Source organism: Streptomyces sp. NPDC002817, from assembly GCF_053592055.1.
This window is the reverse complement of record NZ_JBSFUY010000028.1, coordinates 1-112261: the sequence shown is the minus strand read 5'-3', so window position 1 is coordinate 112261 and position 112261 is coordinate 1. Positions and strand designations below refer to the sequence as shown.

Annotated in this window: 109 protein-coding genes and 1 pseudogene (1 of these 110 cut by a window edge); 65 read left to right on the top strand and 45 right to left on the bottom strand. The window is 70.1% G+C overall.

Annotated features, from left to right (window positions below; genetic code table 11):
* The 4 genes from ACWD3I_RS37145 to ACWD3I_RS37130 all read left to right on the top strand — a co-directional run.
* Window positions 1-602, top strand: partial view of a 3,4-dihydroxyphenylacetate 2,3-dioxygenase gene (locus tag ACWD3I_RS37145; RefSeq protein WP_365396649.1) — the 3' portion only. It extends 325 nt beyond the left edge of the window; only the last 602 of its 927 coding nucleotides appear in the window; its start codon lies beyond the left edge, outside the window; it ends in the stop codon at window positions 600-602.
* Window positions 603-612: 10 nt separating this feature from the next.
* Window positions 613-1458 carry a fumarylacetoacetate hydrolase family protein gene (locus ACWD3I_RS37140; protein WP_365396652.1) on the top strand — a complete coding sequence of 282 codons (846 nt, stop codon included), beginning with the start codon at window positions 613-615 and terminating at the stop codon, window positions 1456-1458.
* A gap of 37 nt (window positions 1459-1495) precedes the next feature.
* Complete coding sequence (locus ACWD3I_RS37135; RefSeq protein WP_365396655.1) at window positions 1496-2119, top strand: TetR/AcrR family transcriptional regulator; 624 nt, start codon at window positions 1496-1498, stop codon at window positions 2117-2119.
* 163 nt (window positions 2120-2282) lie between these two features.
* Window positions 2283-3740 carry an APC family permease gene (locus tag ACWD3I_RS37130; protein ID WP_365396658.1) on the top strand — a complete coding sequence of 486 codons (1458 nt, stop codon included), beginning with the start codon at window positions 2283-2285 and terminating at the stop codon, window positions 3738-3740.
* An 87-nt stretch (window positions 3741-3827) separates the two neighbouring features.
* Here ACWD3I_RS37130 and ACWD3I_RS37125 read toward each other — a convergent pair whose 3' ends face one another.
* Complete coding sequence (locus ACWD3I_RS37125; protein WP_365396661.1) at window positions 3828-4538, bottom strand: type 1 glutamine amidotransferase; 711 nt, start codon at window positions 4536-4538, stop codon at window positions 3828-3830.
* A 115-nt stretch (window positions 4539-4653) separates the two neighbouring features.
* Between ACWD3I_RS37125 and ACWD3I_RS37120 the strand changes: the two genes are divergently transcribed.
* Window positions 4654-6144, top strand: a complete 1491-nt coding sequence (locus ACWD3I_RS37120) for an aldehyde dehydrogenase (protein WP_365396663.1) — start codon at window positions 4654-4656, stop codon at window positions 6142-6144.
* Window positions 6141-6836, top strand: a complete 696-nt coding sequence (locus tag ACWD3I_RS37115; RefSeq protein WP_365396666.1) for a gamma-glutamyl-gamma-aminobutyrate hydrolase family protein — start codon at window positions 6141-6143, stop codon at window positions 6834-6836. The genes ACWD3I_RS37120 and ACWD3I_RS37115 overlap by 4 nt, the downstream gene beginning before the upstream one ends.
* An 8-nt stretch (window positions 6837-6844) precedes the next feature.
* Here ACWD3I_RS37115 and ACWD3I_RS37110 read toward each other — a convergent pair whose 3' ends face one another.
* Together ACWD3I_RS37110 and ACWD3I_RS37105 are read right to left on the bottom strand one after the other, a co-directional pair.
* Window positions 6845-7549 carry a response regulator transcription factor gene (locus tag ACWD3I_RS37110; protein ID WP_365396669.1) on the bottom strand — a complete coding sequence of 235 codons (705 nt, stop codon included), beginning with the start codon at window positions 7547-7549 and terminating at the stop codon, window positions 6845-6847.
* Window positions 7546-8397, bottom strand: coding sequence for a sensor histidine kinase (locus ACWD3I_RS37105; RefSeq protein ID WP_365396671.1), 852 nt, complete (start codon window positions 8395-8397; stop codon window positions 7546-7548). Before ACWD3I_RS37105 ends, ACWD3I_RS37110 begins: the two co-directional genes overlap by 4 nt.
* Before the next feature lie 140 nt (window positions 8398-8537).
* Here ACWD3I_RS37105 and ACWD3I_RS37100 point away from each other — a divergent pair, with 140 nt between their 5' ends.
* Together ACWD3I_RS37100 and ACWD3I_RS37095 are read left to right on the top strand one after the other, a co-directional pair.
* On the top strand, window positions 8538-9245 hold the full coding sequence (locus tag ACWD3I_RS37100; RefSeq protein WP_266884122.1) for an ABC transporter ATP-binding protein: 708 nt from the start codon (window positions 8538-8540) through the stop codon (window positions 9243-9245).
* A complete protein-coding gene (locus tag ACWD3I_RS37095) occupies window positions 9242-11554 on the top strand; it encodes an ABC transporter permease (protein ID WP_365396674.1) in 2313 nt (770 codons plus the stop codon). The genes ACWD3I_RS37100 and ACWD3I_RS37095 overlap by 4 nt, the downstream gene beginning before the upstream one ends.
* Before the next feature lie 16 nt (window positions 11555-11570).
* Here ACWD3I_RS37095 and ACWD3I_RS37090 read toward each other — a convergent pair whose 3' ends face one another.
* The gene (locus tag ACWD3I_RS37090; protein WP_365396677.1) at window positions 11571-12308 is read right to left on the bottom strand and encodes a hypothetical protein; all 738 of its coding nucleotides are present in this window, start codon (window positions 12306-12308) and stop codon (window positions 11571-11573) included.
* Window positions 12309-12555: 247 nt separating this feature from the next.
* Here ACWD3I_RS37090 and ACWD3I_RS37085 point away from each other — a divergent pair, with 247 nt between their 5' ends.
* Complete coding sequence (locus tag ACWD3I_RS37085; RefSeq protein WP_365396680.1) at window positions 12556-12819, top strand: GlsB/YeaQ/YmgE family stress response membrane protein; 264 nt, start codon at window positions 12556-12558, stop codon at window positions 12817-12819.
* Between the two features lie 107 nt (window positions 12820-12926).
* On the opposite strand, the gene ACWD3I_RS37080 is transcribed toward ACWD3I_RS37085, so the two are convergent.
* From ACWD3I_RS37080 to ACWD3I_RS37070, 3 genes are read right to left on the bottom strand one after another with little or no spacing between them, the layout of a single operon-like run.
* Complete coding sequence (locus tag ACWD3I_RS37080; RefSeq protein WP_365396683.1) at window positions 12927-13964, bottom strand: zinc-dependent alcohol dehydrogenase; 1038 nt, start codon at window positions 13962-13964, stop codon at window positions 12927-12929.
* A 10-nt stretch (window positions 13965-13974) separates the two neighbouring features.
* The gene (locus ACWD3I_RS37075; protein ID WP_365396686.1) at window positions 13975-14835 is read right to left on the bottom strand and encodes a fumarylacetoacetate hydrolase family protein; all 861 of its coding nucleotides are present in this window, start codon (window positions 14833-14835) and stop codon (window positions 13975-13977) included.
* A gap of 28 nt (window positions 14836-14863) precedes the next feature.
* Window positions 14864-15682 (bottom strand): IclR family transcriptional regulator, encoded by an 819-nt coding sequence (locus ACWD3I_RS37070; RefSeq protein ID WP_365396689.1) that lies wholly within the window; start codon window positions 15680-15682, stop codon window positions 14864-14866.
* 47 nt (window positions 15683-15729) lie between these two features.
* On the opposite strand from ACWD3I_RS37070, the gene ACWD3I_RS37065 reads away from it, so the two are divergent.
* On the top strand, window positions 15730-17445 hold the full coding sequence (locus ACWD3I_RS37065; protein ID WP_365396692.1) for an IlvD/Edd family dehydratase: 1716 nt from the start codon (window positions 15730-15732) through the stop codon (window positions 17443-17445).
* A gap of 38 nt (window positions 17446-17483) precedes the next feature.
* Here ACWD3I_RS37065 and ACWD3I_RS37060 read toward each other — a convergent pair whose 3' ends face one another.
* Entirely contained in the window at window positions 17484-18446 is a 963-nt protein-coding gene (locus ACWD3I_RS37060; RefSeq protein ID WP_365396694.1) for a helix-turn-helix domain-containing protein, read from the bottom strand.
* A 102-nt stretch (window positions 18447-18548) separates the two neighbouring features.
* Here ACWD3I_RS37060 and ACWD3I_RS37055 point away from each other — a divergent pair, with 102 nt between their 5' ends.
* The 4 genes from ACWD3I_RS37055 (at window position 18549) to ACWD3I_RS37040 (ending at window position 21969) form a co-directional block, all read left to right on the top strand.
* On the top strand, window positions 18549-19580 hold the full coding sequence (locus ACWD3I_RS37055) for a saccharopine dehydrogenase family protein (RefSeq protein ID WP_365396697.1): 1032 nt from the start codon (window positions 18549-18551) through the stop codon (window positions 19578-19580).
* Between the two features lie 105 nt (window positions 19581-19685).
* Window positions 19686-20486, top strand: coding sequence for an SAM-dependent methyltransferase (locus tag ACWD3I_RS37050; protein WP_365396700.1), 801 nt, complete (start codon window positions 19686-19688; stop codon window positions 20484-20486).
* Between the two features lie 42 nt (window positions 20487-20528).
* Window positions 20529-21059, top strand: a complete 531-nt coding sequence (locus ACWD3I_RS37045; RefSeq protein ID WP_365396703.1) for a hypothetical protein — start codon at window positions 20529-20531, stop codon at window positions 21057-21059.
* 148 nt (window positions 21060-21207) lie between these two features.
* Window positions 21208-21969: a PIG-L deacetylase family protein gene (locus ACWD3I_RS37040; RefSeq protein ID WP_365396706.1), complete on the top strand. Its 762-nt coding sequence runs from the start codon at window positions 21208-21210 to the stop codon at window positions 21967-21969.
* A 24-nt stretch (window positions 21970-21993) separates the two neighbouring features.
* Here ACWD3I_RS37040 and ACWD3I_RS37035 read toward each other — a convergent pair whose 3' ends face one another.
* Window positions 21994-22359 carry a hypothetical protein gene (locus ACWD3I_RS37035; protein ID WP_365396709.1) on the bottom strand — a complete coding sequence of 122 codons (366 nt, stop codon included), beginning with the start codon at window positions 22357-22359 and terminating at the stop codon, window positions 21994-21996.
* An 86-nt stretch (window positions 22360-22445) separates the two neighbouring features.
* On the opposite strand from ACWD3I_RS37035, the gene ACWD3I_RS37030 reads away from it, so the two are divergent.
* Window positions 22446-22829, top strand: a complete 384-nt coding sequence (locus ACWD3I_RS37030) for a barstar family protein (protein WP_365396712.1) — start codon at window positions 22446-22448, stop codon at window positions 22827-22829.
* A gap of 39 nt (window positions 22830-22868) precedes the next feature.
* Here the strand turns inward: ACWD3I_RS37030 and ACWD3I_RS37025 are convergent, their stop codons facing one another.
* On the bottom strand, window positions 22869-23558 hold the full coding sequence (locus ACWD3I_RS37025) for a DUF6882 domain-containing protein (RefSeq protein WP_365396715.1): 690 nt from the start codon (window positions 23556-23558) through the stop codon (window positions 22869-22871).
* Between the two features lie 183 nt (window positions 23559-23741).
* Between ACWD3I_RS37025 and ACWD3I_RS37020 the strand changes: the two genes are divergently transcribed.
* Window positions 23742-24719 (top strand): endonuclease/exonuclease/phosphatase family protein, encoded by a 978-nt coding sequence (locus tag ACWD3I_RS37020; protein WP_365396718.1) that lies wholly within the window; start codon window positions 23742-23744, stop codon window positions 24717-24719.
* A 1-nt stretch (window position 24720) separates the two neighbouring features.
* Here the strand turns inward: ACWD3I_RS37020 and ACWD3I_RS37015 are convergent, their stop codons facing one another.
* The 5 genes from ACWD3I_RS37015 to ACWD3I_RS36995 all read right to left on the bottom strand — a co-directional run bounded on the left by ACWD3I_RS37015 (window position 24721) and on the right by ACWD3I_RS36995 (window position 28478).
* A complete protein-coding gene (locus ACWD3I_RS37015) occupies window positions 24721-25524 on the bottom strand; it encodes a maleylpyruvate isomerase family mycothiol-dependent enzyme (protein ID WP_365396721.1) in 804 nt (267 codons plus the stop codon).
* A gap of 129 nt (window positions 25525-25653) precedes the next feature.
* Window positions 25654-26097, bottom strand: a complete 444-nt coding sequence (locus ACWD3I_RS37010) for an SRPBCC family protein (RefSeq protein WP_365396724.1) — start codon at window positions 26095-26097, stop codon at window positions 25654-25656.
* Between the two features lie 2 nt (window positions 26098-26099).
* Window positions 26100-26450, bottom strand: a complete 351-nt coding sequence (locus ACWD3I_RS37005) for an ArsR/SmtB family transcription factor (RefSeq protein ID WP_365396727.1) — start codon at window positions 26448-26450, stop codon at window positions 26100-26102.
* The gene (locus ACWD3I_RS37000; RefSeq protein ID WP_365396730.1) at window positions 26447-26905 is read right to left on the bottom strand and encodes an SRPBCC domain-containing protein; all 459 of its coding nucleotides are present in this window, start codon (window positions 26903-26905) and stop codon (window positions 26447-26449) included. Before ACWD3I_RS37000 ends, ACWD3I_RS37005 begins: the two co-directional genes overlap by 4 nt.
* 94 nt (window positions 26906-26999) lie before the next feature.
* A complete protein-coding gene (locus ACWD3I_RS36995; protein WP_365396733.1) occupies window positions 27000-28478 on the bottom strand; it encodes an oxidoreductase in 1479 nt (492 codons plus the stop codon).
* Window positions 28479-28558: 80 nt separating this feature from the next.
* Here ACWD3I_RS36995 and ACWD3I_RS36990 point away from each other — a divergent pair, with 80 nt between their 5' ends.
* Window positions 28559-29278: a leucine-rich repeat domain-containing protein gene (locus ACWD3I_RS36990; protein WP_365396736.1), complete on the top strand. Its 720-nt coding sequence runs from the start codon at window positions 28559-28561 to the stop codon at window positions 29276-29278.
* Between the two features lie 44 nt (window positions 29279-29322).
* Here the strand turns inward: ACWD3I_RS36990 and ACWD3I_RS36985 are convergent, their stop codons facing one another.
* Window positions 29323-29748, bottom strand: a complete 426-nt coding sequence (locus ACWD3I_RS36985; protein WP_365396739.1) for a VOC family protein — start codon at window positions 29746-29748, stop codon at window positions 29323-29325.
* Between the two features lie 53 nt (window positions 29749-29801).
* Window positions 29802-30545, bottom strand: coding sequence for an SDR family NAD(P)-dependent oxidoreductase (locus ACWD3I_RS36980; protein WP_365396742.1), 744 nt, complete (start codon window positions 30543-30545; stop codon window positions 29802-29804).
* A 69-nt stretch (window positions 30546-30614) separates the two neighbouring features.
* On the opposite strand from ACWD3I_RS36980, the gene ACWD3I_RS36975 reads away from it, so the two are divergent.
* From ACWD3I_RS36975 to ACWD3I_RS36960, 4 genes are all read left to right on the top strand, one after another.
* Window positions 30615-31313, top strand: a complete 699-nt coding sequence (locus ACWD3I_RS36975; RefSeq protein ID WP_365396745.1) for an HAD family hydrolase — start codon at window positions 30615-30617, stop codon at window positions 31311-31313.
* A 42-nt stretch (window positions 31314-31355) separates the two neighbouring features.
* Window positions 31356-31832, top strand: coding sequence for an iron chaperone (locus ACWD3I_RS36970; RefSeq protein ID WP_365396748.1), 477 nt, complete (start codon window positions 31356-31358; stop codon window positions 31830-31832).
* Between the two features lie 28 nt (window positions 31833-31860).
* Window positions 31861-32634 carry a 2-phosphosulfolactate phosphatase gene (locus ACWD3I_RS36965; RefSeq protein ID WP_365396751.1) on the top strand — a complete coding sequence of 258 codons (774 nt, stop codon included), beginning with the start codon at window positions 31861-31863 and terminating at the stop codon, window positions 32632-32634.
* An 82-nt stretch (window positions 32635-32716) separates the two neighbouring features.
* Complete coding sequence (locus tag ACWD3I_RS36960; protein WP_365396754.1) at window positions 32717-33406, top strand: haloacid dehalogenase type II; 690 nt, start codon at window positions 32717-32719, stop codon at window positions 33404-33406.
* Between the two features lie 47 nt (window positions 33407-33453).
* On the opposite strand, the gene ACWD3I_RS36955 is transcribed toward ACWD3I_RS36960, so the two are convergent.
* From ACWD3I_RS36955 to ACWD3I_RS36945, 3 genes are all read right to left on the bottom strand, one after another.
* A complete protein-coding gene (locus ACWD3I_RS36955) occupies window positions 33454-34092 on the bottom strand; it encodes a hypothetical protein (RefSeq protein ID WP_365396757.1) in 639 nt (212 codons plus the stop codon).
* A 73-nt stretch (window positions 34093-34165) separates the two neighbouring features.
* Entirely contained in the window at window positions 34166-39376 is a 5211-nt protein-coding gene (locus ACWD3I_RS36950) for a family 43 glycosylhydrolase (RefSeq protein WP_365396760.1), read from the bottom strand.
* A gap of 266 nt (window positions 39377-39642) precedes the next feature.
* On the bottom strand, window positions 39643-41844 hold the full coding sequence (locus ACWD3I_RS36945; RefSeq protein WP_365396763.1) for a sensor histidine kinase: 2202 nt from the start codon (window positions 41842-41844) through the stop codon (window positions 39643-39645).
* Window positions 41845-42709: 865 nt separating this feature from the next.
* Here ACWD3I_RS36945 and ACWD3I_RS36940 point away from each other — a divergent pair.
* The 4 genes from ACWD3I_RS36940 (at window position 42710) to ACWD3I_RS36925 (ending at window position 47961) form a co-directional block, all read left to right on the top strand.
* Window positions 42710-43480, top strand: a complete 771-nt coding sequence (locus ACWD3I_RS36940; RefSeq protein ID WP_365396766.1) for a carbonic anhydrase — start codon at window positions 42710-42712, stop codon at window positions 43478-43480.
* Window positions 43481-43597: 117 nt separating this feature from the next.
* Window positions 43598-44956 (top strand): hypothetical protein, encoded by a 1359-nt coding sequence (locus ACWD3I_RS36935; protein WP_365396769.1) that lies wholly within the window; start codon window positions 43598-43600, stop codon window positions 44954-44956.
* Window positions 44953-45708, top strand: a complete 756-nt coding sequence (locus tag ACWD3I_RS36930; protein ID WP_365396772.1) for a hypothetical protein — start codon at window positions 44953-44955, stop codon at window positions 45706-45708. Before ACWD3I_RS36935 ends, ACWD3I_RS36930 begins: the two co-directional genes overlap by 4 nt.
* A 90-nt stretch (window positions 45709-45798) precedes the next feature.
* On the top strand, window positions 45799-47961 hold the full coding sequence (locus ACWD3I_RS36925) for a PI-PLC domain-containing protein (RefSeq protein WP_365396775.1): 2163 nt from the start codon (window positions 45799-45801) through the stop codon (window positions 47959-47961).
* 105 nt (window positions 47962-48066) lie between these two features.
* Here the strand turns inward: ACWD3I_RS36925 and ACWD3I_RS36920 are convergent, their stop codons facing one another.
* Complete coding sequence (locus tag ACWD3I_RS36920; RefSeq protein WP_365396778.1) at window positions 48067-48834, bottom strand: aminoglycoside adenylyltransferase family protein; 768 nt, start codon at window positions 48832-48834, stop codon at window positions 48067-48069.
* 115 nt (window positions 48835-48949) lie between these two features.
* On the opposite strand from ACWD3I_RS36920, the gene ACWD3I_RS36915 reads away from it, so the two are divergent.
* The gene (locus ACWD3I_RS36915; protein WP_365396780.1) at window positions 48950-49792 is read left to right on the top strand and encodes an alpha/beta fold hydrolase; all 843 of its coding nucleotides are present in this window, start codon (window positions 48950-48952) and stop codon (window positions 49790-49792) included.
* Here ACWD3I_RS36915 and ACWD3I_RS36910 read toward each other — a convergent pair.
* Window positions 49789-50283, bottom strand: a complete 495-nt coding sequence (locus ACWD3I_RS36910; protein WP_365396783.1) for a PaaI family thioesterase — start codon at window positions 50281-50283, stop codon at window positions 49789-49791. The two genes, ACWD3I_RS36915 and ACWD3I_RS36910, sit on opposite strands and share 4 nt — an antisense overlap.
* Before the next feature lie 59 nt (window positions 50284-50342).
* Window positions 50343-51092 (bottom strand): TioE family transcriptional regulator, encoded by a 750-nt coding sequence (locus tag ACWD3I_RS36905; protein WP_365396786.1) that lies wholly within the window; start codon window positions 51090-51092, stop codon window positions 50343-50345.
* 58 nt (window positions 51093-51150) lie between these two features.
* Here ACWD3I_RS36905 and ACWD3I_RS36900 point away from each other — a divergent pair, with 58 nt between their 5' ends.
* Window positions 51151-52359 (top strand): erythromycin esterase family protein, encoded by a 1209-nt coding sequence (locus ACWD3I_RS36900; protein WP_365396789.1) that lies wholly within the window; start codon window positions 51151-51153, stop codon window positions 52357-52359.
* A 39-nt stretch (window positions 52360-52398) separates the two neighbouring features.
* On the opposite strand, the gene ACWD3I_RS36895 is transcribed toward ACWD3I_RS36900, so the two are convergent.
* The 3 genes from ACWD3I_RS36895 to ACWD3I_RS36885 all read right to left on the bottom strand — a co-directional run bounded on the left by ACWD3I_RS36895 (window position 52399) and on the right by ACWD3I_RS36885 (window position 54508).
* Window positions 52399-53307, bottom strand: coding sequence for a GlxA family transcriptional regulator (locus ACWD3I_RS36895; protein WP_365396792.1), 909 nt, complete (start codon window positions 53305-53307; stop codon window positions 52399-52401).
* A 10-nt stretch (window positions 53308-53317) separates the two neighbouring features.
* Window positions 53318-53920: an isochorismatase family protein gene (locus ACWD3I_RS36890; RefSeq protein ID WP_365396795.1), complete on the bottom strand. Its 603-nt coding sequence runs from the start codon at window positions 53918-53920 to the stop codon at window positions 53318-53320.
* Between the two features lie 72 nt (window positions 53921-53992).
* Complete coding sequence (locus ACWD3I_RS36885; RefSeq protein ID WP_365396798.1) at window positions 53993-54508, bottom strand: GIY-YIG nuclease family protein; 516 nt, start codon at window positions 54506-54508, stop codon at window positions 53993-53995.
* A 190-nt stretch (window positions 54509-54698) separates the two neighbouring features.
* Here ACWD3I_RS36885 and ACWD3I_RS36880 point away from each other — a divergent pair, with 190 nt between their 5' ends.
* The 4 genes from ACWD3I_RS36880 to ACWD3I_RS36865 all read left to right on the top strand — a co-directional run bounded on the left by ACWD3I_RS36880 (window position 54699) and on the right by ACWD3I_RS36865 (window position 57900).
* The gene (locus ACWD3I_RS36880) at window positions 54699-55310 is read left to right on the top strand and encodes a dihydrofolate reductase family protein (protein ID WP_365396801.1); all 612 of its coding nucleotides are present in this window, start codon (window positions 54699-54701) and stop codon (window positions 55308-55310) included.
* A gap of 783 nt (window positions 55311-56093) precedes the next feature.
* Window positions 56094-56237 (top strand): hypothetical protein, encoded by a 144-nt coding sequence (locus ACWD3I_RS36875; RefSeq protein WP_365396807.1) that lies wholly within the window; start codon window positions 56094-56096, stop codon window positions 56235-56237.
* A gap of 269 nt (window positions 56238-56506) precedes the next feature.
* A complete protein-coding gene (locus tag ACWD3I_RS36870) occupies window positions 56507-57433 on the top strand; it encodes a hypothetical protein (RefSeq protein WP_365396810.1) in 927 nt (308 codons plus the stop codon).
* Between the two features lie 323 nt (window positions 57434-57756).
* The gene (locus tag ACWD3I_RS36865) at window positions 57757-57900 is read left to right on the top strand and encodes a hypothetical protein (protein WP_365396813.1); all 144 of its coding nucleotides are present in this window, start codon (window positions 57757-57759) and stop codon (window positions 57898-57900) included.
* Window positions 57901-57932: 32 nt separating this feature from the next.
* On the opposite strand, the gene ACWD3I_RS36860 is transcribed toward ACWD3I_RS36865, so the two are convergent.
* Together ACWD3I_RS36860 and ACWD3I_RS36855 are read right to left on the bottom strand one after the other, a co-directional pair.
* Window positions 57933-58916, bottom strand: a complete 984-nt coding sequence (locus ACWD3I_RS36860; protein ID WP_365396816.1) for an NADPH:quinone reductase — start codon at window positions 58914-58916, stop codon at window positions 57933-57935.
* A gap of 20 nt (window positions 58917-58936) precedes the next feature.
* Window positions 58937-59515 (bottom strand): PadR family transcriptional regulator, encoded by a 579-nt coding sequence (locus tag ACWD3I_RS36855; RefSeq protein ID WP_365396819.1) that lies wholly within the window; start codon window positions 59513-59515, stop codon window positions 58937-58939.
* Between the two features lie 127 nt (window positions 59516-59642).
* Here ACWD3I_RS36855 and ACWD3I_RS36850 point away from each other — a divergent pair, with 127 nt between their 5' ends.
* The 3 genes from ACWD3I_RS36850 to ACWD3I_RS36840 all read left to right on the top strand — a co-directional run bounded on the left by ACWD3I_RS36850 (window position 59643) and on the right by ACWD3I_RS36840 (window position 61624).
* Window positions 59643-60035 carry an ester cyclase gene (locus ACWD3I_RS36850; protein ID WP_365396822.1) on the top strand — a complete coding sequence of 131 codons (393 nt, stop codon included), beginning with the start codon at window positions 59643-59645 and terminating at the stop codon, window positions 60033-60035.
* 312 nt (window positions 60036-60347) lie between these two features.
* On the top strand, window positions 60348-60680 hold the full coding sequence (locus ACWD3I_RS36845) for a hypothetical protein (RefSeq protein ID WP_365396825.1): 333 nt from the start codon (window positions 60348-60350) through the stop codon (window positions 60678-60680).
* Window positions 60681-61444: 764 nt separating this feature from the next.
* Window positions 61445-61624 carry a hypothetical protein gene (locus tag ACWD3I_RS36840; protein ID WP_365396828.1) on the top strand — a complete coding sequence of 60 codons (180 nt, stop codon included), beginning with the start codon at window positions 61445-61447 and terminating at the stop codon, window positions 61622-61624.
* Between the two features lie 180 nt (window positions 61625-61804).
* Here the strand turns inward: ACWD3I_RS36840 and ACWD3I_RS36835 are convergent, their stop codons facing one another.
* A complete protein-coding gene (locus ACWD3I_RS36835) occupies window positions 61805-62383 on the bottom strand; it encodes a hypothetical protein (protein ID WP_365396831.1) in 579 nt (192 codons plus the stop codon).
* A 417-nt stretch (window positions 62384-62800) separates the two neighbouring features.
* On the opposite strand from ACWD3I_RS36835, the gene ACWD3I_RS36830 reads away from it, so the two are divergent.
* Complete coding sequence (locus ACWD3I_RS36830) at window positions 62801-63490, top strand: sigma-70 family RNA polymerase sigma factor (protein WP_365396834.1); 690 nt, start codon at window positions 62801-62803, stop codon at window positions 63488-63490.
* Here ACWD3I_RS36830 and ACWD3I_RS36825 read toward each other — a convergent pair.
* The 4 genes from ACWD3I_RS36825 to ACWD3I_RS36810 form a co-directional block, all read right to left on the bottom strand.
* Window positions 63473-63640 carry a hypothetical protein gene (locus tag ACWD3I_RS36825; protein WP_365396837.1) on the bottom strand — a complete coding sequence of 56 codons (168 nt, stop codon included), beginning with the start codon at window positions 63638-63640 and terminating at the stop codon, window positions 63473-63475. The genes ACWD3I_RS36830 and ACWD3I_RS36825 overlap by 18 nt on opposite strands.
* Before the next feature lie 129 nt (window positions 63641-63769).
* Window positions 63770-64516: an SDR family oxidoreductase gene (locus ACWD3I_RS36820; RefSeq protein WP_365396840.1), complete on the bottom strand. Its 747-nt coding sequence runs from the start codon at window positions 64514-64516 to the stop codon at window positions 63770-63772.
* Between the two features lie 106 nt (window positions 64517-64622).
* Entirely contained in the window at window positions 64623-66323 is a 1701-nt protein-coding gene (locus ACWD3I_RS36815) for an FAD-binding protein (RefSeq protein WP_365396895.1), read from the bottom strand.
* Between the two features lie 103 nt (window positions 66324-66426).
* Window positions 66427-67650 (bottom strand): NAD(P)/FAD-dependent oxidoreductase, encoded by a 1224-nt coding sequence (locus ACWD3I_RS36810; protein WP_365396843.1) that lies wholly within the window; start codon window positions 67648-67650, stop codon window positions 66427-66429.
* A gap of 174 nt (window positions 67651-67824) precedes the next feature.
* Here ACWD3I_RS36810 and ACWD3I_RS36805 point away from each other — a divergent pair.
* A pseudogene (locus ACWD3I_RS36805) lies at window positions 67825-67992 on the top strand (indolepyruvate ferredoxin oxidoreductase subunit alpha); the annotation flags it as partial.
* 47 nt (window positions 67993-68039) lie between these two features.
* Entirely contained in the window at window positions 68040-68165 is a 126-nt protein-coding gene (locus ACWD3I_RS36800) for a hypothetical protein (RefSeq protein ID WP_365396846.1), read from the top strand.
* 4 nt (window positions 68166-68169) lie between these two features.
* On the opposite strand, the gene ACWD3I_RS36795 is transcribed toward ACWD3I_RS36800, so the two are convergent.
* Entirely contained in the window at window positions 68170-68583 is a 414-nt protein-coding gene (locus ACWD3I_RS36795; RefSeq protein WP_365396849.1) for an Ohr family peroxiredoxin, read from the bottom strand.
* Window positions 68584-68791: 208 nt separating this feature from the next.
* On the bottom strand, window positions 68792-69685 hold the full coding sequence (locus tag ACWD3I_RS36790) for an RNA polymerase sigma-70 factor (protein ID WP_365396852.1): 894 nt from the start codon (window positions 69683-69685) through the stop codon (window positions 68792-68794).
* Window positions 69686-70006: 321 nt separating this feature from the next.
* On the opposite strand from ACWD3I_RS36790, the gene ACWD3I_RS36785 reads away from it, so the two are divergent.
* Together ACWD3I_RS36785 and ACWD3I_RS36780 are read left to right on the top strand one after the other, a co-directional pair.
* Window positions 70007-70378, top strand: a complete 372-nt coding sequence (locus ACWD3I_RS36785; RefSeq protein WP_365396898.1) for a cupin domain-containing protein — start codon at window positions 70007-70009, stop codon at window positions 70376-70378.
* 22 nt (window positions 70379-70400) lie between these two features.
* Window positions 70401-70766 carry an alpha/beta fold hydrolase gene (locus tag ACWD3I_RS36780; protein WP_365396855.1) on the top strand — a complete coding sequence of 122 codons (366 nt, stop codon included), beginning with the start codon at window positions 70401-70403 and terminating at the stop codon, window positions 70764-70766.
* A 36-nt stretch (window positions 70767-70802) separates the two neighbouring features.
* Here the strand turns inward: ACWD3I_RS36780 and ACWD3I_RS36775 are convergent, their stop codons facing one another.
* On the bottom strand, window positions 70803-71567 hold the full coding sequence (locus tag ACWD3I_RS36775; protein ID WP_365396858.1) for a class I SAM-dependent methyltransferase: 765 nt from the start codon (window positions 71565-71567) through the stop codon (window positions 70803-70805).
* A 99-nt stretch (window positions 71568-71666) separates the two neighbouring features.
* Window positions 71667-74435 carry an ATP-binding protein gene (locus ACWD3I_RS36770; protein WP_365396861.1) on the bottom strand — a complete coding sequence of 923 codons (2769 nt, stop codon included), beginning with the start codon at window positions 74433-74435 and terminating at the stop codon, window positions 71667-71669.
* Window positions 74436-74662: 227 nt separating this feature from the next.
* Here ACWD3I_RS36770 and ACWD3I_RS36765 point away from each other — a divergent pair, with 227 nt between their 5' ends.
* The 3 genes from ACWD3I_RS36765 to ACWD3I_RS36755 all read left to right on the top strand — a co-directional run bounded on the left by ACWD3I_RS36765 (window position 74663) and on the right by ACWD3I_RS36755 (window position 76884).
* Window positions 74663-75430 carry a hypothetical protein gene (locus ACWD3I_RS36765; RefSeq protein ID WP_365396864.1) on the top strand — a complete coding sequence of 256 codons (768 nt, stop codon included), beginning with the start codon at window positions 74663-74665 and terminating at the stop codon, window positions 75428-75430.
* Window positions 75431-75466: 36 nt separating this feature from the next.
* Window positions 75467-75958 (top strand): hypothetical protein, encoded by a 492-nt coding sequence (locus ACWD3I_RS36760; RefSeq protein WP_365396867.1) that lies wholly within the window; start codon window positions 75467-75469, stop codon window positions 75956-75958.
* 89 nt (window positions 75959-76047) lie between these two features.
* Window positions 76048-76884 carry an endonuclease/exonuclease/phosphatase family protein gene (locus tag ACWD3I_RS36755; RefSeq protein ID WP_451084281.1) on the top strand — a complete coding sequence of 279 codons (837 nt, stop codon included), beginning with the start codon at window positions 76048-76050 and terminating at the stop codon, window positions 76882-76884.
* A gap of 50 nt (window positions 76885-76934) precedes the next feature.
* On the opposite strand, the gene ACWD3I_RS36750 is transcribed toward ACWD3I_RS36755, so the two are convergent.
* Window positions 76935-77357 carry a VOC family protein gene (locus tag ACWD3I_RS36750; RefSeq protein WP_365396871.1) on the bottom strand — a complete coding sequence of 141 codons (423 nt, stop codon included), beginning with the start codon at window positions 77355-77357 and terminating at the stop codon, window positions 76935-76937.
* Between the two features lie 93 nt (window positions 77358-77450).
* Here ACWD3I_RS36750 and ACWD3I_RS36745 point away from each other — a divergent pair, with 93 nt between their 5' ends.
* Window positions 77451-78434, top strand: coding sequence for a helix-turn-helix transcriptional regulator (locus ACWD3I_RS36745; RefSeq protein WP_365396874.1), 984 nt, complete (start codon window positions 77451-77453; stop codon window positions 78432-78434).
* Window positions 78435-78514: 80 nt separating this feature from the next.
* Here the strand turns inward: ACWD3I_RS36745 and ACWD3I_RS36740 are convergent, their stop codons facing one another.
* Both ACWD3I_RS36740 and ACWD3I_RS36735 read right to left on the bottom strand, forming a co-directional pair.
* Window positions 78515-78790: a hypothetical protein gene (locus ACWD3I_RS36740; RefSeq protein WP_365396877.1), complete on the bottom strand. Its 276-nt coding sequence runs from the start codon at window positions 78788-78790 to the stop codon at window positions 78515-78517.
* Between the two features lie 146 nt (window positions 78791-78936).
* Window positions 78937-79359 (bottom strand): hypothetical protein, encoded by a 423-nt coding sequence (locus tag ACWD3I_RS36735; protein WP_365396880.1) that lies wholly within the window; start codon window positions 79357-79359, stop codon window positions 78937-78939.
* Window positions 79360-79609: 250 nt separating this feature from the next.
* Between ACWD3I_RS36735 and ACWD3I_RS36730 the strand changes: the two genes are divergently transcribed.
* A complete protein-coding gene (locus ACWD3I_RS36730; RefSeq protein ID WP_365396883.1) occupies window positions 79610-80047 on the top strand; it encodes a VOC family protein in 438 nt (145 codons plus the stop codon).
* 539 nt (window positions 80048-80586) lie between these two features.
* Here ACWD3I_RS36730 and ACWD3I_RS36725 read toward each other — a convergent pair.
* Window positions 80587-81006 (bottom strand): hypothetical protein, encoded by a 420-nt coding sequence (locus tag ACWD3I_RS36725; protein ID WP_365396886.1) that lies wholly within the window; start codon window positions 81004-81006, stop codon window positions 80587-80589.
* A 7-nt stretch (window positions 81007-81013) separates the two neighbouring features.
* On the opposite strand from ACWD3I_RS36725, the gene ACWD3I_RS36720 reads away from it, so the two are divergent.
* From ACWD3I_RS36720 to ACWD3I_RS36695, 6 genes are all read left to right on the top strand, one after another.
* Complete coding sequence (locus tag ACWD3I_RS36720) at window positions 81014-81373, top strand: CAP domain-containing protein (RefSeq protein ID WP_365396889.1); 360 nt, start codon at window positions 81014-81016, stop codon at window positions 81371-81373.
* Between the two features lie 498 nt (window positions 81374-81871).
* Window positions 81872-82957, top strand: a complete 1086-nt coding sequence (locus ACWD3I_RS36715; protein WP_451084280.1) for an S-(hydroxymethyl)mycothiol dehydrogenase — start codon at window positions 81872-81874, stop codon at window positions 82955-82957.
* On the top strand, window positions 82957-83586 hold the full coding sequence (locus ACWD3I_RS36710; RefSeq protein WP_365412191.1) for an MBL fold metallo-hydrolase: 630 nt from the start codon (window positions 82957-82959) through the stop codon (window positions 83584-83586). The genes ACWD3I_RS36715 and ACWD3I_RS36710 overlap by 1 nt, the downstream gene beginning before the upstream one ends.
* 226 nt (window positions 83587-83812) lie before the next feature.
* On the top strand, window positions 83813-84175 hold the full coding sequence (locus tag ACWD3I_RS36705) for a bifunctional 3-phenylpropionate/cinnamic acid dioxygenase ferredoxin subunit (RefSeq protein ID WP_365412188.1): 363 nt from the start codon (window positions 83813-83815) through the stop codon (window positions 84173-84175).
* The gene (locus ACWD3I_RS36700; protein ID WP_365412186.1) at window positions 84172-85335 is read left to right on the top strand and encodes an NAD(P)/FAD-dependent oxidoreductase; all 1164 of its coding nucleotides are present in this window, start codon (window positions 84172-84174) and stop codon (window positions 85333-85335) included. Before ACWD3I_RS36705 ends, ACWD3I_RS36700 begins: the two co-directional genes overlap by 4 nt.
* A gap of 130 nt (window positions 85336-85465) precedes the next feature.
* A complete protein-coding gene (locus ACWD3I_RS36695; RefSeq protein ID WP_365412184.1) occupies window positions 85466-86596 on the top strand; it encodes an aromatic ring-hydroxylating oxygenase subunit alpha in 1131 nt (376 codons plus the stop codon).
* 1 nt (window position 86597) lies between these two features.
* Here the strand turns inward: ACWD3I_RS36695 and ACWD3I_RS36690 are convergent, their stop codons facing one another.
* Entirely contained in the window at window positions 86598-87344 is a 747-nt protein-coding gene (locus ACWD3I_RS36690) for an IclR family transcriptional regulator (RefSeq protein ID WP_365412181.1), read from the bottom strand.
* Window positions 87345-87544: 200 nt separating this feature from the next.
* On the opposite strand from ACWD3I_RS36690, the gene betA reads away from it, so the two are divergent.
* Window positions 87545-89215 (top strand): choline dehydrogenase, encoded by a 1671-nt coding sequence (gene betA / locus ACWD3I_RS36685; RefSeq protein ID WP_365412179.1) that lies wholly within the window; start codon window positions 87545-87547, stop codon window positions 89213-89215.
* 3 nt (window positions 89216-89218) lie between these two features.
* Window positions 89219-90055 (top strand): methylenetetrahydrofolate reductase, encoded by an 837-nt coding sequence (locus ACWD3I_RS36680; protein ID WP_365412176.1) that lies wholly within the window; start codon window positions 89219-89221, stop codon window positions 90053-90055.
* Window positions 90056-90115: 60 nt separating this feature from the next.
* Here ACWD3I_RS36680 and purU (ACWD3I_RS36675) read toward each other — a convergent pair whose 3' ends face one another.
* On the bottom strand, window positions 90116-90988 hold the full coding sequence (purU, locus tag ACWD3I_RS36675) for a formyltetrahydrofolate deformylase (RefSeq protein ID WP_046263185.1): 873 nt from the start codon (window positions 90986-90988) through the stop codon (window positions 90116-90118).
* Window positions 90989-91206: 218 nt separating this feature from the next.
* On the opposite strand from purU (ACWD3I_RS36675), the gene ACWD3I_RS36670 reads away from it, so the two are divergent.
* The 9 genes from ACWD3I_RS36670 (at window position 91207) to ACWD3I_RS36630 (ending at window position 105462) form a co-directional block, all read left to right on the top strand.
* Complete coding sequence (locus ACWD3I_RS36670) at window positions 91207-92676, top strand: aldehyde dehydrogenase family protein (RefSeq protein ID WP_365412173.1); 1470 nt, start codon at window positions 91207-91209, stop codon at window positions 92674-92676.
* Between the two features lie 20 nt (window positions 92677-92696).
* Entirely contained in the window at window positions 92697-93782 is a 1086-nt protein-coding gene (locus ACWD3I_RS36665; RefSeq protein WP_365412170.1) for a quaternary amine ABC transporter ATP-binding protein, read from the top strand.
* Window positions 93782-95782 carry an ABC transporter permease gene (locus ACWD3I_RS36660; RefSeq protein ID WP_365412167.1) on the top strand — a complete coding sequence of 667 codons (2001 nt, stop codon included), beginning with the start codon at window positions 93782-93784 and terminating at the stop codon, window positions 95780-95782. Before ACWD3I_RS36665 ends, ACWD3I_RS36660 begins: the two co-directional genes overlap by 1 nt.
* Before the next feature lie 13 nt (window positions 95783-95795).
* Entirely contained in the window at window positions 95796-96755 is a 960-nt protein-coding gene (locus ACWD3I_RS36655; RefSeq protein ID WP_365412165.1) for an ABC transporter substrate-binding protein, read from the top strand.
* Window positions 96756-96980: 225 nt separating this feature from the next.
* On the top strand, window positions 96981-99419 hold the full coding sequence (locus tag ACWD3I_RS36650) for a GcvT family protein (RefSeq protein WP_365412162.1): 2439 nt from the start codon (window positions 96981-96983) through the stop codon (window positions 99417-99419).
* 36 nt (window positions 99420-99455) lie between these two features.
* Window positions 99456-100316, top strand: a complete 861-nt coding sequence (locus ACWD3I_RS36645) for a bifunctional methylenetetrahydrofolate dehydrogenase/methenyltetrahydrofolate cyclohydrolase (protein WP_365412159.1) — start codon at window positions 99456-99458, stop codon at window positions 100314-100316.
* Between the two features lie 31 nt (window positions 100317-100347).
* The gene (locus tag ACWD3I_RS36640; protein WP_266819105.1) at window positions 100348-101580 is read left to right on the top strand and encodes a sarcosine oxidase subunit beta family protein; all 1233 of its coding nucleotides are present in this window, start codon (window positions 100348-100350) and stop codon (window positions 101578-101580) included.
* 26 nt (window positions 101581-101606) lie between these two features.
* The gene (locus tag ACWD3I_RS36635) at window positions 101607-104867 is read left to right on the top strand and encodes a sarcosine oxidase subunit delta family protein (protein WP_451084279.1); all 3261 of its coding nucleotides are present in this window, start codon (window positions 101607-101609) and stop codon (window positions 104865-104867) included.
* Window positions 104860-105462, top strand: a complete 603-nt coding sequence (locus tag ACWD3I_RS36630; protein ID WP_365413683.1) for a sarcosine oxidase subunit gamma — start codon at window positions 104860-104862, stop codon at window positions 105460-105462. Before ACWD3I_RS36635 ends, ACWD3I_RS36630 begins: the two co-directional genes overlap by 8 nt.
* A 43-nt stretch (window positions 105463-105505) precedes the next feature.
* On the opposite strand, the gene ACWD3I_RS36625 is transcribed toward ACWD3I_RS36630, so the two are convergent.
* Entirely contained in the window at window positions 105506-106303 is a 798-nt protein-coding gene (locus tag ACWD3I_RS36625; RefSeq protein ID WP_365413681.1) for an IclR family transcriptional regulator, read from the bottom strand.
* 122 nt (window positions 106304-106425) lie between these two features.
* A complete protein-coding gene (purU, locus tag ACWD3I_RS36620) occupies window positions 106426-107298 on the bottom strand; it encodes a formyltetrahydrofolate deformylase (RefSeq protein WP_365413679.1) in 873 nt (290 codons plus the stop codon).
* 249 nt (window positions 107299-107547) lie between these two features.
* Here purU (ACWD3I_RS36620) and ACWD3I_RS36615 point away from each other — a divergent pair, with 249 nt between their 5' ends.
* From ACWD3I_RS36615 to glyA, 4 genes are all read left to right on the top strand, one after another.
* Window positions 107548-108633 (top strand): S-(hydroxymethyl)mycothiol dehydrogenase, encoded by a 1086-nt coding sequence (locus tag ACWD3I_RS36615; protein ID WP_365413677.1) that lies wholly within the window; start codon window positions 107548-107550, stop codon window positions 108631-108633.
* An 80-nt stretch (window positions 108634-108713) separates the two neighbouring features.
* Window positions 108714-109847 carry an aromatic ring-hydroxylating oxygenase subunit alpha gene (locus tag ACWD3I_RS36610; protein ID WP_451084278.1) on the top strand — a complete coding sequence of 378 codons (1134 nt, stop codon included), beginning with the start codon at window positions 108714-108716 and terminating at the stop codon, window positions 109845-109847.
* A 157-nt stretch (window positions 109848-110004) separates the two neighbouring features.
* Window positions 110005-111183: an NAD(P)/FAD-dependent oxidoreductase gene (locus ACWD3I_RS36605; protein WP_365414135.1), complete on the top strand. Its 1179-nt coding sequence runs from the start codon at window positions 110005-110007 to the stop codon at window positions 111181-111183.
* Between the two features lie 47 nt (window positions 111184-111230).
* A partial coding sequence (gene glyA / locus ACWD3I_RS36600; RefSeq protein WP_365414133.1) for a serine hydroxymethyltransferase occupies window positions 111231-112261 on the top strand: 1031 nt, incomplete at its 3' end.

The window sequence follows — 112261 nt, the reverse complement described above, 5'->3', positions numbered from 1 at the left end:
CCGACAGGCACGGCACCTGGATCACCGCGATCGAGGACGACTACCTGCCGATCTACTACGCCACCATCAACCTCTGGAAGTTCCTGGGGGAGGGGCTGCCGGACAAGCGGTGGGTGACCATCGGCGTCTGCCAGACCGGTGACATGGAGGACCATCTGCGGCTGGGGCGCGCGCTCGCCGACGGCATCGCCGCCACCCCGGGGCGACGGGTGCTGGTGATCGCCTCGGGGGCGCTGTCGCACACCTTCTGGCCGTTGCGCGAACTGCGTGACCACGAGTCCAGCGACCCGGTGCACATCTTCACGCCCCAGGCGCGCGAGGCGGACTCCGAGCGCATCGCGTGGTTCAAGGAGGGCCGGCACGACAAGGTCCTCGACACGATGGACGCGTTCTGGAAGTACCGGCCCGAGGCGAAGTTCTTCCACTACCTGATGATGGCCGGCGCCCTCGGCGAGCAGCGGTGCGTCGCCCGGGCCCGCCAGTACGGGGAGTACGAGAACTCCATCGGCACCGGGCAGGTGCATCTGTGGTTCGACCGTCCGGCCGACGGCTGGACCGGCGAAGGTCTGCCCGCTCCCCGTACCCCTCACAGTCGTCTCTAGGAGCCCTGTCATGCCCGAATACCGCCGTATCCTCCTCGACGGTGCCGCCGTCCAGGTCACCGTCGACGGGGACGAACTCGTCGCCGGGGACGGCCGCCGCGTCAAGACCGACGAGGCGCAGCACCTGCCGCCGGTCGTACCGTCCAAGGTGATCGCCGTCCACCTCAACCACCGCAGCCGCGTCGACGAGTTCCAGATCGACCTGCCCGACACTCCCACGTACTTCCACAAGCCGACCTCGGCCCTCAACTCCCATCAGGGCGCGGTCGTTCGCCCCGAGGGCTGCAAGTGGCTCAACTACGAGGGCGAGGTCGCCATCGTCATCGGGAGGACCGCGCGGAACATCTCACCGGACGAGGCGGGGGAGTACATCGCGGGCTACACCGTCGCCAACGACTACGGTCTGCACGACTTCCGCGACACCGACGCGGGATCGATGCTGCGGGTGAAGGGCTCGGACACCCTCTGCCCGCTCGGCCCGGGGCTCGTCACCGACTGGGACTTCCACGGCAAGACCCTGCGCACATACGTCAACGGCGAGGTGGTGCAGGACGGTTCGACCGACGAGATGAAGTGGGACATGCACTATCTGGTCGCCGACATCGCCCGCACGATCACCCTGTACCCCGGCGATGTGCTGCTGTCGGGGACTCCGGCCAACTCCCGTCCCGTGCGGCCCGGTGACGTGGTGGAGGTGGAGGTGGAGGGGCTGGGCAGGCTCACCAACCGCATCGTCACCGGCCCGACCCCGGTCCGCGCCGATGTCGGCGCCCAGCCCACCGAGTCCGAGGAGGTGTTGTCCACCGCGCTCGGCGGCGACTGGGAGTTCCGGGGTGTCCGCCCGCCCCGGCGGTGAGGCTCCCGCGCGGAAGTGTGCAGGTAGGGTCACCCGCATGACCGATTCCGCCGACGTCCCGAAGAGCCGAAGGGCACGCAAGCGTCCGCACTACGGCGAGGGGCGCGAGGCCCTGCTCAACGCCGCCGTGCGGGTGGTGGCGCGGGGCGGGCTGCGCAAGCTCACCTATCGGGCGGTCGCGGAGGAGGCGGGGGTCACCCACGGGCTGGTCGTGCACCATTTCGGGTCGCGTGACGCGCTGATCGAGGAGGCCCTCGCCCACACGATCCGTACCTCGTTGAACACCAGTGACCTAGAGCCGGGCACCGGCAGGGTCGCGGACTTCTCGAGCGGGCTCTCCCGGATGGTCACGGCGGATCCGGGCACCCAGGCGTTCCAGTACGAGCTGCTGCTGGAGTCCCGCCGTCGCCCGGAGCTGCTGCCGCAGCTGCGGGCGCTGTACGACGAGTACTTCGACGCCACGCAGCGTGAACTCGGCCGGATGCTGCCCTCCGGCGCGGACAAGGCGCTGACCCGGCTGGTCTTCGCCGCACTGGACGGCCTGGTGCTGCACCAGCTCGTCTTCGACGAGCCCGAGGTCACCGACGCCGCCCTGGAGCAGCTCCGCACCCTGTTGCGGCTGCTGGAAGCCGATGGCGGGAAGGCCGACGGCCAGGCCTGACCCGTGCTTTGCGAGGCCCCGGACGCGTTGCGTCCGGGGCCTCGTCTCGTTCCGGAAAAATCATCTCCCAACCCCTTGCCAGGTGGATAGTTCCGCACCACTATGAGGCAACTCGTTTGGCTCGAAACAATCCGACTCTCCCCCTTTCTGGCAGGTGATCCGTGTGGACAGTCAAACGGTCCGGTCACAACAGACCGTGCAGGACGAGCCCACCGCAGGCCGGCTCAAGCCCAACTCCCTCGGCGTGCTGGGCATTCTCTTCTTCGTCCTCTCCGCGCAGGCGCCGCTGACCGGCATCGCCGGCGCCGTACCCATCGCCGTGGCCATCGGCAACGGCCCCGGGGTGCCGGCCGCCTACATCGGGGCCGGTGTCGTGGTCCTGCTGTTCTCGGTCGGCTTCGTCGCCATGGGGCGCCACGTCGTGGACGCCGGCGCCTTCTACACGTACATCGGCAGAGGGCTCGGCCGCCCCGCGGGCTCCGGCAGCGCCGGCGTCGCGCTCTTCGCCTACTGTGCGATCCAGGCCGCGATGTACGGGCTGTACGGCTCCATCGTCAGCGGTCTGGTCGACCACTACACCGGCCTGAACGTCGCGTGGTGGGTGTGGGTCCTGGTCACCATGGTGATCGTCCAGGTCCTCGGCACGGCCGGGATCGAGATGGGCGCCAAGCTGCTGGCCGTGTTCGTGCTGGCCGAGTTCAGCATCCTGATCGCCTTCGCCCTGGTCACCCTCTTCAAGGGCGGCGGGCCCGAAGGGCTGGGCTTCACCGACAGCTTCTCGCCGGGCGCGGCTCTGCAAGGGGCGCCGGGAGTGGCCCTGATGTTCGCCGTGGCGTCCATGTTCGGCTTCGAGGCCACCGCCATCTACGGCGAGGAGGCGCGCGAGCCCCGCAGGACCGTGCCGCGGGCCACGTATCTCTCCGTCGTCGTGGTGAGCGGCTTCTTCGCCTTCACCTCGTGGATGCTGGTCTCCGCCCACGGCGCCTCCCGGGCCACGGCCGAGGCGGGAAGGGCGCTGGAGAGCGGGGACGCCACCGGCTGGGTCTTCGCGCCGATCACCGCGCAGTTCGGCGACTGGGTCGCGGACGTAGGGCCGATCCTGCTGGCGACCTCGCTGTTCGCCGGCATCCTCGCCTTCCACAACTCCGCCAATCGCTACCTGTTCTCCCTGGGGCGCGACGGCCTGCTGCCGCGCAAGCTCTGCGCGATCAACCGCCGCCACTCCCCGTGGGCGGCGGGCGGTGTGCAGACCGTTCTCGCCGTGCTGTTCGTCATGCCCTTCGCCCTGCTGGGCAAGGACCCGGTGCTGAGCCTCTTCTCGTGGTTCAGCGGGGTGGCCGTGCTGGCGATCATGCTCCTGTACTTCCTGACCTCCGTGTCGGTGATCGTGTTCTTCCGCCGCGAGCGGCTCGACACCCGCCCCTGGAACACGCTGATCGCCCCCGTGCTGGGCGCGCTCGGCATCGCCGGTGCCATCTGGCTGATCCTGGCCAACTTCACGACCCTCATCGGCGGTGACTCGACCACGGCGACCTGGCTGGAGCTCGCCGTCCCGGCGGTCCTGATCCTCGGCGTCGTCGCCGCCCGCGTGACGCGCGACAGGGCGACGGCCGCTGTCTGAGGCCACCACCCCGCGGTGCGGCCGGCCCGGTTCCCCTCCCCAGGAGCCGCGGTCGGCCGTACCCGATCCACGGTCCGCGCGACGACCTCAGCCGGCCGCGCCCGCCACCCGGGCGAGGAAGCCGTCGACCAGCCGCCGGGCGCCCGCCCGCGCGGCCGGCTCCAACACCCGGCTGCGGGCCAGGAGTTCCTCCGGGTCCCTTCCATGTCGTACGCACTGCTCCGCGCCGCCGTTGTCCAGCCAGCCACGCACCGTCCCGGTGGTGATCTCCGGATGGAACTGCACTCCCAGGCTGCGCCCGACCCGGAACGCCTGCGCGCACACCGGGTTGCGTGCCACCTCCACGGCCCCGGGCGGCAGCAGGCAGCGGTCGTGGTGCCACTGGAACCAAGGGCCGCGCCCCACCAGGGAGGGATCGTCCGTCTCCACCTCCACCCAGCCGATCTCCGAGCGCGGTGACGCCTCGACCGAACCCCCGAGCGCGGTGGTGAGCGCCTGTGCGCCGAAGCAGATGCCGAGCACCGGGACACCGAGGTGGTGGGCCTTGCGCAGCAGGGCGAGTTCGCCGCCGATCCAGCTGCCTATGGCGTCCTCGTCGTACACCGACCACGGCGCGCCCAGGGACACGATCAGGTCCCAGTCGTCCGCGTCGGGGAAGTCGAAGGGCACGTCCGGGGCGTGGTGGCGCGATTCCGGTACGACGGTCAGGACCGTGAGGTCGTATCCGCGCTCGGTCAGCCGCGCGCCGACCTCGCCGGGTTCCGTGAGGTGTTCGTGCCGGACGACGAGTGCGCGCACGGTGTGCTCCTTCCCCGGTCCCCGCGGACCTGCCGGATCGATCCCGTGAGCCCTTGTGGAGGCTCCGCGGCCATCATATCGTTTGGAGTCAAATAATTACTCTGGAGGTCACCGCATGCCGGCCATCACCCACGAGGAATGGCAGCGCCGCGCCAAGTCCCTGGACCTGTCCGGCGCGCATCACATCGACGGCGCCGACGAGGCCGGATCGGGGGCGGCCTTCGCCGCCGTCTCGCCCCGCGACGGCCAGGTCCTGACCCGGGTCGCCGACGGGGGTGTCGCCGAGGTGGACGCGGCCGTGGCGGCCGCCCGCCGCGCCTTCGACACCGGCCCGTGGCCGCGCCTGGCACCCGCCGAGCGGGGCCGGATGCTGATCCGGATCGCCGATCTGCTCCAGGAGCGACGCGAGGAACTGGCACTCACCGTCAGCCTGGAGATGGGCAAGCCCATCACCGACGCCCATGAGATCGAACTGCGCGCCGTCATCAACACCTTCCGCTGGTACGGGCAGTTGGCCGACAAGCTGACCGACGAGTCCCCGCACACCGCGCCCGACGCCCTCGCTCTGGTCACCCGGGAGCCGGCCGGGGTCGTCGGCGCGGTCGTGCCCTGGAACTTCCCGCTCACACTGGCCGGTTGGAAGGTCGCCCCGGCACTGGCGGCCGGCTGCACGGTCGTCCTGAAGCCCTCGGAGAACTCCCCGCTCTCCGCCCTGTTGCTGGCCCGGATCGCGACCGAGGCCGGACTGCCGCCCGGCGTGCTCAACGTCGTCAACGGCGACGGCCCCGTCACCGGCCGCGCCCTCGGCCTCCACCCCGACGTCGACGTCCTCGCCTTCACCGGTTCCACCGCGGTGGGCCGCCACTTCCTGCACTACGCCGCCGACTCCAACCTCAAGCGCGTCTGGCTCGAACTCGGCGGGAAGTCACCCAACATCATCCTTCCCGACGCCCCCGACCTGGAGAAGGCCGCCGCCACCGCGGCCTGGGGCATCTTCTTCAACCAGGGCGAGATGTGCACCGCCCCGTCCCGGCTGCTGGTGCACTCCTCGATCGCCGAACGCGTCACCGAGGCGATCGTGGCCCGGGCCCGGGAACTGCGGGTCGGCGACCCGCTCGATCCGGCGACCGAGATGGGCGCGCTGGTGGGCGAGAGCCACCTGGAGCGCGTCCTCGACCACATCGGCACCGGCCTCGACGAGGGCGCACGGCTGCGCACCGGCGGCGCACGCACCCTGACCGACACAGGCGGCAGCTATCTGGCGCCCACAGTCTTCGACGGGGTGGATCCCGGCATGCGGCTGGCCCGCGAGGAGATCTTCGGCCCGGTGCTCTCCGTCCTCACCTTCGACGACCTGGACGAGGCCGTACGACTGGCCAACGCCACCGAGTACGGCCTCGCGGCCGGCCTGTGGACCTCCGACCTGTCCACCGCCCACCAGGTCTCCCGCGCCCTCAGGGCGGGCACGGTCTGGGTCAACTGCTACGAGGAGGGAGACCTCACCGTCCCCTTCGGCGGCATGAAGCAGTCCGGCAACGGCCGCGACAAGTCCGTCCACGCCATCGAGAAGTACACCGAACTGAAGACCACCTGGATCCAGCTGTGAGCCGACCCCTGATAGCGATCCCCGCCCGCTTCTCCGCCACCACCTCCGCCCTGCGATACGCCGCCGAGGTCAATGCCCGCGCCCTGATCGAGGCCGTCTGGCGGGCCGGCGGCGAACCGGCGGGCATCCACCCCGCCGCCACGGACGTGGCCGAGCGCCTCACCCGCTTCGACGGCGTCCTGCTCCCGGGCGGCGGAGACCTCGCCCCGCACCGCTACGGGGCACGAGGAGTCCACGACAGCGTCTACGACGTGGACGAGGTGCAGGACGCCTTCGACCTCGAAGTCGCCCGGCACACAGTGGACCTGGGCCTGCCCCTGCTCGCGGTCTGCCGCGGCCTCCAGGTCGTCAACGTCGCCCTCGGCGGCACCCTGGAGCAGGACATGGGCGGCCCCGACGGCGAACACCGGCACGTCGTCCACCCGGTGGCCGTCCAGCGGGGCACCCTGCTGGAGCGGGCCACGTGGGTGCAGAAGGTGGAGGCGTCCTGCTACCACCACCAGCGCGTCGACCGCCTCGGTGCGGGACTGGCGGTCACCGCACGCGCCGCCGACGGCACCGTGGAAGGACTCGAACTCCCCCGCGCGCAGGGGTGGTTCACCGCCGTCCAGTGGCACCCCGAGGACACCGCCCACGAGGACCCCGCCCAACAGGGCCTCTTCGACGCCCTCGTACGAGCCGCCCGCCAGTGACACGGGGTTTACCGGCCGGAGGACCCGCCCGTGTCGGCGCCGCCCGGTCTGACCAGCCCGGTCTCGTACGCCAGCACGACGGCCTGGGCGCGGTCGCGCAGGGTCAGCTTGGCGAAGATGCGGGCCACATGGGACTTCACCGTGGCTTCGCTGAGGGTCAGTTCGGCGGCGAGCTCGGTGTTGGACAGGCCGCGGCCCAGCAGCGCCAGGACCTCCAGCTCGCGGGGTGTCAGGGCCGAGAGGTCGGCGGGTACGGCGGGGGAGTGCGCGGCGCTCGAGGCGAAGCGCTCGACCAGACGTCGGGTGATGGACGGGGCCAGCAGGGCGTCACCCGTGTCGACCAGCCGTACGGCCGCCGCCAGGTGCTCGGGAGTGACGTCCTTCAGCAGGAAGCCGCTGGCCCCGAGCGACAGCGCCGTATAGACGTAGCGGTCCAGGTCGAAGGTGGTCAGGATCAGCACCCGGCACTCCGGCGCCTGACGGAGGATCAGGCGGGTGGCCTCCAGGCCGTCCATCACCGGCATACGGATGTCCATCAGGACGACGTCGGGCTTCAGTTCGCGTGCCCTCGCGACCGCCTCCGCGCCGTCGGCCGCCTCGCCGACCACGTCGATGCCGCGCGCGGTCAGGATCAGCCGGAAGCCGGTCCGGATCAGTGTCTGGTCGTCGGCGACGAGCACCCGGGGCGCCCGCCCGTCCGGGGCCGCCGTCACGACGGGTCCAGAGGGATGCGCGCCCGGACCCGGTAGCCGCCCCCGAGCCGACGCCTGGCGTCCAGGTCGCCGCCGTACACCGCGACCCGCTCGCGCAGGCCCAGCAGTCCGCGGCCGGTGCCCTCCCGGTGTCCTCGCGTCGTCCGTGCGGGCGGGGCGCCGGTCAGCACGCTCGGGCCGGTGTTGAGCACCTCCACGCGCAGCGCGTGGTCGGCGTAGCGCACGGTCACCTCGGCCTTGCCGCCGTCACCGTGCCGGAGCGCGTTGGTCAGCGCCTCCTGGACGATGCGGTACGCGGTCACGTCGATGCCCTGCGGGAGCGGGCGCGGTTCCCCGGAGACGCGGACCTCGACGGGCAGCCCCGCGAAGGAGACACGGTCCACCAGTTGACCCAGACGGTCGAGGCCGGGCTGGGGGGACAGGTCCGCAACGGCGTCCGCCGGGGTGTCCTCGTCCGTGTCCTCGCCGCTCTGCGAAGGTGCCAACAGCCCCAGGAGATGCCGTAGATCGGTCATCGCGCCCCGCCCCGCGTCCTCCACGGCCCGCAGAGCCGTCACGGCCTCGTCCGGCATCGTGGCCAGCACCTCGCGGGCCGCCCCGGCCTGGACCACCATGAGGCTGACGTTGTGACTGACGATGTCGTGCAACTCGCGGGCGATACGGTCGCGTTCGGCCGCGACGGCGGCCTGCGAGGCGCTCTCGCGCTCCCGCTCCAGCAGCCAGCCGCGTTCCCCGACGGCCGCCTGCCAGCGCCGCCGCATACGCACCAGCGCCACGGTCAGACACAGCACGGCCGCGCACGCCGCTCCCAACGCCGCTGTCAGCCCGTCCGGTTCCCATTCCCCCACGGAAGTCACCATGGCAGACGATCACCGGGTCCGCATCGGCCTGGGGATGCAGGAGCCTGCATCCCCAGGATGAAGTGGGCGCCGAGGTGCCATCCGAGGAGGGATGTCGCGGCCCCGGTCCGGCGCCTAGCGTCCTGTGCATGGTTACCGAGGTCAGCAGCACAGAGGCCGTCGTACGACTCGACGGTGTGCGCAAGGAGTACGGCGAGACGACGGCACTGGACGGAGTGTCGCTGGAGATCCGGGCGGGGGAGGCCGTCGCGGTGATGGGGCCCTCGGGGTGCGGCAAGTCCACCCTGCTCAACATGATCGCCGGCCTCGACCGGCCGACCGGCGGCACCGTCGTCGTCCACGGGGAGAACGTGGGGGAGTTGAGCGAGAAGGGGCTCGCCCTGTACCGGCGCCGCCGTATCGGCATGATCTTCCAGTTCTTCAATCTGATCGACGACCTGTCGGCCCTCGACAACGTCGCCCTGGCCGCCCAGCTGACCGGCACCCCGGCCCGGCAGGCCCGCCGCCGTGCGCTGGAACTCTTCGACGAACTCGGCATCGCCGACCGCCGCAACGCCTACCCGGCGGTCCTCAGCGGCGGCGAGCGCCAACGTGTCGCCGTGGCACGGGCGTTGATGAACCGCCCCGCCCTGCTGCTCGCCGACGAGCCGACCGGCGCCCTGGACAGCCGCTCCGGGGAACAGGTGATGGACCTGCTGCTCGACCTCAACCAGATCGGCCAGACGCTGATCCTCGTCACCCACGACGAACACCTCGCCCGGCGCTGCGCCAGCAGGCTCGTGGAAGTGGCCGACGGCCGGCTCACCGGCGAGCACACCCTGGAGCCGTCGGCATGAGGGCCGTGTGGCGCGCCGCGCGCGCGGCAGTACGGCGGCGCCGACTCCAGACCCTCGTCATCGCCCTGGTGACCCTCACCTCGACGGCGGCCATCGTGGTGGCGCTCGGTCTGGTCGACGCTGCCTCCGCCCCGTTCGACAAGGCCTTCGACAAGCAGCGCGGCCCGCATGTCGTCGCCGCCTTCGACCCCGCCCGGGCGACGAACGCGCAACTCGCGCAGGCGGCCCACCGACCGGGCGTGACGGCCGCCGCCGGACCGTTTGCCCAAGCCACGGTCGAGCTGCCGCGGGAGAGCATGAACTACGGGCTCGGCAGCGAGCTCACCGTCGTGGGCCGCGCCGACCCCGCAGGACCGGTGGACCGGCTGAACGTGTGGGCGGGACGCTGGGCCACCGAGCCCGGTGAGATCGTCATCAACCGGGACCCGAACTGGTCGGCGGACGACCTGGGCAAGCAGCTGAAGGTGCCCGAGGGCCCCACCCTGACCATCGTCGGGATGGCATTCGATCTGAGCCGCACCGCGCACGCCTGGGTCGCACCCGAGCAGATCGGGGCGCTGCACCCCACGGCCACCCAGATGCTGTTCCGCTTCACGGACGCCTCCTCGGAGAACCGGCTCCGCGAGCAGCTGGCCACCGCGACCGCAGGGCTCCCGGCGGACGCGCTGACCGCCTCGCGGTCCTCTCTCACCCTCAAGGACAGGATCGGGAGTTCGGCCCGCGCCTACGCCCCCTACCTGATGGCCTTCGGCATCCTCGGCATCGTGGTGGCCGTGCTCATCGTCGCCAACGTGGTCAGCGGCGCGGTGATCTCCGGGTTCCGGCACATCGGTGTGCTCAAGGCGATCGGTTTCACGCCGGGGCAGGTCGTCGCCGTCTACCTCACGATGATCTCCGTACCCGCCGTCCTCGGCTGCGCGCTGGGCACCCTCGCGGGCAACCTGGCGGCGCGGCCCTTCTTCGAGTTCGTCTTCTCCGGGCCCGACGCCGGTGTGTTCCACGACAGTGCCTCGATCGCGCCCTGGCTGAACGTCCTCGCCCTGCTGGGCATGCCCGCCGTATGTCTGCTCGCCGCACTCGCCCCCGCCGCGCGCGCACACCGGCTGCCCGCGGCGCGGGCGATCAGTGCGGGCAGCGCGCCCCGCGCCGGCCGGGCCCTGCGCATCCAGCGCAGACTGGCGGGCAGCGCACTGCCGCGCTCGGTGAGCCTGGGGTTGGGGCTGCCGTTCGCCCGGCCGGGGCGCAGCGCGCTCACGCTCGCCGCCGTCATCCTCGGCGTGACCACCGTGACGTTCGCGACCGGCCTGGCCACCACGATGGACCGGTTCGGGAACGCGGGCCGGGACGCCTACCAGGTCACGGTCTACGTCGGTGCCTTCAAGGACGGCAAGGAGATCCAGCCGCGACACGACGATCTCGAACTGCAGTCGCTCCTGCACGCACTGCCCGGCGCACGCGAGGTCACCGCCCGGGCGGATGTCGAGGTCCGAGCGGCGGCCTCCGGGGACACCGTGTGGCTCGAAGCCCGTCGGGGGGATCGGCCGCGACTGGACAGCGTGCTCACCCAGGGCCGGTGGACGCGGCACGCGGGGGAGATCGTCGCCGGCTCGGCCTTCCTGCGCAAGAACGCTCTGCGCGTCGGCGACCGGCTGCGACTGGAGAAGGGCGGCCGGGGCGAAAGGGTGCTCGTCGTCGGGGAGTTCATGGAGAGCAACGCCCGGCTGGTCGTCGCCGACTTGGCGACCTTCACGGCCCTGGCCCCCAAGGAGAAGCCGATCGCCTACCACGTCAAGCTCCGCGAGGGTGCCGACCCGGCCGCCTACGCCCGCGCTGCCCGAGCCGCCGACGCCGGGGTCAACCCGACCGTGCAGGGCTCCAATGCCGTCACCCAGACCATCGTCGGCTCCGCGACGGCACTCACCCTGATGCTCGCCGTGGTCGCGTCCCTCGGCGTCTTCAACACCGTCGTCCTCAACACCCGCGACCGCCGCCGCGACCTGGGCATGCTCAAATCCATCGGCATGACACCACGCCAGGTCACGGTGATGACCGTGACGTCGATGGCGGTACTCGGCGCCCTCGGCTCCCTCCTCGGCATCCCGCTCGGCATCGTGGGCCACCACCTGGTGGTGCCGCGCATGGCGGACGCGGTCGACATCACCCTGCCCTCGTACATGACGGACGTCTGGCACGCCCCGGCCCTGACCGGCCTCGCCCTCGCGGGCCTCGCGATAGCGGTCCTGGGCGCGTTCGTCCCGGCACGCCGGGCGGCCCGCCTGACGGTCGCGGAGGTGCTGCACAACGAGTGAGACGGCGGCAGGTCGGTCACCTCGGGCGCATCAGGTCGAGGTCCGCTCCCCAGGCGTCCAGCACCGCCCCGTGCCCGGCCTGCCGGGCCGCCGACTCGACGCGGGTGAAGAGGCGGCGTTGCAGGGTCACGTCGCCGGTCCGCGCGATGCGGTCCACGGTGTCGAGGAGCAGGCCGGTGTCCCAGCCGGGCAGCGGACGGCGGGCGAGTTCCCACTCCAGATACTTGTTGTAGGGACGGGGGCGGCGGTCGAGGGCGAAGAGCAGCTCCAGCAGGAACCGCACGCTGTCGGCGGCGTCGAGTCGGGCGGCGAGGCCGTGGCCGTCGCGCGCGTTCTTGACGGACCGGTAGAGGGAGTTGGCATAGGCGTCGAGCCAGTCACCGGCGTCCCGGTATGCCTCGTCGGGGTCCAGGCGTGCCTTGTCGGCCAGGATCCGGGCGATGCCGCCGTCCAGCCGGTCGAGCACGACCTGGGCGCGGGCGAGGGCGTAGCGCTCGAAGCCGGGCATGCCGGCTGTGCGGAACGCGGTGAGCGGGATGACGACGAGATCGAGCCCGGTGGTGCGGTAGCCCTGGAACCGGGTGAGATCCGTGGTCGCGGCATCGGCGAGAACGACGTACAGGTCGTGGTCGGAGTGCTCGGTGACCATGCCCTCATGGGCGCGGGAGCCCTTGAGGACCAGGCCGACGACGGCGGGGTCGGCGAGGGCGAGCGTCACGAAGGAGTCGTAGGTGAGGGAGTGTCGAGCGGTCATGGGGTGATCTCCAGGAAGGCCGGCGGCATGGGTGTGGGGGCGGCCCCGCAGCCGGGGCGCCCGTACCGTCCGCGGCGGCACTCGGCCGCCGCCCGGGAGATCAGCGCACAGCCGGACGGTATGCCTTGACCGGCCCTGTCCGCAGCCGATTTCGCGTCCGATCGGGAAGCCGTGAAAGGGATCTGCGTGGCATCGACTCGAACGGGCACTCGCATGTCACCAACGAGTGAGGGGTGGCAAACCGCTCATGGAGATTTCAGGCGTCATCAGCGCGATCGTGATCGGCATCGTGATCGGTGTGCTCGGCCGGCTCGTCATTCCCGGTCGTCAGCGCATCGGCATCCTGTGGACGATCGTGGTCGGCATCGTCGCCGCGTTCATCGGAACCGGCATCGCCTCAGGCCTGGACGTCGCCGACACCGAGGGCGTCGACTGGGTCGAGTGGCTCATCCAGATCGCCCTCGCGGCCATCGGCGTCGCCGCGATCAGCAAGGTGAAACTGCGCCGTTGAAGGAAGGTGTAGGAAGGGCTCCGCCGACCGTCTGCCGCGCACGGTGAGGGGCCGCACTCGCGACGGGTGCGGCCCCTCACGGTGACGGGATGTTCATGCCGTGCGCGTCACCGGTGATGCGGCGACGTGAGGCCGTACCGAGGGTCGACGTGGATCTTCGGACCCGGCCCGGCACCCGCCGGACGCTCCCCGGCGAGCACCGGTCCGACCTCGTCGAGCCCCACGGTCGCGGCGACCAGCGGCCCGGGGTCCACCGACCTCTCGGCGTAGGCCTTGATCGTCGCGTCGAGCCCGGGGGAGGCGGACAGGACGCCCACGGCCGTCACGTCCTTGAGGAGGAGCGTGCGATGGTCGAGGCGGGCGGGTTCGCCGGCCAGCCCGATGTAGACGACGCGGCCCGCCGGCTCGACCAACTCCAGGGCGCGGTTGGGGAGATGGGGAGCGGTCGAGGCGTCCACGACCGAGTCGAACGGCAGGTCCGGCACGGTCCCTTCCGTCCATACGTGCGCGAAGCCCAGGTCGCGGGCGAAGGCGAGGGAGCTGTCGGTGACCCCCATCAGGTGCACCTCGGCACCGGCGGCCCGCAGGAACATCGCGACCAGCAGCCCGATCGTCCCCGGGCCCAGCACGAGGGCCCGGTCACCGGCGCGCGGCGCGGCGGCCTGTGCGGCGCGCAGGGCGTTTCCGCCCGGCTCCACGAGCGCTCCGAGTACGGCGTCGACGGAGTCGGGCAGGGCGTGCAACGAGGATGCGGGAACGGCGAGTCGCTCCGCCAGCGCCCCGGCCCGGGCCCCGCGGATGCCGACCTCCTGCCGCTTCTCGCAGACATGCCCGCGGCCCAGGAGACAGCGACGACAGGTGCCGCAGCCGAGCATCGTGTCGCCCATGACCCGGCGTCCCAGCCAGCCGGGGTCGACGCCGTCGCCGAGCACCGAGACCCGGCCGGACCACTCGTGGCCGAGGCGCATCGGATAGGCGGCGTGTCCCTGATGGAGATAGGCCATCTCACCGGTGAAGAACTCCACATCGGTACCGCACACGCCGACCCGCTCGACGTCGACGACGACCTCACCGGGTCCGGCCACCGGCGCCGGGAGGTCCTGGACCTCGTAGGTGCCGGGACCGGTCAGTACGAAAGCGCGCATCGAGATCCGTTCACCGGGGCCCGAGCACATGCTGGCGCTGCGTGCCGAGTTGCTTGATGCCCAGCTCCATCACGTCACCCGGCTGGAGATAGACGGGCGGGGTGAGGCCCATGCCGACGCCGGGCGGGGTGCCGGTGTTGATGAGGTCGCCGGGTTCCAGGACGAGGAACTGGCTGAGGTAGTGGACGATGAAGTAGGGGTCGAAGACCATCGTCTTGGTGCTGCCGGTCTGCCGCCGCACCCCGTTGACATCCAGCCACATGTCCAGCGCGAGGACGTCATCGATCTCGTCGGCCGTGGCCAGCCACGGTCCCGCCGGGTTGAAGGTCTCCGCGGACTTGCCCTTGGCCCACTGCCCGCCGCGCTCCAGCTGGAAGCCGCGCTCGCTGACGTCGTTGACGACCACATACCCGGCGATGGCGTCGCGCGCCTCCGCCACCGAGTCCAGGTAGCCCGTGCGCCGGCCGATCACGATGCCGAGCTCCACCTCCCAGTCGGTCTTGGTGGAACCGCGCGGGATGCGCACGTCGTCGTGGGGCCCGATCAGCGTGTTGGGCGACTTGGTGAACAGGATGGGCTCGTCGGGCACGGCCATGCCGCTCTCGGCGGCGTGGTCACGGTAGTTGAGCCCGATGCACAGGATCTGGTGCGGACGTGCGACGGGGGCGCCGACGCGCTCCCCGGCGAAGCGGGACACCTGCCCCGCCGCCGTCCGCTCGGCCACGACGGGACGGATGCGGTCCAGGCCGCCCGAACCGAAGAACGTCTCGTCGAAGTCGCTGACGACGTCGGAGAGGTCGACGTACGTCTCGTCGTCGACGCGGGCGACGGGCTTCTCGGCGCCGGGGGCACCGATGCGCATGAGGTACACGGGGCTGTCTCCAGGGGTGGTGGGGGCTTCAGCCGTTCGGCTCGTTCAGCAGGGCACGGATCTCGTCGAGCGCGTCGACCAGGGAGGCGAGCGGCGTCCGGTAGGCCAGCGCGCTGATGCTCACGGCTCCGGAGGGGGCCGTCGGGGAGGTGAGATAGACCGGCAGGGCAAGGCAGTTGACCCCGGTCTCGTTCTCCTGGTCGTCGACGCCGTATCCGCGCTCCCGTGTGGCCGCGAGTTCACGGTGCAGTTCGGCCGCCGCGCACAGACTCCGGGGCGTACGGCGGTCCAGGCCGTCAGAGTCCCCGACCCACGCCTCGACCTCCTCCAGGGACGTCAACTCCCGCGCGAGCAGCAGCTTTCCGACGGCCGTGGTGTGAGCGGGGTTGCGCCCGCCGATCGTCGACGTGAGCCGTACGGCACCGGTGGGCGGGTCGACCTTGGCACGGTAGACGACCTCATGGCCGTCGAGCACCGCGTAGTGCGCCGTCTCACCGAACCGGCCCGCCAGCGCGTCGAGCACGGGCCGGACCCGGACATGATCGGGCCGTGCCTCGTGGTGGGCGAACGCCATGCGCAGGAACTCGTCCCCCAGCATGTAGCGGCCGCGCGGGTCCTGGTCGGCGAGCCCCGCCCGCCGCAGTGCCCCCAGCGCCCGGTGCACGGTCGGCTTGGGGCTGCCCATCACCCGGGTCAGCTCCTCCAGCCCCACGCCCCCGGGATGGCGGGCGAGCTCCTTGAGGACCGCGAGCACCCGGTCCGAACCCACAAGCCGACTGCCGTCGACACCGGTTGCGCCGTCCGTGCCGGGGTCTGTCGGTCCGTCGTACGTCTGCGTAGGCTTCATCGCGTTCCGAACAGTAGACCGCCGTACCGACTATTGGAAGGGACTCCATGGTGAGGCTCCGCAGCGCACAGTGGTACGCGGGTCAGGACCGCAACGGCTACATCCACCGGGCGTGGATGCGCCGGGGCGTGCCCGCCGACGCCTTCACCGGGCGGCCCCAGATCGCCATTGCCAACACCGCCTCGGACCTGACCCCCTGCAACGCACACCTCGACGAGGTCGCGGCCTCTGTGCGCAACGGCGTCTACGAGGCGGGCGGCATCCCGCTGGACCTGCCGGTCGTGTCGCTCGGCGAGACGAACGTGCGGCCGACCGCGATGCTCTGGCGCAACATGGCCGCGATGGCCACGGAGGAGATGCTGCGGGCCAACCCCCTGGACGGCGTGGTCCTGTTGGGCGGCTGCGACAAGACGATCCCGTCGCTGCTCATGGCCGCCGCCTCGGTGGACCTGCCCGCGGTCGTGGTCCCCGGCGGCCCGATGCTCAACGGCACCTTCCGCGGCAGCCTGCTGGGCTGCGGCACCGGGGTGTGGCAGCTGTCGGAGGAGGTCCGGGCGGGCACGCTCTCCCAGGAGCAGTTCACCCGCTCCGAGTCCTCGATGATCCGCAGCCGGGGACACTGCAACACCATGGGCACCGCGTCGACGATGGCACTGGTCGCCGAGGCGCTGGGCACGGTACTGCCCGGCGTGGCCGGCACCCCCGCCCCCGACAGCCGCCTCCTGGAGGCCGCGCACCACACCGGACGGCTGGCCGTGGACATGGTCGCCGCCGACCGGCGGCCGGGCACCTTCCTGACCAAGGGGTCCTTCCACAACGCGATCGTGGCGCTGGCCGCGGTGGGTGGCTCGACCAACGCGGTCGTCCATCTCCTCGCGATCGCCGGCCGGTTGGGCATCGACCTGACCCTCGACGACTTCGACCGCATCGGCTCACGCGTCCCCGTCCTGGTGGACCTCCAGCCCGCCGGCCGCTTCCTCATGGAGGACTTCCACCGCGCCGGCGGACTCCTCGCCGTCCTGCGCGAAGTCCGCGACCTGCTCGACCCCGACGCGCTGACCGTCACCGGCGAACCCCTGGTCGGCTTCCTCGACGACGCCACCGTCTGGGACGCCGAAGTCATCCGCCCCCGCGCCGAACCACTCGTCGCCGAGGGCGGTATCGCCGTCCTGCGCGGCAACCTCGCCCCCGACGGCGCCCTCGTCAAACCCGCCGCCGCCTCCCCGCACCTGCTGCGCCATCGCGGCCGCGCCGTCGTCTTCGACTCCATCGAGGACTTCCACGCCCGCGTCGACGACCCCGACCTGGACGTCGACGCCGACTCCGTCCTCGTGCTGCGCGGCTGCGGACCCAAGGGCTACCCGGGCATGCCCGAGGTCTCCAACATGCCGCTGCCGAAGAAACTCCTCGAACAGGGCGTCCGCGACATGGTCCGCGTCTGCGACGGCCGGATGAGCGGCACGGCGTACGGCACGGTCGTCCTGCATGTGGCCCCGGAAGCGGCGGCGGGCGGTCCGCTGGGGCTGGTGCGCACGGGCGACTTCATCACCCTCGACGTCGAGGCCCGCCGTATCGACGTCGACGTACCGGCCGACGAACTCGCCGACCGCAAGCCCGACCGGGCCACGGTCGACGGTTTCGCCGCACCCCGACGCGGCTGGGAGCGGCTCTACGTCGACCACGTCCTCCAGGCCGACACCGGGGCCGACCTCGACTTCCTGGTCGGCTCCAGCGGGTCCGAGGTCAGTCGCGAGTCACATTGAGCGGGCGCCCCCGGACCCGTCGCCGGCCTCGACCGACGTCACGCGACGGCGTCCCCCGCGTCGGACCGTGCCCGGAAGGTGCGGCGGTAGGTGTCCGGGGGCACGCCGATCGTGCGGTTGAAGTGGCGGCGCAGGGTCGTGGCGGTGCCCATGCCGGTGGCGGTCGCGATGGCGTCGACGCTGTCGTCGGTGGCTTCCAGCAACTCCTGGGCGCGGCGGATCCGTTGGGTCAGCAGCCACTGGAGCGGGGTGGTGCCGGTCGTCTCCCGGAACCGGCGGCCCAGGTGGCGTGAGCTCATCCGTGCCTGACGGGCCAGGTCCTCCACGGTCAGCGGTCGGTCGAGCCGCTCGACGACCCAGGGGAGCAGCGCGCCGAGCGGATGGTCGTCGCGGGTCGGCACCGGGGCGGCGACGAACTGCGCCTGGCCGCCCGCCCGGTGCGGTGGCACCACCAGACGGCGGGCGACGGTGTTGGCGACGGTCGAGCCGTGGTCCAGCCGGACCAGATGCAGGCACAGGTCCATCGCCGCGGCCTTTCCGGCGGAGGTGAGCACGCTGCCGTTGTCGACGTAGAGCACGTCCGGGTCGACCTCCACCTTCGGATAGCAGGCGGACAGCACCTCGGTGTGCGCCCAGTGCGTGGTCGCACGCTTCCCGTCCAGCAGGCCGGCGGCGGCCAGCACGAAGGCTCCGGTGCACAGGGAGGCCACGCGCGCTCCGGCCTCGTGGGCCGCCCGCACCGCGTCGACCAGTGCGGCGGGCGGATCCACGTCGATGTCCGCCCAGCCGGGGACGATCACGGTGTCGGCCCGGGCCAGATGCTCGAGACGGTGGTCGGGCTCCAGCAGGAACCGGCCGACCCTGACGGCCCGCGACCCGCAGACGACCACGTCGTACCAGGGGACGGTCACCTGGTCCGGGCGGGAGCCGAACACCTCGTAGGCCATGGACAGTTCGAAATGCAGCATCCCGTCGGTGACGGCCAGAGCGACAGAGGTCATGTCCGAAAGTGTACGGGGCACGTCGTTCCAGACACTCACGCCGAGGCACCCGTTCTCGCGAGGATGTTCTCAACAGACCGAACGACAACGGGGAGAGAAACCATGGGATCGACTCAGACGGTGACGGTGTACGGCGCGTACGGGCACACCGGACGTTTCGTGGTGGCACACCTGCTGGAGCGGGGGTTCGTCCCGGTGCTCTCCGGCCGTGACGCCGCCAAGCTGCGGGAGCTGGCCGCCGCCTTCCCCGGGCTCGAGGTCCGGCCCGCGTCCGTCGACGACACCGCCGCCCTCGACCGTGCCCTGGCCGGCGCGGACGCCGTGATCAACAGCGCGGGCCCCTTCGCGACCACCGCGGCCCGCGTGATCGAGGCGGCCCTGCGCGCCGGGATCCCCTACGTGGACGTGGCCGCCGAGATCGAGGCCAACGTCGACACCTTCACCGACTTCACGGACCGCGCCCGGGCGGCGAGAGCCGTGATCGTCCCCGCGATGGCCTTCTACGGTGGCCTCGGCGACCTCCTGGCCACCGCCGCGATGGGCGACTGGACGACGGCCGACGAGGCGCACATCGCCTACGGGCTGAGCAGTTGGCACCCCACCGCCGGGACACGGGCCGCGGGCGCGGTCTCCCACGGCCGGCGGGGCGGACAGCGCGTGCGCTACACGAAGGGGCGGCTGGCGTACCACGACGACCAGCCGACGGTTCTGAAGTGGCACTTCCCCGAGCCGATGGGCATCCGGGACGTCATGGGGGAGTTCACGATGGCCGACGTCGTCACCATCCCCAGCCATCTGTCCATCCCCGAGGTGAGCACCCACATGGCGAGCGAGGCGGCCAGGGAACTCGCCGCGTCCGACACACCGGCACCGACCGCGACCGACGACGGCGGACGTTCCGACCAGACCTTCCTCGTCGACGCCGTCGTACGCTCCGGCGACATCGAACGCCGCGCCGTGGCCAGGGGCCGGGACATCTACGCCGTCACCGCACCGCTCGCGGTCGAGGCGGTCCACCGCATCCTCACCGGACGGACCAGGACGGTCGGGGTCGCCTCCGCCGGCGAGATCTTCGACGCGCCCGACTTCCTTCGTGCACTGTCGCCGCACATCTCCGTCGAGCTGCGTCCGTAGCGGCTGGGCGACCGGAACTGGGGCCACGAGCACGGAAGTTGATGTGCGAAGCTGTCCCCACCGTGGCGGCGAGCGGGCCGTGGCGGGCGTCGGGAGGAGCGCAGGGTGACAGGGGACGGCGTGCGTGCCGAGGAGATCGACACCAGCAGACCGCACCCTGCCCGGATCTACGACTATCTCCTGGGCGGCAAGGACAACTACGAGGTCGACCAGCGAGCCGGCGACGAACTCGCCGCCGCCGCACCCGAGGTACGGATCGGCCTGCGCGCCAACCGAGGGTTTCTCCGGCGAGCCGTCCGCCACGTCGTGGCCGAGGGTGGCGTCCGCCAGATCCTCGACATCGGCACCGGCCTCCCCACCTCGCCGAACGTCCACGAGATCGCCCACGAGGTCGCACCGGACGTGCGTGTCGCCTACGTCGACAACGATCCCATCGTCAAGACGCACGGCGACGCCCTGCTCAGCAGCGACGGCACGACCAGCATCGTGCTCGGTGACCTCCGGGACCCGCGAGCCGTCGTGGACCACCCCGACATCCGCCAGGTCATCGACTTCGACGAGCCGGTCGCCCTGCTCCTCGTCGCGATCGTCCACTTCCTGACCGACGCGGACAAGCCCCAGGAGATCCTCGCCACCCTGCGCGACGCACTCCCCTCCGGCAGCTACCTCGTCCTCTCCCACGCCACCGGCGACTTCGCCGACCGCACGGCGGCCCAGGCCGTCTACAACAAGGCCTCCGCCAGCCTGAACCTCCGGTCCCACGCCGAGGTCGAGCGCTACTTCGACGGCTTCGACCTCATCGAACCCGGCCTCGCCCAGGCCCCGTTCTGGCGCCCGGACACTCCGCCGCCGCCCGGATCCGAACTGATCGGCTTCTACGGCGGCGTGGCGCGCAAGCGCGACTGATCGCCGCACCAGGTTCAGCACGGCCGGCGAAGGGGGAGCGCGGTGGTGGATCAGTGGGGCACGCTGTTGGGTGTACTGGTGGGTGCCGTGGCGTCGTACGCGGTCACGGCCCTGACCGAACGGGCCCGGTGGCTTCGTGTGCAGGCCGAGCGCTGGCAGGAGAAGAAGTTCGACGTGTACGCGCGTCACAGCAACGCGCTCAAGGAAGAGGTCGGGATCACGCAGCGCATCGGAGCGGCCCTGGGGTACGCGCATGTCGTCGACCCGCTGGAGCCCGCGGAAGGGCTGCCCCTGCCGGCCGAGGCCGAAGCACGCCGGGCCACGCTGTGGGAGTCCGTCCTCCTGGTGGGCGACGCGGAGACGGTGGTCGCCGCGCGCTCGTGGCACGAGGCCGTCTGGACCCTGGAGTTGCATGTGCGGGAGCAGCGTCAGGACGCGCAGGGATGGACCCGGGACTCCCAGCGGCTGAGCCGGAAACGCGACGCGTTCTACACATGCGCCCGGAAGGAGCTGGGGGTGGCCGGTCCGCCACCGCCGTCCGGCAACTGGCCCCGCGCCTGGCAGCCCGCCTAGGGGACCGCCGACTGACCGCCGGAGCAGGTCCTTGGCACGTGACCGGCGTCGGCCTGCGGCATTCCGCTCCTCCGCGGGACGGCACGGAACCGAGTGGTGCCGTCCCCGATCCATCCATCCCACCACTCGCCTCGGAAGGTGATCACCCGTGCCCGTGCCGAGCCTGCTCGCCGTCTTCGCCCACCCCGACGACGAGTCCCTGTCGGCGGGCGGAGTACTCGCCCGCCACGCGTCCGCCGGCGCGCGCACCGGGGTCGTCACGGCGACCTGGGCGGAAGACACCCCGCGCGCCGCGGAGTTGGCCGAAGCGCTGCGCATCCTCGGCGCGGGCGCCCCGCGGATGCTCGGCCACGCCGACGCGCGTGCACCCCGATCGGCCCCGGGCCGCCCGCGGTTCTGCGATGCGCCGCTCGACGACCTGGTGCGTCAACTGGTCGCCCACATCCGGGAGTTCCGACCCGACATCGTGATCACCCACGATGCCTACGGCGGCCTGACGGGCCATCCGGACCATGTCCACACCCACCGGGTCACGACACTCGCCCTCGAGGCGGCCGGCCTCGAACGCCTCTACCCCGACGCCGGCGACCCCTGGCAGCCGAGAGCCCTGTACACGGCCACGCATCCGCACTCCGCCATGCGGTCGTGGGGCAACCACTGGGCCCCGACGGGCAAGGCGATGCACACCGTTCCCGACGAGCGCATCACCGCGACGGTCGATGTCCGCCCCTGGCTGGAGCAGAAGATCGCCGCCGTCCTGGCCCACCGCACCGAGGTGACCCGAGGAGCCGCCCCGGGCCTGATCGCCGCCCTCCCGGCAGCCGACCGTGAACTGCTGCTGTCGACGGAGTGGTACATCCGCCACGACCTCGTCTCCACGGGAGCGGCGCAGACGGAACTGACGTCCTGAGACCCTCGGCGGTGGACTCCTCTGTCACGCCCGCTCGCCGTGCCGGGACCGCTGAGCCACCAACAGAGCAGTCATGCCCACCACCCCCAGGATCCCGGCGGAGCGGAAGGTGCGTGAGGAACGCCAGGACAGTACCGACCACTGCGACTGCGCGGACAGGCACGACCCGGTGCTCAGCCATGATCCGAACGAGACCAGCGACAGCGCCGACCCGATCGACCCCACGGACAGCGCACTCCCGATCGATCCGACGGACAGGGCCGAGCCGACCGACCCGATGGACAACACCGATCCCACGGACCCGATCGACAGCACCGAGTCCTGCGACCACAGGGACAACACGGAGTTCGAGCCGGCGCACTGTGTCGACGATCCGGATGTTTTGGTCATGAGGCCATCCTGCCCGCCGCTCCGGAGGATTCGCACCCGATACGTCCCACGAGGATGCTCACCGGGCGGCCCGTATTCTCCGGGGCGTGACAATCACGTACGTACTGGACGGCTCGCGGGTCACAACGCTGGAGGACTTCTGGCTCGTCGTGGGGGAGACCATCGGCGACGAGGGGTACTTCGGGCGTAACCTCGACGCCTTCGTCGACTGCCTTCGCGGAGGCTACGGCACGCCGGAGGACGGCGACTACGTGATCGAGTGGCGTGATCACGAGGTGTCCCGCCGTCACCTCGGCCACCCCGAGACCGTACGGCAGCTCGAGATCCGGCTCGCGCGCTGCCATCCGACGAACCGGTCCTCCGTGAGCGCGGAACTGGCGGATGCCCGCGCAGGACGCGGGCCCACCGTCTTCGACCGGCTGGTCGGGATCATCGAGGGCGAGCATCCGGGCGGACTACGCCTGCGCTGACCGGCCCCGCAGCGAGCCTCGGAACCCCGGCCCGGTCGCTCAGGGCAGCACCTTCACCTGCACCCCCGAAATCCGCCCCACCGCGTCGAAGCCCACCTCGACCGCGTTGCCGGCGCCCAGGTCCGCGACGATCCGGTCGCCCTCGGAGCGCTGGGGCACATCGTGGTGGTCGAAGTAGCCGCCGACGACATGCCGGGCCGAGTACCCGATCAGCCCCGCTCCTGTGAGCAGTGTCCGGGGCAGCGTGACCGGGTCCAGGCCGGCGCGGGGGACCCGGGCGTCGTCGGGCAGGAAGTAGACCTGCGTGGCCGGTCCCGCCGGAACGCCGATGTACCCGGGCGCCTCGGCCACCCCCATTCCCGTGAAGGCGAGCATCTCGGCGGCCCGCCGAGGATCGGCGAACCCGGACAACGGCACGATCTCCTCGGTCAGTTCGGCGATCCCGTGCACCCGCCCGTACCGTCGGACCGCGCCGGTCAGCGCCACCACCTCGGTGCCCCGCAGACCAGGATTGGCCCAGCCCCACATCCAGGACTGCTGGTCCATGTCGTACGTGCCGAGCACCGCCACCCGCAGCTCCAGCTCCCCCTGCTGGTACAGGCAGGAGGGCAGATCGGCGGTCCACGGCCCCTCGGGCAGAAACGCGCCCAGCGCGTCGAGCTGGGCAGCGCCCCACGCGGCATGTCGTTCGGCCTCGAGCAGGAACGCCTCGCTGAATTCGCTCACCATGCCCCGAGCCTATGAAACCGCCGGATCACACCTCGAACAGGGTCGGCCCGGCGAACGAGAAGCCAGGTCCCGTCGGCTCGCCGGGTTCGGCCGGACGAGGCGCGTCACCGTAACGGCCTCTTGCTCCCCCGTGTGCGATCTCGCAGGCTCGAAACGCTCTGTTCCCAGCGTCGAGGAGGATCTGTGCCCGCTGAAGCCGACATCCTGGCGCCGCCCCAACGGGTGGTCGAACGAGTCGAACGCTGGGACGCGTTCCTCGACGGAGCGGTCCCGGCGAAGGACGCCGGGACCAACCTGCTGATCGCGACCTGGAACCTGCGCGCCTTCTCCGACCTCACCAAGGCCTGGACCACCCCGGAGGGTGCCTCGCCGAAGCGGAACTTCACCGACATCCACCTGATCGCGTCGGTCATCCGCCGATTCGACGTCGTGGCGGTGCAGGAGGTGCGCGGCAACCTGCGCTCCCTGCGCTACCTGCTGAAGGTCCTCGGCGACGACTGGGCGTTCATCCTCACCGACGTGACACGGGGCAGCGCAGGCAACAGCGAGCGGCTGGCGTTCCTGTTCGACACCCGCAGGGTGAAACCGTCAGGTCTGGCCTGCGAGCTGGTGGTGCCCCTCGAGGAGGACGCGGGCGTACCCGCGACCGATCTGGAGAAACAGTTCGCCCGTACGCCCTACGCGGTCAGCTTCCTCTCCCAGGGCCAGACGTTCACCTTGGTCACCCTGCATGTCCTGTACGGCGACAAGGCTGCCGACCGGGCACCGGAACTGCGGGCGATCGCGCGGTGGCTGGCCTCCTGGGCGGAACAGGAGTTCGGCTGGGACCACAACCTCATCGCGCTGGGAGACTTCAACATCGACCGTGCCGGCGACCCGCTGTTCCAGGCCTTCACCTCCACCGGCCTGGTCCCCGCCCCGTCCTTGGACGGCCTGCCGCGCACGATCTTCGACGACCCGGGCGCCGAACACTTCTACGACCAGATCGCGTGGTTCACCAAGGGGCAGAAGCGCCGACCGGTGCTGACGCTGGAAGCCCTGGCCGGAGGGCACATCGACTTCGTGCCCGAGCTGCGCGGCGACCGGACGCTCAACGAGCTGTCCTGGCACATCTCGGACCACTTTCCGCTGTGGGTGGAGTTCGGGATCCCGGCCCCCTGAGCTATTTCCGGAGCCAGAAGCCGGAGCGCTCCAGCCACAGGGACAGCAGGGCGCCGTCCCCGAACACCTCGACGGACGTGCCGGCCGGGGTGCGGCGGCCGTAGAGCAGCAGAACGAGGTCGGTGAGCGGGGCACGTACCGCCACCGCGGCCTTGGCGTGGGTGTGGCTCCAGGTGATCGGCACGCCTGTGAGGTCCACCAGCCATTCGGCCCGGGGCGCGTCGGTGGCGTGCAGGTGCAGGGTGCGGCCGGGTCCGGTGAGCGGCGGGGCGTCGGGCCCGGCGGCCTCCAGGACCCGGGGCAGTGCGCCGAACCCCATCCACTCGTCCAGGGCGTCCCGCGCCAGCTCCTCCCGTACGGCGAAGGGGGCGCCCGTGACGAAGGCGGCGTCGGCGGCGTGCAAGGTCGTCTCATGGGCCATCCGCCGGGCCCAGAAACCCGCGACGCCGCTCGGCGCGACGGTCCACACCGGGGCGTCGGGACCGGCCTCGCGCAGGGCTCCGGTCAGCTCCGCCGCCCCCTCGGCGAGCCAGGCGTCCAGGTCGGCGGCGGACTCGGGACCGGGCGAGAAGACGTCGTCCACCATGTCGTGGGCGACGGGACCGGTGGCTCGGTCACGGACGATCCGCGCCGCCCACCGATGGGTTCCCCCGACATGCCGGGCGAGCTGGGTGAGGCTCCACCCGGGACAGCTGGGGACGGGGGTCGCGGCCGGCCCCGCCTCGGCGGACCGCACAGCGGCGCGCAACTCGTCGGCCCGGGAGCCGATTTCGGTGCAGTAGACGTCGTGCTTCACATCACTCACCGAGCCACCGTAGGACGGACCGGGCTCCCGCTCAACGCGGATTCACGACTGGCTCCGCACACCGGCCGCGCGGTAGGACACGTCCACCCGAGAGATCCGCATCCCCCTCGACGGGGTCATCGCAGTTCTCTAGTGCCAGTCGCTGATCCGGACATCGGCTGGTGCCGGGCTGCCGTGTCCCGTCTCGACGTACTCCTTGAGGCTCATCAGGAAGAGCGCCCACTTCGTACTGCAGTGGTGCATGAACTCGACCGGCTCGCGCCAGCCCTCGTGCTTGAACAGGACGATCGTGTACCCGTCGGTCCGACTGAAGGTCCAGTCGATCTCGGTGCCGATCCATTCCGCGGGGCCGTCCGTGACGCGCCACCGGACGTGGCCGGCGGGGTCGAGTTCCAGGATCTCCATGTCAAAACCGCCGACGTCGCCGAAGCGGAACGCCAGTCGGCCGCCGACCTCGCTCTTGCCCGTGGTGTCGGTGGTCCACCAGCCGGCGAGGCCCTCGGGGGTCGCGACCGCCCGGTAGACGTCGTCCAGCGGCGCGACGGCGCCGATGCGATGCAGGATGTCGACCATGGTCATGCTCCTTCCGTGGTGGTACGGCTTCGTTGGATCGTTTCCGCGATGTGCTTGATACGGCGGAGCCGGGCGTCCCAGGTGGCGCCGACCGCGGCCAGTTGCGCGACCGCGCGGGCGAGTTGGGCCTCGTCGACGCGGTAGCGCCGCTCCCGTCCGGCCGGCTCGGCGTGGACCAGCCCGACCCGGTCGAGGACGGCGAGGTGCTTCGCCACGGCCTGCCGGGTGACGGGAAGGCTCGCGCTGAGCGAGGTGGCGGTACCCGGTCCGGACGCGAGGAGCAGGTCGATCATGGTGCGCCGGGTGGGGTCGCCGATCGCAGACCACAGGTCGTCGTCGACCGGCGTGCTCATCGGGTCGACGCCAGCCGTGCGGCGTATGCGCCCAGCCGGGGGATGTAGTGGTCCCAGCCGCTCACGTGATCGCGGTACTGCTCCTCGAGTACGGCGATCTCCCAGCCCATCTCGCGGAACCCGGTCTCGGTCATCCGCACCAGGGTCCCCGTCTGCGTCGGCACGAGATCGAAGGTGACCAGCAGTGAGTCCCCGCCGCGTTCGGCGTCGGCGTAGCACCACCGGAACGAGAACCGCTTCGGCGGGTCGACCTCGACCACCGTGAACGCGACGGTCTTGGTCTCGCCCGTCGCCTTGTCGCGCCAGAAGAGCTCTCCGGGTGCCCCTTCGGCGGGCTCGAACCGGGCGTCGTCCGGCCACCACTCCCGCATGTGCTCCGGTCGGCTGACGACCTCGAAGACCACGTCGGGCGACGCGTCGACGTGGAGGTCGCGCTCGATGCTTCCGTACTCCATACCCGGCTCCCTTTTGCAACCATCGGTTGCGTATCAGGGTATGACCGAACGCGCCATCATGCAACCATCGGTTGCGAATCAGGGAAGGGAGGGATCAGCTCCGGTTCAGGGTCCGGGTGATGCCGGCGAGTACCGCCGTCGTGAGGATCCAGCCCGCCGCGATCAGCGAATACGACAGCCAGGCGGCCGTTCCGCCCTCCCAGTACCAGGACGTGCGCTGGCCGAGACCGCCGATGGGGATGAGCAGGTCGAGGGTGTAGACCAAGGGGTTGAACGGGGGCACCTGGCCGGGCTCGGTCGCCGTGGGGGAGTGGGTGGCGAAGACCGTGGAGCCGAGCAGGACGAGCGCCGCGAGCCACACGCCCGCACGCCACGGGCGGTAGCCGTAGCCGACGGTGGCCTCCAGGAGGTGACCCCACAGCCGGGCGGGCAGCGACAGGGTTCTTCTGCGATGGCGCTGCTTGGCCAGCAGAACCCGCCGGGCGTCGTCGTCATGGCCGATCTGCCGGTACCAGGCCGCCAGCTGCTCGTACGGCTGGGCCGCGTACCCCGGATGCCGCCGCACCCACGCCACACGTCGCTCCACGGACGACGCCTGGAGCTCGCTGCTCTCGTGCAGGGAGCCGTAGGTGAAGCCCTGCAGTCGTACGGTCTTCGGCCAGACACCCTCCCGGTCATGGAAGGCGACGGCCTGGGCGTCCTCGAGATCCACCACGCCGGACGGCGGCTGGGCCGGGGTGAAGACGACGACTCCCGCCTGCATACGGGCACAGTCGAGCGCCGTGCCGTCGGCCCGCAGCACCGCAGCGTCGAAGGTCACCTGGTCGGTGATCTGCGTGCCCCGCAGACTGACCGTCCCCTCGGCCGTGAACCCCTCGGACAGAGCCATGCTGCTGACCACCGCATGGTCGGCGAGGAGCGCCACACCCCCGGGATTGTGCAGCCGCGCCCGCTCCATGTGCAGGCCACCGAGCAGCTGGGCGCCCACGAGTCGCACGCCGCCGTGCACGGTGGCGGTACGACAGAACAGCCCGCCTTCCATGACGAGCCCGCCGGCGAACAGGGCCCATTCGCCGGGATGTGACAGCACCGCGTGGCTGAGCGCCAGCTCACCGGTCAGGCGCGCATTCAGCAGCTTCACGGCACCGCTGACGACCGTGTACCGCAGAGCGACCCTGCCCTCCACCCTGGCCATGCTGAGGTCGAGCCCCGGCAGTCTGCTGCCCTTGATCTCGATCGTCCGGGTGGTGGCGCCGTACAGTCCGGCGCCCCGCTCGAACCAGCACCCCTCGAACCGCATGACATGCCCGATCTCGGCCCCGCCGAGCTCCAGGCCCCCGCTGATCCGCGCGCCCGCGAGCCGCAGCGCGGGCACCCCTCCCGGCCGGGCCGGATTCGCGCCGAGGAGCAGGGCGGCCACGACACCGGCTCGCACGGTCCGCTCGTCGCCCCAGCCGCCCCCGTTGTCGGGATCGTCCTGCGCCCCACCCGTACGGAAGTCCACCAAACGGCCCGTGGGATACGCGTCCCACAACCGCCGCTCCGCCGAACTGAGTTCCTCGTACGCATACACGCCGGAAGAGTAACGGGCAGGAGCCGCAGGTGATCGACACTGGCCCTGAACCGTTGGTGCACCGGAAGGAAGAACACATCGTGGCGCACGTCCTGAACCTCTGGCGTCAACAACTGGGCCAGGTACCCGAGTCGGTGTGGGAGCGGACCGAGCTCCAGGTGCTGATCCTCGCGGACAACGGGCTCACGGAGCTCTCGGCCGGAATCGGGCGACTGCACCGCTTGACCACACTCGACCTCGGCCACAACCTCCTCCCGGCCGTGCCCGAGACTCTCGGAGACCTGACCGGCCTCGACGGCTGCCTCTATCTGCACGACAACGAGTTGGCCGAACTCCCCCAGTCCCTGGGCGACCTGACCCGGCTGCGCTACCTCAACGTCGGGGAGAACAAGCTGACCGCACTGCCGGAAGCCATCGGCCGTATGGCCGGGCTGATCGAACTGCGGGCCCAGCACAACCAGTTGACCGAACTGCCCGACAGCCTCGGTGACCTGCGCAGCCTGCGCGAACTCTGGCTCCGGGGCAACGCGCTCGAAAGCCTCCCACCGACCGTGGCCGACCTCCAAGAACTGCGCCACCTGGACCTGCGCGAGAACGCCTTCGCCGAACTCCCGGAGCCCCTCACCGCACTGCCCCGCCTCCGCCACCTCGACCTGCGCAGCAACCGTCTGGTCCGACTGCCGCGCCAGGTGCTGGAGATGCCCGCCCTGGAGAAGCTGGACCTGCGCTGGAACGCGTGCGAACCTCCTGCGTCGCTGCTGGCCGAGCTGGAACGGCGCGGATGTGTCGTCCTCCTGTAGACCCCGAAGGCGGCCGGACTGCCGTCACCTGCGGGCACCGTCCCTCAGACGACGGGCTCACCGACGCCCAGGAGGTTCCCCTCGCTGTCCCGGAACCAGGCGGCGCGCTCGCCCCGGGCGCCCTTGCCGGGATAGTTGCCCTCGACGTCCGCGATGGAGTCCTTCGTGCGGAGACCGGGCACGTCGACGTCCTCGAACACCACGCCGCGCCGCTTGAGCTCCGTCACGACGGCCTCGATGTCGTCGACCTCCCAGCCCATCTGTGTGAAGGTGCCGGCCGAGGATCCCGTGGAGGTGAAGAGGGCGAAGTCCGTGCCCGAGCATCGGTACAGCAGCCCGCCGGGTCGTTCGTCGACGGGCTCCAGCCCGAGCTTCTCGGCGTAGAAGTGCCGGGCCCGCTCCAGGTCCTGGGCGGGTAGGCGGGTCGCCACGCGTCCCCGGGCCAGCATGTTCCTGCCGTCTGTGTCCATACGTCCACTGTGCCGTCGGGCGGCGCGGAGCGCAGGGGAGGCGGTGCGGCCGCTCAGGTGAGGTTGAGTCCGCCGTCCAGGATGATGACCTCGCCGGTGAGGTAGGTGCTGGCGATGACCGAGGCCACGAGGCCGGCGACGTCGGAGGGCCGGGCGGGGCGGCCCATGGGGGCGCGGTCGCGCCACAGTTCGTGGGCCTGCGTCCAGTCCTTGGTCATGGGGGTGTCGACCAGGCCCGGGGCGATGGCATTGACGCGTACATCGGGTGCGAGGGCGGCCGCGAGGAGCCGGGTGACGTGGTTGAGCGCGGCCTTGCTCGCCGCGTAGGGCACCGACGAGCCCTTGGGGCGCACCCCGGCGTGACTGGTGATGTTGACGACGGAGCCGCCGATGGGGGACCGGCGCAGCGCGGGAAGAGCGGCCGTGCACAGCACCCAGGGGGCGATCAGGTTGACCTCCAGCAGTTGCCGCCAGTCCGCCGGTGTCGCCGCCGCGAGGTCGTGGTGGGGGATGGGCCGGCTGATGCCCGCGTTGTTGACCAGGACGTCCAGCCGGCCGTAGTGGCCCAGCGCCTCCGCCACCAGGGCGCGCGCCTCGTCCTCGACGGCCAGGTCGGCCTGCACATACGCACCGTCGAGCTCCGCCGCCAGCGCCCTGCCCGCTTCCACGCTGCGCCGCGAGTGCACGACGACACGCATCCCGTCCGCCGCCAGCCTGCGCGCGACGGCCTCCCCGATGCCCGAGGTGGAGCCGGTGACCAGGGCGACGGGGCGATCCGCTTGTCCGATGCTGCTCATGCTTGCGGATCTTGCCATGCCTCCCGGAGCCCGACGCCGCAGCGGGTGGCCGACTGGCATCATCACCGGGTGATCAGCGACGGCATACCGCCCAGCCCCCGCAAGCGTGTCCTCCTCGACGTCGACGGCACGTTGATCGACGCCGTGGACAACCAGCGTCGCGTATGGGCGACTTGGGCGCGTCGCTACGGACTGGACGCGGACGGCGTCTACCGCGTGGCACTGCGCACCCGTCCGATCGAGACCTTCGCCCAGGTCGCTCCCGACCAGGATCCGCAGGACTGCCTGGCCGCTCTGCACGAACTGGAGGATGACGACGTCCGTTCCGGTGAGTACTCGGCCTTCGACGGAGCGGCGGAGCTGCTGGGCACCCTGCCGCCGGGGGCATGGGCGCTGGTGACCTCGAACTACGAGCACCGGGTACGCGGACGGTTCGCCCGTACGGGCCTGCCGGTCCCGTCCCTCGTCGTGGACGCCGCCGCGGTCCAGGAGGGCAAGCCGTCGCCCGAGCCCTATCTCCAGGCGGCCCGGCAGCTCGGAGTGCGGCCGGCGGACTGCCTGGTCATCGAGGACGCCCCGTCCGGGGTGGAGGCGGGACTGCGGGCCGGCATGACGGTGTGGGGCGTCAATGCCGCGGTGCCGGTGACCGGCGTACACCGCCACTTCGCCACCCTGCGCGCAGCGGTACCGGAGATCCTCGCCTTCGCGGAGTCCCCTGGGCTGCATCCGATCAGTTTCGGAGAAGCCGCCGCGCCGGGGAATTCCTAACCTGGTGTCACCCCACCAGGGCTCGTACGAGAGGAATCTGCCATGAAGAGCTCCCAGACGTCGGACAAGAGCGGCGGCGCGGCAGGCGAGAAGTACGACGGCTTCACGGAGGAGGAGCGGGGCGCGATGAAGGAGCGCGCCCAGGAGCTGAAGGCGTCCGCGCGGCGGGGCAAGGGGTCCGCCAAGGCGGACCCGGAGGCCGACGTACTGGCGAAGATCGCGGAGATGCCGGAGTCGGACCGTGTCCTGGCCGAGCGGCTCCACGCCGTCGTCAGGGCGAGCGCGCCGGAGCTCGCGCCCAAGCTCTGGTACGGCATGCCGGCGTACGCCAGGGGCGGCAAGGTCGTCTGCTTCTTCCAGAGCGCGCAGAAGTTCAAGACGCGGTACGCCACGCTCGGCTTCAGCGACCTGGCGAACCTCGACGACGGCCCGCTGTTCCCGACCGCCTACGCGCTGACGGACCTGACGGGCGACACCGAGGAGCGGATCGCCGAGCTCATCAAGAAGGCCGTGAGCTGAGGCGCTGACGCTGTCAGACTCGGCCGGTATGAGCGACTGGTTCCTTCAGAAGGTGTACGGCGTGCGATTCGAGTGGGGTCCGTCCGGTGCCCAGCGGTTGGGGCCAGAGGCCGCCTGTCTCGTGGTGGTGGACGTGCTGTCGTTCACGACGTCGGTGAGTGTCGCCGTCGAGGCGGGGACCGAGGTCTTTCCCTGTGCCTGGGGTGATGAGACAGCGGCGGCCTTCGCCCGGGAGAAGGCGGCCGCGCAGGCCGTGGGCCGGCGAGCCGTCACTCCGCAGTCGCCGTGGTCGCTGTCTCCGGCGGCGCTTCGGAGAGCCCCGTTCACTCCCCGGCTCGTGCTGCCCTCACCCAACGGGTCCGCCATCGCGGCGGCGGCGGGTGGTTCGACGGTCGTCGCCGGGTGTCTGCGCAACGCGTCGGCCGTCGGACGCCGGCTGGCTCTGCACGGCTATGGAACGGGGGAACGTCCCGTCGCGGTGATCGGCGCGGGGGAGCGGTGGCCGGACGGATCCCTGCGTCCGGCGCTGGAGGACCTGCTGGGAGCCGGTGCCGTGATCGCCGCCCTGGAAGAGCAGGGTGTCGGCGCGTTGTCGCCGGAGGCGGCCGCCGCGAGGTCCTGCTTCACGGGGACTCCCGACGTGGCCGCCGCCGTGACCGCCTGCGCCTCGGGCCTCGAACTGGCCTGTGGCGGCTTCGCGGACGATGTGGCCGTCGCCGTCGAGGTGGACGCCGCCTCGATCGTGCCCGTCCTCACCGACGGAGCCTTCAGGCAGGGACAGGCGCAGCCTCGGAGCGCGTAGCCGGTTCGGGAATCAGGGTGGCCGCTCGTCGCGTTGCCCCCAGGACCGCTCACCCGTCCCAGTTTCGTCCAGGAGACCTCCCATGGCAGAGCCGGAGATCGACGCCGTCGTGTTCGACGTGCTCGGCACCCTCGTCGACGAACCCGCCGGTCTGCGAGGCGGTATCCGTGAGTTCGCCCCGAAGCTCGACGATCCCGGGATCGAGAAGCTCCTGGCGCTGTGGCAGCGGCACATCGAGACCGAGCAACGCCGCATCCTCGGTGGCGCTCGGCCTTACGTCCCCACCGACGTACTGGACCTGGAAGCCGCCCGCGCGGTCGCCGACGCCGCCGGAGTCGACGACCCGGCGGCGGTGACGGCGCTGTCCCTGTCGGGTCGCCGGCTCCCGCCGTGGCCCGACACTGTCGCGGGGCTCGCCCGGCTCGCCGAACGGTTCCCGCTGATCGGACTCTCCAACGCGAGCCGGACGGCGCTCCTGGGAATCAACGCCCACGCGGGACTGCGCTGGCATCAGGCTCTGTCCGCCGAGGACGCCCGGACCTACAAGCCGGCCCCGGCCGTCTACCGACTGGCTGTCACCGTCTCCGGCCTACCGCCGGAGCGACTGCTGATGGTCGCCGCCCATGCCTGGGACCTGCGCGGAGCGCAGAGCCTCGGCCTGCGCACCGCCTATGTGGCCCGCCCGGTCGGCGACCCGCCCACTCCCTCGGACCGATTCGATCTGCACGCCGCCGACTTGAGCGACCTCGCCGACCAGCTCGGCCCCATGTAGGGGAATGCCTGGGGGGTTGAACACCCCCAGGCATTCCCGGCCGTGGGTTACAGCCCGTCACGCACCATGGCGGCGACGATCTGTACATGGCGGTCGGCCGCCGTACCGGACATCTCGTTCTCGTAGTTCAGGCCGTAGGGCCAGAAGTGGCCACCACCCGTGGACAGTTTGGCGCTGGAGCCGTCGAACTGCCTGACCAGTGCCGTGGCTTGCGCGCCGGTCCAGGTGCCGCTGCCGCCGAGAGCGGACCAGCCCGAGCTCGTTCCCACTCCGATGGTGTGGGCGATCTCGTGCAGGGCCGTCCTCTCGGTCATGTAGCTGCGGTTGCCGAAGCGGATGGTGCCGTTGAGGTTGCCGTCGGCGGTGGGCACGCTCGGGTCGTAGCGCACGGTGATGCTCTTCCCCAGGTCGCTGAGGTTGTTGTAGCGCGCCACGGCCGCGTTCATGGCCGCCGTGATGAGGTTGTACGCCGTCTGCTGGTCCGCCGTGGGGTTGCTCGCCCGTTCCAAGGTCCAGGTGATGGTGGCCGCCGCCACCTGCTCCTGTGGAACGGGCGCTGCCTTCGGTGCCGCCTGCGCGACGCCGGGCCCCGCGAGCAGGGCCGCGGCGAGCGCGGTGACGGCCAGTGTGTTGCGCCAGGGTATGGCCGTTCGAGGACTGTGCTCCTTGTTCTGACGTGGGCTCATATGAGGTCCTCCTGTGGGGGGTTGGCCGTCGAGTGTGGGGGGGACGGCATGACCGGTACGCCCGGCCGGGGGTTCACTCCCGACGGTCGCCGATGGTGACCAGTCCGGTGATCTTCGAGCTGGTGACGTTGTCGTAGACGACATCACCACCGGACTTCTTCCAGATCCTGACGTGGAAGCTGTCCGGGGTATCGGTGGCGGTGACCCGGAAGGCGTAGCCGTCGGCGCCGTTGACCGTGCCGGTGCCCTGGTAGACGGCCTGGGAGCCGGTGACCACGAGCCAGTCGGAGCCGGTGGAACGGAACTTGAGCTTGGCCGGACCGAAGTCGAGGGACATCTGCCCGATGGGGACGGAGGTCAGCTGCGTGTAGAAGGCGGTGAAGAAGAAGGCGGCCTTGCCGGTCAGCGTCGGCTTGGCGGGGTAGGCCCCGGCCGGCGAGGTGAAGAGGCCGGTGCCGAACGCGTGTCCGGCGGCGCGGTCGTAGACGATCAGCTCGGGGAGCGTCCTGCTGTCCGAGGCGCCTTCGTCGTCGGTGACGGTGATCACCGGCTTGCGGATACCGGCCTTGCGGTAGGTGTGTTCCGCCCGGCAGCCGGACGCGGTGACCGTGCCGGCCGTCGGCGTGGTGCCGTCCTTCCAGTCGACCGTGCAGGTGTGGGTGTCACGGGTGCCCGGATCGGTGAACTCGGCCGTGACGACCGCCCGCTTGCCCACCGACACCGGGGACTTCGGTCCCGTGGCGGAGGTGAGGGCCGGTGCCACGTTGGCGACCTTGACGGTCGCCGTGTCGCTGCTGCGGCCGCCGGTCAGCGTCACCTTGAACGTGCCGTCGTCGGTGCAGGTGAGCGTCGTGCTCGCGGCCCCGGCGTCGGCGAAGGTGCAGGGCGCCCCCGCCTCGGCGGTCCACTTGGCGGTGCCCGCGCCGGATACCGTGCCGTTGAGCTGGATCTTGTCGCCTTCCTTGCCGGAGGCGTCCGCGCCGGCTCGGGCGATGGTGACCGGGTCGATGCTCTCCAGGGTGGGGACGACCTTCTTGATCAGGCCGTCGGCGTCGAACTCCATCTTGTCGATGGTGGTTTCGCGGTGCATGCCGTCACCGCCGGGGATGGCGAAGCGGTGGTAGACGATGTACCAGTCGTCGGTGTTCGGGACGTGGACCACCGAGTGGTGGCCGGGGCCCTTGATGCCGAGCGAGAGGTCCTTCTCCAGGATCACGCCCTGCTTGGTCCAGGGACCGGTGGGCGAGGAGCCGGTGGCGTAGGCGACCTGGTAGTTCTCATCACGTGTGTCGTTCTCCGACCACATGAAGTAGTAGGTGCCCTTGCGCTTGATGACGAAGGAGCCCTCGTTGTAGTTGCTCGGCGTGATGTTGGTGACCTTCGAGGCGTCGAAGGAGACCATGTCGTCGTTGAGCGGGACCACATAGGCGCGGCCGTTGCCCCAGTACAGGTACGACGTGCCGTCGTCGTCGGTGAAGACCGCCGGGTCGATCATCTGGCCCGTGTAGTCACCGGCCTTCAGCAGCGGCTTGCCCAGGGCGTCCTTGAAGGGGCCGGTCGGCGAGTCCGACACCGCGACACCGATGTTCGCGTCGGCGCAGAAGTAGAAGTAGTACTTGCCGTTCCGCTCCTCCATCGCCGGCGCCCAGGCGCGGCTGTCGGCCCAGGAGACATCCGGACCGAGGTCCAGGATGACGCCGTGGTCGGTCCAGTGGACCAGGTCCTTGGAGGAGTACGCCTTGAACTGCGTACCGCTCCAGCCCTCGAAGCCGTCGGTGGTCGGGTAGATGTAGAAGGTGTCGCCGAACCTGACGATGTTCGGGTCCGCGTTCAGGCCCGGCAGCACCGGGCTCTTCATCTCCACGGCCGACACCGTCCAGGTGCGCTTCTTCCCGTCCGAGCCCGTGACCTCGTACGTCAGCGGCTTGCTGAAGTCGCGCAGGGTGCCGGAGGCGGGGCTGATGGTCGCGCCGTGGGCGAGGGTGAACTCGGGTGCCAGGGCGGTGACATCACTGCCCGGGGTGAGCGGCAAGACGATCTTGCTGCTCTTGTCGGTGATGATCGCGTCGGTCTTCAGTGCCGGGTGGGTCGCCCCCGCGATCCCGGTGGTGTTGCCGCTGAGCTCCAGGATCTCAGCGGGCGTCAGGGCCCGGTTGTAGATCCGGAAGTCGTCGACCTCGCCGCCGAAGTACGGGTCCGGGGAGTACAGGGACTTGCCGATGTAGCCGGAGTAGTCCTTCGCCGAGTCGTAGAGTTCGGACGGCTTGACGGTGACACCGTTGACCCGGGCCGCCTCGGCGCCGTCGATGTAGAGGATCGCCGTCTCGGTCGCGCCGTCCAGCGTGACGGTGATGTGCTTCCACTCGCCGGCGGTGAGCTGGGAGCCGCCGATCATCTGCTTCTCACCGGACCAGGTGGCCTTGGTGATCGCGGAGAACAGCTTGCCGCCCCCGTTGGACGGGGTGGCGAACAGATACTTGTTGCTGTCCGGGCCGAGTCCGAACAGCCACTGGAAGTTGTCGCCGCCCTTCCACTTCACGTACGTGGAGACGGTGACACTGGTGGTGTCCTTCAGGACCCCGTTGGGGATCTTGACGTACGGCGAGCTGGAGCTGCTGTTGCCGCCGGACATCTTGAACGAGCCGCCCTCGACGCCGGTCCCGAAGTCGGGCGTACGGACGTAGGTGCCGTGGTAGCCGTGGCCGCTGGAGTCGCGGGCGATGCTGCCGCCGGTCTCGTCGAAGTCGTAGTGCAGGAGCAGGTCGGCCGGGACATCCGGGCCCTCGGTGGAGACCGTGACCTCGGCGTTGACGTCGATCGCGGAGTCGCCCGCCAGGTCGCCCTTCACCGTGAAGACGCCGGCCTGCGCGTACTGCGATGCGGCGACGTCCTCCCAGGTGACGGCGACGGGACGCTTCACGCCGTCCGCGGACTCGGCGATGACGGTGGCGGGCAGGACCGGGGCGTCACCGATGCGCGTCTCGACCTTGACGTCCTCGGCGCTCGTGATGATCTGGTCCGGCTGGTACGTCTTGAGCAGCCGGTCGTACTCGGCCTGGGTGACCGGGAGCACCGTGCCGTGCCGAGGCTTGGACGGCAGGTCGTAGCCGGTGGACGGGGTCCAGACGCCGGAGGCCAGGTCCGTGGTCTCGAAGGGGATGTAGCCGCGTCCGCCGAACTCGTCGAGGAACGCGTACCACTTCTCCTCGGTGTTCGACTTGAACACCAACGGGCCCTCGGCCGCGCTCATCTCGCCCTTGCCGATGCCCTCGGCGACGGCGGTCCAGGAGAGGTTGCGGAGCGTGTCGCTCTTCTCCTCGAAGATGAACTTGCTGTTGGGCGTGGAGGAGCTGTTGTTCCGCTCGTCCTTGGAGAGGCGGAAGTACGTGCCGTCGTGCTGGATGACCGTGGAGTCGATGACCGAGTAGCCGCGGTCGACCCAGACCTTGGGCTCGCTGAAGGTGTAGAAGTCACGGGTCGTCGCGTACATCATGCGGTTGTACGTGTCGCCGGAGTGGGCCTCGTTGTCGTACAGCTTGGAGGCCCAGAAGACGACGTACTCGCCGAGCTTCTCGTCGTAGTACGCCTCGGGGGCCCAGGTGTTGCCGGCCGAGTCGGGGGAGACCTTCACCAGGCGCTGGTTGGTCCAGTTCACCAGGTCGGTGGACTCCCAGACCATGATGGACTTGCTGCCGGTGCGCTGCGAGGCGTCCCAGTCGCCGTTGCCGTAGATCCTCAGGTCGGTGGCGATCTGGTAGAACTTGTCGCCCTCGGGGGAGCGGATGATGAACGGGTCGCGCAGGCCCTTCTCGCCGAGCGTGGAGGTCAGGACCGGCTTGCCGTCGTTCAGCTCCCGCCACTTCAGCGGGTCGTTGCCCTTGCTGAGCGCGGAGTAGAGCTGCTCGCCGTCCGAGGTGCCCTCGCCGGTGAAGTAGCTGAACATGTAGCCCTTGAGGGCCTCCTTCTTGGGCAGTTCCGGCACCTTCGCGGTGAAGGCGCGGGTCGTCGTCGCGTCGCCCTTGGTGACGGTGGCGGTCAGCTCGACGGTCGTGGTGCCGTCGCCGTGCGCGGGCCGGTGGACCACGCCTTCCGCGGAGACGACGTCCGTGTTCGCGGAGGACCAGAAGACCTTGGTGCCCAAGGCGCCGTCGGCCGGGAGCGTGAGGTTGCCGCGGACGTCGTCGAGGTTGTGCACGGACAGTGCCTCGGCGGCCTGCTGGACGGCGGTCGTGTCGTCGACGGCGGGCAGGACCGTGACCTCGAAGGTCTTGGTGGCGCTGAAGGTGCCCTTCTTCAGGGTCGCCGTCAGCGTGGCGTGGCCGTCCGGCTCACCGGCGGCGGGGCGGGTCACCGCGCCGGAGTCGGAGACGACGTCGGTGTTGTCGCTCTCCCAGGTGATGGAGGAGCCGCCGGCCGTGCCGGTCCTGGGCAGGGTCAGATCGGCGGTCACCGCGCTGGTGTCGCCCAGGGTGAGGGCCGCCTTGTCGTCGGCGACGCCCTGCTCGGCGATGGGGAGGGAGAGCTGCTCGACCTCGGAGTCGGCGAGTGCGCGGTCGTAGACCCGGAAGTCACGGATCTTGCCCTTGAAGAGCTTGTCGCTGGTGTAGACCGACTTGCCTATGTAGTTGGCGGTCGTGGTGCCCGAGCCGATGGAGCCCGGGGTGGTGGTGACCGAGGTGTTGCGGCCGACCTCCACGCCGTCCTCGTACAGCACGGCCGTGGTGCCGGTCTGGGTGTAGGTGAGCTGCTTCCACACCGAGCGGGTCAGGTTGTGCGAGTCGGTGGGCCGGGTGTTCTGCTCGGTCGACCAGTTGCCGGAGGCGATGGCGGTGCGCAGCGAGTTGCCGGTGGCGAAGAGGTAGCCGTTGCCGGCGCCGCTGGTGGTGTTGCCGAACCCGTAGATGAAGTACGGGGTGGTCTGCGACTCGTCCATCAGCACGTCCATGGAGACGCTGATCGAGTCCATGCTCTTCATGACGTCGTTCGGCACCTTGATGTAGGTGTCCGAACCGTTGAAGGCGAGGCCCTGGCCGTTGCCCGTCCAGCCTGCGGTGCCGTTGACCGTGCCGTCCCGGCCGTTGCCGGAGGCGTCGGTGACGGTGGTGCCGGAGGAGGCGTCGAGCTTGTACCAGAGAGCCAGTCCGTCGGTGACGTCCGCGGTGTCCGCCGCCTGCGCGGGGACGAGGGGTGCGGTGAGGCCCAGGAACAGCGATGCGACGGTCAGGCCGGCGAATCGGCCCGTCCGGCGTCTCGCGCGGGTGCGCGGACGTGCGAAGTACGTCATGTGGGGTTTCCCTGCTGAGGCATGGCTGACGGGGGAGGGAAGAGGCGTGGCGGAGCAGGCCGTCGACGGGGGTGGCCTCGGCGGTGGACACCCTGGCGTTTCGGCTGTGTGACGTCGTGTTGCGAGAGTGTCAAACGGGGTGTGGTGCAGCGTCAAGAGGTTTCGAACAATGTCCGACAGGTCGAACAGTGCTGTTGTGGGTCCACCGGCCGGAGTGCGGCGCCCTGTTGGGCAGGCGGCGTCGCACTCCGGGACCTGTTGACCGCCTACCGAGGAGCGTCCTCGTGCTCGTCGTGTCCCAACTGGCGGCGACGTTCCTCGCGGTAGAGGTAGCGGCTCATCGCGTCCGTCCCCGACTGGTCCCGAACCGCGTGGGCCCCCTGACCGCCCTGGGAGAACGACTCCACGATGCTCCCGTCGGGACCCGCGAAGCGCGGTGCGTCCTCCAGGGGATAGGGGGAGCCGGCGGTCGGGTCGACGGGAACCTCGTGCGGCGCCGCGTAGGTGATCGTGTGCGGCAGCATGATCAGCGACGTCGTGCCCGACTGCTGTCGGGACGGCCGCAACTGCACGCGGATGCCGTGCCGGTCGGCGAGCCGGCCGACCACGAACAGACCCATCTGCCGCGAGATGTTGGCGTCGACGGTCGGCGGATGGGCGAGCTTGTGATTGATGGCGGCGAAGTCCTCGGCCTTCAGGCCGATGCCGCTGTCATGGATCTCCACCATGACCCGCCCGTCGGGAAGCCGGCCCGCGGTGACATACACCTTCATCTGCGGTGAGGAGAACGCGGTGGCGTTCTCCAGGAGTTCGGCCAGCAGATGCACGAGGTCGCTCACGGCACGGCCGTGGATCTCGGCCTCCGGGACGCCCGAGAGCTCGATCCGCTCGTACTGCTCCACCTCCGAGGCGGCGGCCCGCAACACGTCGATCAGCGCGAGCTGTGGCATCCCGTGGTGGTTGGACTCCTCGCCGGCAAGGACCAGGAGGTTCTCGCCGTTGCGGCGCATACGGGTGGCCAGATGGTCCAGGCGGAAGAGGTTGTCCAGCTGGTCCGGGTCGGCCTCGTTGTTCTCCAGATCGGTGATCAGGGCCAGTTGACCCTCGACGAGCGACTGGCTGCGGCGCGACAGGTTGGTGAAGATCGCGTTGATGTTGCCCCGCAGCACCGCCTGCTCGGCGGCCAGCCGCACCGCCTCACGGTGCACCTGGTCGAAGGCCCGGGCGACCTCGCCGATCTCGTCGGTCGAGGTGATGGGGATCGGCGCCACCCGGGTGTCGACCCGGCCGGGAGTGGAGCGGTTGAGCTGGGAGAGCAGGGCCGGCAGCTGCTGCTCGGCGATCTGGAACGCCGAACCGCGCAGGACACTCATCCGGCGGCTCATCGAGCGGGCCACCCCGGCGGCGATCAGGAACGCGGCGAGCACGGCGCCGAGGACCACGGCCGACAGGACGATGGCGTCCCGGCGCGCACTGTCGGCGATGTCCTTCGCGTTGGCGAGCGCGGTGTCGCTGAGATAGACCTCGACCTGGCGGTACGCGTCGAAGGAGAGCGTGGAGGCGGCGAAGAAGGAGTCGGTGGTGATGCCCTGCTCCGCGAGATCCCCGGCCGACTTCCCCGACGCGATCTCACTGATCATCGTCGTCATGGCCGGCGGGACGACGTAGTCCTCTCCGGCCGCCTTGGCACGCGCCGCGGCCTGGGTGACCTGCTGCTCGCCCTTGGTCTTCGCGGCTGCCAGCGCCTTCTTCAGCCGTGCCGTGTCCTGGCTCGTGGCGGCGCCGTCGAACTCCACCAGCGCGACCTGCTGGAGATAGGCGTAGGAGCGGAACGAGGCGAGCTGGGTGGCGAGTTCACCTTCCTTGAGCTTGCTGCGGTCCTCGGCCAGGATGTGCGTGCCGATGGCGCGGGTCAGGGACTCGGCCGCCTGCGTGAGCGAGATGGCGTACAGGGCCCGGCCGAAGCTGGCCTGGTTGCTGCTGCCGAAGCCGAGCTCGTTGGAGAGTTCCATCAGCGGGTGCTGGATCAGGTGGTACTTCTCCTCGGTCTGCACCCCGGGCAGCGCGGACGTGAACGCCGCGGCTCGGATGCCTGCGAGTTGCTTGCCGCCGCTCTGGACGACCTCGACCCTTCTCAGCAGACGCTCGGTCCGGGGCATCCGCTCCACCGTCTTGTCGAAGGCGGCCCTGTCCTGATCGGTGATCTTGCGTGCCTTGGCGACGACACTCGAGTCGGTGTCGCCCCGCAGCAACGGGACGACCGACAGATCACGCTCGTTGATCGCGTCGCTGGCGTACTTGTTCGCCGCCTGCACCAACTCCGCGACCCGGACCGCGTCGTCGGCGCTCTGCCAGGTGTCCACGGCCCGCGTCACCCTGAATCCGCCGAGCACGAGCGTGACCACGACCGGGATCAGAAGGATGGCCCGCAGTCGCCGTGCCACCCGCCAGTTGTGGGTGAAGGACATGCCCCTTCTGCGCCCGGTCGCTTTCGGCTGCTCAGGCTGTTGAGGCGGTGGAGTCGGCTGAGCCGTGGGGGCTCCCGCAGCTGCCTTGCGGGGCGCTGCTCGCCTTGCGTTCCTCACTCGACTACCGACCTCTCGACGACGGGTGGCCCGCGACCGTGCCCGGCCGAACGTGTCGGGCCGTTCCTGGCTGCATGCGTGTGCGGGACCCGATCACGGCTCCTTTGAACCGTTACGGATATGAAGCGCTCCGTGTTCAGACCTGACAGCGTCGGTCCCCGGTGATCGGTCGGGAGGCCTCGTCCATGCAGTCAGCGGCGCGTCCGCGTTGTTGGTGACCCGGACCGGTGCGGCTCCCCACCACCGCCGTACCGTCTTGGTCTCGCCCGGCGACAGCGGAAGCCACTCGGGGTCCGCGCCCAGGACGGTCTCCACGCGCGCCTCACCGTACGAGGAACCGTCGTTGCGCACGCTCAGCTGCGTCGAGCCCCAGACCAGGCCGGGAAGACGGTGCTGTCGTCACGGTTCGGCAGCCGCACCGGCGTCGGAGTCCGCCGTGGTGGTGTGGCCCGCGGCCGGTCCCGGTCGACCCGGCTCGCGGACACCGCGTCGGCCGTCAGTCCGATGGAGTCCTGGCTCTGTCGGGCAGATCGCCCGAGGAACACGGCCGGATGCGGCAGCTCACGCGTCCTGTCGGGCCCGCTTCGGATCTTGGACGAACTCTTCCCCTGCGCTTCATCAGCGTTGGATCTGCCCTTGCCGACCCCCGGCGAGAGTGGCAGCACGTCACAGCAGTCTCATGCGCCTCGGTACAACGCCCACGCATCAAGGGCGCACCGTGCGCGCAGGCCGGAGGGGAACAGAAACCATGGGCATCACCGGATATCCGCAGCGCAGGACCATCGTCACCGGCGGACTGGCGGCCACCGCCGCCCTGTTGACCGGTTGCTCGTCGTCCAGCGGTGCCGAGCCGACCGTACAGGTCGGAGCCGCAGGGGCGGCATCCACGCCGTCACCGTCCGTCGGCGCACGGCCGGACTCGCCCTCGGGCGCCTTCACCCGGCTGATGCAGGGGAACCGGCGCTGGGTGAAGGGCACGCTGCTCCACCCCGACCAGGACCCCCGCCGCCGCGAGGCCGTCGCCGAGGAGCAGAAGCCGTACGCCGTCGTCCTGTCCTGCATCGACTCCCGGGTGCCGCCGGAGCTCGTCTTCGACACCGGCATAGGCGACCTGTTCGTCATACGCACCGGCGGTCAGGTGGTCGCACCGGTCGTCACCGGCTCCGTCGAGTACGGACCCCTCACGGCGGGAACCCCGCTGATCGTCGTCCTGGGACACCAGCGCTGCGGAGCCATCAAGGCGGCGTACAAGGCGATGCACGACCGAACGACGCTGCCCGGCAACCTTCAGGCGATCTCCGAGTCCCTGCGCACCGCGTACGAGGCGACCGTCGCGCAGAAGGCTGCCGACCCGGTCGACGCCATGATCCGTATCCACGCCAGGCAGACCGCCGCCGCGCTGCGCACCAACACCTCACTGTCGCCGCTCGCCGAGGAGGGCGATCTTGCCGTGGTCAGCGCCTACTACTCGCTGGACACCGGCAGGGTGGACGTCCTGAACGGCGCGCCCACCGCCTGACCGGACGGACAGCGGCGCGACGTCCTCGGCGTGCAGGACGTCGCGCCGTCGCAGAGCGACGGACCCGCCCGCGAAGGCGACGAACGACCGGCAGCGCGCTCCGATTATGTTGAGGGCATGACGGACCTTCACCATCCGCGCCTGTCCGGGCTGGGCCGGAACCCGGCAGCCTCCGAGGACATACTGGTGCGGCTCGCGGCTCACGGGGCCGGCCGGCACGGGATGTCGAGGAGGCGGGGGCCGGTGGCGGACGCGGTGGTCGAGGCGCTGTTGGAGCATGACGACGGCGACGTCATGTCCACCCTCCGCGCGGAGCGGATCTCCCCGGCCATGCGCCGCAGGATAGCCACGCACCCGAACCCCGCGATCCGCGACGCCCGCGCGGACTTCGTCCGCCAGCTCGTGGAGTTCGGGACGGTTGTTCCCGGCGACGTGGCGGAGGTCTACGGTCAGTCCCTGGCGTCGCTGGCCGCGGCGCCAGATCCCGGACTGCGCGCCGCGCTCGCGGAAGCCTGGTACGACCGGCCGGCCTCGGTACAGGCGGCATTTCTCGCGGACCCGGATCCACGGGTGCGTGCGGCGGCCACGAGGCACAGGCAACCGGGCGTGCCGGCCGAGTGGTGGGACCGTTGTCTCGCCGACCCGGCCGTACGGAAGAACGTGGCGCGGTACGTCCCGCTCACCTGGGACCAGTTCACCGAGCTCATGCGAACCGGTGACAAGGGCATCCAGCGGGCGGTGGCCGGGAATCCGCACCTCTCCGCCGACATGGTGACTCAACTCCTGGACCTCGACGACCCGTTGGTGCGGGTCGCGGTGGCGCAGAGCCGCCATGTCGACGATGCCGCGCGCGACCGCTTGTACGCGCTCGTGGAAGCCCGGCGTGCGGACGGCGACATCGACGCAGTGGTGGCGATGGGCTGGGACCTGTCCGAACCGGACTGGATGCTTGACGCGCCCCTCGACGAGCGTTTGAGCTATCTGGACTGCCCGCACGCGATATTCCGGCGCGTACTCGCCCGCAGCCGTGACCTGCCCGAGGAGGCATGGCGTCGGCTGGACAACGACCCGGACGTGGCGGTCCGCCGCACCGCCGCCCGCCGACCGGACGCATCACCGGACGTCCTGGAACGACTGGTACGCGCCCACGGCGACGTGCACCACCATCGACCGCTGCTCGTCGAGCACCCCAACTTCCCCCGCCACACGCTGCGCACGTTCGTCGACGAACCGACCTCGAACGTGCGCTTCCTCGCCCTCGAGGATCCGGACCTATCGGTGCCGGCTCTCCGACAACTCGCCGCAGACCCGAACCCCTTCCTTCGTCGTGGAGTCGCCCGCCACCCCAACATCACGGACGCACTGCTGGACCGACTGCTCTCGGACCCCGACCCGAACGTGGCCGACGACGCCGCAGCCAACCCGAGACTGCGGCCCACCGTCATGGACCGCATCCTCACGGAGGCCGACCTGTGATCCCGGACGCCACGAGCCACCCCGCGACCGAGCCGGCGGTGCAGTCCTCCATGTTCCAAGCCACGACGGGGCCGCTGGTCTCGATGGCCCTGCTCTCCCTGGACCTCGACGAGGTGGCGCGGCGACTGAGCCTGACCATCGAGGAGTCATGGGACGCACACGGAGCCGTGCGCGCCGCGTTCTTCACCCTCGACGGAACGGACTTCGTGGTCACCCATCACGAGGGCGATCCGCCGGGAACGTACGTCTGGGTCAGAAAGTCCGGCCCCGTCGACCCGGCAGCGCGCACCGGCATTCTCCTGACGGCACTCGGCGTCGGCACGGAGGTGGTGTCCTGCTCCACCTGGGGCATCGGTACCGATCTCTCCCGGATCCCGCCCGCCTGGCGCCGGTTCGGACACCGACCGGTCGACTCGCACCAGAGGTTCTGGGAGAGCTTCAGGGATCGGACGGGGATGTACCTCGGCCGCACCACCTACGAGGGGGTGACGGCGTACCTCAACGGCTACGACCATGCCAGTGGCGGGGTGCTGCTGAACGGTCTTCGTGAATGGCTCGCGGACACGTACGGGGTGGGCGAGAACCTCGTCTGGTGGGCGCAGGTCGTCCTGATCGTCTTCCCCGATGGCCGGCCGGACTCGCCGTGGTCGAAGGACGAGCACACCCGTGCCGTCGAAGGCCTCGTCGCCCTGCTGGAGGAGTTCTTCCAGCACCTCCAGGCCCCCGCCGGCGTCCCACCGCGGACCAGCTGACCCGCGGACCCCGCAAGCGCGGCCGGCCGGGAGTATCCGTACCGTTTGCGGCTTACGTGCGGGACGATCACCATGAGGAGCAGGTGGCCCATGGATCCCGTGACCTCGCGCAGATGGCTGCGCTTCCTCGCCTTCGCCGCGGCAGTGCTCTGCACGCTGGTCGTCACAGTGGCGGCCACAGCCCGTGACACGGTCGTCTCCGCGGCGTTCTACCAGTCCGTCCTGGACGAGGAATCGGCGTACGACCGGCTCTACGACCAGGTCCTGGTCGACCCGAGGGCGGCCGCCGTGACCCGGAACCTCCTGGCCGGACTGCCGGTCCCGGAAGCCGTGCTCACGTCCAACGTCAAGCTGGTCCTTCCTCCGGAGACGGTCCGGGAGCTCACCCATGAGCAGATCGACGCCGTGGTCGGATACCTCGACGGCGACCGGGACAGCCTCGTCCTGACCGTCGATCTGCGCCCGGTGCTGACCAACATCAACGACTTGGCGCAGATCTACTTCGGGGACCTGGTCGCCTCTGTGCAGAACCGTCCCGAGCCGGACTTCGATGCCTTCTCGACCGACCTGTCCGCCGCGCTGAAGGACGTGGTGGCCGGACGCGTCCCCGGCACACTGCCCGCTCTGCCGCTCTCCGAGGAACAGGCGTCCAAGGCGGCCGACCGCATCCTGAGCACCCTGCCCGAGCGGGACCGGGCGGCGCTGCGCGACGACATCGAAGTGGCCCTCGCCGACGGGGACATCGCCACCGCACTGGCCGCCGTGGCACCGGTCGCGGTGTCGGAGCGCACCACCGACGCGACCGCTCGACTGCGGACGCTCGCCGGTGGCACCGGCTGGAATCTGGAGAAGGTGCTCGAGGCGTCCGGCAACGACCTGACGGCTCTCCACCGGGTGCGCGCCTATACGGCGGTCGGCCTCGGGATCGTGGAGGCCGTGGCCGCCGCCCTGCTGGTCGCGGCGCTGATGGTGCTGTGGCTGACCGCGTCCCCCGCGCCCGGACGCAGGCCGATGCTGCTGGGCTGGGCCCTGGCCGCCGGCGGTCTCCTCACCGCGCTCGTCGTCGTGCTCGTGCGGGTGGTGAGCGGCGGCCGGGTGATCAGCCCGCCGGGGAGCTGGCCGCCCAGCGTGGCCCGTCTGGTCGACGATCTCCAGCGAACGGCCTTCGACGACATGGTGGCCACGGCCCTCTACACCGCTCTGGTCCCTCTGATCGCCGGAGCGCTGCTCGCCGGATTCGGCTGGGCCCTCCAGGTACGGCCCTCCCTGCGGACCGCGTCACCGTACGTGCGCCCGGTGGCGGTCGGGACGTGCGCCGTGGCCCTGGCCGGCGTCGTGCTGGTGCCGCTCGTCGCGAGCCCCTCGGCGCCCCGCCGGTGCCAGGGCAGCGTGCGGCTGTGCGACCGGCCCTACGACGAGGTGGCGTACCTGACCTCGCACAACGCCATGTCGACCACCGTCGACCGGTTCATCGGACCGCTCCAGGACCCGGCCATCACCACACAGCTGGACGACGGGGTGCGCGGCCTGCAACTCGACACCTACCGCTGGGAGACGCCCGACGAGATCACCGCACGGCTGTCCGAGTCGGACTTCAGCACCGACCAGCGGACGCTGATCGCCGGGGCCGTCAACAAGGTCAACCCGCCCCGCGAGGGGCTGTGGCTGTGCCATGCCGTGTGTCGTGCGGGAGCGATCGAGCTGGTGCCGGAGCTGCGTGAGATCGGGGACTGGATGCGTGACCATCCGACCGACGTCGTGACGTTGATCGTCCAGGACGCGATCACCGGCGAGGACACCGCGAAGGCGTTCGCGCAAGCCGGACTGTCCGACCTGGTGTACACACCGGATCCGGATCCCGCGGAGCCCTGGCCGACGCTGGGAGACATGATCGACAGCGGCCGTCGGCTCGTCGTCTTCGCCGAGCGGGCGGACGGCCCGGAGGCCTGGTACCGCAACTTCTACCACTACGGCATGGAGACGCCGTTCGCGTTCCGCAGCCCCGACGAGATGAGCTGCGTGCCCCACCGGGGCGGCACCGGCAAACGACTGTTCCTCCTCAACCACTTCATCACCGCCAACGGCGGCAGCCGACTGGACGCGGGCAAGGTCAACGCCCGCCAGTACGTGCTCGACCGCGTCCAACTCTGCGAACGGGAGCGAGGCAGCCCCGTGAACTTCATCGCGATCGACTACACGACGATCGGCGACGCCCGCGCCGCCGTGGACGCGCTGAACGCCCGCCGGGACTGAGCCGCCGTGCAGCGCCTCGGTTCTGACGAACTGTTCGCCGCTGTCCCGATGCCGGCCCACCCAAGCCAGGGCCAACGGTCGGAGGCCGCCGCCTCACCGTGGTCGTCACCGTGCGAGCCCGCCTGGCAGCCGGTAGATCTCGGCGAGCACGCGGTCCACGTGCGGAGGCACCTGCGCCCGCAACACTTCACTCCAACGCTCTGCGGAGTAGGGGCAGTTGAGGTAGAGCCGCCGGGCGTGCTCGAGGGCGGCCCGATGCTCGGGCGGGAGCCGGGCGAGAGCCCAGTCGGCGGCGGCGTCCTTCGACTTGATCTGGCCGGTGGCGAGCGTGGTCCAGATGCGGGCGAAGGTCAGCAGGACGTTGCGGGTGTCGCTGTCCAGGTCGTCGAGCAGGCCGGGGATACCCGCCACGCTCGCCCGGACCAGGTCGGTCCGCGGGACCGGATCGAGGACGCGCGCCGGGCGCGGCCCGGTGAGAGGGCGGTCGCCGGTCAGCACCATGGTGATCAGCAGGGCCAGATCGGGCATCGGCTCCGGCTGGGGCACCTTCCCGGCCTCGTACTCCGCGCGCAGCCACTCGCCGTAGAGGAAGTCGATGGTCGGCGGGTACCGCCACGGCCGGACCTCGGACCGGACGACCACGGTGAGTTCGACCGGGCGGGCCTCGTCGCCGGAGCCGGAGATCCGCAGCAGTCCGTCGAGGAGCGCCCGTCGATCCCGCGCGTCCATGCGCCGCCGGGAGACGACCAGCACGTCCACGTCGCTGGCCGGCCTGAGCCCGCCGAGCACGGAGGAACCGTGGAGGTAGGCGCCGATGACATCGTCGCCCAGCACACCGCCGACCATCCCCACGATCTCCTGAACCTGAGTCACCGCGTCAGCGCCTCCCGCCACCCTGCGAATCGCACGGCAACATCCGTCGGACGCGGCGGCGGAATACATCTGACGCCTCCGCCCTTGACCGTGCTGTGGGAGAGGAGCAGCACTCGTGAGTGACTGGGAGTTGGCCGAGACGTTCCGCAGCACGTCGGGGGAGGTGCACTGGGGCAGCCTCGGTCCGTTCGGCCGGGACCCGGTCGTGCTGCTGCACGGCACGCCCTTCTCGTCGTACGTCTGGCGCTCCGTGGCCCGCGCGCTGGCCCGCGACCACCAGGTGTTCGTGTGGGACATGCCCGGCTACGGCGCATCGGAGAAATCCACCGGCCAGGACGTCTCCCTGGCCGCACAGGGCAGGGTCTTCGCCGAACTCCTCGCGCACTGGGGCCTCGACGAACCCCTCGTGGTCGCCCATGACTTCGGCGGTGCCGTCAGTCTGCGAGCGCATCTGCTGCACGGAGCCCGCTACCGTGCGCTGGCCCTGGTCGATCCGGTCGCACTGGCCCCATGGGGTTCGCCGTTCTTCCGGCTCGTCGGCGAACACTCGGCGGTCTTCGAACAACTGCCACCGGCACTGCACCGGGCCCTGGTACGCGAATACGTCAGCTCGGCCAGCAGCCCCGGCCTGCACCCGGCCGTCCTCGACCGACTGGTCCGGCCCTGGCTCGGCGACCCCGGCCAGGCGGCCTTCTACCGGCAGATCGCCCAGGCGACCCAGCAACACACCGACGAGATCCAGGACCGGTACGCCGACATCACCATCCCCACGCTGATCTGCTGGGGCGAGGACGACACCTGGATCCCTCCGGAGAAGGGGCGCGAGCTCGCCGCCCGCATCCCGGGTGCGCGTCTGGAACCGTTCGCCGGCGCGGGCCACCTGGTCCAGGAAGACACGCCTGCCGAACTCACGGCTGCTCTCGCGGCCTTCCTCCAACAGCACGGCGAAGCACGCTAGTCGGCGGTCATCGGGAAGAGCATGCAGCTGCTCGTGGCGTGGGCCAGCAGACGCTCCTCGCTGTCGATCAGTCTGGCCTCGGCGAGCGCGGTCTGCCGGCCTCGGCTGACGACCGTACCGATGGCCCGGACCCGGCCCGTGTCGACGGTGATCCGCTTGAGGAACTTCACGGTCAGGTCGAGCGAGGTGTACCCCATGCCGACCGGGAGCGTGGACTGCACGGCGCACCCTGCCGCCGAGTCGAGCAGGGTGGCGTAGACGCCACCGTGCACGCTGCCGATGGGGTTGTAGTGCTCCTCGCCGGGGGTGATCGAGAACTGGACCCTGCCCTCGTCCACCTCGTCGAGGGTGAAGTCGAGGGTCGCCGCGACGGGAGCCGCGGGCAGGCGGCCGGCCTGTACCTCACGCAGGAACTCCAGGCCTGAGGCGCGCCCCACGGCTGCGGCGGTGATCGCGGGGTCGTCCCACTCGTAGGTGCGTATGCGTCCCATGTTCCGGCGTCCTCCCAGCTGGCTTCGTCGATCGAAGCTAGCTGGGCCCTCCTGGACTGTCAAAGGCCGGAGAGAAGGGGACGCTGTCCGCGTTCGCGGAGGTACGCCTCCAGCTCCGCGGCCCCGGTCAGCATCGCCCGCCCGCGGGCGGACAGCCGGCCGTGCCAGTCGCGCAGGGTGGCCTCCAGCGGCTCCGGCCCGCCGGCCGCCCGGACCTGGGCGATCAGCGGGGCGATCTGCTCCAGCAGGTAGCCGCCGCGCCGGAGTTGGTGGGCGAGCCGGGCGTCCCGTACGTCCGTCTCGTCGTAGACGCGATACCCGGTCCGTGGATCGCGGCGCGGGCGTAGCAGCCCGGCGCGCTCCCATTTGCGCAGCGTCGCGGGGCGGATGCCGAGTTGGTCCGCCAGCACCCCGATGAACCCACCGTCGGACCGGGCCATTTCGTGGGGCTCGGGCGTGGGCTCGAGGTCGCGCAGGGCGCGCTCCACGGCCTGGAGGGTGCGCCGGTCGTCGAGAAGTTGGGCGTGGCTCTCGTCGATGAGGTGCATCGCCTCCTCGGTCGCGTCCTCGTTCACGGCCCGCATGATCGCTGTCGCCGTCTGGTGGCCGTGGCCGGGCACCAGGGCGAGGAACGCCTGCAGAGCCTGCGCGTGCAGCGGGGTGTAGGTGCGGTAGCCGTGCGGCGTGCGACCGGCGGGCGGCAGGATGCCCGCCTCCTCGTAGTTCCTGACCGCCTGGGTGGACAGACCGTGCCCGCGGGCCAGGTCGACCGGCCTGAGCCGCTCGTTGTTTTGAAGGTTTCTTCCCATGACCCTGCTGATATCGAGTGAAAGTTTCAACCGAAAGTTCAACGATAGCGTTGAAGGCATGGCTACTGACTTCAAGGACACCGTCCATGCCGTCGAGGCCGCGGCCGTCATGGGGCTGCTCCCGACCCGGCCGCGGGTGCTCGCCCTGGGGGAGCCCACCCACGGCGAGGACGTGCTGCTCGGCCTGCGCAACGACGTCTTCCGGCAGCTCGTCGAACAGGAGGGCTACCGGACGATCACGATCGAGAGTGACTGCCTGAGGGGCCTGGTCGTGGACGAGTACGTCACCACGGGCACGGGCACCCTCGACGAGGTCATGGAGCACGGGTTCAGCCACGGCTTCGGCGCCTCCGCGGCCAACCGCGAACTCGTGCGCTGGATGCGCGCCTACAACGACGGCCGGCCCGCGTCAGAGCGGCTGCGCTTCGCAGGCTTCGACGGCCCGCTGGAGATCACCGGAGCCGAGAGCCCCCGGCAGGCCCTCACCGCACTTCACGGCTATCTGTCGGCCCAGGAGGTCGACGCGGACCAGCTCCCGTGCACCGCGGAGACACTCGACCGCCTGCTCGGCGCCGACGACCGATGGACCGAACCCGCCGCGATGATGGACCCGGCCCGATCCGTGGGGCAGTCGGCCGAGGCCGGTCGACTGCGGCTGATCGCCGATGACCTGGTGGCACTGCTCGACGCGCACACCCCCCACCTGATCCGGGCGACCTCGCGAGACGACTGGGACCGGGCGCGCCTGTACGGGCGTACCGCCGGCGGCCTGCTGCGCTACCACTTCTGGATGGCCGACACCTCACCGAGCCGTATGACGCGGCTGCTGGGTCTGCGGGACTCGATGATGGCCGACAACCTGCTCGCTCTCGCCGCGCGCACCCCGGTGCTGGTCTTCGCCCACAACGCCCATCTCCAGCGGGAGAAGAGCTCGATGCGCATGTGGGACCACCCCCTGCTGGAGTGGTGGAGTGCCGGCGCGATCGTGAGCGCCCGCCTGGGTGAGGACTACGCCGTCCTGGCCACGGCCCTCGGCACGATCCGGCACCAGGGCGTGGACGCCCCGCCGCCGGACACCGTCGAAGGGCTCCTGTACGCGCTCCCGGAGGACCGCTGCGTCATCGACGCCGCCCGCCTGGCCACCACCCTCGCCGACACATGGCCCGCCCACCGGGTGTCCCCGTACTACGGCTACGCCTCGTTCGACCCGGCGCACCTGGCCGCGACCGACGGGCTCGTGTTCATCAAGGACGTCCCCCAGACCTAGCTCCTGCTTGCGCCGCCGGGGCTTCTGCGGGCATCGAGGTCAGTACGTACGCGCGCGAAGGCGGCGCAGCATGCGTGGGTCCGTGAAGCCGACCGTGCGGGCGGCCGCGTCGACGGTGGCGCCGTGGCTGATGAGGTGCTGGGCGCGTTCGAGGCGGAGGGTCTGCTGGTAGCGGAGGGGGGTGAGGCCGGTGGCACGGGTGAAGAGGCGGGTGAGGGTGCGTTCGCTGACGCCGACGGCCGTGGCCAGGGCGGGCAGGGGCAGTGGCTCGTCGAATCGGGTGTCGATGAGGTCCTGGGCGTGGTGCACGGTGTCGTCGAGATGGGAGCGGTGCCGGAACATCGCGCTGGACTGCGGCTCATGGCCGTTGCGGCGGGCGTAGACGACCATGTCCCGGGCGACCTGGGCGGCGACGGCGGGGCCGTGCCGGCCGGCGACCAGATGCAGGGCCAGGTCGATGCCGCTGGCGATGCCGGCCGAGGTGATCACGCGGTCGTCGGAGGTGAACAGGACGTCGCGGACGACGAGCGTGCCGGGGTGGCGTACGGCCAGCTCGCCCTGCACGTCGTGATGGGTGGTGCAGCGTCGGCCCTTGAGCAGCCCGGCCCGCCCGAGGGCCTCCGCCCCGGCGCAGACGCTGGCCACCGTCCCGCCCTTGGCGTGGTGGTCTCGCAGGACCTGGAGGGAGGCCTCGTCGATGGCGGGCGAGTCGGCCAGGGTGACGGCGCGCCAGCCGGGCACCACGATCAGGTCCTGGGGTCCGAGCTCGGGCCAGTCGAGGCCGGCCACCAGCGGCAGCCCCTGGGCGGTCGGGACCTGTGGTTGCTCGGCGACGTAGGTGAGGGTGTAGGGGTGCCCGAAATCGGCGGCCGTGGAGAAGACCTGCGCGGGGCCGGCCAGGTCCAGCAGGTGGACTCCGGGCACCAGGAAGAAGACGATGTGGCTCACGATTCGGTCATCATGCCGGAAGGTCGGTCGCGGCTTCCAGCTCGTCGACCGTGGCGATGGTGGCGAAGCGTCCGGCGAGGGCGTATTCGGTACGGCGGATGACCTCCTCGGCGGGCAGGGTGCGGGGGTCGGAGAGCAGCGCGGCGACGCTCTGGTCCTCGGGGGCGTCGCGGTGCGGGATGGGGTTGGTGGCGGTCGCGTCGACGACGAAGGTGACCTGGTACCCGAGGTCGCTCCCGACGCGGGCGGTGGTCTCCACGCACTGTTCCGTGCGGATGCCGCACACAGTGATCTCGCGGATGCCGCGCTCGGTCAGGAGTTGCTGCAGGTTGGTGGTGGTGAAGGCGTTGTGCGAGGTCTTGTGGACCAAGGGCTCGTCGTCCGCCGGTGGCTCGACCTCCTCCAGCAGCCGCACATGGCCCAGGGCCGGGTCGAAGACGTCGCCGGTGCCGGGCTCGGAGTGCAGCACCCACACCACCTGGTCCCCGGCCCGCCGGGCGAGCCGGACCAGGCGGTTCACCTTGTCGGCGATCTTCGGGTCGGAAATGGTCTCCCACAGCGGCCGGGCGCGGAAGGACTCCTGGACGTCGATGACGATCAGTGCTCGGGTCATGTGCCCATCCTGATCCGCGCGGGTGGGCCGACGACAGGCCGCATCGGGTCCGGCAGCGGACCGATCCGGTCATCAGTGACGCCTTCGGGACTCCGGTGGGGCAGGAGCGGTCGCGCTCTCGGCTTCTTCGATGTGCTCGGTGAGTTTCGCGATTCTCGTTCTCTTCGTGGTGATGGCGCGAGTCAGCAGACGCAGGTGGGGGGAGGACTCGGGCACGGTGGCCTCCAGCTCCGCCAGCCGCCGCTGCTCTACGGCCAGTTGGGTTCTCAGGCGTGAGGCGGGGTCGGCGGGTGGGGGAGGGACGGGCGCGTTGAAGACGACGTTGTACCGAGGGCGCTCGGCGCGGACGGCCTGGCGCTCGGCTGCCTCCGGGTCGTTGGGATAGTCGATCCGGATGGCGATGACGAGTGATCTCCAGGGCTGTTCGCGCAGGTGGGTGCGGATCCGGGTGAGCGGGCAGATCGTGATCCCGACGTAGAGCAGGCCTTCGGGGCCGTACAGCCGATACAGGGCGGTGCGACCCGCGGTGTGCAGGCTGCCTTCCTCGTCGAAGAGGCTGCGCAGGAACTGTGCGTCGACATCGGCCATGACGGGGCCCTACCTTCCCTCGTCCTGCCTCCACGGTGGCATGCGGGTCTGACAGCGCGACGCTCCCGAAGCCGGGCGCGCGGATCGGCGGACGTCGACTTCGATACATGCGCGCCGGATGTCGAATGCGCCGCTTCCCGATCGACGTGAGAGTGAAGGCACCACCCCAGGACCCGAGGAGCACCCCATCGTGACCGTCACCGCTGATCTGGCCATGTCCCTCGACGGCTACATCGCCGGCCCCGACGTCACTCTCGACAACCCGGGAGGGGACGGCGCCGAGCCGCTCTTCGAGTGGATTCACAACCTGGCGAGCTGGCGGGAGCGCCAGGGGATGAGCGGTGGGGAGGAGAACCGGGACTCCGAGCTGATGCGTGAGTGGTTCGATGCCACCGGGGCCGTGGTCATGGGGCGGATGATGTATGACACGGGCGAGGCGTTCTGGGGCGACAACCCGCCGTTCAGGACCCCGGTGTTCGTGCTGACCCACCGACCCCGGCCGACCCTGGTCAAGGAGGGCGGCACCACCTTCACGTTCGTCAGCGAAGGCATCCACAGTGCCCTCCAGCAGGCGAAGGCCGCTGCCGGGGAGAGGAACGTCGACATCGCGGGCGGCGCGAGCACGGTGCGGCAGTACCTCGATGCGGGACTCGTCGACGAGCTCCAGCTGCACGTGGTGCCGGCGCTTCTGGGAGACGGGCTGCGGCTCTTCGGCGGGCAGAAGGCGGCTCGGCGGCTCGAAGTGGCCCGGGTGGTCGACACCCCGCTCGCCACCCATCTGAAGTACCGCTTCGTGAAGTGACCCGCCACGGTCGAGTGCGGGCGTAGGCCCTCGATACATCGGATGAGTTGGCGGTGTATCGGGACAGCTCAGGCGCACCTTGAAGCTCATCTCCCCCTTCTGCTTCAGTGATGGCCGGATTCTGTCGCTGTGAAGGTTCTTGGCAGTTGCATGATGCATACCTGCGTTCTCCGATACACCCGATGTATCGATGATCCCTTCACACCCGGAGGATGACGATGACCCATGCCCCGCAGAGCCGTACTCGGCACCGCACTGGGCGGCGTGGCAGCCGCGGCCCTGCCCGGGACGGCCCACGCCGAACAGCCCCCACGGTTCGAGCAGCCCGACGTGACGGCTTGGCCGCCGTGCAGGAAGGCCGCCCCTGGAAACTCCGCGACACCATGACCACCGACCGCGCCTGGGAAGGCTTCCTCCGCGGTCAGGACCTGCTCTGGAGCAAAGTGCCCACCCTCTGGTACGCGGGCCCGTTCCTCGGGGACGGCCTGCTCGGCACCATGGTCTACCAGGAGCCGAACACACAGCACATCCGCTTCACCGTCCAGCACGGCCGCGTCCAGGACCACCGGCCCGAGTTCGGCAGCGGCTGGGGCACCGCCCGCCTGCCGGTCGGCCACCTCACCCTCGAACCGGTCGGCACCATCACCGCCGTCGACTGGCGACTGAGCCTGTGGAACGCCGAACTCACCGGAACGGTCACCACGACAAGTCGCGGCGCTACGCCTGCTCACCGCCCTGTCCCAGACCTGCCTGACGAAGAAGTCGCACCGCGCCGACGCGGCCGTGGCCCGCTGCACCCGCAACCGGCCCGCCGAGGACGGGATCGAGATCTCCCTTCCCTACGCCGACTACTACCTCCTGGAAGGCATTCTGCGCGTCCTGCGGCCGCAGGACATCGACCGCGCCATCGACCTGTCCACGCTCTGAGCACGGCACTAGGTTGGCTGGAGCACGGAGCAGAAGAGTCCGAGCCCGCTCCCTGCACCGGGGGCGGCTGACGGAAGGGGGCCGGAGTGATGCGGAAACTGAACGGACGACTGCGCGCATGGCTGCTCGTGCTGATGCTGCTCGCCGGCGGACTGGCGGCGCTGGCACCGGTGAGCCACGGCCCGTGATGTCCGTCCGGTCGCCACGGGGACCGACGCCGGGGAGCTGAGCGGTCGGGGTGCCGAGAGGCTGTCGATATCCTCGCGGGCGTGATCTACGAGGGAACGGCGGGCATGGCCGAGGGCGCCCCGACGACAGCTCGGCTGGGGGAGGTGCTGAACCGTGCCGGGCACGTCGTGATCGTCGAGGGCCCGCGTGACGCGGTCGACCGCGCCGACGTGGCACGGACCGTGGTCAGCGGCGCCGAGATCGCCGACCTGGCCCGGCTGTTGGCCGTCGTGGACGGCGGCACGGGCGATCGGTGCCGGTGCATGGGCTGGCCGACGATCATGGTGTACGACGTGAACGGCGAGCTGATCGCCTGTTGGGTGCTGCACCACCAGTCCGGTCTCCGCGGGCTCGGCGACTGCGACGCCGACCTGCGGGACGGACCGGCACTCACCGAGTGGCTCGCGGAGCGAGGTCTGACCCGATCGCGGGAGGTCCAGTCGGAGCTGGCCGCACAAGAGGCCGAAGCCGACCGGCGTCGGACGCGCTGGATCCGGGCCGCGCCCGCCGGGCTGTCCGACGCGGCCGCGGACGTGGCACAGCCACCGGGGCGCGACCACATGGCCTGGTCGCGCCGGCTTCAAGAGGCCAAGGACCGGCTCGCCGCTCTCAGCCGACAGCGCTACCCCGACGGGATCGAGCGGATCCGTGTCCTCCTGGCCTGGGCCGGAATTCCCTCCGGGGAGTCCACCGGAGGCCTTCAGTGGTACGACATGGCCGTGCAGGAGCAGCTCCTGGGCGAGGATCCCGCCCTCGTCCTCGCAGCGGCGGCCACGCGGCCGTCGAGCCCGGACCGGCTCGACGGAGCGGCCGAACTCTTCGGCTCCACCAAGTGGACCCAAGCGCACGGGAGGGGACTGCCCAAACCGCTGAGGTCGATCCTGAGCGAGCACATCCGGGCAGACGGCACCGAAGCCATGAGGTTCCGGATGAGCCACGGCTACTACGGGGCCAAACCAACCGTGTGAAAGGTGCCTTCGGTCGGACCGACGCCCGGGACGGAGCCCGCCCGGCCGGCAGCCGAGACGGGCCCGCGGCCGTCGCAGGGCTTCCTGTACGGCGGGGTTGCCGTCGTAGCGCTCCGGGACAGCCACTGGAGGTCCGCGTCGCGGCTGCTCTCGCCCGCTTCATCGGCGATCAGTTGCAGCACGGCCCCCGGCACAGCAACACGGCCGGGTGCAGATGCCTCTTGCCCGGTCACAGCCCTGGACGTCCGCGCAAACGCCTCGGCCTCGCCGACACCTTGAGACACCACGGTCTGCCTGCCCGCGCTGCACGGAACACCGCCATGATGGACGCCTTGGTAGACCTGTCGCCCATGGTCATCGCCGACCTGCTCGGCATCCACCCCAAGACAGCCGAACACTGGGCCACCCTCCCCGGCGGGAACTGGTCCGATTACTTGGCAGCGCGACGGGCCGACCCACAGGGCTAGGTAGTTGAGCAGGGCGGTGTTCCGAGTCTGCGCTATCGGGGGATGGTGAGCAGGACGCGGCCGTGGCCACCGCCGGCGTCGACGTGGTCGTGGGCCTTGGCGATGTCGTCCAGCGGGTGACGGTCGCCGACGGCGACGGTGAGGGCGCCGACGGCGGCGGCGGAGGTGAGGTCGCGCGCGGCCTGGCGCTTGGCCTCGGCGGGGAAGTCGTCGCTGCCGAGCAGCCGCAGGGTGACGTTGTTGAACAGCAGCGGCCAGAAGGGGATCTCGGTGCGGTCCGAGCGGGTGGCGTAGGCGGCGATGACGGCGTTGTCGGCGGCGACGGCGTTGTCGAGATCGGCGTTGTCGGACAGCGCGACCTCGATGATCCGGTCGACGCCCCGCGGCGCGTACGCGCGGATGGCAGCGGCGGGCTCGCCGGTGTCCAGGGCGACGGCGTGGGAGACGACGGCCGGGTCGACGTGGTCGAGGTCCGCGGTGCGGCGGACGGTGGCGATCACGGTGGCGCCGGCCCAGTGGGCGAGCTGGGCGGCCAGGGAGCCGACGCCGCCGAGAACTCCGTGGACCAGGACCAGTCGGCCGTCGACCGGGCCATCGGCGAAGACGGTGCGGTGGGCGGTGATGCCGGGGATCCCGAGGCTCGCCCCCAGCTCGTCACCGAGGTGGTCGGGCAGAGGTACGGCTTGGTGGTCGGGTACGACGGTGTACTGGGCGGCGGTGCCGAAGGGGCGGTAGGACTGGGCGCCGTATACCCAGACCCGCTGTCCGACGAGGCGGGCGTCGACTTGGGCGCCCACGGCGTCGATGACTCCGGCGGCGTCGCTGTGCGGGATCACCCGCGGGAAGGGCATGGACGAGCCGAGCCAGCCGCGCCGTTTCTTGGTGTCGCCGGGGTTGACGCCCGAGACGGTGACGCGGACGCGGACCTCGCCGGGGCCGGGGACGGGATCAGGGAGTTCGCCGACGTGCAGGACATCGGCGGCGGGTCCCTGGGCGTCGTACCAGGAAGCAAGCATGGGGGTCCCTCCGTGGGTGGTCAGCCTGCGGGAGCGGCGGGCGCGTGCGGATCGCTGTCGGTGCCTGCGGTGTCGGACACGGGCGGGTCCTCCCCGAGGGTCTCGCGCAGCCAGGTCCGTTCGGCACGGCTGGTGGCGCGGGCGGTGAGCAGCATGCCCCGCCGGTAGGGGTCGGTGATCTCCTCGGCACGCAGGGGCCGTGCGTTGTCGTAGAAGAAGCTCGCCGGCTCTTCCAGGAACTCCAGCCGTCTGCGCAGCACCGCGTGCTGTTCGGCCACGTCGGGCAGGTGGGAGAGAAAGGCCAGGACGGCGTAGAACCGGGTGAAGTCGGTGATCTCGTGGTCGGCGGGCTTGCGCAGGCGCTGAAGCATGTCGGCCCGCCCGGCCGGGGTCAGGCTGAGCACGTACCGGGCCGCCCCCGCGGCCGGATCGGCGCGCCGCTCGATCCAGCCCGCCCTGGTCAGACGATTGATCGCCGGATACAGGCTGCCGTCACTGACCGGCCGCGTATAGCCGGTCAGCTGTGAGACGCGGCGGCGCAGCTCGTGTCCAGGCAGGGGTCCCTCGGCGAGGAAGCCGAGTATCGCGAGTTCCAGCATGAGCCCATCTTCGCACGAGAACATCGAATCGATGTGAACATCGATTCGATGTTACGCTCGCGAGGTACCCGCCCAAACTTCTCTGGAGAGGCACAGCAAGATGCCATCGCAGTCCACCGAGTCAGTGATGCACCGCTTCGTCGAGTTCATCAACACGGGCAACGAGGACCTCGCGCGCGAGGTCATTTCTCCGGACGCGGTGTTCCACGCTCCAAGCCACCCGGAACCACTGCGGGGGCCCGATGGGTACCTGGAAGTCATCGGAATGATGCGCAGCGCCTTCCCCGACGTCCAGTGGACGCTGGAGGAGACGGTCACCGAAGGCGACACCGTGGCCGCGCGGTTCACCATGCGGGGAACCCACGACGGTGAGTTCTTCGGGGTCCCGGCGAGCGGCAACAAGATCTCGGTGCAGGCCATGAACTTCTACTACCTGGCCGGCGGCCGGATCGTCGGCGAACGGGGCCAGCCCGATCTCCTCGAGGTGATGCAGCAGATCGGTGCCGTACCGGCGCCGTGAACCTCGTAGCCCCGGATGAGCCTTCTGCCGCGCGGGATTGCCGCTGCCGGGAGGGGGCCGTACGGCGCGGTGACAGAGGGGGGAAGGCTCGCACCGGAGCGCGGGCGGCCGGCGCGGCGCCCGTTGCGGCGAGAGCTTGACACCTTGTCACCGCTGACGTGACCGAGCCGGGTACGGAACTGCTCGCTCTACGGCGAATACGGCAACCCTCGAATACGTCAGGCGCCGGTCGGCCGGATCGTGGACCACCAGGTGACTGCGGGACGGACCGTCCGGTTCGGTCACACCGTACCCGCAGGAGTGCAGCCGGCCGTGGTGCCCGATCTCCTCCAGCACACGGCTGCGGGTGGCGTCCGTGCCGCCCAGGACCCGCGCCCCGGTCACGGTCCGCGCCGGCGGGGCCGCCTACTCGGCCGCCCGTTCCAGACTGCCGGCTCCTGGTACTTCGGGGACGGAGACGACCAGAAAGCCGCTGGGCGCGGCGCGGCGCGGGAGCAGGCGTGTGCGACCGTTGCCCTCCTGAGCGTGGCGGCGGGAGTGGTCTGCTCGGCCGCGGGTGTGCGCAAGGACCCGTACGGTGGGGAGTTCGACGAGACGGCCCGGTCGAGGACCGTACGCGGCACCGGTCGGCCGCTCTCGCGGTGATGCCCCGCCGCGTGCAGCGGCAAGAGGGTGAGCGGTCCCGTGGGTACCCACCACAGCCGTTGCGCCGTGTGACCTGCGGTTACGCCGTCGATTCCGAGCACGTCGAGGACCGGGTCCGCCACGGTGTCCCAGAGTCGGCGCAGGACCAGATCGAGGACGTCCTGGCGGTCGGGATCCTCCAGGAAGTCACGCACCGGTCCGTGAATCCCCGCAGGGCGGTGAGGAACGCCTCGACGTGTTGCCGGACACCGTCGAGGGTCAGCTCCGGCAGCGGCACCACGCGCAGCCCGCCCCAGGTGGAGCAGCAGGGCGTCGCAGCGGAAGCGGCTCACGTAGACCACCACGACGGGACCGGCGTCCGCCTGCGCCAACAGGACCGACACCGGAGGCGGTTGAAGGAAATGCCGGAAGCCCGGCCGGGTGGTGCGGATCTCGGTGAGCAGGTCGCGCCACTGTCCGGCGAGGACGTGCCGGGTGTCCGCGGCGGTGGCAGGCCCGCAAGCGCATCTCCCTCGCCCCGCCCCGGCGCCCCACGTGGATGGGGGACCGGCTCACGGCCGTCGACCACCGGGTGTTCGACGCCTACCGGATCGAGCTGTCCTCCGCATGGCCGCGTCTGCTGCTGCCCCAGATACCTCGGACGGACCTGACGACGGCGCGGGACGCCTTCAGCTCCGCCGCGCGTCGCGCCGGCCGGGCCCTGCTGTGTCCCGCCGTGGTCCCGTGGTGGTGGCCCCGCGGCGCTGGTCGCGGCGGTGACATCGGTGAGCGCCTGGCGCGGCGGCCGGGACGCGGCGCACACGTTCGCCGAACTCGTCGAGGCAGCGGTCGACCTGCACGCACGCAGGCTCGCCACCGCGCTCGGTGTCAGCAACGGGAGAAGCGCGCGGCTGACGCACGACGCGGGCCGGGAGATCACCCGCCTGCTGCGAAAGAAGACGTGACCGATCCTCCGGCGTCGACACCTAGATCACAGTGTTGTGTGACAGCTTCCGGCGCACAGGGAAAACATTGGTAGAATCGACACAGTGTTGCGGGCGCCGCACACTCCCCCGATGAGTGGCGCCCGGGACCATGCTCAGCCGCCCGCCCAAGCACCCAGGCCCGGCGCGCGCAACGTGGAGTCAGGAAGCCTGCGCGCGGTACAGGCCTCGCCCGGCCCGGCGGACACGGGACGTGCCGACGAGACGGTCGAGCGTGCTGCGGACCGCGTTGATGCTCCCGCTGTCGGAGTCACGTCCGAGAGCCGCCGCGACATCACGGGCCCGCACATCGACATCACCGACCGAGGCGAAGTACTCCATGATCTGCTCGGTGAGCTGGCCGTACTGCTTCTGCCCGTCAGGGTCGACGGCGTCGGCAGCGGGACGTCCCGCGCTCTTGCCACTCCGCGCCTTGCGAGCCTTCGGCGCCGCGGACGGCGTCGCGGCAGGTGTTGTGGTGTCCGGAGTCCCCGGCGAGGAAACGGCTGCGGCCTCCTGCGGGGCGGCCGCAACCGCAGCCTGACCGCGCTTCCCGGCCGCCGGATCACGCATCAGCGACGCAAAGGTGCTCAGAGTGCGCTGCACGGACGCGAGGTGCGCCACGACCGCGGCCAATTCCCTTTCCAGCGCCTGCTTCTGAAGCTCCAGCCGGGCCAGTTCCGCTTGCAGCCCCTCGGCCGTGACCTCGATGTCATGTGCCACGTGGGTTACGGAGACCATGTGTTCCTCTCATCCTCACCCTCTGCGCCGCGCCCCGGCTCACCTGCGGTGCCGCTTGGTCCGGACGCGGGTACGGGTACCCTCCGACATCATAGGCAGTAGCCCAAGCGGAACCAATGATTGCCACTGTTCGCGGCTGACGCAATGGGTGTGGATGCGGTATACGCACACTGGCTTCGAGGACTGAGGCCTCGGTCAGGAAGTCGCCCGAGCCGCACCGGGACCGCGTACATCGCGGGGAGAGCGACGAACGCCTGTTTTTTGTGCGGGGCCGTGCGGCGGGCGGGCCCGGGACCCACCAGGGGGCACCACGAAGTCACCTACGGACTTCCAAGGGCGCGATGGGGCGCCTTGGAGAGCGACGTTGGCCGTGGGCCGCCGTTCGGGCTGCCGACCCTCGGAGCGGAGGAGCCGGTCGTGAACATTCATCTGGTCGACGTCGAGCGTGGTCGGGATACGGCGAGCACCGCGGTCCGGTCGGCGACGGGGGAAATGGACGGAGCGACGTCGGTCTTCATCGACGCCAGGCCCGGACTGCTCAGGATCGCCCGGCAGATCCTCGGCAACACGAGCGACGCCGAAGACGTCCTCCAGGAGACATGGCTCCGATGGCTGGGGACGGACCGCACCGTGGTCGGGAGCCCACGGGCGCTGCTCAGGACGACGACCGTGCGCCTGGCCATCAACGTGGTGCAGTCCGCCTGGCGGCGCCGCGAGTCGTGCAGCAGCCCCTGGCTTCTGGACCTGGCCGACGGCCACGCGAGCCCGGAGTCGGTGGCCGAGCGGCAGGACGCCGTGGAGCGAGCGGTCCTGCTGCTGATGGAGACCCTCACACCCACACAGCGTGCCGCCTACCTGCTGCGCGAGGGGTTCGGCCACCCGTACGTCCGGATCTCCGAGCTGCTGGGCCTGAGCGTCGCCAACACCAGGCAGCAGGTGTCACGCGCCCAGCAGCGACTGGCTGCCGACCGCCGGCGGCAGCCGGTGGATGCGGTCGCGCACCGCAGGCTCGTCCAGGCGTTCTTCGGGGCGGCCCGATCCGGTGACGTCGAACGCTTGGAGAGGATTCTCGCCACGGACGCCGGTCGGCTACCCGCAGGTCGCTGACAGGGCGGCGGTGACCGCCTGCATGCGTTCCTTGACGTCCGCGAGTTCCCGGCGGATCGCGTGCATACGAGTTTCCAGCTCCGCCGCTTCCGCGGTCAGAGATACGACGGCGGTCGCGATATCGGTGGGGCAATCAGTGGCTTGATTCATCGTTTCGCTTCCCTCAGGAATTCTCCTGATGCGAAATTCCGCCGGTCATGGAAACCGGAATCCGGATCCATTCCCCGCTGCCGGAGACAACAGGTGGCCCCCGTCGCCGACGGGGGCCACCTGCGGCGGCTACTTCTGCTGCGCGAGCCAGTCGGCGAAGCGGGTTTCGGCGATGGTCGCGTCGGGGCCCGGAAGAAGCGTGTCCTCCTGCAACTCGGCGCCCCAGTACGTCGCCTGCGGGTCCGTGACGATCTTGCGGGGGTCGTCGTGGACGGCCAGGCCCATGCGGATGAACTCCTCGAGCTCGAACGCCTCGGGACCGGCCACCTCGACCACGCCGTTGACCGGGGAACCGACCGCGGTACGGCCGACGGCCGCGGCCACGTCGTCGGAGACGATCGGCTGGATCTTCGCGGCGGGCAGACGCACGGTGTCGCCCTCGGTCACCCCGTCCGCGAGCCCCTTCGCGAACTCGAAGAACTGCGTGGCATGGACGATGGAGTAGGCCATGCCGGACGCCTTGATCAGCTCTTCCTGGGCCAGCTTGGCTCGGAAGTAGCCGCTCCCCTGAAGCCGCTCGGTCCCGACCACGGACAGCGCGACGTGGTGTGTCACACCGGCCTCGGCCTCCGCCTTGAGGACGTTGGTCGTGGAGGTGCGGAAGAAGTCCATGACGGCCTCGTCCTCGAAGGAGGGCGAGTTGGACACGTCCACGACGACCGACGCACCCTTGAGAACCTCGGCCAGGCCCTCGCCCGTCAGGGTGTTGACACCGGTGTTGGGCGCCGCCGCGACCGCCTCGTGGCCGTGCTCGTCGAGCTTGGCCACCAGCTTCGAGCCGATGAGCCCGGTGCCACCGATCACTACGACCTTCATAACGGATTCCTCTCGTGGGTTCACATCGTCCCATTCGGTCTGCACTAGAAGAGACCGGGCAGCACCGCTCTGTGTGACAGCGGGCCCGAAAGAATCGAGAAGATTCTCATTCGGCGAGCTTTCCCTCGGTCGACACCTCTTCCATCAGAGAGGAGATCTCGTCAGGAACTGCCGGAATGCTCTCGCGGGTGACACCGGTCGTCGGCGACCACACGAGATTGACCTGCAGAGCGGGATCCAGGTCGGGATGGTCGCTGCGGTTGTGACAGCCGCGCGTCTCACGACGCTCCAGCGCCGATTCGAGAGTGGCCCGGGCGGCCAGGGCGGCGGACCGCAGATCGAAGGCGTGCGCGAGGTCCTGGAAACCGGCGATGTCCGGATGTACGCCGACGTCCTGCATCCGCTTCTCGATCACCGAGAGCTCGGCGAGTCCCGCGCGCAGTCCCTCCTCGTCACGGACCACACCGGCATGCTCGGTCATCGTGTTGCGGATGGCCCGCTGCAGTGCACGGACGTTCTCCGGGCCGTCCGCGGCGAGAAGGCCGTCCACCTCGGCACGGGCCCGGGCGATGGCCGACGCCGACCGCGACTGTGCGGTCAGCGACTGCGAGTAGGCGGCAGCAGCCTGCCCGGTGATTCGGCCGAAGACCAGCAGCTCGATGAGACTGTTCCCGCCGAGACGATTGGCACCGTGCAGCCCGCTCGACGCCTCACCGATGGCATACAGGCCCCGCACGTCGGTGCTGTGGTCCTCCGGACGCACCCACACCCCGCCCATCGAGTAGTGCGCGGTGGGCGCGATCTCGATCGGTTCCCGGGTGATGTCCAGCATCTGCAGCTCGAGCAGCGTCTGGTAGACACGGGGCAGCCGCGTCATGATCGTCTGCCGTGGCAGATGGGAGACGTCGAGCCACACGCCTCCGTCGGGCGTCCCCCGCCCCTCCTTGATCTCGGTGTACGAGGCCAGGGCCACGCGGTCGCGGGTGGACAGCTCCATCCGGTCGGCGTCGTAGCGGGCCATGAACCGCTCCCCGACCGCATTGCGCAGCACGCCGCCCTCACCCCGGGCGGCTTCGCTGACCAGCGTGCCGGCCGCGTTCTCCGGCTCGATGATGCCGGACGGATGGAACTGCACCAGCTCGGCGTCGCGCAGCCGGGCACCGGCATCCACGGCCAGACGGAAGGAGTCGCCCGTGTTCTCGTCGCGCCGCGAGGAGGTCCGCCGCCAGATACGCGTGTGGCCGCCCGCGGCCAGAATGACGGCGTCCGCGTGGATCAGGTAACGCCGGCCGCTCGTGAGATCGAAGCCGTAGGCGCCGAAGACCGCACCGTCGTGCACCAGAAGCCGAGTGATGTAGACGCCGTCGAGCACCGCTATCCTCAGCTGCTCCGCACGCCTGATCAGCGTGCGCTGGATCTCCAGCCCGGTGTAGTCGCCGGCGAAGGCGGTGCGCCGGAACTTGTGCGCGCCGAAGAACCGTTGGGAGATCCGCCCGTCCTCCTCCCGGGCGAAGGCCATGCCAAAGCGCTCCAGGTCGTCGATGCCCCGGGCCGCCCCCTGGGTGACGATCTCGACGGTGCGCGGGTCGGCCAGCAGATAGCTCTCCTTGAGCGTGTCGGCGGCGTGCTGCTGCCAGCTGTCCTCGGGATCCATGGTGGACAGGGCGGCGTTGATCCCTCCGGCGGCGAGCGCCGTGTGGGCGTCCTCCTTGGCGCGCTTGCCGACCGCGAGGACGTCGACACCGGCTTCGGCCAGTTCGATCGCCGCTCGCAGCCCGGCTCCGCCGGTGCCGATCACCAGCACCATGGTGGAAAGATGTTGTTCGGTGAGAGCCACGGTCTTCTCCGATCGCCAAGGGTGTCACTCAATACGACCGGACCATCGGGGTTTCTGTGACACCGTTCCGGCATCAGGGCAGGACGCGGTCCAGGGGCACGTCCGGGTCGGACAGGAGTGCGTCGTCGAGGTCCGCCCCCGAGACGATGAGGTCCCGGATCGGATCGATCACGTCCCACACGTTGACGCTCATCCCCGCCAGCACCCGGCTTCCCGCCATCCAGAACGCGATGAACTGTCGCTTTGCCGGCTCACCGCGGAAGACGACACGGTCGTAGCCACCGGGTTCGACGTGTCCCGTGTACTCCATTCCGAGGTCGTACTGATCCGTGTAGAAGTACGGCAACCGGTCGTAGACGGCGTCCTCGCCGAGCATGCCGAGCGCCGCCACACGCGGCTGGTTGAGCGCGTTGGCCCAGTGTTCGACGCGCAGATGCCGGCCGAGCAGCGGGTGGTAGGCGTTGGCGACGTCACCCGCGGCGTAGACATCCTCGACGGAAGTGTGCAGGTGGGCGTCGGTCACGATGCCGTTGCGCACGTCCACGCCGGCCTCCTGGGCGAGTTCGACGTTGGGGGTGATGCCCACCCCGACGACCACCGCGTCCGCCTCCAGATGCCGGCCGTCGCGCAGACGGACTCCGCTCACCCGGCCGTCCGTTCCGGTGAGGGCCTCGACCTGTACGTCGGGCAGCAGTTGGACGCCGTGCTCGACATGGAGGGCGGCGAACACCTCGGCGGCCTCCCGGCCCAGCACCTTCAGCAGGGGCAGCTCGGAGTGCACGAGCACCGTCACGTCGGCACCGGCCGTGCGCGCGGCAGCGGCCGTCTCCAGACCGATCCACCCGGCACCGATCACGACGATCTTCGCACCTGCGGTGAAGGCGGACTTGAGCCGTTCACTGTCGCCCACCCGGCGCAGGTACAGGACGTTGTCGAGGTCCGCCCCCGGAACCGACAGCCGACGCGGCGACGAACCGGTGGCCAGCAGGAGTTTGGTGTAGGAAACCCGATGGCCGTCGTCCAGCTCCACCTGCCGCGCCCGCACGTCGACCGCACGCGCTCTCGTCCCCAGCAGCAGCTCGACCTCGTGCTCGCGATACCAGTCGTCCGGGTGCACGAAGATCGAATCGCGCTCCTCCTTGCCGAGTAGGTACCCCTTGGACAGCGGCGGCCGGATGTAGGGTTTCTCCCGCTCGTCGCCGATGATGACGAGCGGGCCGCTGTGGCCCCGCTCGCGCAATGCCTCTGCCGCCTTGCCCGCGGCGAGACCGCCACCGATGATCACGAATGCGTTCACAGTGTTCCTCGTCTCGGATGTCGCATGCTGCGAGTCATGTCGGAAGGGACACCCTTCAGACCGCACAACCCCTCATCCTGTGACAACACCGGCCACGGCCAGCGGAAAACACGCGGGATTTCACACCCGCGCGAGCGTCTCAGTCATACCTCCAGCCGGACCATGGAGGAGAAGATGACGTACGTCGTTGCGGAGCCATGCGTCGACGTCAAGGGAGGCCTGCCTCGCCGAATGCCCCGTGGACTGCATCCACGAGGGAACCGGACGCTCTACATCAACCCCGCGGAATGCGTGGACTGCCGCGCGTGCGAGCCGGTCTGCCCGGTCGAGGCGATCTTCCACCGCGGAGTACTTCGAGTCGGCCTCGCGAGGACAGGGCCGAGCGCCCCGTGACGGACGGGGACCACCGTGTGGTCGTCCAGCTGCCCGGGCACAGCTCGTACAAGGAGGACACCGCCCGCTTCGGCATCCGCAAGGAAGAGGCCGCCGACGTCGACCTGAGGTTTCCCTCCTGAGGAACTAGGAAGCCGGCGTGATGGTGGTCGGTGTGCCGTGCCAGGCCATCCGCGCGTACGGGCACAGCGAATCCGCCTTCTCCAGAAGGAGAGCGGCGATCTCGGGATCGATGCCCGGCCACTTGACCACCAGGCCGACGTGGAGCAGATAGCCGCCGTCCTCGGGATCCCGCCCGAACGCGACGGTCGCGTCCACCGAGATCGGGACGGGGCCGAGCGCGGCCTGCCGTGCCACCAGGCTCAGTGCGCCGTGGAAGCAGGCGGCGAACCCGGCCGCGAACAACTGCTCGGGGTCCGTCCCCTGACCGTCGCCGCCCAGTTCGGCAGGCATGTGCAGGTCCAGATCCTGAACACCGTCGTCCGAGCGCGCTTTCCCGGAGGCCCGCCCATGAGCCGCCGCCTCACCGCTCACCGTCACGGTCGTGGTGTAGATGAGGGGCGAAGGACTCGCCCTGGAAATCCTTGTCCGTGGACAGGTCGGGCAACCGGATGTGCTCGTTCATGGTCGATGATCCACCTTCACGTCATGGAGAATCCCAGGTTCCGGACAACGACTTGACCGGTAAGCCCCCCGACGTGTGACGCGAGACCGGGCGGCCTGGCACAGAACCGACGGCCGGGCTGCCTCAGGCGTTCAGGGAGGCGACGTAACGTGCCAGTTTCTCCGGGTTCATGACCCACATGATGCGTTCGATGCCGCGCGCCGAGGCCTCGAGGGACAACAGCGCCACCGCGTCGCCGCCGGACGAGACGAGGATGGCCGGCCTGCCGTTCGCCTCGACCCGGCGGACCTCGGTCCCCGGCCAGAACCGGGGCGCGAAGGCGGCGAGATAGCGGGAGACGTGCAGCCGCCCGACGACCGGAATCCGGGATGCCCCACGCACCCCGCCACCGTCGGTGTAACTCACGACATCCTCGGTGAGAACGTCCTCAAGGACCTTCAGATCGCCGCCCTGCGCCGCGGAGAGGAACACCTCCAGCAGCCGCTGGTGCGCGCCGGGACTCACCGGCTCCCTGCGTTCCGCCTGCAGCCGTTTACGGGACCGGCTGACCAACTGGCGCGAGTTGGCTTCACTCGTCTCCAGCATGTCCGCGATCTGCGGATACGGATACTCGAAAGCCTCCCTCAGTACGTACGCGGCCCGTTCCACCGGGTTGAGCTTCTCCAGAAGGAGCAGCACCGCCAGATCGAGCGCCTCCGCTCGCTCCGCACCCAACTGCGGATCCGCACTGGTGTCGACCGGCTCCGGAAGCCACGGTCCGACATGCGACTCGCGGCGCTTGCGCGCGGACTGGGCGAGGTTGATCGCGAGACGGGAGGTGACCGTGGCCAGAAAGGCGGTCGGATCGAGGACGTCGGCGCGGTCGGTGTTCTGCCAGCGCAGCCATGCGTCCTGGACGATGTCCTCGGCCTCCGCGACGCTTCCGAGCACCCGATAGGCGATCCCGAAGAGCCGGGGACGCACCGAGATGAACTCCCGGGTTGCCTGGTCGAGAGCGTCTGCGTCACCGGCGCGCATAGGTGTCCTCCAGAAGTGGATCACCCATGCTACAAGCCGGCACGTCGAGTGCGTCGGCGACCACGTCACCCATGCCTCCCCGCGCGGTGACGGTGACGTCCGTCCTTCACAACATCTAGGGCTGGGTTCGTGCCAATGTTGTGAGATCAACACGTCCCGTGGTGTCACAGATCCCCTCGGAGCCCGGTCATCACTGAGGAAGGGCCATGGGAGCCCCATGGTCCGGTGGACCTACGGAGGTGCAGCACAGTGCGGAACAAGGACTCAGCTCACGGGACCGGCCTGCGGACACGGTCGCAGGGGTGGAAGACGGCGGCGAAGATGCTGCAGGACGCCGCACCGATCTCCGTCCCCGAGGGCGCCTCGGCGATGACCATCGAGGTCGAGTGGGAGCCGGGAGACCCGGGAACCCCGCCGCACCGGCACTCGGGACCGGCGTTCGGGTACGTCATCGAGGGCGCGGTCCGTTTTGAGCTCGAGGGCGAACCCGAGCGCGTCGTCGAGGCCGGCGGAACGTTCTGGGAACCCGGCGGCGACGCGATCCACTACCAGGACGGCAACGCGCTGCCCGATGCCCGGACCCGGTTCGTGGTGACGATGATGTGCGCGCCGGGCAAGCCCATGCTGGAACTGGTCGATGAGCAGGAACTGGCCCGACGGGCCCACCTGCGCGCGCCACGTCCCACCGTCTGACCAGCTGTACTGCGACCGGTACATGAACGAGCTCGAACCCACGACCTTCGCCAAGGAGTTGAGAGCCGGTTTCGACGTCCCCTCCGAACTCGCCGAGGAGATGGTCCGCCACGTGGACGGACCGATGAAACACAGCGTCCTGAGGCTCTACCGCTCCGCCCTGACCATGGGCGCCGACTGGGAACCCGCCCTGGCGAACCTGTCCGCCCCGGCCCTGGTGTTCTGGGGCGCCCTCGATCCGGCCTGCCAGGTCGAGTTCGGCGAGAAACTGGCCACCGCGGTGCGCGCATCCCGCTTCCTGCGACTGGACTGCAATCACTGGCCGCTCCTGCAGATGCCGACCGCCGTGGCAGCAGCGCTCGAACTCCACTGGAACCAGCCCGAGTGACCAGCTCACCGGAGCAAGCCACCGCCCGCGGCGCCCTCAGCCCGCCAGCCGGGCTTTCCAGATCTCCTCGCTGGGCCATTGCCGGGCCCAATCGGCGGACACCTCCGAGTAGTCCCGCTCCGTAGGCCGGGGTGCCTGAATCTCCATCAGGTCCTCGACGACGAACCCGCAGGACCGGAGCAGACGAAGCGTCTCGCCGTGCGGCAGGACGAACTGCACATTATTGCCTCCGTTCAGCCGGGTCAGGCCGAATTGTGTGCGGGACAGAGAGGTGGACGCCGATCCCTCGGGTCCCACGCACAGCGCGAACAGGGGTGAGTAGCGCATGAACACCAGTCGGCCTCCGGGAGCGAGGAGGCGGGCTGCCTCCGGGATCCACCGGTAGGGGTCGCACCACAGCGAGGCACCGTATTCGCTGATCGCCAGGTCGAACGAGCCGTCCTCGTAAGGCACCTTCTCGGCGTTGCCCAGGACCAGGGGGAAGTCGATGCCGAACTCCGCCTGCATGGCGCGAGCGGTGCTGAGCTGCTGCTCGGAGAGGTCGATCCCGACCGGATGGGCACCCGCTCTGGCCAGCCAGGCCGACACGTAGGCGGTACCGCAGCCCAACTCGATGGTGCGCATCCCGGCAATGTCGGAGGGAAGCACGGAGGCCTGTGACTCCGGGGTCGCCCACAATCCCCAGCGTGGTTCCACCTCGGCCCAGTGATCACGGGCGAGCGGGCCGTGCCATGCGGCCGCTTGGTCATCCCAGTACCGTCGGTTCTGCTCCAGATGGTCCGTGTGGCCGTCATGAGTCATGGAGGTATTGGATCGAAGACGGCCGGTGCCCGGCAACGGAATTGTGACCCCGGGAGACGGCGTCGAACACACGCGGCCGGTCCGACGGCGACGCCCGCCTCAGGCCGATGTCGCCTCACCGTCGGCCCACATGGCGCGGATCTCCTTGCGCGAGGCGATTCCGAGCTTCGAGAACACCTTGCGCAGGTGCCACTCGACCGTGTGCCGGCTGATGAACAACTGGGCGCCGATCTCGGGGTTTGTGAGCCCTTCGCCGGCAAGGCGGGCGATCTGCGCCTCCTGGGGCGTGAGGGCCGTGTGCGTGGCGATGGCAGGGTTGCGGACCTTCACCCCCGTGGCCTGCAGCTCACCTCGCGCGCGTTCGGCGAACGCCTCGGCACCGATCTGGCTGAACGTCTCGTGCGCGGCGGCCAGTTGGGCTCGTGCGTCGACGCGACGGTTCTCACGGCGCAGCCACTCGCCGTAGAGGAGTTGCGCGCGGGCCAGCTCCACGCGAACGCGGGTGCGGGCAAGCCGTTCGATCGCCTCGCGGTGGAGCCGCTCCGCGGCGTCGCCCTCGCTCACGAGCGCGCGTGAGCGTGCTTCGACGCCCAGGGCCCAGTCCGTACCGCTGGCTTGCGTCGCTTCGGACAGCTGCGCGAGCGCGTCGGTCGCCAGCTCGGGTGCGCCGCTGCGTACGGCTGCCTCGACCAACTCGACCAGACCCCACCGCGGCGCGGCGAACTCCTGCTGGTCTGCGGCTGCCTTCTGCGCCGCGGCCAGCGCGTCGGCGTAGCGGCCGAGGCCGTTGCAGAGCACCGCGTGGTACCAGTGGGTGACGGTGACCGCGGCTCCCTGCCCACGCGGTTCGGCCTCGCTCAACATGGTGTCGATCAGTGCGCGGGCCTCGCGCTCGCGTCCGCGCCAGGCGGCCAGGCCGAGCGGCTGGACGCGCGCCGGGTTGCTCCCGGTCGCCTCGCACACCGTGCGGACCTCCTCCACCAGCGACGCGGCAGCCACCAGCTCCCCGGCGATGAGGTGCATGTGTGCGCGGGAGTCGAGCGCACGGGGGAGTTCGCTGAGCGCTCCGGCCTTGCGGGTGATGGTCACATGGCGCGCCGCGACCAGGTGCCAGCGCTCGTCGTCCCACAGCTCGGAGGCGAGGACCGAACCGAGCCAGAGCCAGCGCAGCGCGTCCTGGGCCGGGAGTTCCTGGTCACAGCAGGCTTCGAGGGCCCGCCGCATCATCGGCACCGAAGCCGCGTAACCGTCGGTGAGGCGCGCGGCAACGGCGTCCAGCAGCAGGTCGGGGACGCGCGCCGGATGCACCGGCGGCGCGCCGACAGCCGCCTCGCCCACCTCCCCGAGTCCTGGGCCGTGCGCCAGGCGACCGGCGAATATCGCGGCCGCGACGGCGTCCAGATAGGTCTCCCGGGCGAGCGCGACGTCGAGGCGCTCGAACCGGCGAGCGGCGGCGAGCAGCAGCGGAGGAGCCTCACCGCCCCGGTTCTGGGCGAACGCGATCCCGGCGTGCAGCACATCGACCCGTGCCCGCCCGAGCTCGTCCAGGGGGCCGAGCTCCGCCGTGCCGAGGAGATCGGCCGCCGACTCGAAAGCCCCGGCGTGGAGCTTGGCCTGTGCGGCGTCCACGGCACGCTGCGCACGTCGGCCAGGATCTTGTGTCAACTCGGTCGCGCGCTGGAGGAACGCTGCTGCCGCCGCGATACCGCCGCGCGCCTGCGCCCGGCCGGCGGAACGCTCCAGCTCGGCGGCCACCGTCTCGTCGGGCCCGAAGGCCGCGTCGGCCAGATGCCAGGCCCGACGGTCCGGATCGAGCCGGGCGTCGGTCGCCTCGGCCAGCGCCCGGTGCACCTCTCGGCGCTCGTTGGGGCCCGCCGAGCGATAGGCCGCCGAGCGCACCAGCGGATGCCGGAACCGCACCCGCGTGCCAAGTGTGATCAGCTCCGCCTCGTCGGCGGGCGCCGCGGCAGCGTCCACGTCGATCCCCAGCCGTTCGGCGGCGCGCCTCAGCAAGGTCACGTCACCGATGGGCTCGGCGGCCGCGGTGAACAGAAGGCGTCGTGTCTCGGCGGGGAGGGACTGGATACGGCGGAGGTACCCCTGCTCGATCTGGCTCGACAGGGGCCATGCGCCCGGATGCCCGAATCCGCCGGCCATGTCCCCCGCGGTCACCTCGCGGGGCAGTTCGAGCAGCGCCAGCGGGTTCCCGCGTGACTCGGCGACTATGCGGTCACGCACTCGCTGGTCGAGCGGTCCGGTGACGACAGAGTCGAGGAGCGTTCGGGAGTCGTGCTCGGTCAGTCCCACGACGGGCAGCTCGGGAAGGCTGCCGAACGCCTCGCCGGTGCCGGGCTCACGGACGGCGAAGACGAGCAGGACCGATTCCGCCAGCAGCCGACGGGCGACGAACTCCAAGGTCAGCGCCGACGCGCGATCCAGCCACTGCGCGTCGTCGATCAGACAGATCAGCGGCCGGCTCGCACCGGCGTCCGCGAGGAGGCTCAACGTGGCCAGGCCGACGAGGAACCGGTCCGGCGCGGCGCCGGCCCGCAGACCGAACGCCGTGCCGAGCGCGTCGCGTTGAGGCTCGGGTAGCTGATCGAGACCCGAGAGCAGCGGAGCGCAGAGCTGGTGCAGACCGGCGTAGGAGAGCTCCATCTCGGACTGGACACCGCCGACCCGGACGGTACGGCAATCAGCGGCACGTTCGAGGAGATATGTCAGCAGTGCGGACTTCCCGATCCCTGCCTCACCTCGCAGCACCAGGACTCCACTGCGCCCGGCCCTGGCCTCTGCCAGGAGATCATCGAGTACCTGACACTCGCTCTGCCTCCCGAGGAGCCCGGCCCTTGAACCGCTCCTCGCCATGGCAGCCCCCTGTCAGGACACTTCGACCAGTATCGTAATACGCCTGCGGATCTTCGCGCCTGCCGTTCCGGAAGCCTCGCCGACCAGCACACGGCCTGACATCCACACGATGACGAGCTCGGCGATCACCGGCCGCGCAGCATGTTTCCTTGAGTACGCATACTCATGCCGAACCGTGCCGGGCCGGGGACGATGAGCTGTGTCGACGTGCCGACGGGAGGCGGGGGATGGGCAGACTGCTGGGGGCGGTCGCAGCCGTGGCGGTGGCGGCCGCGGCACTGGTCTTCGCTTACGCGGCGGGAGCGCCACCCGCACTGGTGTTCGCGGTCGGGGCGGGCGTGCTGAGCCTCGTATGGCTGCTGTTCCTGCTGACGCTGCCGTGGAACCTCTACTTCCGCGCACATACCGTGCTGGCCGAGATCGCGGTCAGCCGCGAGAAGGGCATCACGGTCCCTGCCGCCCGGGACACCGAGGCCGCACGTATCGCCCGCACCATGCTCCGGGCGGCGGTGGCGGGCCACGTCCTGACGGTCGCGGTCGTCCTCGCGGTCACCTGGGCGACAGGCGAGTTCACGGGCTACTGGTTCGCGGCGTTCTTCCTGCTGAGCACCTTCTTCCGCCCGGCCGGCGCCTACTTCGGCCAGCTCCGGCGTCGTCTGAGCACACTCCTGAAGGACGTCACGTACCCGCGGGACGACGTCGTGGAGCTGCAAGGCCGGCTGAACCGTGCCGAGGCCGGCACACGGGTACTGGAGGAGAAGGCGGAGGAACAGTACCGAGCGCTGTCCGAACTGCGCCGCACCATGGACGCGCTGGCCATGAGCAGCTACGAGCGCACCGAGGAGACGGACCGCAGGATCGCCGCGCTCGGCAGGGAGTTCGAGTCCACGGTGAACCGCCTGACCGACAACCAGGAGATCATCGCGGGCGTGAAGGCTTTCCTGCGCCTGCTGCGCACCACCGACACGGCCGACAGCGCCCCGGCCCCGGGCTGACCGATGTCTCACGGCTCGATTCCCAGGCCTGGCCTCTTGAAAGGCGTCTCACGGATCCGTTGGGGCGAGCTCCGTGGTGCGCAGCAGGCATCGGCGGGAGGCGTCCCCGCTCTGCTGTCCCGGATCGCGTACGCGGATGAGGACACCGCCCGTCTCGCCGTCGATGAACTGGGCGACGTCATCTGCGCGTTGGGGTTCGTCGTCGGCGAGGCGACGGCCCCGACGGTCCCGTTCCTCCTCGAACTGACCGGGGCCCCGCATGTGCCCTGCAAGGCCGAGTTGTGGGACCTGCTGGAGAGCATCTGCCGGACCGAGCAGTGGCACTCCGCCGCTGCGGCGGCCAGGCACAGCAAGAACCGCACGAGCTACCGAGACCAACCCGGTTGGGAGGCTGCCGCCAGGGCTGCCGTCTTCGCAGGCCGGCCGGTCATCGAGAACCTCGCCTTGTCCGTACGCCCGGAGGACGCGGCCCCTGCCCGGAGGCTGCTGCGGCTCATGGACGAGCTGCCGCCGTTTCCGAAGCCGTGAATGTATGGTCGACAACCGGGTCCCATAATCTCGTACATACGTAGCACAGGACGTTGGATGCCGCGTGTATCGATATTGGGGAGGCCTTGGTGTTCGGTAGGCGCGCGGGGTTGTTCGCGGGTGCGGTGATCGTCGCGTGCATGGCGCTCGTCGGCTCCGGTGCACTGGGCGGAGCTCTCTCCGGCAGGTCGGAGCCCATCGGCGCGGTCAAGAAGGTCGTCCCGAACCGGGTCATGACGTGGAATCTGTGCAACCCGTGCGAGGAGAGCAACGTCGACCGGGCGGCGGAGATCGCCGAGTACGCGCCGCAGGTCATCGCCGTGCAGGAGGCGTGCGCGCCTGACGTGAAGAAGATCCGCGACTATCTGGAGAGCCTTTTCGGGCTGGTCTACCACGTCGAGTACGGGTCGGTTCTGCAGAACTGGGGCCGCTGCGGGGGAGCGCCGTGGAATCCGGGAGGCTACGGCCAGGCGCTTCTGTCGGCGGCTCCGATGACCGACCGCGTGAATGTGGAATACCCCGACGGCGGGTCCGAGGACCGCGGCTACATGGCCGTCACCACGAAGGTGGGCGGCCAGTCCGTCCGGGTCTTCAACACCCACTTCGCCGAACGACGACAGGAAGAGGTCCGGGCGAAGCAGGCCACCGTACTCGCCAAGGAAATCGCCCGGCACGACCGCGCCATCGTCCTCGGCGACTTCAACGCCGTGCCGGACGCTCCCGAGCTGTCCCCGATCTGGGCGCTGGCCACGGACACCGACCCGCAGTGCCGTCCCGCCTCCGTCGGCGCCTGCAAGCCGACCACCGAGTGGCAGAGCAAGTTCGACTACGTCTTCCTACGAGGTATCACCCCGCTCAGGCACAGTGTGGAACCCAGCTCGTACTCCGACCACTACGTGCTGCACAGCGACCTGAACCTGACGTAAGGCGTCCGGCCCGCCCGGGTGGTCGCGGCGGGCCGGACCGGTCAGCCGCCTCAGCCGTTGTACGGGGCGCTGACGTCCAGGACCCAGGTGACGCCGAAGCGGTCGGTGAGCATGCCGTACAACGGCGCCCACTGCGCCGGCTCCAGCGGGCGCACGACGGCCGAGCCCTCGGCGAGCCTGCCCCACAGGGCGCTGATCTCGTCGCTGTCGTCACCGCGTACGGAGACGAAGAACGGGCTCTCGCCCTGGTTCCAGGGCAGCTGCGAGGGCACGTCGTAGGCCATGACGTGGAAGCCGTTGTCGCCGGCCACCTCGCCCCACATCACCCAGTCCGCCTCGCTCTCGTTCTGCACGGCGCCCGCGTCCTTGTAGGTCACCGCGACGCTGCGTCCGCCGAAGACGGATTGGTAGAAGTCCAGCGCCTCACGCGCGGTGCCCCGGAAGTTCAGGTGCGTGGTGGTCGTGACGGACATGGTCTGCTCCTTGCCTCAAGTGACGAAGACGTAGGTCACCCTGGCGGAGGTAGCGGACAGGATGTGTCCTGTACTGCGGGCAGGATGGATCTCATGCACAAGACATCCTCCCGACTGCTCGCTCTGCTCTCGCTGCTGCAAACGCACCGTGACTGGTCCGGCGAGGATCTCGCCGGGCGTCTCGACATCACCTCGCGCACCGTGCGCCGGGACATCGATCGGCTGCGTGAACTCGGCTACCGGATCACGACCGTCAAAGGACCGGCCGGCGGATACCGCCTGGACGCCGGCACCCACATGCCGCCCATGCTGTTCGACGACGGCCAGGCCGTTGCGCTGGCCGTCGCGCTGCAGACCTCGGCCACCGACGCGACCGTCGCCGAGGACGCCACCCGCGCCCTGGCCACGCTCCGCCAGGTCATGCCATCCCGCCTGCGCCACCGCATCGACCTGCTGCGCATCACCGCTGTGCCACCACCCGCGGCCCGCGACGCCCCTGAGGTCGACACGGATGTCCTGGTGGAGCTGAGCCGCGCCATCCACGCCCGTGAGGAACTGCGCTTCTGCTACGCCCCCGGCACAAGCACCTCAGTCGACGAACCCCGCCGCGTAGAACCCCACCACCTGGTCACCCGGCTCAATCGCTGGTACCTCGTGGCCTGGGACCCGGACCGTGAGGACTGGCGTACGTTCCGCGTCGACCGTGTCCGGCCCCGCACACCCACCGGCCCCCGCTTCACCCCGCGCGAACTCCCCGGCGGCAGCGTCTCCGCGTTCATCACCGGCCGGTTCCGCGGCAACGACGGCGCCACCACCGACTGGCCCTGCCAGGGCGAGGTCGTCCTCCCTCTCCCAGCCGCCGAGATCGCGCCCTTCGCCCAGGACGGAATCGTCGAGGAACTCGGCCCCCACCACTGCCGGCTCACCCTCGGCTCCTGGTCATGGACCGGACTCGCCGCGGCCATCGGCCGCTTCGACACCGAGATCGAAGTCGTCGGCCCACCCCAACTGGCCACGGCGTGCGCGGACCTCGCCGCCCGCTACGCCCGCGCCGCACGCGCGACAGGGTCGGAGTGACCGTGTCTCACGTGCGGCGGGCTCGGCTCAGGCGAGGATGTCGAGAACGGTCCGACGGCGTGGTCCGGGCTACGTCCCGATCACGGAGGGGAGCAGGGGTAGTTGTTGCCGGTGCCCAGCACAATGGAGTTGATCGGGCTCAGGTTCTGGGCGAACCCCCACCCCGCGTAAATGATGGTGGTTCCTCTGCCAGTTCCGTTGTACCCGGTGCACAGCTCCACCCAGGCGTCGTCGTACTGGTTGTTCATCACGTAGTGATCGCCGTACTGGTTGCTGAGGTTGTGCGGACCATAGGCCCAGTAGACACCGCCACTCTGGATACCCGAGTTCGGGTCGGCGTTGTTGTAGAGGCACACGGCTCCGTACGGGCATCCGTAATCGGTGTGAGCCGCGGACGCGGGCCCGGCGGTAACGGCCATGAACGACCCCGCTACCGCGACGGCCGAAACCGCCATCCTGATGAGTCTGCTGAAAATCGCGAGTACCTCCTTGTAGTTGCTGGTCAGCAGTTGCGGATCGACCAGACGGGCTCCCAGTCCACGTCGGGTGCGTCCGTGCTGACCGGGAAGGTCTGGATCACGTCGCCGTTCTGGCCGTGGATTGTTGCCTGGGCGTCGTCGGTCTGGCTGTTCATGACTTCGCCCGTGCCATGCCAGTTCGACAGGTAGTAGCGGTCGCAGTCGTACAGGAAGAAGACCCGCCACTGGTTGACCGTGGGGTCCCAGACGCCGGCACAGAAGTTCCCTGTGTCACAGGTGATGTGGCTGCCGGAGGGCACCAGCTGTGAGGGGGCGGCGGGTGAGATCGTCGGAGCGACGGCGGATGTGGCGGACGACGCCGCCTGGGCCGTGCCGGAGGCGAAGACGGAGGCCAGCACCAGGGTCATGGTGCCGACCGCAGCGAGGAGGGATCGCTGGGGACGCATGGGTTGCGTTGCTCCTGTGGGTGTCGAGCGGAGGGGGCCTCTGCGAGATCGGGCCGTTGCGGACTGACAGAGGGGGTGCGCACAGCAACGTAGAGCGCAGTCGGCCCCCACGGTCCCTGACAGATGTCAGGACCCGCACCGAGTCCGACCCGCACCGAGTCCGAGAGGACAGAGCGACGCGGCCGGCCTCGCGCTTTCAGGACGGCGGTCGAAGAGCGGATTGTCAGCCCGGCTCGGTAGCATTCGACGCATGGCCATCAAACTTGAGAACGTCGGCATCGCCGTCCGTGACCTCGAAGCAACGATCGCCTTTTTCACCGACCTCGGCCTCACGGTCCTCGGCCGTGACACGGTCAGTGGTGAGTGGACCGACACCGCCGTCGGCCTCGATGGCAATCACGCCGACATCGCGATGCTCCAGACGCCGGACGGTCAGGGCCGTCTTGAGCTCTTCGAGTACATCCACCCCGAAGCGATCGAGACGGAGCCGACTCTTCCCAACGAGATCGGCATGCATCGCGTCGCCTTCTCGGTCGACGACATCGACAAAGCCCTCGAGGCGGCGGCAAAGCACGGATGCCGTCCGCTTCGCGGTGTGGCGACCTATGAGGACATCTACAAGCTCACATACCTCCGTGGTCCCAGCGGCATCCTTGTGATGCTCGCCGAGGAGCTGAAGAAGAGCTGACGGCTGGTAGCCGAAGCGGTGATCGCGAACTCATAGGTGACTCCTGGAAGGTGCAGTGCGAGCTGGTTCCTGGTCGCCACGGGGAGCCGAAAGGTTGCCGTCGGTCTCACACTTTGCATTGAAGTGAGGTGCGTCACGCCGGAATTGCGCTCGATGGCATCGATTGACTGGTTACCGAAGGTAATAACTGTGTTCTTTTGAAGCCGAATCGGGAGCTTGTCGCCGTGAACGGCTAAATTCGCCTGCTCCGTGAGGCCGGTGATCGCGGTTGCGGAGGAGCCCTTCCGGGCTGGTCGCGAGTGGGTCGGGCGTTGCAGGGGGACGTGCGAACGGCGATCCCTCGGCTCGCGAGGGTCCATCGCGCCAACACCCGTCAGGTGCAGGGGCGTTCGTTGCTCGGTGTGCTGGGTGATCCCCATAATGACCGGGCTCGCCAGGGCCGAGGCGAGCCGCTGTGAGCACCCGATCTCGATACGGGGTGCCGCTTTCTGCTGCAGAATTCCGTATCACCGAATGAGGCCACGTATGAGCAAGCACCGTCAGAAATCGAAGCGCCAGAAAATAGCCGGTGCCGCGGTCGCCGTGGTGGTTGTGGGCGCTGTGGGTGTTCCTTCGGTCGCCCAGGCGAGCGGTGGCGGGCTGGGAGGCTGGCGGGTCGTCTCGTTCCCCTGGTGGGGATGGGGCAAGTCGGATCCCGTGGCCGATCCGACGCCCTCGGCGTCGCCGGTCGCGTCCGCGTCCGCCTCGGGCACCTCCGCCACGTCCGCTCCGTCCGGCGCCCCGGGGGCCTCTCCCTCCAGTGCCACCCCGAGCGCGTCGCCGTCGGTATCCAGCAGCCCGTCCGTCACGCCCACCCCCGACTCGCCCGACGAGTCCACCTCGCCCTCGGCCTCGCCGAAGGCCACAAGCTCCAGCAGCGCCCCCAGCCCCTCCGCCGGCAGCGCCGATCCCGGACCCACGGATCGTGTGCTGGTTCTCGTCAACGCCGAGCGCGAAAAGGTGGGTTGTGCGCCGCTGACCGAGAACGCCAAGCTCACCAAGGCCGCTCAGGACCACAGCCAGGACATGGCCGATCACGAGAACATGTCCCACACCGGTTCCGACGGGTCGTCCATGAGTGACCGGCTCGCTCGCGTCGGATACAAGTTCAGGTCGGCGGGCGAGAACGTCGCCTACGGGTACAACACTCCCGAGAGCGTCATGGACGGCTGGATGAACAGCTCCGGTCACAAGGCCAATATCCTCAACTGCGGCTTCAAGGAGATCGGTATCGGCCTGGCCCAGCCGGGCTACTACTGGACGCAGGACTTCGGCTCGGCCGCGTAGCCGCAAGCGGGCTCAGCAGGTCACCGGCCTGCCGCTGCTCCGGCCGGAAGTTCAACACTTCTGGCCGGAGGGGGAGCGGCAGCGCCCCGAACTCGGAACCCAGAGGCCGGCAGCTTCGCCGAGTGCTCATCGGCGGCGGCAAGGGCGGCGCACTCACCGGACTGCACAACCTCACCATCCTCGCGGCAGCCCTCTTCATCCCGGGTCCCGCTCACCCGGGATCTGCGCCATGACCCGCCTCACCCTCCGCGGAGCACGCGACACCCTCCGCCCGCCGAAACCACAGGGACCCGTGCTCTGCGGGGTCGTGAGCCGACATGTGCGGCCACGGCCCCGTTCGTATTCGCGCTGCTCGACGACGAAGCCGTACGGCCGCCATAACCCCCGTCGCGTGCCTTGACCGCCGCTCGGTGCTGCATGATGCTGTGTTGCGGCACATGAGATGAGTGCCGTAATGAGCAACATCTGATTCGAGTCTCGACCAGCCGAGGAGTGGCCATGACGCACCAGGTGCGTGCTGTTGTCGCGCGGGGCAAGGGCGCCCCCGTCAGCCTGGAGACGATCATCGTGCCCGACCCGGGGCCGGGCGAGGCGCTGGTGAAGGTCGAGGCCTGCGGGGTCTGCCACACCGATCTGCACTATCGCGAGGGCGGCATCAACGACGACTTCCCCTTCCTGCTGGGCCATGAGGCGGCGGGCGTGGTGGAGGCGGTGGGGGAGGGCGTCACGGATGTCGCCCCCGGTGACTTCGTGATCCTCAACTGGCGCGCGGTGTGCGGGCAGTGCCGGGCGTGTCTGCGCGGCCGGCCGTGGTACTGCTTCAACACCCACAACGCGAAGCAGAAGATGACCTTGCTCGACGGCACCGAGCTGTCACCGGCGCTGGGTATCGGGGCGTTCGCCGAAAAGACGCTGGTGGCTGCGGGGCAGTGCACGAAGGTGGACCCCGCCGCGTCGGCGGCCGCCGTGGGCCTGCTGGGATGCGGGGTGATGGCGGGCATCGGCGCCGCCATCAACACCGGCAACGTCGGACGCGGTGACACGGTCGCGGTGATCGGCTGCGGCGGGGTCGGGGACGCGGCGGTCGTGGGGTCCAGCCTCGCGGGCGCGGCGCGGATCATCGCCGTCGACATCGACGACAACAAGCTGGAGACCGCCAAGAAGCTGGGTGCGACCCACACCGTCAACTCCAGGAACGCCGACGCGGTCGAGGCGATCCGTGAGCTGACCGGCGGCTTCGGCGCCGACGTCGTCATCGAGGCGGTCGGCCGCCCCGAGACGTACAAGCAGGCCTTCTACGCCCGCGACCTCGCCGGCACCGTCGTTCTCGTCGGCGTGCCCACTCCGGAGATGAAGCTCGAACTCCCCCTCCTGGACGTTTTCGGCCGCGGCGGTTCGCTGAAGTCCTCCTGGTACGGCGACTGCCTGCCCTCCCGTGACTTCCCGATGCTCGTCGACCTCTATCTGCAGGGCCGCCTGAACCTGGACGCCTTCGTCACGGAGACCATCGCCCTCGACGAGGTAGAGAAGGCCTTCGAGCGGATGCACGGCGGCGACGTCCTGCGCTCGGTGGTGGTGTTCTGATGGCGGCCCGCATCGAACACCTCGTCACCTCGGGCACGTTCTCGCTGGACGGCGGTACCTGGGACGTCGACAACAACGTGTGGATCGTCGGCGACGACCATGAGGTGATCGTCATCGACGCCGCGCACGACGCCGAGGCCATCGCGGCGGCCGTCGGCGGACGCACCCTGCGGGCGATCGTGTGCACCCACGCGCACAACGACCACATCGACGCGGCGCCCGCGCTCGCGGAGCGCACCGGCGCCCCGATCCTGCTCCACCCGGACGACCTGCCGTTGTGGAAGCAGACCCACCCAGACCGCTCGCCCGACGGTGAACTGGCCGACGGCTGGGTGCTCGCGGTGGCCGGCGTCGAACTGACCGTGCTGCACACCCCCGGGCACGCCCCGGGTGCGGTCTGCCTCCATGCCCCCGCCCTGGCGGCGCTGTTCAGCGGCGACACGCTGTTCGCCGGTGGGCCCGGGGCGACGGGACGGTCGTACAGCCACTTCCCCACCATCGTCGACTCGATCCGGGACCGGCTGCTCACGCTCCCCGGCGAGACCGTCGTGCACACCGGACACGGGGACACGACCACCGTCGCCGCCGAGGCTCCGCATCTGCAGGAGTGGATCGACCGCGGTTTCTGACGCCCGCGGACATCCCTTATATGCCCGTATGGACCCGCCGTATCGGCTCGCGGTTGCCGCGAGCCGATACGGCGGGCTGCTGTTGTTCTATGTGAACTTGGTTCTGTTTTACGCAACAAGATGAACGGCTCACAGTGCTCTCTGAATGCCTTGACAAGGTTTCTGGCCGACCCCAGACTGATGTTGCGCTTACCGCAATCCGTTTCGCTATACGCACCGAGGTGTCATGATGATTCCCGCGTGCCGTCTCGCGGATCTCCCGCGAGGTGAGGCCCACCGGCTCGACACAGATCCGCCATTCTCGGTGTTCCACACCGACGACGGCGAGCTCTTCGCCATCGACGACACCTGCACCCACCAGGACGCCTCGCTCGCCGACGGCTGGCTGGAGGGCTGCGAGGTGGAATGCCCGCTGCATGCCTCGAAGTTCGACCTGAGGACCGGAGCGGTCGACGCCCCGCCGGCCAAGCTGCCGGTCCGGACGCACGAGGTCTTCGTCGAGGACGGCATGGTCTACGTCCGGGTGTCCACGGCGGCGCCCAACCTCCCGCCCTGCATATCTGCCCGGCTCGCCGGGGGTCCCGCGTGAGGACCGTCGCCGTGGTCGGCGCCTCGCTGGCCGGTCTGTCGGCGGCGCGCTCACTGCGCAAGCAGGGCTACGACGGGCGGCTCGTCGTCATCGGGGACGAGCTCCACCGGCCCTACGACCGGCCCCCGCTCTCCAAGGAGTTCCTGGCCGGCGCCCTCGGTGAGACCGAACTCTCCCTGGAGGCCGGTGACGAGGACCTGCGGGCGGAATGGCTGCTCGGCACCCGCGCCGTCGGACTCGACCGTACGGACCGCGCGGTCCGGCTCGCCGACGGACGTGAGGTGCGCGCCGACGGCATCGTGATCGCGACCGGCGCCGCGGCCCGCACCCTTCCCGGCTCCGAGGGCCTGGCGGGAGTGCACACCCTGCGCACCCTGGACGACGCCCGCGCCCTGCGGGACGGACTGGCCCGCGGCGGACGGCTGGTGGTGATCGGCGGCGGCTTCATCGGCGCGGAGGTCGCCTCCACGGCGTACGCCCTCGGTCTGGACGTGACCGTCGTCGAGGTGGCCCCGACGCCGCTCGCCGCGCCCCTCGGGGAGACCATGGGCGCCGTCGTCTCCGCCCTCCACGCCGACCACGGCGTACGGCTGTTGTGCGGCGTGGGGGTCAAGGGGCTGAGCGGGGAGAGCCGGGTCGACGCCGTCCTGCTCGAGGACGGCCGCAGCGTCCCGGCCGACATCGTCGTCGTCGGCGTGGGCGCGAGCCCGTGCGTCGAGTGGCTGGCGGGATCCGGCGTCGAGCTCGACAACGGCGTCAAGTGCGGTGCCGACGGACGCACCACCCTGGCCGGGGTGGTCGCGGTCGGTGACTGCGCCAACTGGTACGACCCGCGCGCGGGCTTCCACCGCCGTGTCGAGCACTGGACCGGCGCCCGGGAGCGGCCCGACGCAGCGATCGCCACGCTCCTGGCGGGCGGCGCGGTGGAACCGGGTGTGCCCCGGCCGCCGTACTTCTGGTCCGACCAGTACGGCGTGAAGATCCAGTTCGTCGGACACGCGGCGGGTGCCGACAGCGTGACGATCGAGGCGGGTGCCGCGGACGACCGTGACGTGCTGGCCGTCTACCGGCGCGCCGGAGATCCGGTCGCCGTGCTCGGCATGAACCAGCCGCGGCTGTTCACGCGCTGGCGCAAGCAGCTCGCCGCCGCGGGCTCTTGACACCACCTCCGAGACATCCCATGCTGCGGTTGCATATGGCACGCAGCGTTGCTCCATACACAACACCGTCCGGAGTCGCTCTTCCCGGCGCGTGAATGACCCCTCCATGACGTTCTCCGAGGAGTGCCCTGTGACCTCGACCGGTCTGCCGGACAGCCTGATCGCCACCCTCCCCGGCTCCTCCTACACGGATCCGCAGATCTTCGCGCAGGAGCAGGAGCGCATATTCGAGACCATGTGGTTCTGTGTCGCGCGCGCGTCCGAACTGGCCAGGCCCGGCGCCTTCCGCACCGTCGACGTCGGCCGCGAGAGCATCCTCGTCACCCGGGCGCGTGACAACTCCGTCCGCGCCTACTTCAACGTCTGCCGGCACCGCGGCGCCAAGCTCTGCACGGAGGAGGCCGGCGAGGTCAAGCGGGCCTTCCAGTGCCCGTACCACGCCTGGACCTACGGCCTCGACGGCAAGCTCGTCGCGGCGCCCAACCTCACCAAGATGCCCGACGTCGGCCGTACCGAGTACGGCCTGGTGAGCGTGGCCGTGCGTGAATGGCTGGGCTATGTGTGGGTGTGCCTCGCGGAGAACCCGCCGTCCTTCGAGGAGGACGTCATCGGCGAGGTCGTCTCCCGTCTCGGCGACGTGGAGTCGATCGAGCGCTACGACATCGACAGTCTCTCGGTCGGCAAGCGCATCGTCTATGACGTGAAGGCCAACTGGAAGCTCATCATCGAGAACTTCATGGAGTGCTACCACTGCGCGACCATCCACCCCGAACTCACCGAGGTGCTCCCCGAGTTCGCGGACGGTTACGCGGCGCAGTACTACGTGGGCCACGGCGCGGAGTTCGGTGAGGAGGTCCAGGGTTTCACCGTGGACGGCTCGGAGGGCCTGGACCGCATTCCGGGGGTGGCGGAGGAGCAGGACCGGCGTTACTACGCGATCACCGTCAGGCCGCAGGTGTTCATCAACCTCGTCCCCGACCATGTGATCTTCCACCGGATGTACCCGGTGTCCGTCGACCGCACGATCGTCGAGTGCGACTGGCTCTACCTTCCGCACGTCGTCGAGAGCGGCAAGGACGTCAGCCGGTCCGTGGAACTCTTCGACCGGGTCAACCGGCAGGACTTCGACGCGTGCGAGCGCACACAGCCCGGGATGAGCTCCCGGATGTACGCCAAGGGCGGCGTACTGGTACCCAGTGAGCACCACATCGGTGCCTTCCACGACTGGGTGAACGAGCGTCTGGGCACGCCCCTGGGGTGACTCAGCCCAGGTAACCCATCCGGTGGCTGATCTCCTCGGCGCCCTTGAGGAGCACCGGGGAGAGCTCGTGCAGACGCTCCTCGGTGAAGCGGTACGCGGGTCCGGAGGCGCTGAGTGCGGCGATGACCTCGCCGTCGCGGTTGCGGACCGGGGCGGCCATGGCGTGCAGGCCGATCTCCAGCTCCTCGAGGGTGAAGGCGTAGCCGCGCTCCCGGGCGTCGGCCAGGTTCTTCTCGAGCTTCGTCTTCGCGGTGATGGTCCGCGCGGTGACCTTCTTCATGCCGGTCTCGGTCAGCAGCGTCGTGCGCTCCTTGGTCGCCATGTGGGCCAGCAGGATCTTGCCGCTGGACGTGGCGTGCAGCGGGGTCAGCTGGCCGACCCAGTTGTGCGCGGTGATGGCTCCCGGACCGCGCACCTGGTACAGGTTGATCGCGTAGTGCTCCTGCATGACCGCGATGTTGACGGTCTCGCCGATCTCCTCGGCGAGACGCTCGCAGATCGGGCGGCCCTGCTGGGTGATGTCGATACGCCCGGTCACCGCGCCGGCCAGCCGCACGATCCCGAAGCCGAGGCGGTACTTGCCGCGCTCGCCCGCCTGCTCCACCAGACCGCGCGCCTCCAGGGCGCCGAGCAGGCGGAACGCGGTGGACTTGTGGACGTCGATCTCACCCGCCACCTCACTGACGCCCGCCTCGCCACGCTGAGCGAGGATCTCCAGAACGCTGATGGCACGGTCCACGGACTGCACGCCGCCGGCTTGTGAATTCGAGGTTTCTGTGTCAGTGCTGTAGTTGCTCACAGTGAAACTATACGCGTAGTAAACAACACGACTGCAAGTAACGGCACCGAAACAACGTCCCCGAAGTTGCGCGGTTCGCAACCTGGTGCGTATAACGCTACGGCGCTAGCATGCCTCGCATATCTACGGCGCGAGCGAGACGAGGCACCATGGCTCCCCTGCAATACGACTTCGTCATCGTCGGCGGCGGATCGGCCGGCAGCGCACTGGCGAACAGGCTCTCCGCGGACCCGGCGAACCGGGTGCTGGTTCTGGAGGCCGGCCGGTCCGACTACCCGTGGGACGTCTTCATCCAGATGCCCGCGGCGCTGACGTATCCCATCGGCAGCCGGTTCTACGACTGGAAGTACGAGTCCGAGCCCGAGCCCCACATGGGCGGCCGCCGCGTCTACCACGCCCGCGGCAAGGTGCTGGGCGGCTCCAGCAGCATCAACGGCATGATCTTCCAGCGCGGCAACCCCCTGGACTACGAACGCTGGGCGGCCGACCCCGGCATGGAGACCTGGGACTACGCGCACTGTCTGCCCTACTTCCGGCGGATGGAGAACTGTCTCGCCGCCGACCCGGACGACGAGTTCCGCGGCCACGACGGCCCCCTCGTCCTCGAACGCGGCCCGGCCACCAACCCGCTGTTCACCGCCTTCCAGAAGGCCACCGAGGAGGCCGGGTACGCCCCCACGGACGACGTCAACGGCTACCGGCAGGAGGGCTTCGCCAAGTTCGACCGCAACGTCCACCGCGGACGCCGGCTGTCGGCCTCCAAGGCGTACCTCAAGCCCGTGCGCAAGCGCCCCAACCTCACCGTCAAGACCCGCGCCCTGGTCACCCGCGTCCTGTTCGAGGGCAAGAAGGCCGTCGGCGTCGAGTACCAGCGCGGCAAGGGCGCCCCCCAGCAGGTCCGCGCCAAGGAAGTCATCCTGTGCGGCGGCGCCATCAACTCCCCGCAGCTGCTCCAGCTCTCCGGCGTCGGCAACGCCGAGGAACTGCGCGCCCTCGGCATCGACGTCGTCCACGACCTCCCGGGAGTCGGCGAGAACATGCAGGACCACTTGGAGGTGTACATCCAGTACGCCTGCAAACAGCCCGTCTCCATGCAGCCCTACCTGGCGAAGTGGCGCGCCCCCTTCATCGGCCTGCAGTGGCTCTTCCGCAAGGGCCCGGCCGCCACCAACCACTTCGAGGCCGGCGGCTTCGCCCGCAGCAACGAGGACGTGGACTACCCCAACCTGATGTTCCACTTCCTGCCGATCGCGGTCCGCTACGACGGCTCCGTGCCCGCGGGCGGCCACGGCTACCAGGTGCACGTCGGGCCCATGTACTCCGACGCCATCGGCTCGGTGAAGCTCAAGAGCAAGGATCCGCGCGAACACCCGGCCCTGCGCTTCAACTACCTCTCCACCGAGCAGGACCGCCGCGAATGGGTCGAGGCGATCCGGGTCGCCCGCAAGCTGCTCAACCAGCCCGCGCTCGCCCCCTTCAACGACGGAGAGGTCTCGCCCGGACCGTCGGTGGAGAGCGACGAGGAGATCCTCGCCTGGGTCGCCAAGGACGGCGAGACGGCGCTGCACCCTTCCTGTACCTGCAAGATGGGCACCGACGAGATGTCCGTCGTCGACCCCACCAGCATGCGTGTGCACGGTGTGGAGGGCCTGCGGGTCGTCGACGCGTCGGTGATGCCGTACGTCACCAACGGCAACATCTACGCCCCGGTGATGATGGTCGCCGAGAAGGCCGCCGACCTGATCCTCGGCAAGGAGCCGCTCGCGCCCTCGAAGGCCGCGTTCTACCGCCACCGCGACGCCCAGAAGCAGGCGGGATAGACGTTGGCCGCCACAGGGCTACGGGCGCTGCTGGACAGCGTCCGCTACGAGGTGCTGCCCGCCAGGGCGACCGAGGACAAGGTCCTCGCCCATGTGCCGCGCGACGTCGTCGTCACCGTGACGGCGTCGCCGGTCAAAGGCCTGGAGCCGACGCTCGCCCTGACCGAGCGGCTCGCGGCGCACGGCCACCGTGTGGTCCCGCACGTGCCCGCGCGGCTGCTGCGCGACGAGGTCCACCTGAAAGAGGTCGCCGACCGGCTGCGTGAGTGCGGGGTCGAGGACGTCTTCGTCCCGGCAGGAGACGCCGATCCGCCCGCCGGCGCCTACGAGGGCGCGCTGCCGGTGCTGCGGGCACTGGGCGAGCTGGGCAGCCCGTTCGCACGGGTCGGCGTCACCGGCTATCCCGAGAGCCATCCCCTCATCCACGACGACATCACCATCCAGTCGATGTGGGACAAGCGTGAGCACGCCACCTACGTCGTGAGCAACCTCTGCTTCGATCCGCGGGTCCTGGGGGAGTGGATCGCCCGGCTGCGGCGCCGTGATGTCACCCTGCCCGTGCACGTGGGCGTCGCAGGGCCCGTGCAGCGGGCCAAGCTGCTGGCCATGGCGACGAAGATCGGAGTGGGGGAGTCGACGCGCTTCCTGACGAAGCACGCCTCGTGGTTCGTGCGGTTCGCGGCACCCGGCGGGTACGCGCCCGAACGGCTGCTGACCCGGGCCGAACAGGCCCTCACCGCGCCCTCGGCGGGCGTGGCCGGTCTGCACCTGTTCACGTTCAACCAGATCGCCGAGACGGAGCGGTGGCGTCGCGAGCTGCGGGACCGGCTGGGCGGCTGAACGACTCGCATACGAAGGGGGCGGGGCCGCAATCCGGCCCCGCCCCCTTGTCGGTGCCGCTCAGCGGAAGACCACCGTGCGGTTGTCGTCCACCATCACCCGGCTCTCGCTGTGCCACTTCACCGCGTGCGCGAGGACCTGCGCCTCGACATCGCGTCCGACCGTGACCAGGTCGCCGGGGTCGAGGGAGTGGTCCACCCGGATCACGTCCTGCTCGATGATCTGCCCCTCGTCCAGGTCCGAGGTCACATAGTGCGCCGTCGCGCCGACCAGCTTCACTCCGCGCTGGTAGGCCTGGTCGTAGGGTCGGGCCCCCTTGAAACTGGGGAGGAAGGAGTGGTGGATGTTGATGGCGCGGCCCTCGAGCTGCTTGCACAGGTCGTCGGAGAGGATCTGCATGTACCGGGCCAGCACGACCAGGTCGATGTCCAGGTCGCGCACCAGCTCCAGCAGGCGGGCCTCGGCCTGGTCCTTGGTGTCCCGGGTGACCGGGACGTGGTGGAAGGGGATGCCGTAGGTCTCCGCGAGCCCCTCGAAGTCCCGGTGATTGGAGACGATCGCGGGGATCTCGATGTTGAGGGCGCCGGTGCGCTTGCGGAACAGCAGATCGTTGAGGCAGTGCCCGAACTTGGACACCATGATCAGCGTCCGGGTCGGTGTCGACGCGTCGCTCAGCGCCCAGGTGATCCCGTAGGCCTGGGCGACCGGGCCGAACCGGTAACGCAGATGTTCCAGATCGGCGTTCGGGTCGGAAACGTCGAAGTGGACCCTCATGAAGAACCGGCCCTGAAGTCGGTTGTCGAACTGCTGGCTTTCCAGGATGTTTCCGGAGTTCCTGACGAGAAAGCCGCTCACGGCGTGGACCAGTCCGGCGCTGTCGGGACACGAGAGGGTGAGCACGTACTCACGGCCTGGTTGTGGGCGAGGGGACATGTGCGGCCTCCGTTGGTGCGTATTGCACAACAAGGTGAGCGATACGCAACATGGTCGGCTCGGTGAGGCCCGCGGTCAAGGGTGGTCGGGCAAGTGGTCTCAAGGTGAGAACGTCATAGGCGAACCCCTTGACGTCTGTCCGGACATTCGCCACTGTGTTCCACCACAAGCAATTGGGTGCATGATGCGCAACGAATTTCTGTTGAAAGGCTCGGCGCGTGGCAGACCTGTATGTGGCTGGCGAATGGCGGGATCCGGTGGCCGGCGGGCACCGGGAGATCCGATGTCCCGCTGACGGCTCGCTCGCGGCGACCGTCTCGGAAGGGACACGCCCCGACACCGAAGCGGCGATCGCCGCCGCCCGCCGCGCCTTCGACGAAGGCCCCTGGCCGGGCACCCCCGAACGCGAGCGCGGCGCGCTGCTGCTGCGTACCGCCGACATCCTCGAGCGCGACGCCAAGGAGTTCGCCCGCGCCGAGTCGCTGGACACCGGCAAGCGGCTGGTGGAGAGCGAGTACGACATCGCCGACGTCGTCTCCTGCTTCCGCTACTACGGCGGGCTCGGCGGCACCGATGCCGGCCGCGCGATCGACACCGGCCGCGACGACGCCGTCAGTCGTGTCGTGTACGAGCCGGTCGGCGTGTGTGGTCTGATCACTCCGTGGAACTACCCGCTGCTGCAAGCCAGTTGGAAGGTCGCCCCGGCCCTCCTGGCCGGCAACACGATCGTCCTCAAGCCAAGCGAACTCACCCCCTCCACCTCGATCCTGCTGATGAAGGCGCTCGAGGAGGCCGGGATCCCGGCCGGCGCCGCCAATCTCGTCCTGGGTACCGGCCCCGAGGTGGGCGCACCGCTCTCCGAGCACCCGGCCGTCGACATGGTCTCCTTCACCGGAGGCCTGGAGACCGGCAAGCGCATCATGGCGACCGCCGCTGCGGGCGTGAAGAAGGTGGCGCTGGAACTCGGCGGCAAGAACCCCAACGTGGTCTTCGCCGACGCCGACTTCGAGACGGCAGTGGACATGGCCCTCACGGCCGTCTTCCTGCACTCCGGGCAGGTCTGCTCGGCCGGCGCCCGGCTGATCGTCGAGGACTCCCTGCACGACGCCTTCGTCGACGAGGTCGTCCGCCGCGCCCGTCTGATCCGCCTCGGCGGACCCTTCGATCCGGACGCGGAGACCGGAGCGCTGATCTCCGCACAGCACCTGGAGAAGGTCGAGGCGTACGTCGCCGCGGGCCTCGCCGAGGGCGCCGTACTGCGCTGCGGCGGTGCGCGCCCCGACGACCCGGCCCTCACGGACGGCCACTACTACCCGCCGACCGTCCTCGACGAGTGCCGGCAGGACATGCGGGTGGTGCACGAGGAGTCCTTCGGACCCGTGCTCACCGTGGAGCGGTTCACCGACGAGGACGACGCCGTACGCATCGCCAACGACACCGAGTACGGACTCGCCGGAGCCGTGTGGACGCAGGACGCCGGCAAGGCCCAGCGCGTCGCCCGGCGGTTGCGGCACGGCACGGTGTGGATCAACGACTACCACCCCTATGTGCCGCAAGCGGAATGGGGTGGCTTCGGGCACTCGGGCGTGGGCCGGGAGCTGGGACCGACCGGCCTGAACGAGTACCGCGAGCCCAAGCACATCTGGCAGAACATCCAACCCCGGCCGCAGCGCTGGTTCAGCGGCTGAACGCCGAAAGAAGGTCGAACGTGACCACACAGACCGAGGTGCCACCGCGGCGCGGCACGCCCCAGGACTCGGGCTCCACCCCGGTCATATCCGTGCGCCGGCTGTGGAAGGTGTTCGGGCCGAAGGCGGACCAGGTGCCGGACTCCGAGGAGCTGCGTGGCCTGACCCGCCGTGAGCTCATGGACCGCACCGGGTGCACCGCCGCCGTACGCGACGTCCATTTCGACGTCTCGCCCGGTGAGGTGTTCGTCGTCATGGGTCTGTCGGGCTCCGGCAAGTCCACGCTGGTGCGATGTCTCACCCGGCTGATCGAACCCACCGCCGGCGAGGTCGTCTTCGAGGGCGAGGACATCCGCAAGGCCGACGACAGGCGGCTGCGCGATCTGCGGCGCCGCAAGTTCTCCATGGTCTTCCAGCACTTCGGTCTGCTGCCCCATCGTCGTGTCGTCGACAACGTGGCGTTCGGCCTGGAGATCCGGGGCATGAGCAGGGCCGAGCGGAACAAGCGGGCCCTGGAGGTCGTCGAGCTCGTCGGCCTCTCGGGCTACGAGAACTCCTACCCCGACCAGCTCTCCGGCGGTATGCAGCAACGCGTGGGCCTCGCGCGGGCGTTGGCGGGCGACCCCGACGTGCTCTTCTTCGACGAGCCGTTCTCCGCGCTCGACCCGCTGATCCGCCGTGACATGCAGAACGAGGTCATCCGGCTGCACCACGAGGTCGGCAAGACGATGGTGTTCATCACCCACGACCTCTCCGAGGCCCTCAAGCTGGGCGACCGCATCCTCATCATGCGCGACGGCAAGATGGTCCAGTGCGGCACCGGCGACGAACTCGTCGGCGCCCCCGCCGACGACTACGTACGCGAGTTCGTGAAGGACGTGCCGCGCGGCGACGTGCTCACCCTGCGGTGGATCATGCGCCCCCTGGAGGACGGCGACGAACTGGACGGACCCGAACTGGGCCCGGACGTCGTGGTCAAGGAGGCCACCCGGGCGGTGCTCGCGGCCGACAAGCCGGTCAAGGTCGTGGAGAACGGCAAACTGCTCGGCATCGTCGGCGACGAGGAGATCCTCGCGGTGGTCGCCGGGCAGGAAGGCGGCGCGTAATGACCGTCGTCATGGAGAAACCGGAGAAGACCGGGGCCGCGGAGGAGCCGGCGCCCGTCAAACCCGTGCGCAGGGTCAGCCGGTCCATGGTGATCGCCGCGATCCTCGTCGTCTGGCTGATTCTCTTCGCCCTGCTGCGCGGCAAGCAGACCCTCACTCTGGCAGCGGCCGACCTGACCGATCTGCACCGGTGGTTCAACGACGTCAACGACTCGATCGGCGCGAACCGCAACTCCAACCCGCTCTTCCTGTACTTCTTCAACGAGATCCGCCTGGTCATCGACAACGTGGTGACCTTCGTACAGGAGCTGATCTCCCAGCCGACCGGCGACCGGCCCGTCCCGCAGATCGGCTGGCTCGGCGTCGTCGGCATCGTGGGCTTCGGCTCCTGGGCCCTCGGCAACTGGCGGGTCGCGCTCCTCGCGGTGGCCGGCTTCACCTTCCTGGGCCTGCAGGGCCTGTGGCAGGAGAGCATGGACACCCTGGCGCTCACCGTCTCCGCGGTGTTCGTGGCGCTGCTGTTCGCGATCCCGCTGGGTGTGTGGGCAGGGCTGTCCGACCGGTTCAACCGGATTCTGACGCCGTTCCTGGACTTCATGCAGACGATGCCGACCTTCGTCTACCTGGCCCCGCTGACCCTGTTCTTCCTCATCGGCCCGGCCTCCGCCACGATCGCCACGCTGATCTACGCAGCGCCGCCGACGATCCGGATCACCGCGCACGCCATCCGCTCCGTGCCGCACACCACGGTCGAGGCGGCCGACTCGCTCGGCGCCACCCGACGGCAGTCCCTGACGAAGGTGCTGCTGCCGATGTCCAAGCGAACCGTGGTGATGGGCGTGAACCAGACCATCATGGCCGCCCTGGCCATGGTGACCATCGCCGCCCTGATCGACGCGCCCGGCCTCGGCAAGACCGTCCTGCAGGCACTCCAGTCGCTGGATGTCGGCACCGCCTTCAACGCGGGTCTGGCCATCGTCGTCCTGGCGATCGTGCTGGACCGTGTCACCACCGCGGCGAGCACCCGCGCGGAGGAGGCGCGGCGCTCGAAGAACCGCTTCCTGGCCTGGCGGCGCCCGCTGCTGGGCGTCGGCGCGGCGGTCACGGCGGTCCTGATCTACCTCTCGCACACCTATCTGTGGGCGGCGGAGTTCCCCGGCGAGGCGGGCACGGGCAGTGCCATCCGCAGCGGGGCGGACAACGTCACCACCTGGGCGCAGGACAACCTGTCAGGTCTGACCAACGCGTTCCGTGACGCCATCACCAACGGCCTGCTCAACCCGTTCCAGTCGCTGCTCACCGACTCCCCGTGGTGGCTCGTCGGAGCCGCCCTGATCGGGATCGGCATCGTCCTCGGCGGCCCGCGCGCCGGCATCACCACGACGGTGTGCGTGGGCCTGCTCGTCGCCACCGGTGTGTGGTCGGACGCCATGACGACCCTGGCGTCGACCGCCGTCGCCACGGTGCTCGTGATGCTGCTCGGCATCGTCTTCGGCGTCTGGATGGGACGCAGCGCGCTCGTGGACCGGCTGCTGCGGCCCACGCTGGACGCGGCCCAGGTCATGCCGCCGTTCGTCTATCTCGTGCCGTTCCTGGCGCTGTTCGGCCCGACCCGCTTCACGGCGATCGTCGCGGCCGTCGTCTACGCGGCCCCGGTCGCAATGAAGATCATCGCGGACGGGGTGCGGAACGTGCCCGCCACCACCGTGGAGGCGGCCACCTCTGCCGGATGCAACACCTGGCAGATCATCACCAAGGTCCAGCTGCCGATGGCACGCAGCGCCCTGACCCTCGCGACCAATCAGGGCCTGATCTACGTGCTGTCGATGGTCGTGGTGGGCGGCCTCGTGGGTGCGGGCGCCCTCGGCTACGACGTCGTGGCCGGATTCGCGCAGGCCCAGCTGTACGGGAAGGGGCTCGCCGCGGGGCTCGCCATCGTCCTTCTCGGCGTCATGTTCGACCGGATCACTCAGGCAGCGGCTCGCCGCACCACCGCTTAAGGAGCACCTCACCATGGCAAGACACTGGAGGGCCGGCGCGGCCGGCGTGGCCATACTCGGCCTCACCCTCACGGCCTGCGGCGGCGCGAAGGTCGGCGACGACTCCGCGGCGGCCGGTGAGTCGGGCAAATGCGGCACCTTCAACCTCGCGGTCAACCCGTGGGTCGGCTACGAGGCGGACGCGGCCGTCCTCGCCTACGTCGCGCAGAACGACCTCGGCTGCAAAGTCAACTCCAAGGACCTGAAGGAAGAGATCGCCTGGCAGGGCTTCGGGACGGGCGAGGTCGACGCCGTCGTGGAGAACTGGGGCCACCCCGACCTGAAGAAGAAGTACATCACCGACCAGAAGACCGCCGTGGAGGCCGGCTCGACCGGCAACAAGGGCATCATCGGCTGGTACGTGCCGCCGTGGCTGGCCAAGGCGCACCCCGACATCCTCGACTACAAGAACCTGAACAAGTACGCGTCGAAGTTCAAGACCTCCGAGTCGGGCGGCAAGGGCCAGCTCCTCGACGGCGACCCGTCGTTCGTCACCAACGACGAGGCCCTGGTGAAGAATCTGAAGCTGGACTTCAAGGTGGTGTACGCGGGCAGCGAGACCGCGCTCATCCAGGCCTTCCGCAAGGCGGAGAAGAACAAGGAATGGGTGATCGGCTACTTCTACGAGCCGCAGTGGTTCCTCTCCGAGGTGCCGCTGAAGAAGGTCGCGCTGCCCGCCTACAAGGACGGCTGCGACGCCGACGCGGAGAAGGTCGCCTGCGACTACCCCGTCTACGACCTGGACAAGATCGTCAGCGCCAAGTTCGCCAAGTCCGGCAGCCCCGCCTATGACCTGGTGAAGAACTTCAACTGGACCAACGACGACCAGAACCTCGTGGCGAAGTACATCGCGGTCGACAAGATGACCCCCGAGGCGGCCGCCAAGAAGTGGGTCGAGGCCAACCGCGACAAGGTGGACGCCTGGCTCAAGTAGCCCCGGCGGACCAGGAGTCGAGGACCGGTCGAACATGCCCGGTGGACGGTGCGCACCCCGCGCGCACCGTCCACCGGGCATTGCCGTGTCACGCCCTGTTTTCCGAGGTCCCGGCCCCCTTGACACCCACCTGCACGGAAGGCACATTGAGTTGCGCAACCTGAATCACGTTGCGCAGACAGCAACTCGATCGGCTTGACTGGTCAACAATCCGGAGGTGCGGCGATGGCGGGACCCCGAGTGGTCATCATCGGAGCGGGCGTCGTGGGAGCGGCGCTCGCGGACGAGATCTCCGCGCGCGGCTGGACCGAGGTGACCGTGGTCGACCAGGGCCCGCTGCCCGCCACCGGGGGTTCCTCGTCGCACGCCCCGGGGCTGGTCTTCCAGACGAACTCCTCCAAGACCATGACCGAGCTGGCCCGCTACACGGTCGAGAAGTTCTGCTCCCTCGACGTGGACGGCAAGCCCTGCTTCCTCCAGGTCGGCGGCCTGGAGGTGGCGACCACCCCCGAGCGCCTGGTGGAGCTGCGGCGCCGGCACGGCTGGATCACCGCCTGGGGCGTCGAGAGCAGGCTGCTGAGCGCCGACGAGTGCGTCGAGCAGCACCCCCTGGTCAACCGGGACAAGGTCCTCGGCGGGCTGCTGGTCCCGACGGACGGCCTCGCCAAGGCCGTCCTCGCCGTCGAGGCGCAGATCCGCCGGGCCACCGAGCGCGGCGTACGCTTCCTGGCCCGCCACGAGGTCCTCGACGTCCAGCAGAGCGACGGCCGCGTCACCGGCGTCCTCACCGACCAGGGCGAGATCCCCGCCGACATCGTCGTGTGCTGCGCCGGCATCTGGGGCCCGAAGATCGCCCGCATGGCCGGCATGAACCTCCCGCTGACCCCACTCGCCCACCAGCTCGCCTGGACCGGCCCGGTACCGGCGCTCGCCGGCCAGACCGAGGAGGCGGTCCGCCCGATCCTGCGCCACCAGGACGCCGACCTCTATTACCGCGACCGCTTCGACGGCATCGGCATCGGCTACTACGGCCACCGCCCGATGCCCATCACGGCCGACGACATCCTCTCCGTCGACGAGGCCGACGAGATGCCGTCCGTCCTGAAGTTCACCGAGGAGGACTTCGAGCCGGCCTGGACCGAGACCCAGTCCCTCCTCCCCGCGACGAAGGACGCCAAGGTCGAGGAAGGCATCAACGGCCTCTTCTCCTTCACCACCGACAACTTCCCGCTGCTCGGAGAGTCCCAGGACGTCAAGGGATTCTGGGTCGCCGAGGCGGTCTGGGTCACCCACTCCGCGGGCGTCGGCCGGGCCATGGCCGAATGGCTGGTCGACGGCCACTGCTCGTCCTTCGACCTGCACGAGTGCGACGTCAACCGCTTCGAGCCGCACCAGCTCGCCCCGGAGTACGTCCTGGCCCGCGACTGCCAGAACTTCGTCGAGGTCTACGACATCCTCCACCCCCTCCAGCCCTCGGGTGACCCGCGCCCGATCCGCAAGAGCCCCTTCTACGCCCGCCAGGAGGAGCACGGCGCCTTCTTCCTGGAGGCGAACGGCTGGGAGCGCCCCCAGTGGTACGAGGCCAACGCGGGCCTGGTCGAGGGCCGTTCCATCCCCACGCCCAACGACTGGGCCGCGCAGTACTGGTCGCCGATCGTCGGCGCCGAAGCCCAGGTGACCCGCGAGACCGTCGCGATGTACGACATGACGGCCCTCAAGCGCCTGGAGGTCGCCGGCCCCGGTGCGGCGGACTTCCTGGAGCGGCTGGTCACCGGCAAGGTCGCCAAGTCGGTCGGCTCGGTGACGTACACCCTGGTGCTGGACCACGACGGCGGCATCCGCAGCGACATCACCGTCGCCCGCCTCGCCCGCGACCTCTTCCAGATCGGCGCCAACGGCAACCTCGACCTCGACTGGCTCACCCGCCGGCTCCCCGCCGACGGCACCGTCCAGGTCCGCGACATCACCCCCGGCACCTGCTGCATCGGCCTGTGGGGCCCACTGGCCCGCAAGGTCCTCCAGCCCCTGACGGACGAGGACTTCACCAACGACGGCCTGAAGTACTTCCGCGCCAAGCGCGCCTACATCGGCAGCGTCCCCGTCACCGCGATGCGCCTGTCCTACGTCGGCGAACTCGGCTGGGAGCTCTACACCACCGCCGACCAGGGCCAGAAACTCTGGGACACCCTCTGGCAGGCCGCGAGGCCCCTCGGCGGGATCATCGCGGGCCGCGGCGCCTTCAACAGCCTCCGCCTGGAGAAGGGCTACCGCTCCTTCGGCACCGACATGACCTACGAGCACGACGCCTACGAGGCCGGCGTCGGCTTCGCCGTCAAGCTCGACAAGGGCGACTTCATCGGCAGGGAGGCCCTGGAGCGCCGCAAGGAGAACGTGGGGCGCAAGCTGACCTGCCTCACCGTCGACGACCCGCAGGCGGTCGTCCTGGGCAAGGAGCCGGTGTACGACGGGGACCGCGCGGTCGGCTACGTCACCAGCGCCTCCTACGGCTACACGATCGGCAAGGGCATCGCCTACGCCTGGCTCCCCGCCGAACTCGCCGCCCCGGGCACCACCGTGCACATCGGCTACTTCGACCAGCGCGTCGAGGCCGTCGTCGCCGAGGAGCCCCTGTTCGACCCCACCATGTCCCGCCTCCGTGGCTGACCTGCCGCGTCGGCTTCGACAGAAGGAGCACAGCCGGTGACTGCACAGCTGCTCGACGGCAAGGCCACCGCCGCCGACATCCGTCGCGAACTCGCCGAGCGCGTCGCCAAGTTGACCGCCGGCGGGGAGCGCCCGCCGGGCCTCGGCACCGTCCTGGTCGGCGACGACCCGGGCAGTCGCGCCTACGTCGCCGGCAAGCACCGCGACTGCGCACAGGTGGGCATCGCCTCCTTCCGCCGCGAACTGCCCGCCGACGCCACCCAGGGGCAGGTCGAGGACGTCATCGACGAACTCAACGCCGACCCGGCCTGCACCGGCTACATCGTCCAGCTCCCGCTCCCCGAGCACCTGGACGCCAACGCCGTACTGGAACGCATGGACCCGGCCAAGGACGCCGACGGCCTCCACCCCGTCAACCTCGGCCGGCTCGTCCTGGGCGTGGAGGCCCCGCTGCCGTGCACCCCGCGCGGCATCGTCGAACTCCTCCGCCGCTACGACGTACCGCTGGCCGGAGCCCGGGTGTGCGTGGTCGGCCGGGGCATCACGGTGGGCCGCCCGATCGGCCTGCTGCTCACCCGCCGCTCCGAGAACGCCACCGTGACCCTGTGCCACACCGGAACCAAGGGCCTGGCCTGGCACGTACGCGAGGCGGACATCGTCATCGCGGCGGCCGGCTCACCCGGGCTGATCACCAAGGACATGCTGCGCCCCGGCGCCGCGGTCCTGGACGTCGGCATCACCCGCACCGACAACGGCCTGGTCGGCGACATCCACCCGGACGCGACAGATATCGCCGGATGGGTCGCACCGATGCCCGGCGGGGTGGGCCCCATGACGAGGGCGATGCTGCTGGCCAACGTCGTCGAGGCCGCCGAGAGGAACGCGAGCACCGTATGAACCTGTCCCTTCCCGAGGACGGAGCCGTCCGATGAGCCCCCGCACCCCCGGCGCCGAACTCCCGGAGCACCCGGACTTCCTCTGGCGCAACCCCGAGCCCAAGCGCTCCTACGACGTCATCGTCGTCGGCGGTGGCGGCCACGGCCTGGCCACCGCCCACTACCTGGCCAAGAACCACGGCATCACCAACGTCGCCGTGCTGGAGAAGGGCTGGCTGGCGGGCGGCAACATGGCCCGCAACACCACGATCATCCGCTCCAACTACCTGTGGGACGAGAGCGCCGGCATCTACGAGCACGCGCTCAAGCTGTGGGAGGGCCTCGCGGAGGAGCTGGACTACCCGATCCTCTTCTCCCAGCGCGGTGTGCTGAACCTCGCCCACAGCCTCCAGGACGTCCGCGACAGCGTGCGCCGAGTGGAGGCGAACCGCCTGAACGGCGTGGACGCGGAATGGCTCGACGCGGACGGCGTCAAGGAAGTCTGCCCGATCGTCAACATCTCCCCGGACGTGCGCTATCCGGTCCTGGGCGCCACCTACCAGCCCCGGGCGGGCATCGCCAAGCACGACCACGTGGCCTGGGGCCTCGCCCGCTCGGCGGACGCGGCAGGCATCGACATCATCCAGAACTGCGAGGTCACCGGCCTGGACGTGGTCGGCGGCCGAGTCGTAGGCGTCCAGACGAACCTGGGCCCGATCGCCGCCGGCAAGGTCGCCCTCTGCTCGGCGGGCCACACCTCGGTCCTCGCCGCGATGGCCGGCATCGAACTCCCGGTCCAGAGCCACCCGTTGCAGGCGCTGGTGTCGGAACTGCTGGAGCCGGTCCACCCCACGGTGGTCATGTCCAACGCGGTCCACGTCTACGTCAGCCAGGCCCACAAGGGCGAGCTGGTGATGGGGGCGGGCATCGACGCGTACAACTCCTACACCCAGCGCGGCGCGTTCCACATCATCGAGGAACAGATGGCCGCCGCCCTGGAACTCTTCCCGGTTTTCGCCCGCGCCCACGTCCTGCGCACCTGGGGCGGCATCGTCGACGTCAGCCCCGACGCCTCGCCCATCATCGGCCTCAGCCCGGTCGACAACCTCTACCTCAACTGCGGCTGGGGCACGGGCGGTTTCAAGGCCACCCCGGGCGTCGGCTGGGTCTACGCCCACACGATCGCCCACGACACCCCGCATCCCCTGAACGCCCCTTTCTCGCTCGACCGTTTCACCACCGGCGCGCTCGTCGACGAGCACGGCGCGGCCGCGGTGGCCCACTAGGACCACTGGATACTGGGAGCCGATCCATGCTGCTCATCCCCTGCCCGTGGTGCGGGCCCCGCGACGAGGCCGAGTTCCACTACGGCGGCCAGGCCCACGTCGCCTACCCCGAGACCCCGTCGACCCTCACCGACGAGGAGTGGGCCCGCTACCTGTTCTTCCGCGACAACACCAAGGGCCCCTTCGCGGAACGCTGGAGCCATGCGGCGGGCTGCCGCAAGTGGTTCAACGCGGTACGAGACACATCGACGAACGAGATCCTGACGGTGTACAGGACGGGAGAGGAACGCCCGGCGCCCGTCGAGCCCCGCCCAGTGCACTCAGCCCGTCCGGCGTTTGAGGACAAGGCCCCTTCAGGGCCGACGGGGGTCCAGGGGGCGGAGCCCCCTGGCGGGGTCGAAGGGGCAGAGCCCCTGGGGATGGTGGGGGTCCCCCCTCTGGGGGAGGGTAAGGGCGGCGGGGGCGAAACTCAGCTTTTCCGGCACCCCACCCGCGGCCGAATCCACCGCGACACCCCCCTCACCTTCACCTTCGACGGCACCGACTACCAGGGCTACAAGGGCGACTCCCTCGCCTCCGCCCTCCTCGCCAACGGCGTCATCCAGGCAGGCACCAGCATCAAGCTCGGCCGCCCCCGAGGCATCTTCTCGGCCGGCGTCGAAGAACCCAACGCGGTCATCCAGATCGAGGCCCCGTTCCCCGAGCCGATGCTCCCCGCCACCACCGTCGAGCTCTACGACGGCCTGGTCGCGACCAGCCTCCCCGGCCAGGGCCGCCTCGCCACGGACCCGGACCCCGCCCGCTACGACGCCGTACACGCCCACTGCGACCTCCTGGTCGTCGGCGCCGGCCCGGCCGGCCTCGCGGCAGCCGCGGCGGCGGCGAAGAGCGGCGCCCGGGTCATCCTCGCCGACGACCAGCCGGAGCCGGGCGGCAGCCTCCTGGGCACCGGCGAACACCTCGACTGGGTGTCAGAGGTCGCCGAACTCCTCGACGCCGCACCCGAGGTCCGCGTCCTGCGCCGTACCACCGTCTTCGGCCACTACGACGACAACCACCTCCTCGCCGTGGAACGCCGCACCAACCACCTCGGCGCGGCAGCCCCCGACAACGTCTCCCGCGAACGTGTCTGGCGCATCCGCGCCCGCCGCGTCGTCCTCGCCACCGGCGCCCACGAACGCTCACTGGCCTTCGCGGACAACGACCGCCCCGGAGTGATGCTGGCCTCCTCGGCCCGCACCCACGTCAACCGGCACGGCGCCCTCCCCGGCCGCCACGCGGTCGTCCTGACCACCAACGACAGCGCCTACGCGGCCGCGTTGGACCTGAAGACAGCGGGCGTGGACATCACCGCCGTCGTCGACACCCGCCCCGAACCGGGGGAGTGGGCACAGCGCGCCCGCCAGGCCGGCATCGAGGTGCTGACCGGCCACGCGGTCACCGGCACGGAAGGCTCCCCCCGCCTGACCGCCGTGACCGTCGCCCCGTACGGGGACCCCGCGGGACAGCGCGAGTTCGCCGCCGACCTGCTGCTGGTCTCCGGCGGCTGGAACCCGGTCGCGCACCTCTACAGCCAGGCAGGCGGAAAGCTCCGCTACGACGAGACGCTCGGCTCCTTCGTGCCCGACGCCTGCCGACAGGCGGTCGAGGTCGTGGGGAGCGCGAACGGCGTCCTGGCCACGGCCGAGGTCCTGGCCCACGGCTCCGCCGCCGGTGCTCGCGCGATCGAGTCCGAGGGCTACACCCCGCAGACACCCCGCCTCCCGGCCGAGGCCGCGCAGCCGCGACCGACGCCCCCGATGCACGTGTACGTCGTCCCCGGCACCTCCGGCCCCCACCGCTTCGTGGACCTCCAACGGGACGTCACCGTCGACGACCTGGCCCGGGCGGCCGGCGCCGGTATGCGCTCGGTCGAACACACCAAGCGGTACACCACCGCCGGCACCGCCAACGACCAGGGCAAGACGTCCGGCATCCTGGCCGGCGGCGTGGTCTCCGAACTCCTGGGCGTGGACATCTCGGCACTCGGCACGACCACGTTCCGGCCGCCGTACACACCGGTATCCTTCGCGGCGCTGGCCGGCCGCGACCGTGGTGTCCTGAGCGACCCGGTCCGCACGACGGCCGTCCACGAGTGGCATGTCGACCACGGCGCCCTGTTCGAGAACGTCGGCCAGTGGAAGCGCCCTTGGTACTACCCGCAGAACGGCGAGGACATCGAGACCGCCGTGCTGCGCGAGTGCGCCGCCACCCGCGAGAGCGTCGGCTTCATGGACGCCTCCACCCTCGGCAAGATCGATGTGCAGGGCCCGGACGCCGGTGTCTTCCTCGACCTGCTCTACACCAACATGATCAGCACCCTGAAGGTCGGCATGATCCGCTACGGCGTCATGTGCCGCCCGGACGGCATGGTCTTCGACGACGGCACCGTCATCCGCCTCGCCCAGGACCGCTTCCTGGTCACCACCACGACCGGCAACGCCGCCGCCGTACTGGACTGGATGGAGGAGTGGCTGCAGACCGAGTGGCCCGAACTGAAGGTCCACTGCACGTCCGTGACCGAACAGTGGGCCACCGTCGCCCTGGTCGGCCCCCGCTCCCGCGACGTTCTCGGCTCGCTCGCACCCGAACTCGCCGTCGACAACGACGACTTCCCGTTCATGGCCTGGCGCGAGACGGTCGTTGCGGGCATCGACGCAAGGGTCTGCCGGATCAGCTTCTCCGGCGAACTGGCCTACGAGATCAACGTGTCACCGTGGCAGGCCCGCGCCCTGTGGGAGGCCCTGTACGAGGCCGGCGCGCCGTACGGCATCACCCCGTACGGCACCGAGACCATGCACGTCCTGCGTGCCGAGAAGGGCTACCCCATCATCGGCCAGGACACCGACGGCACGGTCACCCCCCAGGACCTCGGTATGAGCTGGGCCGTGTCGAAGAAGAAGCCCGACTTCATCGGCAAGCGCTCCTTCGCCCGCGCCGACACCGTCCGCGCCGACCGCAAGCACCTGGTCGGCCTCCTCCCCGAGGACCCCGGCACCTTCCTCCCCGAAGGCACCCACCTGGTCGCCGACAGCGTCCTCCCGGCGCCGCCCGTCCCGATGCTCGGCCACGTCACCTCCAGCTACCGCAGCGCGGCGCTGGGCCGGACCTTCGCGCTCGCCCTGATCAAGGGCGGCCGCGAGCGCATCGGTGAGCGGCTGTACGCCCCCGTGGGCGACCGGCTGGTCCCGGTGACCGTCGCAAGCCCTGTCCTCTACGACCCCGAGGGAGCCCGCCGCGATGGCTGACACCGCACTGACCGCCCCGCCCCGCAGCCCCCTGTCGCAGGTCGCGGTCCGGCTGGCCGCCGCCACCCGCACCTCCGGGGGCGCGGTCCGGCTGGCCGAACTCCCCTTCCTGGCCCAGCTCAATGTGCGCCTCGACGCCAAGGGGACGGCGGCGGAAGCCGTCGGGCTCGCGCTGGACCTGCAACTGCCCCTGCAGCCGAACACCGTTGTCCGGGCGGGGGAGTTGACCGTGCTGTGGCTCGGCCCGGACGAATGGCTGCTGGTCGGTCCGCCCGGAAGCGAGCGGGAGCTGGAGAGCCGGATCCGCGCGGCCGCGGGAGACGAACCCGTCTCCGTCACCGACGTCTCCGCACAGCGGACCACGCTGCTCGTGGCGGGCCCCCGCGCCCACGATCTGCTGGCGCACGGCTGCGCGCTGGACCTGCATCCGCGGAGCTTCGGCTCCGGACGCTGCGCCCAGACCACTCTGGGCCGTACGCAGGTCATCGTGGTCGCCCGGGCCGATTCCAGGGCCGGTTTCTGGGTCCTGGTGCGTTCGTCCTTCGCCGGCTACCTGACCGACTGGCTGCTGGACGCGGCGACGGAGTACGTCTGAGTGAAGGCCGGCCCCCAGCCCTCCGGTCGAGGAGGAGCTGGGGTCAGCCCAGGTAGCCCATGCGGTGGCTGATCTCGTGCGCGCCCTGGAGGAGGGCGGGTACGAGCTCGTGGATGCGCTCCTCGGTGAAGCGGTAGGCGGGGCCGGAGGCGCTGAGGGCGGCGACGACCTCGCCGTCATGGGTTCGGATCGGGGCCGCCACGGCGTGCAGTCCGATCTCGAGTTCCTCCAGGGTCACGGCGTAGCCGCGCTCCCGGGCCTCCGTGAGGTCCTTCTCCAGCGTCGCCTCGGTGGTCAGGGTGCGCGGCGTCAGCTTCCGCAGCCCGGACTCCGCGAGCACGTCGGCGCGCTCCTTCGCCGGCAGGTGGGCCAGCAGGATCTTGCCGCTCGACGTGGCATGCACCGGGGTGAGCTGCCCGACCCAGTTGTGGGTGCCGACGGCGCCCGGACCGCGGACCTGGTACAGGTTGACCGCGTAATGCTCCTGCAGGACCGCGATGTTGACGGTTTCGCCGACCTCTTCGCTGAGCCGCTCGCACACCTGCCGGCCCTGCTGTGTGACGTCGAGACGGCCCGTGACGGCGCCGGCCAGCCGCACGATGCCGAAACCGAGGCGGTACTTGCCGCGCTCGGCCGTCTGCTCGACCAGACCGCGCGCCTCCAACGCCCCGAGCAGCCGGAAGGCGGTCGACTTGTGGACGTCGATCTCCGCGGCGACCTCGCTGACGCCCGCCTCGCCGCGCTGGGCGAGGATCTCCAGGACGCTGACGGCCCGGTCGACGGACTGCACCCCGTTCACCGCGGGCCCGGCTGTTTCGCCGTCTGCCGTGTGGTTGCTCATGGCGCAACTATAATCATGGGTTCTCTCTGTCGGATCCGGTGTCGTGGAATTCGACGGTGCGCCCGATGCCGGCCGGTCAGCGGGCTGTTGAGCTCCGCGGACCCGGTGTTGTCCGTCGCCCGTCAGCGCAGGACGACCGTGCAGTGGCCGTTGATCAGCACACGGTTCTCGCTGTGCCATTTCACCGCGCGGGACAGTGCCTGCGCCTCGACGTCGCGGCCGATGGCGACCAGTTCGTCGGGGGTGCGCGAGTGGTCCACGCGGACGACGTCCTGCTCGATGATCGGGCCCTCGTCGAGGTCGGGCGTGACGTAGTGCGCCGTCGCCCCGACGAGCTTCACACCGCGCTGGTGCGCCTGGACGTAAGGGCGGGCCCCCTTGAAGCTCGGCAGGAACGAGTGGTGGATGTTGATGGCCCGTCCGTCGAGCTGCTTGCACAGGTCGTCGGAGAGGATCTGCATGTAGCGGGCGAGGACGACGAGGTCGACGTCCAGTTCGTCGACGAGACCGAGCAGTCGTGCCTCGGCCTCCGCCTTGGTCTCCTTCGTCACCGGGATGTGGTGGAAGGGGATGCCGTAGGTGCGCGCCAGCGGCTCGAACTCGCGGTGGTTGGAGACGATCGCCGGTATCTCGATGTTGAGCGCGCCCGTGGATCTGCGGAAGAGCAGGTCGTTGAGGCAGTGGCCGAACTTGGACACCATGATCAGGGTTCGCGTCGGTGTGGAGGCGTCCTGCAGTCGCCAGCTGATCCCGTACGCCTGGCCGACCGGACCGAACCCCGTGCGCAGCCGCTCCAGCGAGACCGCGGGATCCGAGACATCGAAGTGAACCCGCATGAAGAAGCGGTTCTGCAGCCGGTCGTCGAACTGCTGGCTCTCCAGGATGTTGCCGGAGTGGCTCATGAGAAACGTGGTCACGGCGTGGACGAGTCCGGCCTGGTCGGGACAGGACAGGGTGAGGACGAACTCGCGGCCGGGCTGCGGTCGAGGGGACATGCCATCCTCCGTTGTGTAGCTGCGTATTACGCAACAAGTAGAGCTATGCGCAACATGCTCCAACGTGGGCGCCGTACCGGTCAAGGGGTGGCGTGGCGGAGAGGGTCCGATCCGTCGACCTCTTGACAGTGGGTGTCGGTGGCGGGACAGTTTGGGCGTTCGTTTCTTATAGCGAACGAAGTTGCGTTATATGCAACCCAGGCAGTGGCTCGGCCTCGATTCGGCCGCCCCTCGATGAGGAGACCGACAGTGACACATGAGGTACGTGCCGTCGTCGCCCGGCGGAAGGGTGCCCCGGTCTCGGTGGAGACCATTCTCGTGCCGGAGCCCGGACCGGGTGAGGCGCTGGTGCGGGTGCAGGCCTGCGGCGTCTGCCTTGCCGACCTGCACTGTCGGGAGGGCGGCATCACCGACGCGTTCCCGTTCCTGCTCGGCCACGAGGCAGCGGGTGTCGTCGAGGCGGTCGGGGACGGCGTCACCGACGTCGTGGCCGGCGACTTCGTCGTCCTCAACCGGCGTGCGGTCTGCGGCGCATGCAGGGCCTGTGGCAAGGCGAAGCCGTGGCACTGCTTCAACACCCACAACGCCACCCAGTCGATGACACTCACCGACGGCACCCCCCTGTCCCCGGCCCTCGGTATCGGGGCCTTCGCCGAGAAGACACTGGTCGCCGCGGGCCAGTGCACCAAGGTGGACGCGACCGCCTCGCCCGTCGCGGCGGGGCTGCTCGGCTGCGGAGTGATGGCCGGGTTCGGCGCGGCGGTCAACACCGGAGGAATCGGCCGCGGTGACTCCATCGCGGTGATCGGCTGCGGTGGTGTGGGCATGGCCGCCATCGCGGGCGCCGAGCTGGCCGGTGCCGGCCGCATCATCGCCGTCGACGTGGACGAGCGGAAGCTGAAGTGGGCCGAGCGGTTCGGCGCCACCGACACCGTCGACTCCTCCAGGACCGACGCCGTCGAGGCGATCCGCAGCCTCACCGGCGGCTTCGGCGCCGACGTCGTCGTGGACGCGGTGGGTCGCCCCGAGACCTTCAAACAGGCCTTCTATGCCCGCGACCTGGCGGGCACCGCCGTCCTGGTGGGCGTCCCCACCCCGGAGCTGACCCTCGACCTGCCCCTGCTGGACGTATTCGCCCGCGGCGGGGCACTGAAGGCCTCCTGGTACGGCGACTGCCTGCCCTCCCGTGACGTCCCCGCCCTGATCGACCTCTACCTCCAAGGCCGCTTCGACCTGGGCGACTTCGTCACCGAGACCATCGCGCTGGACGAGGTGGAAGCCGCGTTCGCCGAGATGCACCACGGCGAGGTCCTGCGCTCAGTGGTCGTCCTGTGACGTGGGGACCCAGCCCCCACCCCATCGCCCTCTGCGCCCCCCGACGTGTGTGCGTCCGACACTTCCCGAGGTGACCTTCCATGACCACCGCCAGCCTGCCCCCGAGCCTGATCGCCACGCTGCCAGGGGAGCACTACACCGACCCCGGGATCTTCGCCCTGGAACAGGAGCGGATCTTCGAGGCCATGTGGTTCTGTGTGGCCCGAGCCTCGGAGCTGGCCAAGCCCGGGAGCTTCCGCACTTACCAGGTCGGACGGGAGAGCGTGCTGATCACCCGCTCCCGGGACGGCTCGATCAAGGCCTTCCTGAACGTCTGCCGGCACCGCGGCGCCAAGCTGTGCACGGAGGAGTCCGGCGAGGTGAAGCGAGCCTTCCAGTGCCCGTACCACGCCTGGACCTACGGGCTCGACGGCAAGCTGATCGCCGCACCGAACCTGACCTCGATGCCGGACATCGACCGGACCGAGTACGGCCTGGCCGACATCCACGTCCGGGAATGGCTCGGCTATGTGTGGGTGTGCCTGGCCGACACCCCGCCGTCCTTCGAGGAGGACATCATGGGCGCGGTCGTCGAGCGACTGGGCGACGTGGAGTCGATCGACCGCTACGACATCGACAACCTCCAGGTGGGCCGACGTATCACCTATGACGTGAAGGCCAACTGGAAGCTCATCATCGAGAACTTCATGGAGTGCTACCACTGCGCGACCATCCACCCCGAACTCACCGAGGTGCTCCCCGAGTTCGCGGACGGCTACGCCGCCCAGTACTACGTCGGCCACGGCGCGGAGTTCGGTGAGGACGTCGAGGGCTTCACCGTGGACGGCTCCGAGGGCCTGGACCGCATCCCCGGCGTGGCCGACGACCAGGACCGGCGCTACTACGCGATCACCGTCAGGCCGCAGGTGTTCATCAACCTCGTCCCCGACCACGTGATCTTCCACCGGATGTACCCGGTGTCCGTCGACCGCACGATCGTCGAGTGCGACTGGCTCTACCTTCCGCACGTCGTCGAGAGCGGAAAGGACGTGGCGCGGTCGGTGGAGTTGTTCCACCGCGTGAACCAGCAGGACTTCGACGCCTGCGAACGCACCCAGCCGGGCATGAGCTCACGGGTCTACGCCAAGGGCGGCGTCCTGGTCCCCAGCGAGCACCACATAGGCGAGTTCCACACCTGGGTACAGGACCGGATCGACGCGCCGCCCGCCGGTTGATCCCCTTCGGGCTCACGTTGCGAAATGTGCAACTGCGCGCGCCATCAGAAATTGAAGGACGACCACTCCCTTGACAACCTCCGCGCCGCACGGAAACCATGTTGCGCATAACGAGTGTCGTTGTGCTATATGAGACACCTCTCCGTCTGGAGCCCGCATGAGGAGCATCACCGTCGTCGGAGCGTCGCTGGCAGGTCTGAGTACGGTCCGTGCGCTGCGCGCAGAGGGCTACGACGGCGAGATCGTCGTCGTGGGGGAGGAGCGCCATGCTCCCTACGACCGCCCGCCGCTGTCGAAGGACTTCCTCAAGGGGGACCTCGACGTCGACGCGCTCGCGCTCGGTGACGCCGATGAGTACGAGGCGTTGGACGTGCAGTGGCTCCTCGGCGAGCGCGCGGTGCGACTGGACCCTGTGGCCAGGACCGTCACCCTGGCCGGGGGACGGCACGTACGCACCGGCGGGGTCGTCATTGCGACCGGCGCCAGTGCCCGGATGCTCCCCGGCACGGACGGGCCGGCCGGAGTCCACACCCTGCGCACCCTGGACGACGCCCAGGCCCTGCGCGCCGAACTGATGGACGGACGGCCCCGGCTCGTCGTCATCGGCGCCGGCTTCATCGGCGCCGAGGTGGCCTCCACCGCCCGCGGACTGGGGCTCGACGTCACCGTCGTGGAGGCACTCGACGTACCCCTGGAACGCCAACTGGGGCGGGAGATGGGGCTGGTGTGCTCCTCGCTCCACACCGATCACGGGGTCCGTCTGCTGAGGGGAACCGGAGTGGCGGGACTCGTCGGCGAGAACCGGGTGACCGGCGTACGGCTGACGGACGGGCGCGTGCTGCCCGCCGACGTCGTCGTGGTGGGCGTGGGTGTCAGGCCCGCCACCGACTGGCTCGCCGGATCCGGCGTGCGGGTGGACGACGGTGTGGTGTGCGACGCCGGCTGTGCGACCGGTGTCCCGGGCGTGGTCGCCGTGGGCGATGTCGCCCGCTGCCCCAGCCCGTTCACCGGGCGCCACGCCCGAATCGAGCACTGGAGCAACGCCACCGAGCAGGCGCGGACCGCCGCTCGGACACTGCTCCGCGGGGAGTCGGCCCCGGCGCCGCTGACCGCGCCGTACTTCTGGTCCGATCAGTACCAGGTGCGCATCCAGCTCGCCGGACACGTCGCCCCCGGAGCCGAGCCCGAAATCGTCGAAGGCGACGTCGACAGCCGATCCTTCACCGCCGTCTACCGGCGCGAGGGCACCCCCGTCGCGGTGCTCTCCCTCAACCAGCCGAAGTTCTTCAACCGGCTCCGCCGCACCCTCGTCCCCGCCGCCGCGGTCGCGCTCTGAGCCGACGCCTGTGCCGCTCACTGCGCCCACACCCAAGGAGACCGTCGATGACCCTCTTCAACCAGCCCCTGCACGAGGTGGACCCGGATGTCGCCGCCGCGGTCGACGCCGAGCTGGAGCGTCAGCAGTCCACCCTGGAGATGATCGCCTCCGAGAACTTCGCGCCGGTCGCGGTCATGGAGGCCCAGGGCTCGGTCCTCACCAACAAGTACGCCGAGGGCTACCCGGGCCGCCGCTACTACGGCGGCTGCGAGCACGTCGACGTCGCCGAACAGATCGCCATCGACCGGGTCAAGGCCCTGTTCGGTGCCGAGTACGCCAACGTCCAGCCGCACTCGGGTGCCTCCGCGAACCAGGCCGCGCTGTTCGCGCTGGCCTCCCCCGGCGACACCATCCTGGGCCTGGACCTGGCCCACGGCGGCCACCTCACCCACGGCATGCGGCTGAACTTCTCCGGCAAGCAGTTCCACGTGGTCGCCTACCACGTGGACGAGGCCGGCCTGGTCGACATGGCCGAGGTCGAACGGCTGGCCAAGGAACACCGCCCCAAGGTGATCATCGCCGGCTGGTCCGCCTACCCGCGCCAGCTGGACTTCGCGGAGTTCCGCCGGATCGCCGACGAGGTCGAGGCGTATCTGTGGGTCGACATGGCGCACTTCGCCGGTCTGGTCGCCGCCGGGCTGCACCCCAATCCGGTCGAGCACGCCGACGTCGTCACCTCCACCACGCACAAGACCCTGGGCGGCCCGCGCGGCGGGATCATCCTGGCGAAGAAGGCCTTCGCGAAGAAGCTCAACTCGTCCGTCTTTCCCGGCTTCCAGGGCGGTCCGCTGGAGCATGTGATCGCGGCGAAGGCGGTTTCCTTCAAGGTCGCCGCGAGCGAGGAGTTCAGGGAGCGCCAGGCGCGTACGGTGGAGGGTGCGCGGATCCTCGCCGAGCGCCTGACGGCCGCGGACGCCCGCGAGGCCGGGGTGAACGTGCTGTCCGGTGGCACCGACGTGCACCTGATCCTCGTCGACCTGCGCGAGTCCGAGCTGGACGGCCAGCAGGCCGAGGACCGTCTCCACGAGGTCGGCAT

Excerpts from the sequence above, each read along its gene's own strand:
- ACWD3I_RS37140 (WP_365396652.1), top strand. The coding sequence starts at position 613 with ATGCCCGAATACCGCCGTATCCTCCTCGACGGTGCCGCCGTCCAGGTC.
- ACWD3I_RS37135 (WP_365396655.1), top strand. The coding sequence starts at position 1,496 with ATGACCGATTCCGCCGACGTCCCGAAGAGCCGAAGGGCACGCAAGCGT.
- ACWD3I_RS37120 (WP_365396663.1), top strand. The coding sequence starts at position 4,654 with ATGCCGGCCATCACCCACGAGGAATGGCAGCGCCGCGCCAAGTCCCTG.
- ACWD3I_RS37100 (WP_266884122.1), top strand. The coding sequence starts at position 8,538 with ATGGTTACCGAGGTCAGCAGCACAGAGGCCGTCGTACGACTCGACGGT.
- ACWD3I_RS37095 (WP_365396674.1), top strand. The coding sequence starts at position 9,242 with ATGAGGGCCGTGTGGCGCGCCGCGCGCGCGGCAGTACGGCGGCGCCGA.
- ACWD3I_RS37090 (WP_365396677.1), bottom strand. The coding sequence starts at position 12,308 with ATGACCGCTCGACACTCCCTCACCTACGACTCCTTCGTGACGCTCGCC.
- ACWD3I_RS37085 (WP_365396680.1), top strand. The coding sequence starts at position 12,556 with ATGGAGATTTCAGGCGTCATCAGCGCGATCGTGATCGGCATCGTGATC.
- ACWD3I_RS37080 (WP_365396683.1), bottom strand. The coding sequence starts at position 13,964 with ATGCGCGCTTTCGTACTGACCGGTCCCGGCACCTACGAGGTCCAGGAC.
- ACWD3I_RS37070 (WP_365396689.1), bottom strand. The coding sequence starts at position 15,682 with ATGAAGCCTACGCAGACGTACGACGGACCGACAGACCCCGGCACGGAC.
- ACWD3I_RS37065 (WP_365396692.1), top strand. The coding sequence starts at position 15,730 with ATGGTGAGGCTCCGCAGCGCACAGTGGTACGCGGGTCAGGACCGCAAC.
- ACWD3I_RS37060 (WP_365396694.1), bottom strand. The coding sequence starts at position 18,446 with ATGACCTCTGTCGCTCTGGCCGTCACCGACGGGATGCTGCATTTCGAA.
- ACWD3I_RS37055 (WP_365396697.1), top strand. The coding sequence starts at position 18,549 with ATGGGATCGACTCAGACGGTGACGGTGTACGGCGCGTACGGGCACACC.
- ACWD3I_RS37035 (WP_365396709.1), bottom strand. The coding sequence starts at position 22,359 with ATGACCAAAACATCCGGATCGTCGACACAGTGCGCCGGCTCGAACTCC.
- ACWD3I_RS37025 (WP_365396715.1), bottom strand. The coding sequence starts at position 23,558 with ATGGTGAGCGAATTCAGCGAGGCGTTCCTGCTCGAGGCCGAACGACAT.
- ACWD3I_RS37010 (WP_365396724.1), bottom strand. The coding sequence starts at position 26,097 with ATGGTCGACATCCTGCATCGCATCGGCGCCGTCGCGCCGCTGGACGAC.
- ACWD3I_RS37005 (WP_365396727.1), bottom strand. The coding sequence starts at position 26,450 with ATGAGCACGCCGGTCGACGACGACCTGTGGTCTGCGATCGGCGACCCC.
- ACWD3I_RS37000 (WP_365396730.1), bottom strand. The coding sequence starts at position 26,905 with ATGGAGTACGGAAGCATCGAGCGCGACCTCCACGTCGACGCGTCGCCC.
- ACWD3I_RS36985 (WP_365396739.1), bottom strand. The coding sequence starts at position 29,748 with ATGGACACAGACGGCAGGAACATGCTGGCCCGGGGACGCGTGGCGACC.
- ACWD3I_RS36980 (WP_365396742.1), bottom strand. The coding sequence starts at position 30,545 with ATGAGCAGCATCGGACAAGCGGATCGCCCCGTCGCCCTGGTCACCGGC.
- ACWD3I_RS36970 (WP_365396748.1), top strand. The coding sequence starts at position 31,356 with ATGAAGAGCTCCCAGACGTCGGACAAGAGCGGCGGCGCGGCAGGCGAG.
- ACWD3I_RS36965 (WP_365396751.1), top strand. The coding sequence starts at position 31,861 with ATGAGCGACTGGTTCCTTCAGAAGGTGTACGGCGTGCGATTCGAGTGG.
- ACWD3I_RS36960 (WP_365396754.1), top strand. The coding sequence starts at position 32,717 with ATGGCAGAGCCGGAGATCGACGCCGTCGTGTTCGACGTGCTCGGCACC.
- ACWD3I_RS36955 (WP_365396757.1), bottom strand. The coding sequence starts at position 34,092 with ATGAGCCCACGTCAGAACAAGGAGCACAGTCCTCGAACGGCCATACCC.
- ACWD3I_RS36950 (WP_365396760.1), bottom strand. The coding sequence starts at position 39,376 with ATGACGTACTTCGCACGTCCGCGCACCCGCGCGAGACGCCGGACGGGC.
- ACWD3I_RS36945 (WP_365396763.1), bottom strand. The coding sequence starts at position 41,844 with ATGTCCTTCACCCACAACTGGCGGGTGGCACGGCGACTGCGGGCCATC.
- ACWD3I_RS36940 (WP_365396766.1), top strand. The coding sequence starts at position 42,710 with ATGGGCATCACCGGATATCCGCAGCGCAGGACCATCGTCACCGGCGGA.
- ACWD3I_RS36935 (WP_365396769.1), top strand. The coding sequence starts at position 43,598 with ATGACGGACCTTCACCATCCGCGCCTGTCCGGGCTGGGCCGGAACCCG.
- ACWD3I_RS36925 (WP_365396775.1), top strand. The coding sequence starts at position 45,799 with ATGGATCCCGTGACCTCGCGCAGATGGCTGCGCTTCCTCGCCTTCGCC.
- ACWD3I_RS36910 (WP_365396783.1), bottom strand. The coding sequence starts at position 50,283 with ATGGGACGCATACGCACCTACGAGTGGGACGACCCCGCGATCACCGCC.
- ACWD3I_RS36905 (WP_365396786.1), bottom strand. The coding sequence starts at position 51,092 with ATGGGAAGAAACCTTCAAAACAACGAGCGGCTCAGGCCGGTCGACCTG.
- ACWD3I_RS36900 (WP_365396789.1), top strand. The coding sequence starts at position 51,151 with ATGGCTACTGACTTCAAGGACACCGTCCATGCCGTCGAGGCCGCGGCC.
- ACWD3I_RS36890 (WP_365396795.1), bottom strand. The coding sequence starts at position 53,920 with ATGACCCGAGCACTGATCGTCATCGACGTCCAGGAGTCCTTCCGCGCC.
- ACWD3I_RS36885 (WP_365396798.1), bottom strand. The coding sequence starts at position 54,508 with ATGGCCGATGTCGACGCACAGTTCCTGCGCAGCCTCTTCGACGAGGAA.
- ACWD3I_RS36865 (WP_365396813.1), top strand. The coding sequence starts at position 57,757 with ATGGACGCCTTGGTAGACCTGTCGCCCATGGTCATCGCCGACCTGCTC.
- ACWD3I_RS36860 (WP_365396816.1), bottom strand. The coding sequence starts at position 58,916 with ATGCTTGCTTCCTGGTACGACGCCCAGGGACCCGCCGCCGATGTCCTG.
- ACWD3I_RS36855 (WP_365396819.1), bottom strand. The coding sequence starts at position 59,515 with ATGCTGGAACTCGCGATACTCGGCTTCCTCGCCGAGGGACCCCTGCCT.
- ACWD3I_RS36850 (WP_365396822.1), top strand. The coding sequence starts at position 59,643 with ATGCACCGCTTCGTCGAGTTCATCAACACGGGCAACGAGGACCTCGCG.
- ACWD3I_RS36835 (WP_365396831.1), bottom strand. The coding sequence starts at position 62,383 with ATGGTCTCCGTAACCCACGTGGCACATGACATCGAGGTCACGGCCGAG.
- ACWD3I_RS36825 (WP_365396837.1), bottom strand. The coding sequence starts at position 63,640 with ATGAATCAAGCCACTGATTGCCCCACCGATATCGCGACCGCCGTCGTA.
- ACWD3I_RS36820 (WP_365396840.1), bottom strand. The coding sequence starts at position 64,516 with ATGAAGGTCGTAGTGATCGGTGGCACCGGGCTCATCGGCTCGAAGCTG.
- ACWD3I_RS36815 (WP_365396895.1), bottom strand. The coding sequence starts at position 66,323 with ATGGTGCTGGTGATCGGCACCGGCGGAGCCGGGCTGCGAGCGGCGATC.
- ACWD3I_RS36790 (WP_365396852.1), bottom strand. The coding sequence starts at position 69,685 with ATGCGCGCCGGTGACGCAGACGCTCTCGACCAGGCAACCCGGGAGTTC.
- ACWD3I_RS36785 (WP_365396898.1), top strand. The coding sequence starts at position 70,007 with ATGCTGCAGGACGCCGCACCGATCTCCGTCCCCGAGGGCGCCTCGGCG.
- ACWD3I_RS36780 (WP_365396855.1), top strand. The coding sequence starts at position 70,401 with ATGAACGAGCTCGAACCCACGACCTTCGCCAAGGAGTTGAGAGCCGGT.
- ACWD3I_RS36775 (WP_365396858.1), bottom strand. The coding sequence starts at position 71,567 with ATGACTCATGACGGCCACACGGACCATCTGGAGCAGAACCGACGGTAC.
- ACWD3I_RS36770 (WP_365396861.1), bottom strand. The coding sequence starts at position 74,435 with ATGGCGAGGAGCGGTTCAAGGGCCGGGCTCCTCGGGAGGCAGAGCGAG.
- ACWD3I_RS36765 (WP_365396864.1), top strand. The coding sequence starts at position 74,663 with ATGGGCAGACTGCTGGGGGCGGTCGCAGCCGTGGCGGTGGCGGCCGCG.
- ACWD3I_RS36750 (WP_365396871.1), bottom strand. The coding sequence starts at position 77,357 with ATGTCCGTCACGACCACCACGCACCTGAACTTCCGGGGCACCGCGCGT.
- ACWD3I_RS36745 (WP_365396874.1), top strand. The coding sequence starts at position 77,451 with ATGCACAAGACATCCTCCCGACTGCTCGCTCTGCTCTCGCTGCTGCAA.
- ACWD3I_RS36735 (WP_365396880.1), bottom strand. The coding sequence starts at position 79,359 with ATGCGTCCCCAGCGATCCCTCCTCGCTGCGGTCGGCACCATGACCCTG.
- ACWD3I_RS36730 (WP_365396883.1), top strand. The coding sequence starts at position 79,610 with ATGGCCATCAAACTTGAGAACGTCGGCATCGCCGTCCGTGACCTCGAA.
- ACWD3I_RS36715 (WP_451084280.1), top strand. The coding sequence starts at position 81,872 with ATGACGCACCAGGTGCGTGCTGTTGTCGCGCGGGGCAAGGGCGCCCCC.
- ACWD3I_RS36710 (WP_365412191.1), top strand. The coding sequence starts at position 82,957 with ATGGCGGCCCGCATCGAACACCTCGTCACCTCGGGCACGTTCTCGCTG.
- ACWD3I_RS36705 (WP_365412188.1), top strand. The coding sequence starts at position 83,813 with ATGATGATTCCCGCGTGCCGTCTCGCGGATCTCCCGCGAGGTGAGGCC.
- betA (WP_365412179.1), top strand. The coding sequence starts at position 87,545 with ATGGCTCCCCTGCAATACGACTTCGTCATCGTCGGCGGCGGATCGGCC.
- purU (WP_046263185.1), bottom strand. The coding sequence starts at position 90,988 with ATGTCCCCTCGCCCACAACCAGGCCGTGAGTACGTGCTCACCCTCTCG.
- ACWD3I_RS36660 (WP_365412167.1), top strand. The coding sequence starts at position 93,782 with ATGACCGTCGTCATGGAGAAACCGGAGAAGACCGGGGCCGCGGAGGAG.
- ACWD3I_RS36655 (WP_365412165.1), top strand. The coding sequence starts at position 95,796 with ATGGCAAGACACTGGAGGGCCGGCGCGGCCGGCGTGGCCATACTCGGC.
- ACWD3I_RS36650 (WP_365412162.1), top strand. The coding sequence starts at position 96,981 with ATGGCGGGACCCCGAGTGGTCATCATCGGAGCGGGCGTCGTGGGAGCG.
- ACWD3I_RS36640 (WP_266819105.1), top strand. The coding sequence starts at position 100,348 with ATGAGCCCCCGCACCCCCGGCGCCGAACTCCCGGAGCACCCGGACTTC.
- ACWD3I_RS36635 (WP_451084279.1), top strand. The coding sequence starts at position 101,607 with ATGCTGCTCATCCCCTGCCCGTGGTGCGGGCCCCGCGACGAGGCCGAG.
- ACWD3I_RS36630 (WP_365413683.1), top strand. The coding sequence starts at position 104,860 with ATGGCTGACACCGCACTGACCGCCCCGCCCCGCAGCCCCCTGTCGCAG.
- ACWD3I_RS36625 (WP_365413681.1), bottom strand. The coding sequence starts at position 106,303 with ATGAGCAACCACACGGCAGACGGCGAAACAGCCGGGCCCGCGGTGAAC.
- purU (WP_365413679.1), bottom strand. The coding sequence starts at position 107,298 with ATGTCCCCTCGACCGCAGCCCGGCCGCGAGTTCGTCCTCACCCTGTCC.
- ACWD3I_RS36610 (WP_451084278.1), top strand. The coding sequence starts at position 108,714 with ATGACCACCGCCAGCCTGCCCCCGAGCCTGATCGCCACGCTGCCAGGG.
- ACWD3I_RS36605 (WP_365414135.1), top strand. The coding sequence starts at position 110,005 with ATGAGGAGCATCACCGTCGTCGGAGCGTCGCTGGCAGGTCTGAGTACG.